The organism is Poseidonocella sedimentorum (assembly GCF_900116005.1).
GTDB lineage: Bacteria > Pseudomonadota > Alphaproteobacteria > Rhodobacterales > Rhodobacteraceae > Poseidonocella > Poseidonocella sedimentorum.
Genome location: NZ_FOYI01000004.1, coordinates 1 through 115,343, shown reverse-complemented (window position 1 = coordinate 115,343; position 115,343 = coordinate 1). Strand labels below are relative to the sequence as shown.

The 115,343-nt window shown below is 64.3% G+C and carries 87 protein-coding genes (1 of these 87 running past the window's edge); 64 read left to right on the top strand and 23 right to left on the bottom strand.

Annotation, left to right across the window (positions count from 1 at the left end):
* Together BM353_RS07520 and BM353_RS07515 are read left to right on the top strand one after the other, a co-directional pair.
* Positions 1-1,194: the 3' portion of an ABC transporter ATP-binding protein/permease gene (locus tag BM353_RS07520; RefSeq protein WP_092078784.1), read on the top strand. 489 nt of this gene lie to the left of the window's left edge; the window shows 1,194 of its 1,683 coding nt (coding positions 490-1,683); the start codon falls outside the window, past its left edge; it ends in the stop codon at positions 1,192-1,194.
* Positions 1,191-2,789, top strand: coding sequence for an ATP-binding cassette domain-containing protein (locus tag BM353_RS07515; protein WP_092078782.1), 1,599 nt, complete (start codon positions 1,191-1,193; stop codon positions 2,787-2,789). Before BM353_RS07520 ends, BM353_RS07515 begins: the two co-directional genes overlap by 4 nt.
* 7 nt (positions 2,790-2,796) lie before the next feature.
* Here the strand turns inward: BM353_RS07515 and BM353_RS07510 are convergent, their stop codons facing one another.
* The 6 genes from BM353_RS07510 to BM353_RS07485 all read right to left on the bottom strand — a co-directional run bounded on the left by BM353_RS07510 (position 2,797) and on the right by BM353_RS07485 (position 8,416).
* The gene (locus tag BM353_RS07510; RefSeq protein ID WP_092078779.1) at positions 2,797-3,417 is read right to left on the bottom strand and encodes a trimeric intracellular cation channel family protein; all 621 of its coding nucleotides are present in this window, start codon (positions 3,415-3,417) and stop codon (positions 2,797-2,799) included.
* 145 nt (positions 3,418-3,562) lie between these two features.
* Entirely contained in the window at positions 3,563-4,579 is a 1,017-nt protein-coding gene (locus BM353_RS07505) for a LacI family DNA-binding transcriptional regulator (RefSeq protein WP_092078777.1), read from the bottom strand.
* 12 nt (positions 4,580-4,591) lie between these two features.
* On the bottom strand, positions 4,592-5,650 hold the full coding sequence (locus tag BM353_RS07500) for an alcohol dehydrogenase catalytic domain-containing protein (RefSeq protein ID WP_092078774.1): 1,059 nt from the start codon (positions 5,648-5,650) through the stop codon (positions 4,592-4,594).
* Positions 5,647-6,930 (bottom strand): TRAP transporter large permease, encoded by a 1,284-nt coding sequence (locus BM353_RS07495; protein ID WP_092078771.1) that lies wholly within the window; start codon positions 6,928-6,930, stop codon positions 5,647-5,649. Before BM353_RS07495 ends, BM353_RS07500 begins: the two co-directional genes overlap by 4 nt.
* Entirely contained in the window at positions 6,927-7,397 is a 471-nt protein-coding gene (locus BM353_RS07490; RefSeq protein WP_177220488.1) for a TRAP transporter small permease, read from the bottom strand. The genes BM353_RS07495 and BM353_RS07490 overlap by 4 nt, the downstream gene beginning before the upstream one ends.
* 62 nt (positions 7,398-7,459) lie before the next feature.
* A complete protein-coding gene (locus BM353_RS07485; protein WP_092078766.1) occupies positions 7,460-8,416 on the bottom strand; it encodes a DctP family TRAP transporter solute-binding subunit in 957 nt (318 codons plus the stop codon).
* 216 nt (positions 8,417-8,632) lie between these two features.
* Here BM353_RS07485 and BM353_RS07480 point away from each other — a divergent pair, with 216 nt between their 5' ends.
* Positions 8,633-11,134 (top strand): cation:proton antiporter, encoded by a 2,502-nt coding sequence (locus tag BM353_RS07480; RefSeq protein ID WP_092078763.1) that lies wholly within the window; start codon positions 8,633-8,635, stop codon positions 11,132-11,134.
* Between the two features lie 28 nt (positions 11,135-11,162).
* Here the strand turns inward: BM353_RS07480 and BM353_RS07475 are convergent, their stop codons facing one another.
* Together BM353_RS07475 and BM353_RS07470 are read right to left on the bottom strand one after the other, a co-directional pair.
* Positions 11,163-11,810 carry a 5-formyltetrahydrofolate cyclo-ligase gene (locus BM353_RS07475; RefSeq protein ID WP_092079220.1) on the bottom strand — a complete coding sequence of 216 codons (648 nt, stop codon included), beginning with the start codon at positions 11,808-11,810 and terminating at the stop codon, positions 11,163-11,165.
* Positions 11,811-12,085: 275 nt separating this feature from the next.
* Positions 12,086-13,087, bottom strand: a complete 1,002-nt coding sequence (locus BM353_RS07470; RefSeq protein ID WP_092078760.1) for a LacI family DNA-binding transcriptional regulator — start codon at positions 13,085-13,087, stop codon at positions 12,086-12,088.
* 212 nt (positions 13,088-13,299) lie between these two features.
* On the opposite strand from BM353_RS07470, the gene BM353_RS07465 reads away from it, so the two are divergent.
* From BM353_RS07465 to BM353_RS07325, 31 genes are all read left to right on the top strand, one after another.
* Positions 13,300-15,567: a DUF1989 domain-containing protein gene (locus BM353_RS07465; RefSeq protein ID WP_245759597.1), complete on the top strand. Its 2,268-nt coding sequence runs from the start codon at positions 13,300-13,302 to the stop codon at positions 15,565-15,567.
* Complete coding sequence (locus tag BM353_RS07460; protein WP_092078754.1) at positions 15,564-16,622, top strand: quaternary amine ABC transporter ATP-binding protein; 1,059 nt, start codon at positions 15,564-15,566, stop codon at positions 16,620-16,622. The genes BM353_RS07465 and BM353_RS07460 overlap by 4 nt, the downstream gene beginning before the upstream one ends.
* A 3-nt stretch (positions 16,623-16,625) precedes the next feature.
* Positions 16,626-18,161, top strand: a complete 1,536-nt coding sequence (locus BM353_RS07455; protein ID WP_092078751.1) for an ABC transporter permease — start codon at positions 16,626-16,628, stop codon at positions 18,159-18,161.
* A gap of 22 nt (positions 18,162-18,183) precedes the next feature.
* Complete coding sequence (locus BM353_RS07450) at positions 18,184-19,140, top strand: ABC transporter substrate-binding protein (RefSeq protein WP_092078749.1); 957 nt, start codon at positions 18,184-18,186, stop codon at positions 19,138-19,140.
* 177 nt (positions 19,141-19,317) lie between these two features.
* Complete coding sequence (locus tag BM353_RS07445) at positions 19,318-19,893, top strand: hypothetical protein (protein ID WP_092078746.1); 576 nt, start codon at positions 19,318-19,320, stop codon at positions 19,891-19,893.
* A 53-nt stretch (positions 19,894-19,946) separates the two neighbouring features.
* Complete coding sequence (locus BM353_RS07440) at positions 19,947-20,429, top strand: bacterioferritin (protein ID WP_092078743.1); 483 nt, start codon at positions 19,947-19,949, stop codon at positions 20,427-20,429.
* Between the two features lie 37 nt (positions 20,430-20,466).
* Positions 20,467-20,823: a carboxymuconolactone decarboxylase family protein gene (locus BM353_RS07435; protein WP_092078740.1), complete on the top strand. Its 357-nt coding sequence runs from the start codon at positions 20,467-20,469 to the stop codon at positions 20,821-20,823.
* Positions 20,824-21,043: 220 nt separating this feature from the next.
* Positions 21,044-22,315 carry a calcium-binding protein gene (locus BM353_RS07430; protein ID WP_143104124.1) on the top strand — a complete coding sequence of 424 codons (1,272 nt, stop codon included), beginning with the start codon at positions 21,044-21,046 and terminating at the stop codon, positions 22,313-22,315.
* Complete coding sequence (locus BM353_RS07425; RefSeq protein WP_425439400.1) at positions 22,231-26,997, top strand: Calx-beta domain-containing protein; 4,767 nt, start codon at positions 22,231-22,233, stop codon at positions 26,995-26,997. Before BM353_RS07430 ends, BM353_RS07425 begins: the two co-directional genes overlap by 85 nt.
* Before the next feature lie 28 nt (positions 26,998-27,025).
* Positions 27,026-27,622 (top strand): VPLPA-CTERM sorting domain-containing protein, encoded by a 597-nt coding sequence (locus BM353_RS07420; RefSeq protein WP_177220487.1) that lies wholly within the window; start codon positions 27,026-27,028, stop codon positions 27,620-27,622.
* A gap of 250 nt (positions 27,623-27,872) precedes the next feature.
* Entirely contained in the window at positions 27,873-28,349 is a 477-nt protein-coding gene (locus BM353_RS07415) for a hypothetical protein (protein ID WP_092078728.1), read from the top strand.
* Between the two features lie 170 nt (positions 28,350-28,519).
* Positions 28,520-30,028, top strand: a complete 1,509-nt coding sequence (locus BM353_RS07410; RefSeq protein ID WP_143104122.1) for an AfsR/SARP family transcriptional regulator — start codon at positions 28,520-28,522, stop codon at positions 30,026-30,028.
* A gap of 48 nt (positions 30,029-30,076) precedes the next feature.
* Positions 30,077-32,932 carry a S8 family serine peptidase gene (locus BM353_RS07405; RefSeq protein ID WP_143104121.1) on the top strand — a complete coding sequence of 952 codons (2,856 nt, stop codon included), beginning with the start codon at positions 30,077-30,079 and terminating at the stop codon, positions 32,930-32,932.
* Position 32,933: 1 nt separating this feature from the next.
* On the top strand, positions 32,934-34,565 hold the full coding sequence (locus BM353_RS07400) for a trypsin-like serine peptidase (RefSeq protein WP_092078719.1): 1,632 nt from the start codon (positions 32,934-32,936) through the stop codon (positions 34,563-34,565).
* A gap of 547 nt (positions 34,566-35,112) precedes the next feature.
* Positions 35,113-35,322, top strand: coding sequence for a hypothetical protein (locus BM353_RS16590; protein ID WP_143104120.1), 210 nt, complete (start codon positions 35,113-35,115; stop codon positions 35,320-35,322).
* Positions 35,319-36,941 (top strand): B12-binding domain-containing radical SAM protein, encoded by a 1,623-nt coding sequence (locus BM353_RS07395; protein ID WP_092078716.1) that lies wholly within the window; start codon positions 35,319-35,321, stop codon positions 36,939-36,941. Before BM353_RS16590 ends, BM353_RS07395 begins: the two co-directional genes overlap by 4 nt.
* On the top strand, positions 36,938-38,569 hold the full coding sequence (locus tag BM353_RS07390; RefSeq protein WP_092078713.1) for a B12-binding domain-containing radical SAM protein: 1,632 nt from the start codon (positions 36,938-36,940) through the stop codon (positions 38,567-38,569). Before BM353_RS07395 ends, BM353_RS07390 begins: the two co-directional genes overlap by 4 nt.
* A gap of 58 nt (positions 38,570-38,627) precedes the next feature.
* Complete coding sequence (locus BM353_RS07385) at positions 38,628-40,049, top strand: twitch domain-containing radical SAM protein (protein ID WP_092078710.1); 1,422 nt, start codon at positions 38,628-38,630, stop codon at positions 40,047-40,049.
* Positions 40,033-40,461, top strand: coding sequence for a sugar 3,4-ketoisomerase (locus BM353_RS07380; protein ID WP_218155471.1), 429 nt, complete (start codon positions 40,033-40,035; stop codon positions 40,459-40,461). The genes BM353_RS07385 and BM353_RS07380 overlap by 17 nt, the downstream gene beginning before the upstream one ends.
* 47 nt (positions 40,462-40,508) lie before the next feature.
* Positions 40,509-41,981: an NDP-hexose 2,3-dehydratase family protein gene (locus BM353_RS07375; protein WP_143104119.1), complete on the top strand. Its 1,473-nt coding sequence runs from the start codon at positions 40,509-40,511 to the stop codon at positions 41,979-41,981.
* Between the two features lie 383 nt (positions 41,982-42,364).
* The gene (locus BM353_RS07370; protein ID WP_092078698.1) at positions 42,365-42,661 is read left to right on the top strand and encodes a hypothetical protein; all 297 of its coding nucleotides are present in this window, start codon (positions 42,365-42,367) and stop codon (positions 42,659-42,661) included.
* 84 nt (positions 42,662-42,745) lie between these two features.
* The gene (locus BM353_RS07365; protein WP_092078695.1) at positions 42,746-43,861 is read left to right on the top strand and encodes a hypothetical protein; all 1,116 of its coding nucleotides are present in this window, start codon (positions 42,746-42,748) and stop codon (positions 43,859-43,861) included.
* Complete coding sequence (locus BM353_RS07360; protein WP_143104118.1) at positions 43,858-45,231, top strand: twitch domain-containing radical SAM protein; 1,374 nt, start codon at positions 43,858-43,860, stop codon at positions 45,229-45,231. Before BM353_RS07365 ends, BM353_RS07360 begins: the two co-directional genes overlap by 4 nt.
* Before the next feature lie 174 nt (positions 45,232-45,405).
* Entirely contained in the window at positions 45,406-45,711 is a 306-nt protein-coding gene (locus BM353_RS07355; RefSeq protein WP_143104117.1) for a phosphopantetheine-binding protein, read from the top strand.
* A gap of 11 nt (positions 45,712-45,722) precedes the next feature.
* Positions 45,723-47,090, top strand: coding sequence for a glycosyltransferase (locus BM353_RS07350; RefSeq protein ID WP_092078686.1), 1,368 nt, complete (start codon positions 45,723-45,725; stop codon positions 47,088-47,090).
* Complete coding sequence (locus tag BM353_RS07345) at positions 47,087-54,040, top strand: type I polyketide synthase (RefSeq protein WP_092078683.1); 6,954 nt, start codon at positions 47,087-47,089, stop codon at positions 54,038-54,040. The genes BM353_RS07350 and BM353_RS07345 overlap by 4 nt, the downstream gene beginning before the upstream one ends.
* Entirely contained in the window at positions 54,037-56,784 is a 2,748-nt protein-coding gene (locus BM353_RS07340) for an acyltransferase domain-containing protein (RefSeq protein ID WP_177220486.1), read from the top strand. Before BM353_RS07345 ends, BM353_RS07340 begins: the two co-directional genes overlap by 4 nt.
* Positions 56,781-65,477 carry a type I polyketide synthase gene (locus BM353_RS07335; RefSeq protein WP_177220485.1) on the top strand — a complete coding sequence of 2,899 codons (8,697 nt, stop codon included), beginning with the start codon at positions 56,781-56,783 and terminating at the stop codon, positions 65,475-65,477. Before BM353_RS07340 ends, BM353_RS07335 begins: the two co-directional genes overlap by 4 nt.
* Positions 65,474-66,181 carry a septation protein IspZ gene (locus BM353_RS07330; protein WP_177220484.1) on the top strand — a complete coding sequence of 236 codons (708 nt, stop codon included), beginning with the start codon at positions 65,474-65,476 and terminating at the stop codon, positions 66,179-66,181. Before BM353_RS07335 ends, BM353_RS07330 begins: the two co-directional genes overlap by 4 nt.
* Positions 66,178-67,122, top strand: coding sequence for a glucosamine inositolphosphorylceramide transferase family protein (locus BM353_RS16890; protein WP_177220483.1), 945 nt, complete (start codon positions 66,178-66,180; stop codon positions 67,120-67,122). The genes BM353_RS07330 and BM353_RS16890 overlap by 4 nt, the downstream gene beginning before the upstream one ends.
* 5 nt (positions 67,123-67,127) lie before the next feature.
* The gene (locus BM353_RS07325) at positions 67,128-68,357 is read left to right on the top strand and encodes a glycosyltransferase (protein WP_177220482.1); all 1,230 of its coding nucleotides are present in this window, start codon (positions 67,128-67,130) and stop codon (positions 68,355-68,357) included.
* Here BM353_RS07325 and BM353_RS07320 read toward each other — a convergent pair.
* Positions 68,349-69,302, bottom strand: coding sequence for a Gfo/Idh/MocA family protein (locus BM353_RS07320; protein WP_092078667.1), 954 nt, complete (start codon positions 69,300-69,302; stop codon positions 68,349-68,351). The two genes, BM353_RS07325 and BM353_RS07320, sit on opposite strands and share 9 nt — an antisense overlap.
* A 174-nt stretch (positions 69,303-69,476) precedes the next feature.
* Between BM353_RS07320 and BM353_RS07315 the strand changes: the two genes are divergently transcribed.
* The 4 genes from BM353_RS07315 to tviB all read left to right on the top strand — a co-directional run bounded on the left by BM353_RS07315 (position 69,477) and on the right by tviB (position 73,576).
* Positions 69,477-70,412: a lipase family protein gene (locus tag BM353_RS07315; RefSeq protein ID WP_177220481.1), complete on the top strand. Its 936-nt coding sequence runs from the start codon at positions 69,477-69,479 to the stop codon at positions 70,410-70,412.
* A 167-nt stretch (positions 70,413-70,579) separates the two neighbouring features.
* Positions 70,580-71,185: a 4'-phosphopantetheinyl transferase family protein gene (locus tag BM353_RS07310; protein WP_218155470.1), complete on the top strand. Its 606-nt coding sequence runs from the start codon at positions 70,580-70,582 to the stop codon at positions 71,183-71,185.
* Between the two features lie 102 nt (positions 71,186-71,287).
* A complete protein-coding gene (locus tag BM353_RS07305; protein ID WP_092078658.1) occupies positions 71,288-72,301 on the top strand; it encodes a GDP-mannose 4,6-dehydratase in 1,014 nt (337 codons plus the stop codon).
* On the top strand, positions 72,302-73,576 hold the full coding sequence (gene tviB / locus BM353_RS07300) for a Vi polysaccharide biosynthesis UDP-N-acetylglucosamine C-6 dehydrogenase TviB (RefSeq protein ID WP_092078655.1): 1,275 nt from the start codon (positions 72,302-72,304) through the stop codon (positions 73,574-73,576). It abuts the gene before it with no gap.
* A gap of 151 nt (positions 73,577-73,727) precedes the next feature.
* Here tviB and BM353_RS07295 read toward each other — a convergent pair whose 3' ends face one another.
* The 3 genes from BM353_RS07295 to BM353_RS07285 form a co-directional block, all read right to left on the bottom strand.
* Positions 73,728-75,716, bottom strand: coding sequence for an ABC transporter permease (locus BM353_RS07295; RefSeq protein ID WP_092078652.1), 1,989 nt, complete (start codon positions 75,714-75,716; stop codon positions 73,728-73,730).
* Positions 75,716-76,732: a quaternary amine ABC transporter ATP-binding protein gene (locus BM353_RS07290; RefSeq protein ID WP_092078649.1), complete on the bottom strand. Its 1,017-nt coding sequence runs from the start codon at positions 76,730-76,732 to the stop codon at positions 75,716-75,718. The genes BM353_RS07295 and BM353_RS07290 overlap by 1 nt, the downstream gene beginning before the upstream one ends.
* Positions 76,733-76,835: 103 nt before the next feature.
* Positions 76,836-77,777, bottom strand: a complete 942-nt coding sequence (locus tag BM353_RS07285) for an ABC transporter substrate-binding protein (protein ID WP_092078646.1) — start codon at positions 77,775-77,777, stop codon at positions 76,836-76,838.
* A gap of 286 nt (positions 77,778-78,063) precedes the next feature.
* Between BM353_RS07285 and BM353_RS07280 the strand changes: the two genes are divergently transcribed.
* From BM353_RS07280 to BM353_RS07265, 4 genes are read left to right on the top strand one after another with little or no spacing between them, the layout of a single operon-like run.
* Complete coding sequence (locus BM353_RS07280) at positions 78,064-79,314, top strand: sarcosine oxidase subunit beta family protein (RefSeq protein WP_092078644.1); 1,251 nt, start codon at positions 78,064-78,066, stop codon at positions 79,312-79,314.
* A gap of 13 nt (positions 79,315-79,327) precedes the next feature.
* Positions 79,328-79,600 (top strand): sarcosine oxidase subunit delta, encoded by a 273-nt coding sequence (locus BM353_RS07275; protein WP_092078641.1) that lies wholly within the window; start codon positions 79,328-79,330, stop codon positions 79,598-79,600.
* Positions 79,597-82,548 (top strand): sarcosine oxidase subunit alpha family protein, encoded by a 2,952-nt coding sequence (locus BM353_RS07270; protein WP_092078638.1) that lies wholly within the window; start codon positions 79,597-79,599, stop codon positions 82,546-82,548. The genes BM353_RS07275 and BM353_RS07270 overlap by 4 nt, the downstream gene beginning before the upstream one ends.
* Positions 82,541-83,107 carry a sarcosine oxidase subunit gamma gene (locus BM353_RS07265; RefSeq protein ID WP_092078635.1) on the top strand — a complete coding sequence of 189 codons (567 nt, stop codon included), beginning with the start codon at positions 82,541-82,543 and terminating at the stop codon, positions 83,105-83,107. The genes BM353_RS07270 and BM353_RS07265 overlap by 8 nt, the downstream gene beginning before the upstream one ends.
* Here BM353_RS07265 and BM353_RS07260 read toward each other — a convergent pair.
* Positions 83,104-84,105, bottom strand: coding sequence for a GlxA family transcriptional regulator (locus BM353_RS07260; RefSeq protein ID WP_092078632.1), 1,002 nt, complete (start codon positions 84,103-84,105; stop codon positions 83,104-83,106). The genes BM353_RS07265 and BM353_RS07260 overlap by 4 nt on opposite strands.
* A 123-nt stretch (positions 84,106-84,228) precedes the next feature.
* On the opposite strand from BM353_RS07260, the gene BM353_RS07255 reads away from it, so the two are divergent.
* Positions 84,229-84,858, top strand: coding sequence for a helix-turn-helix domain-containing protein (locus tag BM353_RS07255; RefSeq protein ID WP_092079218.1), 630 nt, complete (start codon positions 84,229-84,231; stop codon positions 84,856-84,858).
* Between the two features lie 3 nt (positions 84,859-84,861).
* Here BM353_RS07255 and BM353_RS07250 read toward each other — a convergent pair whose 3' ends face one another.
* From BM353_RS07250 to BM353_RS07230, 6 genes are all read right to left on the bottom strand, one after another.
* Positions 84,862-85,929 carry a heme-dependent oxidative N-demethylase family protein gene (locus tag BM353_RS07250; RefSeq protein ID WP_092078629.1) on the bottom strand — a complete coding sequence of 356 codons (1,068 nt, stop codon included), beginning with the start codon at positions 85,927-85,929 and terminating at the stop codon, positions 84,862-84,864.
* Positions 85,926-86,909 carry a PDR/VanB family oxidoreductase gene (locus tag BM353_RS07245; RefSeq protein ID WP_092078626.1) on the bottom strand — a complete coding sequence of 328 codons (984 nt, stop codon included), beginning with the start codon at positions 86,907-86,909 and terminating at the stop codon, positions 85,926-85,928. The genes BM353_RS07250 and BM353_RS07245 overlap by 4 nt, the downstream gene beginning before the upstream one ends.
* Positions 86,906-87,514 carry a dimethylamine monooxygenase subunit DmmA gene (dmmA, locus tag BM353_RS07240; protein WP_177220480.1) on the bottom strand — a complete coding sequence of 203 codons (609 nt, stop codon included), beginning with the start codon at positions 87,512-87,514 and terminating at the stop codon, positions 86,906-86,908. Before dmmA ends, BM353_RS07245 begins: the two co-directional genes overlap by 4 nt.
* A 48-nt stretch (positions 87,515-87,562) precedes the next feature.
* Positions 87,563-88,714: an aminomethyl transferase family protein gene (locus BM353_RS07235; protein ID WP_092078620.1), complete on the bottom strand. Its 1,152-nt coding sequence runs from the start codon at positions 88,712-88,714 to the stop codon at positions 87,563-87,565.
* Positions 88,715-88,870: 156 nt separating this feature from the next.
* Complete coding sequence (locus tag BM353_RS16885; RefSeq protein ID WP_177220479.1) at positions 88,871-89,044, bottom strand: hypothetical protein; 174 nt, start codon at positions 89,042-89,044, stop codon at positions 88,871-88,873.
* A gap of 22 nt (positions 89,045-89,066) precedes the next feature.
* A complete protein-coding gene (locus BM353_RS07230) occupies positions 89,067-90,470 on the bottom strand; it encodes an ammonium transporter (protein WP_092078616.1) in 1,404 nt (467 codons plus the stop codon).
* A gap of 203 nt (positions 90,471-90,673) precedes the next feature.
* Here BM353_RS07230 and BM353_RS07225 point away from each other — a divergent pair, with 203 nt between their 5' ends.
* The 4 genes from BM353_RS07225 to glnT all read left to right on the top strand — a co-directional run bounded on the left by BM353_RS07225 (position 90,674) and on the right by glnT (position 95,040).
* Positions 90,674-91,603, top strand: a complete 930-nt coding sequence (locus BM353_RS07225) for a class II glutamine amidotransferase (RefSeq protein WP_092078613.1) — start codon at positions 90,674-90,676, stop codon at positions 91,601-91,603.
* Positions 91,604-92,281 carry a GltB/FmdC/FwdC-like GXGXG domain-containing protein gene (locus BM353_RS07220; RefSeq protein WP_092078610.1) on the top strand — a complete coding sequence of 226 codons (678 nt, stop codon included), beginning with the start codon at positions 91,604-91,606 and terminating at the stop codon, positions 92,279-92,281. It begins immediately after the preceding gene.
* A 10-nt stretch (positions 92,282-92,291) separates the two neighbouring features.
* Positions 92,292-93,635 carry an FMN-binding glutamate synthase family protein gene (locus BM353_RS07215; RefSeq protein ID WP_092078607.1) on the top strand — a complete coding sequence of 448 codons (1,344 nt, stop codon included), beginning with the start codon at positions 92,292-92,294 and terminating at the stop codon, positions 93,633-93,635.
* 70 nt (positions 93,636-93,705) lie between these two features.
* The gene (gene glnT, locus BM353_RS07210) at positions 93,706-95,040 is read left to right on the top strand and encodes a type III glutamate--ammonia ligase (RefSeq protein WP_092078604.1); all 1,335 of its coding nucleotides are present in this window, start codon (positions 93,706-93,708) and stop codon (positions 95,038-95,040) included.
* Between the two features lie 12 nt (positions 95,041-95,052).
* Here glnT and BM353_RS07205 read toward each other — a convergent pair whose 3' ends face one another.
* Positions 95,053-95,445 (bottom strand): hypothetical protein, encoded by a 393-nt coding sequence (locus BM353_RS07205; RefSeq protein ID WP_092078601.1) that lies wholly within the window; start codon positions 95,443-95,445, stop codon positions 95,053-95,055.
* A gap of 156 nt (positions 95,446-95,601) precedes the next feature.
* On the opposite strand from BM353_RS07205, the gene BM353_RS07200 reads away from it, so the two are divergent.
* Positions 95,602-96,936, top strand: a complete 1,335-nt coding sequence (locus tag BM353_RS07200) for an NAD(P)-binding domain-containing protein (protein ID WP_092078598.1) — start codon at positions 95,602-95,604, stop codon at positions 96,934-96,936.
* 254 nt (positions 96,937-97,190) lie between these two features.
* Here BM353_RS07200 and BM353_RS07195 read toward each other — a convergent pair whose 3' ends face one another.
* On the bottom strand, positions 97,191-99,560 hold the full coding sequence (locus tag BM353_RS07195; protein ID WP_092078595.1) for a trimethylamine N-oxide demethylase: 2,370 nt from the start codon (positions 99,558-99,560) through the stop codon (positions 97,191-97,193).
* 136 nt (positions 99,561-99,696) lie between these two features.
* Between BM353_RS07195 and BM353_RS07190 the strand changes: the two genes are divergently transcribed.
* Positions 99,697-100,539 (top strand): DMT family transporter, encoded by an 843-nt coding sequence (locus BM353_RS07190; protein ID WP_092078592.1) that lies wholly within the window; start codon positions 99,697-99,699, stop codon positions 100,537-100,539.
* A gap of 268 nt (positions 100,540-100,807) precedes the next feature.
* Here BM353_RS07190 and BM353_RS07185 read toward each other — a convergent pair whose 3' ends face one another.
* Complete coding sequence (locus BM353_RS07185; RefSeq protein ID WP_177220478.1) at positions 100,808-101,506, bottom strand: FCD domain-containing protein; 699 nt, start codon at positions 101,504-101,506, stop codon at positions 100,808-100,810.
* Positions 101,507-101,682: 176 nt separating this feature from the next.
* Between BM353_RS07185 and BM353_RS07180 the strand changes: the two genes are divergently transcribed.
* The 14 genes from BM353_RS07180 to BM353_RS16585 all read left to right on the top strand — a co-directional run bounded on the left by BM353_RS07180 (position 101,683) and on the right by BM353_RS16585 (position 114,300).
* Positions 101,683-102,558, top strand: coding sequence for a fumarylacetoacetate hydrolase family protein (locus BM353_RS07180; RefSeq protein ID WP_092078586.1), 876 nt, complete (start codon positions 101,683-101,685; stop codon positions 102,556-102,558).
* Between the two features lie 105 nt (positions 102,559-102,663).
* Entirely contained in the window at positions 102,664-103,578 is a 915-nt protein-coding gene (locus tag BM353_RS07175) for a VOC family protein (RefSeq protein ID WP_092078583.1), read from the top strand.
* Positions 103,579-103,591: 13 nt separating this feature from the next.
* A complete protein-coding gene (locus BM353_RS07170; protein WP_177220477.1) occupies positions 103,592-104,149 on the top strand; it encodes an NADPH-dependent FMN reductase in 558 nt (185 codons plus the stop codon).
* A 59-nt stretch (positions 104,150-104,208) separates the two neighbouring features.
* Positions 104,209-105,075: an alpha/beta hydrolase gene (locus tag BM353_RS07165; protein WP_218155469.1), complete on the top strand. Its 867-nt coding sequence runs from the start codon at positions 104,209-104,211 to the stop codon at positions 105,073-105,075.
* A complete protein-coding gene (locus BM353_RS07160; protein ID WP_092078574.1) occupies positions 105,072-106,106 on the top strand; it encodes an Ldh family oxidoreductase in 1,035 nt (344 codons plus the stop codon). Before BM353_RS07165 ends, BM353_RS07160 begins: the two co-directional genes overlap by 4 nt.
* A gap of 65 nt (positions 106,107-106,171) precedes the next feature.
* Positions 106,172-106,636 carry a tripartite tricarboxylate transporter TctB family protein gene (locus tag BM353_RS07155; RefSeq protein ID WP_092078572.1) on the top strand — a complete coding sequence of 155 codons (465 nt, stop codon included), beginning with the start codon at positions 106,172-106,174 and terminating at the stop codon, positions 106,634-106,636.
* 2 nt (positions 106,637-106,638) lie between these two features.
* On the top strand, positions 106,639-108,135 hold the full coding sequence (locus BM353_RS07150; protein ID WP_092078568.1) for a tripartite tricarboxylate transporter permease: 1,497 nt from the start codon (positions 106,639-106,641) through the stop codon (positions 108,133-108,135).
* A gap of 97 nt (positions 108,136-108,232) precedes the next feature.
* A complete protein-coding gene (locus tag BM353_RS07145; protein ID WP_092078565.1) occupies positions 108,233-109,192 on the top strand; it encodes a Bug family tripartite tricarboxylate transporter substrate binding protein in 960 nt (319 codons plus the stop codon).
* Between the two features lie 64 nt (positions 109,193-109,256).
* Positions 109,257-109,628, top strand: a complete 372-nt coding sequence (locus BM353_RS07140) for a YciI family protein (RefSeq protein WP_177220476.1) — start codon at positions 109,257-109,259, stop codon at positions 109,626-109,628.
* A gap of 28 nt (positions 109,629-109,656) precedes the next feature.
* Positions 109,657-111,093: an aldehyde dehydrogenase family protein gene (locus BM353_RS07135; RefSeq protein ID WP_092078559.1), complete on the top strand. Its 1,437-nt coding sequence runs from the start codon at positions 109,657-109,659 to the stop codon at positions 111,091-111,093.
* A gap of 17 nt (positions 111,094-111,110) precedes the next feature.
* The gene (locus tag BM353_RS07130; RefSeq protein WP_092078556.1) at positions 111,111-111,440 is read left to right on the top strand and encodes an NIPSNAP family protein; all 330 of its coding nucleotides are present in this window, start codon (positions 111,111-111,113) and stop codon (positions 111,438-111,440) included.
* 7 nt (positions 111,441-111,447) lie between these two features.
* Positions 111,448-112,722 carry a CaiB/BaiF CoA transferase family protein gene (locus tag BM353_RS07125; RefSeq protein WP_092078553.1) on the top strand — a complete coding sequence of 425 codons (1,275 nt, stop codon included), beginning with the start codon at positions 111,448-111,450 and terminating at the stop codon, positions 112,720-112,722.
* 2 nt (positions 112,723-112,724) lie between these two features.
* Positions 112,725-113,525, top strand: coding sequence for a crotonase/enoyl-CoA hydratase family protein (locus BM353_RS07120; protein WP_092078551.1), 801 nt, complete (start codon positions 112,725-112,727; stop codon positions 113,523-113,525).
* 73 nt (positions 113,526-113,598) lie between these two features.
* Positions 113,599-114,300, top strand: a complete 702-nt coding sequence (locus BM353_RS16585; protein ID WP_143104116.1) for a hypothetical protein — start codon at positions 113,599-113,601, stop codon at positions 114,298-114,300.
* Here the strand turns inward: BM353_RS16585 and BM353_RS17110 are convergent.
* Positions 114,238-114,609, bottom strand: coding sequence for a hypothetical protein (locus tag BM353_RS17110; protein WP_245759596.1), 372 nt, complete (start codon positions 114,607-114,609; stop codon positions 114,238-114,240). The genes BM353_RS16585 and BM353_RS17110 overlap by 63 nt on opposite strands.
* A gap of 497 nt (positions 114,610-115,106) precedes the next feature.
* Between BM353_RS17110 and BM353_RS07105 the strand changes: the two genes are divergently transcribed.
* A partial coding sequence (locus BM353_RS07105; RefSeq protein ID WP_177220475.1) for a transposase occupies positions 115,107-115,343 on the top strand: 237 nt, incomplete at its 3' end.

The following is a 115,343-nucleotide window of genomic DNA, read 5'->3' as shown; positions in this document are numbered from 1 at the left end:
TCCCAATCCTGGCTCGTTGGCCTGACGCTGCTGATCGCCGGTCCGCTCATCCCGGTTTTCATGGCGCTGGTGGGCATGGCCGCCGAAGACGCCTCGCGCCGGCAGATGAGCGAAATCGGGACGATGAACGACATGCTGATGGATCGGCTCTCGGCGATGCTCGACATCCGTCTCCTCGGGGCTGCGGATCGCACCGCGCTGGATTTCAGCGCCCGGGCCGAAGCCTTGCGCGCGTCCACGATGGGGGTGCTGAAAGTCGCGTTTTTGTCCTCGACCGTGCTGGAGCTTTTCTCGGCGCTCGGCGTTGCGATGGTGGCGGTTTTCGTGGGGTTCACGCTTTTGGGCGAGATCGGATTCGGCGGCTGGGGGGGCGGCCTTACACTGGGGCAGGGTCTGTTTTTGCTGCTCATCGCGCCCGAGTTTTTCCAACCGCTGCGCGACCTTGCCGCCGCATGGCACGACCGCGCCGCGGGCTTTGCCGTCGTGGCCGAGCTTGACGCGCTGGACGCCGCCGACCGGCGCCCGGTTCTGGGGCAGGTGCGGCGCGCGGTGCCGCTGGCGGGGGCGATATCCGTGCAAACCCGCGCCGCGCGTGCCGCGCTTCCGGGCCGGGTGGTGCCGCTTCCCGACCTGACGCTGCGAGCCGGACAGAGCCTCGCGCTCACCGGGCCCAGCGGGGCGGGCAAGAGCACGGCCCTTTCGGCGCTCGCCGGTCTGGTCCCACTCGCCTCCGGCGCGCTGTCGGTCTGCGGCACGGCGCTGGACGATACCACGGCGGACGCATGGCGCGAACGGGTCGCCCTGATGCCGCAACGGCCGCATTTCTCCGATGAAACGCTGGGCGACTGGCTCGATACGCGGGGGACCGGGGCCGATCCCGCCGCCGCGCTGGCGCTGGCGGATGCGCGCGATGTGGTGCGCAGGCTGCCCGGCGGTCTGGAGGCGCGGCTTGGCGAGACCGGCGGGGGCGTCTCGGGCGGCGAGGCGCGTCGACTGCTGCTCGCCCGCGCCATCTTCACCGGCGCAGACCTCATCCTTGCGGATGAGCCGACCGCGGATCTCGACGCCGAGACGGCGGGCCGGATCATCGCCGCGCTGCGCAATCTGCAAGCGGAGGGCCGGACCATCATCGTCGCAACCCACGATCCCGCGCTCGCCGCCGCGATGGACGCGCAGCTGGAGCTTGGCCAATGAGCGCCCTTATTCGCATCGCGCGGCTGTTGGTGAGCGCAGACCCTTGGGCCATGGCGCGGGGCGCGGCGCTGTCGGTCGCGGTCCTGCTGATGGGCGCGGCGCTGCTGGGCCTCTCGGGCTGGTTCATCACCGCGACCGGCCTCGCGGGGCTCGTCGGGATCGGCATCGCCTTCGACGTCTTCCGCCCCTCCGCCGGGGTGCGTTTCCTCGCGCTCGGCCGCGCCGCCTCCCGCTACGGCGAGCGCCTGCTGACCCATGACGCGACCTTGCGGGCTCTCGCGGCGCTGCGCGTGACCCTGTTGCGCGGCTTTGCGCGGAGCGATGCGAAAACGCTCGCGCGGCTGCGCTCCGAGGGCGTCCTGACCCGCATCATCTCGGACGTGGACGCGCTCGATGGGGTGATCCTGCGGCTGATCCTGCCGCTGGCGGCCGCGGCTCTGACCCACGCGCTCGTCTTCTTCGCGCTCGTCTGGCTCGTCGGGGGGCCGGTCGCGGGGGTCATCCTTGCGGGCTACCTGCCCGGGCTCGCCCTGATCCTTTTGCGTCTCGGCCGGCGGAGCATCGCGCCCTCGTCCGTCGCCGAAGAGACCGCACAGGCCTTGCGCAGAGGCACCATCGCCATGATCCGGGATCGCGAGGCGCTTATCCTCGCCGCCACCTTGCCCGAGCGCGAAGCGGCGCTGCGCGATCTCGATGCGCGCGCCCGGCGGGCCGCCCGGCATCTGGATCAGGCCGAGCGCGGGGCGGCGGCCCACATGTCGATCCTCGTCGCGGTGGTGGCCATGGCGGCGTTCCTCGCCGGTGCGCTGCTCCTTGAGGCGCAGCAGGTCGGCCCGGCCACGGCGGTCATAGGGCTCTTCGTCGCACTGGCCCTCGCCGAAGCGGTCCTGCCCCTGCGGCGCGGGGTCGCCGAGCTGGGGCGCATGGTCGGCGCGGCCGCGCGCGTCGCCCCACGAACTGAGCTTCCCACAGGCGCGCCGCCGCGAGACGAGATTGCCGCCGCGCCCCTCCTGCGGCTGGAGACGCAGGGGCTCGATCTTGAGCTGGCAGCGGGCGCGGCGCTGGCCATCACCGGCGCGTCCGGGATCGGGAAAACCACGCTGATGCTGCGGATCTCGGGGCTGATCGAGGGTGAGGGCATCCGGATCAAGGGCACCGCGCCGCGCGATTGGCGGGAACCGGCGCTCCGGGCCGTGGTGACCGCCGTGCCGCAGCGCAGCGCGCTCATGGCCGGAACGATCCGCGAGAACCTCTGCCTTGCGGGGGATCACAGCGACGCCGAGCTCGACGCCGCGATCCACGCCGTTGCCCTCGCCGAAGACATCGCGGCGCGCGGCGGACTATCAAGCCGGCTCGGGGAGGGGGGCGCGGGGCTGTCGGGTGGTCAGGCGAGGCGGCTCTGCCTTGCCCGCGGTCTCCTCTGCGCCCCCGAAATCCTGCTGCTTGACGAGCCGACAGAAGGCCTCGACGCGCGGACCGCCGAGGCGGTCCTGACCGGCATCCGCGCGGCCCTGCCCGAGGCGCTGATCATCGCCGTCATGCATCGCGGGGCGGCGCACGGCATCTTTGACCGTGTGGTACGGCTGGCGGGCTGAGCGCCGACTAAACCGGCCGGCCGGGGCGCGTGCGGTAGGGCGGCAGGCTCCAGCCAAAGGCCAACCCGCCGCCGCGGATCACGAAGGCCGTGCAGACCCCGATGAGGGCTGCGAGCGTCGTCCCGAGCCCCAGCCCGACCAGCAACGTAAAGGCGCCGGCCCCGAGAGCGGCGGCGGTGATGTAGATCTCCTTGCGGCTGACGACCGTGGGCTCCCCGGCGATCACATCGCGGATGATCCCGCCGAGGGCCGCCGTCATCGTGCCCGACAGGACAGCGACGATCGGAGAGCCGGTGAGCATGAGCCCTTTTTCCGCGCCAAGCACCGAAAATGCGGACAGGGCGACAGCGTCGAGCCACAGCAAAGTGCCATAACGATACTCGATCAGATGGGCGAAGAAGTAGACCCCGACCGCGACCGCCACCGAGATCAGCACGTAGGAATGATCCGCCAGCCAGAACACCGGCGTGTCGAGGATCAGATCGCGCACCGTGCCCCCGCCGGTTGCGGTCACGACGGCGAAGAACAGGAAGGCCACGATGTCGAGTTCCTTGCGCGAGGCCACCAAAGCCCCCGTCGCGGCAAACAAGGCGACACCGGCAAAATCGAGAATATCGACGAAGGTCATGAGCGGGATCTCTCCGTTGTGAGTGCCTGGCAAATGGCCAGCCCGGTGTTTTGACACTGCGGGGGGGCCATCTGGCAAGGCAAATCGGCGGTCTTTGCGCCGACAGGGAGACGAGACGTGCAGGGCCTCGGCTCAGGATCGCACGCTATTTCGTCTCTCTTTCCGACGTGGTGCTGCGCGCGATGTATTCGACGGGGACGGTCACGCGGATCGATTTCTCGGAGTTTGCCACGAGGCTGTTGATTCCCTTCACCGCGGCCGAGATGACGGCAGTCATGTCCTGCGCGATCGTGCTGAGCCGGTAGGGCAGGTAGCTGGCCGTCTCGACGTTGTCGTATCCGATCAGCTGGTAATCTTCGGGCGCGGCGAGGGCGAACTCTTCCTCGGCGGTATCCTTGAACCCCATCGCCATCAGGTCGTTGCCGCAGAAGATTCCGTCGGGGCGGGTTCGGGCCGAGAAGAATTCGCGCGCGGCGCGGCGGCCGGCCTCGTAGCTGTGATCGCCGTCATAGGCGGCCATTGCCATCGCTCCGGCCTGTTCGAGCCCGGCGAGGAAACCGCGCAGGCGCTCTTCGCTGGCGTCCGGATCGTTGCCGCCCTGACCCGAGACAAAGGCGATTTTGCGGCAGCCGAGAGCCACGAGTTTCTCCGCCGCGAGACGCCCGCCTTCGTAGTGATCGCTGGTGACGAAATTCGCCGCCAGCCCGCGGATGCCACCGCGATTGAGGATGACCGTCGGCGTTCCGCGTTGCGAGCAGAGGGTGAGAACGCTGGAGGGGGGCATGAAACCGGTCATGACCACCGCGGAGGGCAGGTGGCTGAGGATCGCCTCGATCCGCGCGCTGGCGCTGCGGGCGTTGGGCACCTGAAAGACCAGCGGCAGGTTTCCCTCGCGCTCCAACTCGCGGATCAGCCGGCTCATGATGCCGGCGCGCATCGGGTTGGTCACATCGCGCACGATCACGGCGATCACATGGGGATATTCGCGCATCATCAGCCGCGCGGCCGTGGTCGGGCGATAGCCGAGCTCATGCGCCAGTTTCAACACCCGGCGGCGCACATCCGGCGAGATGCGCGACATCGGGTCGAAGGCCCGCGAGACGGTCGAGCGCGAGACGTTCAGCCGGTCCGCGATATGGAGCGCCGTTACCTTCTGTGTCACACCGCGCCCCTCTCAACGCGCCGGATTGGTAAGCAGGACCTTGATATGCTCCTCGGACCGGAACGAGGCGCTGAAGGCGTCAAGCACGGAGGTCAACGGGAAGCGCCCGGTGATGATCGGGCCGGGATCGATCACCCCCTCGACGAGCATTCGGGCGGAGCTTTCGAAGACGTTGTTCTGGCGGAAGGTCGACACGAGGTCGATCTCGCGCGCGGTCATCTGGTTGAACGGCACATCGCAATTCTGCGACGGGATCATCCCGACCAGAACGGCCCGGCCGCCGCGGCGGGTCATGCGGATCACGTCGCTGAAGGCCGACGCATGGCCCGAGGCCTCGAAGGCCACGTCGAAGGCGCCGCCGCGGGCGTCGATCGCGGGCACGACATCGCCCATCTGGGGCGCCATCACATCGCTCGCGCCCATCTTCAGAACGCGGTCCCGGCGAAAGGCGCTGGGGTCCGACACGCAGATCCGCGCGGCCCCCGCGGCGCGCACCACCGCCGCGATGAGCGCGCCGATCGTGCCCGCTCCGGCGATCACCACGTCGCGCCCCAGCATCGGGCCGGCCCGCGCCACGGCATGGACCGCGACCGAGAGCGGCTCGGTCACGCAGAGCAATTCGTGGGGCGTCTCCCCGGGGGCCTTCACGCAGCGCTGCTCGGCGACCACGAAGCTTTCGCGGTAGCCGCCGTCGAGATGAGGATCATGGCTGGCCGAGCCCATGAACGCCACTTTGCGGCACAGGTTGTTGCGCCCGGCGCGGCAATCGGAGCACTGGCCGCAGACCAACGCGGGATCAATCACCACCCGGTCGCCGGGGCTCAGGCGCGCCACCTCCGACCCGCAGTCGATGACATCGCCGCTCATTTCATGGCCGAGCGCGAAGGGCGTCTTGAGGACGAAATTCCCCATTCGGGCATTGTGGAAATAGTGTTGGTCCGAGCCGCAGATCCCGGCGGCCCCGAGGCGCACGCGCACGTCACGCGGGCCGAGCGGTTCGGCCGGGACTGGCTCGAGGCGGAGATCCTTGGGCCCATGCAGAACGGCGCCGAGCGGAGCGGATGGTGTCACTGGAGGCCTCCGTTGAGGATGTTGGGAAGGGCGGTGCTCAGGCCCGGGATGAAGAGCAGGGCCAGCAGGGTCAGCAAAAGCGGCGCGAGGAACAACAGCAGGCTGCGGCTGACGAAACCCGGTGTGACATCCGCCACCTTGGCCAGAACGAAGATGACCATGCCGACCGGCGGCGTGAGCAGGCCCAGCATCAGGTTGAACATGAAGAAGATGCCGAACTGGATCGGATCGACGCCGAGCGCGGTGGCGGTCGGCAGCAGGATCGGCACGAGGATGGTGATCGCCGCGATCATGTCGAGAAAGCACCCGACGATGAGCGTCACGGCGGCAACGATGAAGAGGAACGCCCAGGGGCTCGATGTCACGCCGGTCACCGCATCTTGCACCATGCGGCCGACGTTGTTGGCGGTGAGCAGCCAGGAAAAGATCGCGGAGCCCGCCACGATGATCAGGATCGAGCAACTCGTGGCGGCGGTCTCCCGGCTGATCCGGGTAAAATCGCCCAGGCTCATGGAGCGGAAGACGACCGTGCTGAGGATCAGCGCATAGGCCGAGGCCGCCACCGCCGCTTCGGTCGGGGTGAAGACGCCGGTCATGATTCCGCCGATGATCAGCGCCGGGGTCAGGAGCGGAAAAATCGCCCTGCGGCCGCGCGAAAGGACGGTTGCGACATTGAAGGCCAGGCTCGGCTCATAGCCGCGGCGCCAGGAGATGACGAAGATCGTGAGGCTCATCAGGACCGCGAGGAAGACACCGGGGAGGATCCCCGCAAGAAACAGGCTGCCGATGGATTCCGAGGCGACAACGCCATAGATGATGAGCGGCAGGGACGGCGGGATGAGCGGCCCGATGATCGAGCTGGCGCCGGTGATGCCGATGGAGAAATCGTCGTCATAGCCCGCTTCGCGCATCGCCTTGACCTCTATCGCTCCGAGCCCGCCCACATCGGCGACGGCAGAGCCCGACATGCCCGAGAAAAGCACGCTCGCGGCGACGTTCACATGGCCGAGCCCGCCCTTCATCCAGCCGACGACAGCATCGGCAAAGCCGAAGATCCGTTCGGTCACGCCGCCCACGTTCATCACCGCGCCGGCGAAGACGAAGAAGGGGATGGCCAGCAGGGTAAAACTGTCGACGCCGTTGATCATGCGAAAGAGGACCTGCGGCGTGCCGAGCCCTTCGGTCAGGAGCAGGTAGGACATCGAGGCCCCCACCAGCGCGAGGCCGACGGGGATGCGCAGAAGGAGAAGCACGGCGAGCGTGATAAAGAGGATGCTCACGGCCGGCCCTCCAGCGGGGCGCCCTGCAGGCGGTCGGAGAGCCTCAGGACAGTGGCGGCGAGGTTGAGGACGAGCCCGGTGAACACGATGTAGTAGATCACCGATTTCGGCAGCGGGAGCGTGCTCATCGCCTGTCCCGATAGCTGGGCGAGGGCCCAGGCCTGCCAAGCAAGCGTGCCGATGATGACGATCTGGATGATCTCGGCGAGGCTTTCGAACCAGGGGCGCGCGCCGGCGGGCATGAGCCCGACAAACATGTCGATGGCGATATGCTCGCCGCGGCGGGTCACGACCGGCAGGCCGAGAAAGGCCACCGAGATCATCAGGTATCGCGCCAGTTCCTCGGTCCAGCCCAGCGGCATGTTGAGGAAGTAGCGAAAGAAAAACTGTGCGAAGACAGCAAGCCCGAGCGCCCAGAAGGCCGCGAGCAGGCAGCTCTCTTCAACCAGACCGACAAGTTTGCGCATTCTGTCCCCCTCCCCAGACGGAAATCGGGCGGGGCACATGGCGCCCCGCCCCGTAGCGCCGATCAATCGGCCAAGGCTGTGACGCGGTTCACCAGGTCTTCACCCCATTCGGCCTTGACGGCGGGAATGACGAGCTCGGCGAACGGCTCGCGGTCAACATCGACGATCTCGACCTCATCGCCGGCGCGGAACTTGTCGAAGAGCTCCTCCTCGCGGGCGACGATCTTGTCGCTGAACAAGGACGACGCCTCGCGCGTGATCTCGGTAAAGAGCGCTTTCTCTTCTTCGGTCAGCTTTGACCAGAGCGGGCCGCCAAAGACCGACACGACCGAGGAGGTGATGTGGCTGGTGCGCGCGACGTAGTTCTGAACCTCGTAGAACTTGTTCGATTCGATGATGGTGATCGGGTTTTCCTGGCCCTCCACGACGCCCTGCTGGAGCGCGAGGTAGACTTCGGCAAAGGAGATCGGCGTCGGGTTCGCGCCGACGGCGGTCGGGAAGATCTTCCACAGCGGCGCATTGGCCACGCGGATTTTCATCCCCTCCATGTCCGCGGGGCTTTCGATCTTGTCCTGTGAGCTGGTCTGGCGCGATCCGAAGTAGAGGATCGAGGTCACCTTGTTGCCGGTCTTGTCGAAATAGCCCTGCGTCACCTCATCGAAAATCTCGCTGTCCTGGTAGGTTTTCCAGTGCGCGTAGCTCTTCCAGATGAAGGGCGCTTCCGAGATCGCCATGGGCTTGTGGAACTGGCCGAGGAAGGTCGGGCCGGTATAGGCCATCTGGATCGAGCCGATCTGCAGGCCCTCGGTGATGGTTTCCTCGTTGCCGAGCTGCGAGCTTGGGAAGACATCGACCACATAGGCGCCATCGGTGCGCTCTTCGATCTGGTCCGCGATCCATTCGGCGGCTTCATTGTAAAGTGTATTCGCTTCATAGACATGCGCGAATTTCAGCGTTTCCTGCGCCAGAACCGGCGTCGAGATCAGGCCGACAACGGCCGTCAGAATAGCAAGTTTCATGGTCCCCTCCCTTGCAAATTGTGCAGTATCGGTTTGATAGGCGCATGAATCTGGAAAAAATATTACAAGTTGTGCAAAATTTGCACAGAGCTTAGCGCCGCGACCCCTGCTTGACCAGTCGCGACGCAAGCGCTCCGGCAAGGCAGTGACCCGCGCGACTGGCCGGTTGCGACGATAAGGCGGATGCGCCGCTCGACTGTTCTGGTATCCAGAGGCATGGACATCATTCTCGTCACGACGGTCATCGCATCGCTCTTCCTCGTCATCGGCGCGGCTGAGCCTTTCGCGGCGCGTTTGCGCCTGCCCTACAGCGTGATCCTTGCCGTTCTCGGGATCCTCATCGGCGCCGGGGCGACCTTCTTTCTGCGGACGGAGTTGACCGACGCGCTCAACCCCGTCGCCGAGGCGATCCTCGAATTGCCGATCCGGTCCAATGTGTTCCTCTACGTCTTCCTGCCGACGCTGCTCTTTCAGGCGACATTGGGGATGAACCTGCGGCGGATGCTGGACGACTGGGTCCCGATCCTCGTGCTGGCGGTGCTCGCGGTCGTGGTTGCCACGATCTCGGTCGGCTACGCCTTGTTCTGGGCGAGCGCGCTTCCGCTGGCGGCCTGCCTGCTCATCGGCTCCATTGTCTCGACGACAGACCCGTCGGCGGTCGTGTCGATCTTCCGCTCCATCTCGGCGCCGCGACGGCTGGCGCGGATCATCGAGGGCGAGAGCCTGCTCAACGACGCGGCCGCCATCGCCCTCTTCGGCCTCTTCATGGGCTTCGTGATGCTGGGGCTTCCGGACCCGGACCTTGGCGATGCGCTCGCGCGGTTCCCGATCCTGCTGGCGGGCGGCGCGCTGACCGGCTGGCTCGCGGCGCGGATCGCCCTTTGGGTCATGGCGCTCTTCAGCCGCCACGATCTGGCGCAGATCTCCATCTCCGTCGCCTTGCCCTATCTGGCCTATATCGTTGCCGAACAGAGCGTGGGCGCATCGGGGGTGATCGCGGTGGTGGCGACCGGCCTGACGCTCAACCTCACGGCCCCCGGCCGCCTGCCGCCGCAATCCTGGGCCGCCTTGCGCGATCTGTGGGACGTGCTCGCCCATTGGGCCGGGGCGCTCATCTTCATCCTTGCGGCGCTGCTGATCCCCCGGCTTCTGGAGGAGGCGCGGCTGGAAGATTTCCTTCTGGTCGGCGTGGTGGTGGTGGCCGCCGTCGGCGCGCGGGCCGCGATCCTTTTCGGCCTGCTTCCGCTGCTGACCGCGTTGAAGCTTTCCCCGCCCGTCGAGCGGCCCTATCGCGCGGCGATCCTTTGGGGCGGGCTGCGGGGGGCGGTGACCCTCGCGCTGGCGCTTGCGGTGACCGAGAGCGTCCGGGTGCCGGACGATATCCAGCGCGTGGTCGGCATCCTCGCCACCGGCTTCACCCTCTTCACGCTTCTGGTGCAGGGCACGACTCTGCGCTGGATCATCGGGCGGCTCGGGCTCGACCAGCTCTCGCCCATCGACGAGGCCCTGTCGCGGCAGGTCGTCGCCGTGGCCCTGCAAACCGTGCGCGAGGACGTGGCGCGGACCACCGAGAACTACGATCTGAACCACGAGACGGTGCGCTCCGAGGCCAAGCGCTTCGGCGAACGGCTCGATGCCGCGGTCAAGATGGCCGAGGAGAGCGCCGACATCCTCGACCGTGACCGCATCGCCCTGGGTCTGATCGCGCTGGCGGGCCACGAGCGAGACTCGATCCTCGCACGGGTGCGCGAGCGCACGATTTCGGCCCGGATGGCGGATCTCGTTCTGTCGGATGCCGACCGGTTGATCGAGGGCGCGCGCACTCAGGGCCGAAGCGGTTACCAGCGCGCGGCGCGGCGCAGCGTGGCATACGGCTGGGCGTTTCGGGCCGCGGTCCTGCTCAATGGCCGGCTCGGGATTCCGGCCCCGCTGGCCCGGATGACGGCGGACCGGTTCGAGCTGCTGCTCACGCAGCGCCTCATCCTGCGCGATCTTGGCGCCTTCATCGACGGGCGCATCCGGCGCATCCACGGGCGGCGGGTCGCCGAGCTGTTGCACGATCTCCTCTCCCGCCGGATCGAGACGGTGGAGACCGCGCTGGAAGGGCTGCGGCTGCAATATCCCGGCTACGCGGAGGAGCTGGAGCGTCGCTTTATCCGCCGCACGGCGCTGCGTCTTGAGGAGCGGGAGTATGTCGCGATGCGCGAGGACGGGCTGATCGGCGCCGAGGTCTACATGGCGTTGATGAGCGAGCTTGCGACGCGCCGCGTTCTGGCCGAGGACCGCCCGCGCCTCGACATCGCGCTCCAGCGGGCGTCCTTTGTCCGGCAGTTTCCGCTCTTTGCGGACTTCGACGATGGCGTCATGAAGCGGCTGAGTCGGTCCCTCACCACGCGCTATGTCGATGCGGGCGAGATCGTGCTGCGCAAGGAACACGGCGCGCGCAGCGTCTTCTTCATCGCCTCCGGGGCGGTCGAGCTGGAAAGCGCAGGCCAGACCTGGCGGCTCGGGCGCGGGGAGATGTTCGGCCAGATGGCGATCCTGACCCACCGTGCGCGCCGCGCGGATGTCCGGGCGATCGCGCCCACCACCCTGCTGGTTCTGGACGAGGACCGCTTCCGCCGGTTGCTCAAGCGCAGCGAGGCTCTGCGCGAGGCGGTGCGCATCAGCGCCGAAAAGCGCGGCATCGATCCGGCGGACCTTTTCTCGGACACGTGACAGCAAGCCGCGCTCGCCCCCCGGCGTGCTAGCGCCTGAGGTGCGTTCCGTCCGACAAGAGCACCTCGCTCATCGGCACGTCCCACGGCATCGGGTAGATGGTGGGAAGCAGACACCCGGAGAACCCCACGCCGATGACCCGCGGCGGCGGGGTCAGGCGGGCGAGCGTGCGGTCATAGTACCCGCCGCCATTGCCAAGGCGGAAGAGCTTCTCATCGACGCCGAGCAGCGGAGCGATGACGATATCCGGCGTGCCGGGCGCGCCATCGGCGGGCACGAGGATATCCCAGACGCCGCGGGTCATCCGGCAGCGGGGCGACCAGCCGTGGAATTCGAGAGGCGCGTGTTCCTGCGCGATCACGGGGAGCAGGATCCGCGCACCGGCCGCATGGGCCCGCGCCATCCAGGGGCGCAGATCGGGCTCGCCTCGGATCGGCCAGTAGACGCCGATGGCTTGGCCTGCGGGCGCGATGATCCGGTCCAGACCGTCGATCAGGCGGGCCGTCGCCGCCGCGCGCGCCTCCGCAGGGAGGGCCCGCGCCGCACCGAGCCGCGCCCGCTCCGCCCGCCTGAACCGCGCCACGTCCCGCGCTGTTTCCGGATCGACCGGATGGCCATCGACAAGGTGATGGGCAAGGCAGGGGGCGCTGCCGCCCTCGGTTTCGTCATCGCTCATGCGGATGCCTTTCGCGCGCGTGATGTCGGGCACAGGATACCGTAGCCCCAGGCGCAGACGAAGGCCTAAACCATGTGGGCCGCCGCGATTGGGAGTCCGCCCGCAACGCGGCGATCTGGCGGTGAGGCGGCAACGCTCGCGTCCCTCCAACGCGGCTCCGGATCGCGGGAAGTCCCTTATGCCGCCAGCTGGAACCTCGGGCTTGCTTCTATATGCAGATCGGCGTCAACATCGACTAAGGGGCAGGGACGCAAGCTCCAGCCGAGCCCGCCGGCTCAGGTCACACGTCTCACGGACTCGCGTTCCACGATCCTTGCCGGCAACCGGGTGCTCGTCATCGGGGCGCTGGTTTCGAGCCGATCCACGACCTGCCGGGCCGCGACATCGCCCATCCGGGTGGCGGGCAGGTCGATCGTGGTCAGGCTCGGGTGCGAATCCTTCGACCAATCCAGGTTGTCGAACCCCATGATCGAGATATCGTCAGGGATGGTCAGTCCCATGCTCTGCAACTGGAACATGACCCCAAGGGCCAGCACATCGGAGAGGCAAAGAATGGCGCTCGGGCGCGGGCTCATCTCAAGGATCCGCCGCGCCGCCTCCCGTCCGCCCTCGACACTGAGCGCCACCTCGACAAGCGGTGTCTCGATCTCATCGGACGAGGCCAGCAGGACCCCGCGGCATCGCGCCGCCGTCCTGTCGCTTTCCGCCGTCGGGCCATGCGCCACGGCGATGGTGCGGTGGCCGTTGCCGTGCAGATACTCGATGGCCGCAGTGGCGAGGGCGGTGTTGTCATAGCCGATTGTCGGGACTGCGCTGGCGCCATCGAAAATGGAGGTGAAGACCACCGGGATGCTCCGGCGCTCCAGCATGTCCAGCAACTCGCCCGAATGCGTCGCCCCGGTCAGGATGAAGGCTTCGGCGCCCATCGCCACCAGCTGTTCCGCGGCGGCCATCTCCCGCGTCAGCTCGGCATTCGAGATCGCCAGAACAAGGTTGTAGCCGCGCGCCGCCAAGGTCTGTTCGATCGCGGTGATGAATTTCGCGAAGACCGAGTGTTCGATCGTTGGAATGATCGTGGCAACGGTTTTCGATCTGCGCGTGGAGAGCGCCCGCGCCGCGGGGTTGGGGACATAGTTAAGCTGCTTGGCGACGCGCAGGACTTCGGCGCGCATCTCGGGATTCACCTTGGGATTCCCGTTCATCACCCGCGAAACAGTGGCCGTAGAGAGGCCGGTCATGCGCGCCACGTCCCGAATTGTGCCCACTTTGTCCGTCATTTGGTGCTCATGCCCGAGAGGTTTCGCTATTTTTCTTGACTCAAATTACAGACGAGTCGTTAACTTGGGTATCCCCTTAACGCTAGCTGCTAGCCGCTGGGAATTTTTACAACTACTCAAGTAACCGGTTACTTGGGTTTGACGCGAGAAAAAACATGCTTGTGACGCAGTCAGCCTTTGCCGACCCTCGGCCCCGACTTCGCGGTCTTGGGGTGCCGAATGTGCATGTCGCGGATGTGCTTTGCGGCGAGGCCGTGAGCTTGGATGTCCGCGCGGGATCGACGCTTTCCGTGACCAATACCGGGGGCGGCGCGGCGGCGGTTCTGACGGTGCTCTTGCCGGACCAGAGCTGCTTTTCCGGAGCGCCCGTCGGCGTGGGGCCGGCGGAGCAGAGCAAGCTCCCTGTGGACGCCTTTGACAGCCGGCAGATGGAGGCGCTCACCCGCGCGCGTGGCGGAGCCTTGCGCGACGGAACCGGTGTGGAGCTCTTTGGCCCGGCCTCGGAGCCCGGCGCGCTCTATGTCACGAAACTGCAGCAGGATTGCACTGTTTTCCTCATCGCTCCGGTGGCGCGGGATTTCGTTGAAACCGGGGGCGGCAGCCATTTTTCGGTGCGCGTCCAGCCGCCCGCAGCTGGGGCGGACAGCATCGCCCTGCCGCGCCCTCTGGGCAAGATCGTCGATGAATGGCGCGTTTCGCGCGGCACGGCGCAGGCCTATCAGGTCAGACAAGGCCAGTTCATTCAGGTGATCGACGTCGAAGGGCAGCAATGCTCCGACTTCATGGCGATGCGTGCCTCCGCGCTTGACGCGGGCAAGGAGCGCTATATCGACTCGACCGTCTCCCGTACCATGGCGCGCGCGGCCTATCCGCTTCCGGGCCTGCACGACAAGTTCTACGATCAGGATATCAACCCGCTTCTCGCCGTGCGCCAAGACACCGTCGGGCGCCACGACACGTTTGCTCTGGCCTGCACCGCGCGGGGCTATGAGGAGCGTGGCTTTCCGGGGCATCTCAACTGCTCCGACAACATCTCCGACGCCTTCGCCCCCTACAGCATCGAACGGCGGGCCGCCTGGCCGGCGATCAATTTCTTCTTCAACTCCTGGGTCGATCCCACCCATGGCCATCTCGGCACCGACGAAGCCTGGTCCCGCCCCGGTGACTACGTCGCGATGGAAGCGTTGACCGATCTCGTCTGCGTCTCGACGGCCTGTCCCGATGACGTCGATCCGATCAACGGCTGGAACCCCACAGATATCCACGTTCGCATTTATGAAGAGGACAGTTCGATAACCCATTCGGTTTCATGGCGCGCGCAGCCCGAAGATGGGGCCAAGCTCACGCGGCATTCCGCCTTCCATCCCCGCACGTCCAAGCTGACCAGCAGCTTTGCCGTCTCGCGCGATTTGTGGACGCCCAGCCATTTCGACGCGACCGGCGCGGTGGAGGAATACTGGGCCTGCAAGACCGCCGCGACGCTCCAGGACATGTCGGGCCTTCGCAAATATGACGTGATCGGCCCCGATGCCGCCGCCCTCTTGCAGCATTGCCTGACGCGCAACGTCGACAAACTGGCGCAGCATCGCGGGTTTTACGCGCTGATGTGCGACGAGCGGGGGAGCGTGCTCGATGACGGGACGCTGTTCTGCATCGAGCCGACCTCCTATCGCTGGTGTTGCGGGTCCGACAATTCGGCGCTGCATCTGCGCGAGATGGCCGAAAAGCTCGGGCTGAACGTTCATGTCCGGTCGCTCGGGCACCGGATGGTGAACCTCGCGCTTCAGGGGCCGAAATCGCGCGACATCCTGAGCCGGATCGTCTTCACCCAGCCCGGCCGGCCGATGCTGGAAAACCTCAAGTGGTTCGGCTTCACGGTCGCCCGGCTCCATGATCGCGACGGGCCGGTTTTCATGCTCTCGCGGACCGGGTTCACCGGCGAGCTGGGCTATGAGATTTTCTGCGACCGCGACCATGCGACAGAAATCTGGGACGGTGTGATGGCCGCGGGCGCGCCGGACGGGCTGGTGCCGATGGGCGGCGCGGCGCTTGAGATGCTGCGGCTGGAGGCCGGGCTGATGATCGCCGGGGCCGAGTTCGGGCCGGACGCCGATGCGATGGAATCCGGTCTGGGCTTTGCGGTCGATTTCAAGAAAGACGCGTTCATCGGGCGCGCCGCGCTGGAGCGAAACAAGGCCGCGGCTCGCCGCCGCCTTGTCGGCCTGACCTTTGCCGGCAAGGAAACCCCCGCCCATGGCGATGCGATCTTCGTCGGGCGCGAGCAGGTGGGCGTGATCACCAGCGCGACCTATTCGCCCCAACTTGGCCACGCCATCGCCATGGCGCGGGTCGCGATCGAGAACAGCGACGAGGGCGCGCTGCTCGAAGTGGGGCGGCTCGACGGGCATATGAAACGCCTGCCTGCGATCGTCTGCGCCCTTCCGTTCCTTGACCCCAAACGAGAGAAGGCCCGCGCGTGACCGCAGCTCAAAAAGATGTCGTCGTTTGCAAGAACGTCTGGAAAATTTTCGGGGATCGCGCCGATGAGGCCATGGCCGCGGTGCGGGCAGAGAACCTGTCCAAGGCCGAGGTGCTGGACCGTTTCGGCTGCGTGGTCGGCGTGCGCGATGTGTCGATCAGCGTCGGCGAGGGCGAGATCTTCTGCATCATGGGGCTGTCGGGCTCCGGCAAATCGACCCTCGTGCGGCACATCAACCGCCTGATCGAACCGACCTCGGGGGATATCCTCATCAACGGCACCAATGTCGGCGATCTCGGCCCCGAGGCCCTGCGCGAGATGCGCGCGGACAAGATCGGCATGGTGTTTCAGAACATGTCCCTGTTGCCGCACCGCACCGTGCGCGACAACATCGCCTTCTCGCTGGAGCTGCGCAATGTCGATGCCTTCACCCGCACCCAGCTGGCCGACAAGGTGATCGATCTGGTCTCGCTCCAGGGCTATGGCGACCGCTACCCGGCGCAGCTCTCCGGCGGCATGCAGCAGCGCGTGGGCCTTGCCCGCGCCATGGCCGCCGATCCCGACATCCTGCTGATGGACGAGCCGTTCTCGGCGCTTGATCCACTGATCCGGCGCGGGCTTCAGGACGAGTTTCTCGAACTGTCGCGGACCATGAAGAAGACCACCCTGTTCATCACCCATGACCTTGACGAGGCCATCCGCATGGGCAACCGGATCGCCATCATGAAAGACGGCGAAATCGTCCAGATCGGCACGCCGGAAGAGATCGTGACCGAGCCGGCCGACCAATATGTCTCGGATTTCGTGGCCGGTATTTCCAAGCTGAAACTGGTGTTCGCCCACACGGTCATGCAGCCCGTCGCCGCCTATGAAACGGCTGGAAAAACGGTGCCGCCCGTGGCGGACTGCCCGACCGCCAACCCCGAGGACGATCTCGACACGCTGGTGGGGCTGGTCGTCGATCAGAGCAACCCGATCGTCATTCAGGACGCCGGGCAAACCGTCGGGGTCGTCACCAAGGACGCGCTGCTGCACGCAATCAAGGGCGAGGGCTAGGCAATGACAACTCCAACCGAAACGCCATTCGCTGAGTTCGCCGAGACCAACGGCGCCTACTACGCGGATGTGTTCCTCAAGATCCAGAAGTCCGCCCTCGGGCGGTTTCACATCAATACCGCGGCCTTGTTCGGCAGTTTCATATGGGCCGCGCTGCGCGCCAACTGGACGCTGTTTCTGATCGGGTTCGTCATCGACCTGATCGCGCTGGTGAACCTCTCGCTCTATTTCAAATACGCCGGGGCGGCGATCGAGAACGCGGACAAGGAGTTTCTCGTCAACCGCTACGAGACCTGGGCGCAGGGGCATATCATCTCGGCGCTTGTCGTTTTCGTCCTAGGGCGACTGTTGTTCGGCTGGCTTGCGGACCGGCTCTATGTGAAGCAATACAGCAAATGGCGGATCGACCGCGCGACGCCGAGCGGGTTCAGCCTGTCGCGTCTTGGGATGGCGGGGCTGATCGTGCTCCTGATCGTGCCGCTGATGCTCTATCGCAGCAGCCAGTTCGCCCCCGATGAACGCTCCTGCATCCGCCAGGATCGCGCCATCGCCGCGGGCGAAGAGGTGCCGTTCAAGGCGAAATTCGACTGTTTCATGATCGGCGAATTCCCGACGTTGATCTGGATTGACCGCCCCGACAAGGTGACCTACCCGCGCGACGACAACGGCGAGCGGACGGTCTTGCGGACCCCGGCGCGCGAGGGCGCGCCGCCGGTGACGCTGAGCACCTTCGTGGCCGACAAGATCGACAACGGCATCGGCTATCTCACCGTCTTCTACGGGGTGTTTTTTGACGGCATCACGGTCTTCCTGCGGGTCATGCTCAACGCGATCAGCGCGGTTTTCGTGGGCACGCCGTGGATGATCGCCATGGGCGTTCTGACCTTCGCGGCCTATGCGGCGGCGGGCACGCGCATCGCCGTTTTCGTCGGGGTCTCGCTGTTCTATCTCGCCATCTTCGGCTTCTGGCAGGCCGCGATGGACACGCTCTCGCTCGTGGCGGCGGCCTCGATCATCTGCGTGGTCGCGGGCTTGCCGCTTGGCATCTGGGTCGGCAAATCCGAGCGCGGGCGCGCGATATTCACCCCGGTGCTCGACGTGATGCAGACGATCCCGTCCTTCGTCTACCTGCTCCCGGCAATCGCCTTTTTCTCCATCGGCAAGCCCCCGGGCATCCTCGCGACGGTGATCTTCGCGATGCCGCCGATGGTGCGCCTGACGGCTCTCGGCCTTCAGCAGGTGCCCGAAACCACCAAGGAGGCGGCCTTGGCCTTCGGCGCGAACCCGCGCCAGCTTCTGACCAAGGTCGAGCTGCCTCTGGCGATGCCGTCGATCATGGCCGGGATCAACCAGGTCGTGATGATGAGCCTGTCGATGGTCGTGATCGCGGCGCTGATCGGCGCGGGCGGCATGGGCTATATCGTCACCGAGGCCCTGGAAAACACCGAAACCGGGCGCGGCATCCTCGCCGGCGCCGGGATCGCGCTTCTGGCGATGATGATCGACAAGGTCGTTCAGCGCGCCAGCAACAAGACCTGAAAAACCAACAGGAGAGAACGAAATGAAACTGACACACCATTTGCTGGGCGGGACCGCGGCGCTCGCCATGACCGCCTCGTCCGTCGCGGCTCAGGATGCCAGCGTCAAGATCGGCGATCTGACCTGGACCGGCGCGCGCGCCATCGGCTACGTCATCAAGGCCGTGATCGACGGGCCGCTCGACTCGGAGGCCGAGATCGTCGAGGGCCTCTCGGACGGCAATGTCATCGCCGCGGGCATGGACAAGGGCGACGGCTCCGTTGACGTCTACTCCGACCTCTGGATGCCCAACCGCCAGAACATCTGGGACACCTACATCGATGGCGCCCAGACCGTCGGCGCCAATATCCCCTACGAGGGCACGCAGCGGATGTACGTGCCCAGCTACATGGCCGACCGCGTCACATCCATCGAGGACCTGCGCGATCCCGAAATCGCGGCGATGTTCGACAAGGACGGGGACGGGCTCGGCGAATACTGGGCCGGGGATGCCGGTTGGGCCTCGACCAAGACCTGGCAGATCAAGTTCGAGAGCTATGGCCTGTCGGACCTGTGGGAAGCGGAAGTCCTTCCCGATGCGACGTTCAAGGCGCTGCTCGAAAGCTCCATCCAGCGCGAAAAGCCGCTGCTGTTCTACTACTGGACACCGGAATGGGTCCACGCGGCCTATGACATCACGCCCATCGAGGAGCCGGCCCGGACCGAGGGCTGCGAGAATGTCGATCTGGATGCGGAAGACTGGCTCGAGGCCTCCAGCTTCAGCTGCGCCTCCAGCAACGCGGAAATCTACGTCGCCTACTCGCTTTCCCTCGAAGAGCGGAACCCGCCGGTTGCGAAATTCCTCAGCCAGCTGTCGATGGACCCCGCGACGGTGAACGGCTGGATTCTGGAGATCGGCCGCGATGGGCGCGATCCGCAGGATGTGGCCGAGGAATGGGTCGCCGAGAACATGGATATCGTGAACGAGTGGATCAAGTAGGGATCTGCTGAGCACAAGGCGCCTGCGGCGGGCCCCGTCCAGCCGCAGGAGCCATTTTTTTCGGCCCCGCATCAGCCGGGGCGGGCGCGGCCGCCCAGAGTTATCGCTGGATTGACAAAGGTCAATCTGGCGGCCCGGCCACCGGCTATTCTGCCCCCGACAGCCAGGAGGCCGACCGTGACCACCCAGACAACCGCCCATCGCACCACCTACATCGACGTCCCCGAGGCGGTCGGGGTGTTTGACAAGTTCGAGACCTTGCAAAAGGCGATCTACGATTTGCGCATGGCCGGGTTCAGCCGCGCCGACATCAGCTTGCTCGGCAGCAAACACGCGATGGAAGAGAAACTCGGGTCGGCCTTCTGGCGCGCCGAGGATCTTGAGGACAACCCCGATGCGCCGCGCGCCGCCTTCGTCTCCGAAGAGGCGATCGGCGAGCTGGAGGGCGCGATCGCGGGCGGGTTCTTCTTTCTCGGCTCCTCCATCGCGATGGCGGCCATGCTGACGCCGCTGTCAACCCTCGCGGCCTCGATCGCCGCGATTGCGATCGGGGGCGGCCCGGCGGCCGTCGTCGGCACGGTGCTGGCGCGACGCGCCGGTCAACACCACAAGGATTACTACACGGATCAGATCCGGAATGGCGGCATTCTGCTTTGGGTCCGGACAGTCAACGCGGAGAAGGAAGCCCTGGCGGTCAGGATCCTGAAGGGCCATTCGGGCCGGGATGTCCACGTACACCCCTGGAGCGAGTAGCGCGCGGATCGCCGCGACGGGAGCAACATGAACAGCAAGGAGCCGAGTGAGTCATGACTGACACCGACAAAACGCTTGCCAACCTCCAGACGGCCGTGTCGATGGAACTCGCCGCGGTCACCCAATACCTCCTGCACATCCTGACGACCGAGGATTGGGGGCTGGACAAGCTGGCCGAAAAGATGCGTGCCGAAATGCTCGAAGAGCTTGGCCATGCGGAAGACTACGCGCGGAGGATGATCTTCCTCGGCGGCACACCGGAAATGAAACCGGCGAAAACCCCGACACCGGCGCAGTCCTTGCAGGACATGTTCGAGGCCGATCTGGCCGACGAGAAAGACGCGATCAGGTTTTATTCGCAGGCGGCGCGGGAAGCGGACGAGGCCAACGACATCGGCACGCGCGTCATTTTCGAGCGCACCGCGATGGATGAGGAGGGCCATATGGCCTGGCTCGATCTGCAACTGTCGCTCATGCGCCGTATGGGCGAGCCCGCCTTCACCGCGATGCAGATCGGCCCGCCCGCGGCCGAGTAAACCATGGGCAAAGACGCCCGGCAAAAGGAGCTTCGAGATGAAAGACTACGCGGTTATCGCCAGCGAATATCATTCCGGCTACGCGAAACTCGCCGAAGAGATTCCCGATACGACGGGCTCCTTCGGGCGGCTGGTGCGGGAGGCGACAGCGGAGGGCGCGCTGTCGACCAAAACCAAGGAGCTCATCGCCTTCGGCATCGCGATTTCCGTCCGCTGCGATGGCTGCATCGCGCATCATTCCCAAGCCGTCCTGGAGGCGGGTGCCACGCGGCAGGAAGTGTCCGAGATGATCGGCGTCGCGATCCTGATGGGAGGCGGTCCGGCCTCCGTCTACGGGGCCGAGGCGCTACGCGCCTATGACGAGGCCGCGGGCCGGACCGTCCCCGCGAACTAGGCTTTTGACCCGACCCCGGCGCGGTCTGTCGTCCGCCCGGGGCCCCTGCCGTGCACGCTCAAAACCTCGGGGAAACCCGCGTCCTCGCGGCTGTTCCTCAATGAAGCTCCCCCTTTTTCAAACACTTATCGGGACTTTTCGCCAAATAACGCCGCGCTAACGGGCGTTGGTTCACCCTCGTTTACGAATCGTTAACGGATTTGATCCGGGGGATATGACCATGGCTGACAGATTTGGAACAAGCGGCGACGATCAGTACGAGGCTTCGATCGTCGGTACAGATGAGAACGACCGGTACTTCGGGTTCGCCGGCTTCGACTTTCTTGCGCCGACGCTGGGCGATGACATTCTCGACGGCGGCGATGACAGTGATGTGGCCATTTATGGTTGGTTCGACATCTTCACCAACGGCATCACCATCAACAACACCGCCAGCGAACAGAACGGCGTTGCCGCCTTCACCACTGACAAGCGCGGTTTCGGCACCGACACCCTCATCGGCATGGAGAACTTCCACGGCACCAACTATGACGACGAAATCTACCTCGGCTACAACCCGGACGGGACCTATACCTTCGATGAATGGGGCGACGATCTCGTGGTCGCCTTTCAGGGCGACACCGACGTGGGGAACCATTTCGTCGCGGGTCCCGGCGATGACACCTATGTCGGATCGATGGGCGAGGGCGATCTGATCGACTTCGAGGACATCTACACCGGATCCGAAACCGGTGTCACCGTCCTGTTCACTGGCATCGGCAGCGGCTTCGCGACCGATCCTTGGGGCGGCACCGACACGTTCTTTGGCATCGAGGAGATCCAGGGCACCCAGCAGGACGACACGATCACAACCGGCGACGGCGACAATGGCATCATGGGGTTTGCCGGCGACGACACCCTGATCGCAGGCGGCGGACGAGACGACCTCTTCGGCGGCGCGGGCGATGACACTCTCGACGGCGGCGCAGGCGATCGCGATGAGGCGCGCTATGACGATGATATCGAGCAGGGCGGCGGATCCGGCGTCACGGTCGATCTGGCAGCGGGCATCGCGACCGATGGGTTTGGCGATACCGATACGCTGATCGGCATCGAAGACGTCCGGGGGACAGACAGTGCCGACACGATTTCCGGCGACGATGGGGACAACACCCTCGATGGCCGGGGCGGGAATGACTTTCTTTATGGCCGCGAGGGTCGGGATTTCCTGATCGGTGGCGCCGGGGATGACATCCTCGACGGCGGAGACGGCGACGAGGACCGTGTCAGCTATGACGATGATATCGAGCATGGCGGCGGGTCCGGCGTCACGGTCGATCTGGCAGCGGGCACCGCGACCGATGGGTTTGGCGATACCGATACGCTGATCGGCATCGAAAACGTCCGGGGACAGACAGTGCTGACACGATTTCCGGCGACGATGGGGACAACGCCCTCGATGGCCGGGGCGGCGATGACTTTCTTTATGGCCGCGAGGGTCGGGATTTCCTGATCGGTGGCGCCGGGGATGACATCCTCGATGGTGGCGACGGCGACGAGGACCGTGTCAGTTATGACGATGATATCGAGCATGGCGGCGGGTCCGGCGTCACGGTCGATCTGGCAGCGGGCACCGCGACCGATGGGTTTGGCGATACGGATACACTTATCGGCATCGAACAGGTTCGCGGCACAGAGTTCGCCGATACGATCACGGGCGATACTAACAGCAACTGGCTTGCTGGAGATGACGGCGATGACACGCTGATCGCCGTGGCCAACACCGAGGTCTCGGAAGACTGGCTGACCGGTGACGATCTCTCCGGGGGTGACGGTGACGACATGCTCATCGGGAGCGAGGGCAGTGACTACCTGCAGCCCGGGGCGGGGACAGATACCATCATCGGCGGCGGTCAGCCGGAGGGATCGAGCGGCGATACCCTCGTCTATCGCCACGACGATGCCGACAGTGGGGTCACGGTGACCTTTTCCGGTCTGGGGCAAGGCACGGCCATTGATTGGGCCGGCGATACCGATACGTTCACCGGAATCGAGCGCGTGCGCGGCACCGAGTTTGCCGATGAGATCACCGCCGATGATGGCGACAATGACCTCGAAGGCGAGGGCGGGAATGACACGTTGTTCGGGCTTGGCGGGGACGATCGTCTTGAGGGCGGCGAGGGCGACGACCTACTCGACGGCGGAGACGGCGGCGACTATTTCCGCCCCGGCGCCGGGGCCGACACGATCATCGGCGGCGACGTCCCGGGCGAGAACGGCAGCGAGGACGAACTGTCCTATGCCTTCGACGACGCCATCACCAACGGGATTGTGGCGACCTATTCGAATGCCTCTGACGGCACGGTGGAGGACGGGTCCGGGGCCACGGATACCTTCACCGGAATCGAGCTTATCGAGGGGACCATGTTTGCCGATACCTTCATCGGTGCGGAGGGAAGCGACGAGTTCCGCGGCCTGGCCGGCGATGACTACTTCGATGGTGGTGCGGGTGACGAGGACGAGGTCGACTACAAGGGCGCGCGCTCCGAGGACGGCGCCTTTCAGGGTGTGACGGTCAACCTTGCGACCGGCATCGCCACAGACGCATGGGGCGACACGGACACGCTCGTCAGTATCGAAAGAATCGAAGGCACCCGTGAGTTCGGCGACACGATCCTCGGGAACCACCAGCGCAACCATCTTCGGGGCGAAGGCGGCGATGATTACATCGATACGGTGGGCGGCTCCGACAACTGGGCCGATGGCGGCGAAGGCAACGACACGATCCACCTGCGCGGTGAAAACGACGGGGCCGCGACCGGCGCGGGCGACGATACCATCTACGTCTACGGCCAGTATGCCTTCATCGAGATGGAGCTTGGCGACAACACCGTGATCGTCGATGGCGGCTCCGACCTCTTTTTGTCCTACGAGCAACTCGATCAGGGCGTGACGGTCGATCTTCAAGCCGGGACGGCGGCGAAACAGGGCGGCGCGGCCGATACCTTCAGCGCGGTGACCGGCCTGCGGGGCAGTTTTGGCGACGATGTCCTCCTCGGCGGCGCCGGGGACGAGGAGTTTCAGGCCACTGTCGGCGATGACAGCGTTGACGGGCGCGACGGGGAAGATCGCCTCAGCTACCGCGAGATCGATCGGAACGCCGCGCTCGGGGAGGACGCACTTCGCGACGGCGTGGTATTCGACATCGCCGCCGGGACGGCCACGCTGACCGGCTACGGCACCACGAGCTTTGCCAACATCGACGTTTTCGAGGGCGGACAGCGGGATGACGTCTTCCGCGGCGACGCCGGCGACAACCAATTCCGCGGCCTCGGCGGGACCGACAGCTACGATGGCGGCGAAGGGTTCGACCGGATCAGCTTCACCGGGGACTGGTGGAATGGCGGGCAAGGCAGTGTCACCGTTGACCTCGCGGCCGGAACCGCGACGGACGGCTACGGCAACGACGAGACCTTCACCAGTATCGAAAGCGTCTTTGGTGGACGTGTGGACGATGCGCTTTTCGGCGATGCGGTCTCGAACGGGATCTGGGGCGACGATGGCGACGATATCATCGACACCCGCGCCGGCGAGGATTGGCTCTCGGGTGGCTGGGGTCAGGATACGCTGACGGGCGGCACGGGTGCCGATGTCTTCTACGGCTGGATCGGCCATCTCGATGGCGACACGATCACAGACCTGGAGGCGGGCGACGCGATCGAGGTCTATGCCGACGGGTGGGGCGCCCTGCTGGGCGCCGACATCTGGGCCGACGCGGCGCAGATTTACATCGACATCACCGGCGATGGCGTTGCGGAGGCGGTGATGGTCAACGGCTCGGGATACACCGGCGCGATCCGCTCCGGGGGCGGACCGGTCGGCGGGCCGGTTGCGGCGGTCGTGTCGCTGGACGGTGCCGGCGGGCTTATCTTCTCGGCGCCCGAGGGCACGGGCGGCGACACCGACGTCACCGCCACCCTGACCCGCAGCGGCGATATCTTCTCGCAAGTGACGGTCGACTTCGCGGTCGCGGGCGCCGGGGCGAACCCGGGCTCGGCCGCCGACCTGACGGCGGGTTTCGGCAGCGGGCAGGTGGTTTTCGCCCCGGGCCAGACCGAGGCGGAGATCACGCTGACGATCGCCGGGGACAGCCTGATCGAGGCGAATGAGCGTCTTGCGCTGACCCTCACAGGCATCACCTCGACCGGCGCCGTGCCGGCGGAGATCGCGGGCGGGACCGAGGCGCTGATCCGGATCGTCAACGATGATTTCCTGCAGCGGGTGAACGTCACCGGCAGCAAGGCGCAGGAGGACACCCAGGATCTGATCTTCACCGTGACCCGCGAGGGGCCGGACCTGAGCCAGGCGATCGATGTCACCGTCTCGCTCCTTGGCGGGACCGGGCCGCGCGAGGCCTCTTCAGACGATATCGCGGGCGGGTTGCCGCAGACCGCGACGGTCAGCTTTGCCGCCGGCGAAGCGACCCAGACGATCACGCTCGACCCGATCGCGGATCTTGAAAACGAGTTCCACGAGCGCGTTGTGGCGCAGATCATCAGCATCGAGGGCGCGGGCGCGTCCTCCTACGAGATCGGCAGCGGGCAAGCCGTCGGTGAGATCCGCAATGACGACGGGATCCCCCCAATCCCACCGGGCCTCGACGCGTCGAGCGCCATGGATCCTCACCTCTTCACCTTCGATGGGCTCAGCTATGATTTTCAGGCGGTTGGCGAGTTCGTCCTCCTCGAAGCCAGAAGCGGAGACCCGCTGTCGATTCAGATCCGCTATCAGCCCGTGCCGGGCAGCGACTACGCCTCCCATGCCACGGCCGTGGCCACCGAGCTTGACGGTGTGACGCTCTCCTTCGATCTCGGGGCACCCGATACGCTCATGATCGGTGGGGTCGCGATGGCGCTCGGGGCGGCGGTGGGCGGCCGCGCGGTGGGCGATGGCATGGTCTACTATGATGGCGAGGCCCTGACGGTTGTCTATGGCAACGGTGAACAGCTTCGGGTCGACATCTTCGACAGCTTCCTGAACGCCAACGCCTTCGTGCTGGACGGGCGCGACGTGCACGGGCTTCTGGGCAATGGCAACGGCGATGCCTCCGATGATCTCGCCCTGCGCGACGGGACGGCGCTGACACAACCGGTCAGCTTCGCCCAGCTCTACGGATCTTATGCGGACAGCTGGCGCATCGATCAGGCCGAAAGCCTCTTCGTCTACGGCCCCGGGCTCGGCACCGCCGACTACACCGACACGTCCTACCCGCGCGGCGAGGTGCGCCTCGATGAGCTGCCGCAGGAGGTTTTGGATCGGGCCGAGGAGGCCACGGCGGGGATCGCCGATCCGGTGCTCAAGCAGGCCGCGATGCTGGACTTCATCCTGACCGGCAACACCGGCTACATCGCGGGCGCCGAAGCGATCGCCCCCGAAACGGTGAGCCGGATCACACCGACCGACGCGCCGGACCCGGACGCCGGGATCGGGGTCTATGCCGCCGATCTGGAGCTTGCAGAAGGGGACGGCGGCGTGACGGAGGCGTTCTTCACCGTCTACCGGACCGGCGATCTGACCGGCGAGATCAATATCACCTATGCCCTGACCGGCGACATCGATGACGATGACGTCTCCGGCCCGCTGACCGGCAGCCTGAGCCTCGGCGACGGCGTTGCGGCGCAGACCGTCTCGGTCGGCGTTCTCGGCGATACCACGGTGGAAGCGGATGAAGCCCTGATCTTCGGCTTTTCCATCAGCGCCGGCACCGCGGATGTGCTATCATCCATGTCGACAACGACGATAATCACGGATGATTTTGCGCCCCCGGAGCAGGTCGTGAACGAGATCGACGGCACAGAGGACAGCGACAACCTCGTCGGCACCGACGGCGCCGATGCCATCCGCAGCCTCGGGGGCCGGTATGACAAGATGAGCGGCGGCGCAGAGGCCGATCAGTTCATCTTCGGCGCCGAAACGAACAATGGCATTCGCGAGCGCGACGTGATCCTCGATTTCGAGGTCGGGCTTGATGAAATCGTGCTGCAGGACGGCGCCTCCATCGCCTCGATCCGCGAGACCTCCAGCCAGGTCGTCGTCTTCCTCGATGGTGATCGGGACGCGATCTACGTGCGCGGCGAAGGTGTGACCGCCGACAACGTCACCATCGTCACCGACGACATCTTCGAGCTTGTCTGACAGGAAAATGAACAAGGAGATTGGTTTCATGAAGCATTCTATCACGGCAGCGATAATGGCTGCGGGTCTGGCCTTCGGCGCGGGAGGCGCCTTCGCCGCGACCCTCGGCCTGACAACGGCCGCGCCGAGCCTATCATCGAGCACGGGTCTCATCAGCTACTTCGACGTCGATCCGGACGGCGACCTCTCGACCGGGGGCGCCGAAGTGGATGCCACCGATGGCGTGTCGCCCAGCGGGTTCACCGAGATCGGTTTCGGCGTCGGGTTCTCGCTGGCCGATCCGACGACGGGGCTGACGGGCGGTTTTGATGTCTTTGACGACGACGGTTTATTCCTCGGAGGCGATCTCTTCGCCGTGGGCTTCACGGAAGATGTCATCGAGCTGCACTTCAACAACCTCAGCGGATCGGGCGCGAGCGCCTTCGGAACCTCGGTTCTGGCGCTGATCGTCTTCGATGATCCGCTCGGCGCAAATCCGTTTGCGGCGCTGCTGGACGGGGACGAGCTCGGCGCTTCGATCACGATCTCCGACGTCGTCGCCCCGATCCCTCTGCCGGCTGGCTTGCCACTGCTGCTCGCCGGGCTGCTTGGGTTGGGCCTTGTGAGGCGCAGCGGCGCGGGGTGACCGGCTAGATCAGGCCGGATTCCAAATTCCGGGTCGATCCCCAATCCAATGAAGTCGGGTCGGAATTTCCCGCTGCGAGCGCCTCTTGTGTCGAGTTTGCGAACTGCGCCATTCGGTAAATTATATCTTGCGGCATAGTGTTGTTTTGAAATCTGTTCGGCGCATTTAATCCGCCTGCTCCGGCCCTGCGATAACGCCGCGATAACGGCCGCCCTGTCTTCTGGTGCCGGACTTCCTTTGAGGGATAATCATGGCGTTTACCGTGGCCGCGATTGGCAAGTTGAAAATTGACGATCAAGAGGGTTTGCCCCAATGCGAGGCCATCAAGGAGCGTTTTCTCGTGGTGACGCGTCTGACCGTTGGCGGGGGCTACCTTGTGCTCGCTGACGCCGGACCTGCCAGTGCGAGCTTGCCATTCCCGGCCCATCCTCGCGCCATCATTCTCGGCGCGTTGAATTGGGTGGACGAAAGCGGGCGCCAAAGGTTTTCCATGAAGACATCCATCCCGGAAAACATCGAATTCTCGGCGCCGTTTTTGCCGGCGAGCGGTTGGTTGTCGCTCTGGATTTCAAAAGGCGTTCCCGAAATCGAGGGGCGGCTTACTTTGCGGTCATCAGCTTGTGACCACCAGACCACCAGTCCCTACATCACCTGTTCGATTTCGGGGCGCTATTTCCCCTGGGAAGGGGAATTGCTTTCTCCTGAAGAGGGATTCGGGCTACAATGAATGCAAATCTCGAAAATATTTTCTCGGCGCGCGTAGGATCGCAAATTAAAATCCAACATATTCTGGGGGCAGATTTGGTGGAGAATAGAAATTCGGACCATCTGGCCATCTCGCTAGTCGGATCATTCAGGTTGTGCGCAGGCGATACCTCCCTTCTGCTTGCCAGCGTGATGAGTCGCAGACTGCTCGCCATACTTTGCCGATCCGAAGGTATGCGCCGGTCGCGCGCGGTGTTGCAGATGCTGTTGTGGGACAGCACGACCGCCGATCCGGCAGCGAGCCTGCGGCAACTTTTGCTCCAGACCAGAAAGCGCCTCGGCGACTTCGGCTCCTGTCTTCAGACCGGCGCTGACAGCGTTTGGCTGGAGGGCGTCACTGATGAGACCGATGGCGCCAATGGCCCGGAGGCCGAGTTCTTCGAGGACGCGGGGTTTGGGACCGAGGAGTTCGAGGACTGGCTCCGCCTCGAGCGGCAGGCCTTTCAGACGCAACGCGCGGAGCGCAAGAGCCGCAAGCCCCCTGCGCTGCGCGACCCGCGGTTGGTGGTCGGGCTGACAACACCCGGGGAGGTCCTGTTGGACGGCCGTCAGACGGTCGTCGCCGAATGGGTGACCAACCTGGTGCGGGATGCCTTGGGCTGGAGCGATTTCATCTGTTGCACCGACCTTCGCTTGCGCGCCGAACCACCGGAGTGCGATCTGCTGGTGTGTGTCCACGTCCTCCCCGTGGGCGGCAGCCTTGAGATTTCGGTCGCGCTGGACGATGCCGGGCGATGCCTCTGGAGCCGCTCGGTTCAAGTGCCCAATGACAAGGATCTCGCCGATCACCGAGACGCGATCCTCGAATTCGCCCAGATAACGGTCGGGCGGATCGAGGGCCTTCTGCCCGTCCTGGCCGGGCGGAACGAGGCGCCGGCCAAGCAGGAGCCGAAGCTGTTTCACGTGGTCGATCGGTTGTTCACGATGCGCCCGGCCGATGTGCGCTGGGCCGCGGAGACGCTCGACGGGTTCAGTGATCACGAGAACCTCGCCAGCATTCTGGCATGGCAGGGATTCAGCAAGATGCTGATGAATGGCGAGCGTCTGGTGGCCGATCGTGCCGCCGCCCGGAGCGAGGCCATGCACCTGATCCGAAACGCCCTGAACGTCGACCCGATGAATACAACGGCGCTGACGGTTGCGTCGCATTATCAGGCCTTCATCAAGCGCGACCTTGCCTATGCGCGCGACCTCAGTGACGAGGCGCTCGCCATCGCGCCGTTCTCGCCCTTCGCGCGCGATGTGCGCGCCACGCTGGAGCTTTACGACAACAACCTTGAAGCCGCCGTCCCCCACGCGCGGATCGCCATGAGGCTCGGGCGGTCCGGGCCGCTTCGGCATTACCTCGCGGCGACCGGGGTCATGATCGATACGCTGAGCGGCGCACACGGCCGCGCGATATCGGTGGGCCGCAGGTTGCTGTGCGAGCGCCCGAGGTTCCTGCCGGTCATGCGCCATATGGTGGCCAGCCTCGCCGCGAGCGGGGAGATGGACGAAGCGCAAACGCTTGCCAGAAGCATAAAGCGGATCGACCCGGAGTTCGGCACCGAGGCGATGACGGCCGAGCGCTATCCGCTGCCCTCCGAGCTCAGCCGGACATTCATATCGACCACCCTGCGCAGGCACGATCTCTGGGGCTAGCAAACCCATCAATCCGACGGCCGGCATCACAACTCGGGACGCAATGACATGATGATATCAAGACGTGTATTCCTGCAATCCACCGTGAGCATCTGCATCGCGGGCAGGTTATCGGCGCAAGAGCAAAGCGCGCCGGAGTGCTCGGGCAGTGGGGAGGATCCCTGCACGGCGGGCGGCCCGCTCGAAGAGATCCTCATCAAGGCGGCCCAGGTCGTGGGCGAGCCGTTTTTTCCCACGCTCACGGGCGATTTGAATTTCCTTGAGACTGCGAGTTTTCAGGAGGAAACGCTGGAAAGCTGGTGGTTTGTCGGGACCTCTCCCGGCCTCCTGCCCCCTGCGGAGCGCGCCTTCCCGGAAGGCTTGCTTGCCTTCACTTCGCAGGCTGGCAGGACCAAGACGAAGACCAAAACCAAGACGAAAACCAAGACCAAGACAAAGACCAAGACGAAAACCAAGACGAAGACGAAAGCGCGCAAGATGGCCGGGGGCGGGGCCGGCGGCATCGATCTCAACGCCTTTGCGGTGGAGGAGGTGAAATATGTCCGGCGGCTGCATGACAATTTCCATCTGATCCACGCCGTCACCGACGCGCCGCTCCTCTACGACCGAAAGGATGATGGCGGCGCAGAACATCGCCACGCTGATGGGCCTGACCCGGTGCTGAAACCTCCGCAGGAGAGCGGCCCCGCGCTGCGCGCCGAGCTTGACGCGCTGCTCGACTTTCAAAAGGCGCGTGACAGCGGCGCTGAGCAGGCGCGCATGGCCGAGGCGCTCGAAGAGGTGGATGACATCATCACGCCGTTCTTCGATGTCTTCGTGAATGACGCCGGAATGCCGACCGGGCTCCTGCGCCTTGCCAGCCTCATGGAGACCGCCGGGCATCATATCGTGGCGCCCTTCAAGGAGAGCTATCGCCGGACGCGTCCGTTCCTCAAGGACACGCGGATAAACCCCTCCGTGCCGGTCCCCAATCATGACAGCTATCCCAGCGGACACGCGCTGCAATCGCATCTCATCGCCTTCGCGCTTGTCGATGTGATGGGCGATTTCCCCCAGATGGCGCGCGAATTCATGGAAATCGCAGGGCGGATATCGGAAAACCGTGAGTTCGCGGGCGTGCATTACCGCTCGGACAGCGAGGCGGGTGAGCTCATCGCCCGCGCGAGCTTTCCGATCTTGCGCACCCTGTTCCACGAGGTCTTCGACGAGGCGGTGGTGAGCGTGCACGAAACGCTGGACGCCATCTGCGCCCATGGCACGCCGCCCCGGGTGGCGCGGCGCTACGGCGTCTCCCCCGATGCGGCGCCCGAAGCACCCGCCGTCTGGCACCGCAAGGCGATCGGCCTCACCACGAAGGAGGATGTGCACTACGGCCGCCCGAGGCATCTGCCCGTGGCAATGATCGACACGGCCATCGATGTGGGCCACCCGGAACTCTGCATCCCCGACGGCACCTCGATCATCACGCGGGACGAGCGCATCAACCTCGACTTTCCGTGCCCGTCGGAGGAAGGCACCGCGTTTTCCTCATCCGGCACGGGCCACGGGACCGCCATGGCGGGGATCATCGCGGGACGTGGGGTCGCGGCGCCGCAGGGGATCGCCCCGAACACCCGGCTGCGGGCGGCGCGCGCGTCGACCTTGCTGGCGGACCTGCACGAAAACCGCCTGTCGCTCGCGACGCTGGTCTTCGATCTGGTCTATCATGTCTCGGACAAGGCCTATCTGTCCGGGGTGGCCGATTGCACGGTGCACCCGCCCGCCGCGCTGTTGGTCGGGCCTCCTTTCGCGCGCCCCGCGCCGGAGACGTTTCTGGATCGGGATGCATTGGGCAAAATCGCGCGCTCCCTGCCGACCGGGGCGGAGGACGCCAATGCCCGTCGGAGGGCTGTGGTCCGGGCGTTCCTTGCGTCTGACCGGGCGGTGTGTGATCCGTTTCTGCTCGCATTGCTGGCGGTCAGTGACCGCACTCCGGTCATCGTGCCTGCGGGGAATGATGGGACGCCGCAGCTATCCTATCCCGCCAATCCCGATGACTATCAGCGTCTTCTGCGGGTCCTCGGATCGCCCCCCGAAGCGGCGGAAGGCGGCAAGCCCGCCCAGACCGCAGCGGAGGCCGCCGCAATCGATCTGCTGGCGCGCGAATTCACGGCGCTCACGTTGGTCGAGATTTTGGGCGGCGATGTCGAAGAGCTGCAAGCGGAACCGGTGGTGGAACTGGGAGAGACGGGGACACCCGAGCGGCCAACCCCCGAACGGTATCCCGGGCCAGCAACAACGGAAGCGCCGGAGCCCGCGCCGGGCGGTGACAAGGTTACGGTCGCATTCACGGATCTGGTGGCGGCGATCGGCGCGCTTCGCGACAGGTTTGCGCATCTGGCTGACTGGGTGCCCACCGGTTTGGCAATCGACGCGGCCGGGCCGGGCGATCCCTTTCATGGCACAGGCTTTGTCATGGTGGGCGCGGGCGTTCCGACCAACCCGGATGTCCCCGAGGCGCTGACGCGGAGCGGCTATTCGCAATACGGCCCGGGCCTCACCCTCCTTGCGCCAAGCGACGGGGACAACTTGCCGCCCGTGGCATGCGAGGAACCGATCCGCAACGGCGGTGTGGCCGGCGGCACATCCGTCGCGACGGCGGATCTGGAAGGTCATGCGGGATTTGCGGCGCATCCCGGCGAGAGTTTCTCCAAACCCCGCAGGGCAGGGGGCTTCGGCGGCACGTCCGCCGCGGCCGCCATCGTCACCGGGATGATCGCCCGGTTGGCTGAAAACCACACCACGCTGCCTCAGGACTGGGGCAAAGTCGCGCGCTGCATGATGTTGTCCCGCCGCCTGCCCGAGGCGCGGCACGGACAGACCACCGGTGGATTGAGCTTCCACCCCGAAGATCTGGAGACATGAGATGACCCGCCTGCTTGTCGCGGCGCTTGCTACGCTGACCGCCATCCCCTCGATCGCCTGGACATCCTCGAATTGCGGAGTGGAGGGGTTTGATCCCGACCTTTGCGATACCTTGCGAAAGGAAATCCTTCAGGCCGTGGAAGGCCGCGCAGATGGCTTTGCCGATATCCTGTCTATCGACCTCGACACCGAGCTCGTGACCTTCAGGGTGGAGGACACGGGCAGGGTGGAGGACACGGATCGACAAATTCAACTTGGCACCAACGGTCTGTCGACGCTCGATCAATACCTCGCATCGGTCGCGGGCGACTTCCTGACTGCCGAGATCTGGGACCTTGACGGGGACGCTAACGAGGAGAGCTTTGTCAGCACCTTTGAGCGCAGTCTCGAAGAGATCGGACCTTACGGTTTCGCGGGTGTGCCCGGCATCGAAAACCGGGAATTTCGCGACTTCGCTGACCGTCTCGCCATCCGGTCTTTGCAGCCCGACGCCTTGCAGATCGTGGCCACCGGAAAAGAAATGTCCGGCGAAAACAATAGCTTGCGGCAATACTCGTATGTGCTTCCGGATGGGGCAGCCAAAATCATAAACATCCTCAGAAACTCTCAAGAGGTGAAATGGCAATATGTCAAGCCGAGCGGCCGACCAATGTCCCTGGAAGAGTACGTACAAAGCGTCTCGGGCAACGGTCTAGATACGCTGCAAAATCGACCGGCTGAACGTGGATGCAACGCTGAGCTCTATCACGATCCCCGTTCGGGGTGCGGCCAGACCGTGCTGGCCTTGCTGGACAGTGATTTTAAGATGATGGGATCGGGTGTCTGGATTGGCGGGCGCTATGTACTGACGGCAAGTCACATCGCGAAAACCGGGAATTGGTCCGGATCGCAGGTGTTCAGTGGCCACGACATCTCTGATCGGAGGTATCCGGACGACGTCTACATGATCCCGCTGAAAAATGACCCCGGCAAGGCGACAACGGCACGTGTGCGCCACCCCGAGACCGGTGCCAAAACGCCCCTGACCGTGGTGAGACTGGCAAGCCCGCCGAAGTACCGCGTAGGCGACCCTCCCCCCGCCCAGGTGCTTGCAAACCCGTCGCAGGCGCGTTTGCGCGATACAAATTACCACGGCGTGGGCTTTGGCCTCACGGGTCAGCCGAACGTGCCTGCCGGGGTGCGCCGGAAGGGCGAGATGTCGGCGAGTTGCCTGCACGCTGATCCGAACCCGCCGGCGTCCTGCGCGGCGGATCCGATCCTCGCAGAAGGGCCATTCATGAGGCTCAAGCACCAGTTCTCACCGGATGGTACCTTCAGTTGGGCCTGCGATCTCGACAGTGGCTCGCCGGTCTTCGTCCTTGTTGACGATGCGGGCGAGGAGCGGATGGCGCTCGTGGGAATTCTGGAACAGAGTATCGACGATGAGGTCACCTGCGCCGAAGAATCCTACTTCGTCGATGTGACGCGCGACTGGATGCAGCAGGGCATCCGAAACGCAATTCTTGAGCTCGAAGGCCGCGATGAAGGTGAGGCACTGCCGGCGGGGGTTTTCACAAGCATCAGCGCGCCGCCGATTGTGCGCCGCCTCTCAACCGTGATCGCCGAACTGCCGCCGGCCCGCTTGGTCGAGTAGGGATCAAACGGCCCGATTGGCGGAGCCCTCGACGAGGTGGCGCGCGCCTCCAGCTATTTGAAATCGCAGAATTTGTGCCCTCTTGCTGCGGGTGCATTCAAAGGCGCTCTGAAGTGAAAACGCCGCCTGAATATCGCGCCGGATTTCACCTCTTTTTTCCAGTGCGGAATATCGCTTTCGCCAAGTCCGGCCCGAGCAGGGTAAGGCAATTCCAAAGCCGAAATCAAAGGGCCCGGAATCTGGTTTCGCGGTCCTGCCTTGACAGATTGACGACGTATTGTAAGCTCAACCCTAGATAAAAAAAGACTAACGCGTACTATTTGAACGCGAATATTTTTTATGTCGCCAGGGACCCGTCTTCTCAAATACTTCCCACTCCAATTGAGAGCCGCAAATATCGGCGGGCAGCACTCAGACTTAGCGGGTTTCGCGCGCACGGTTGTGTAAAAACTATCTGGTCAGCAGCGTTTCAACGCATCCGAAGTGGTCGGTCTCGACGCGGTGCGAAGGCGCTTGCTATATCGAAATTTATGCGTCGGAGGTCTTCATGGCCAAACGATTCCCGTCCACGGCCGTTGAGCGCTATTTTTTCCGACGCGGTAAATTCCAGCCAGCCTCCCTCAATGTGTTTCTGTCAGTGCAAGCTCTTTTCTCGAATAGAGCGGCGAAAGAAATGGCATTTGAGTTTCAGTCAAAACAGGCCTGCAACCCGTTGAGCCAGCCCCTAACAGGCCGGCTCGCAAGGAGTTTTTCATGAAATCGCTATTGCTCGTCAGTGCTGCCAACGACCATGAAATTTCGGCTTGGACCTATGACGATATGCCCAAGCTGATGAAGAAAAAGGCCTTCATAACACCACTGCAACTCGCGACGGTAGCGGGCATGACCGGAGACGATGTCGAGGTCGTGATCTGGGATGAACATGTGCGCGGCCCTGTCGATGAATGCGCCTTGCTCGACACCTGCGATGTGGTCGGCGTTACCGCTTTTTCGAGCCATCTGCGCCGCGCGCGCAAGATCGCGCAATTGGCCCGTGCGCGGGGGCGCTATGTCGTTCTGGGCGGCCCTGGCGTCAGCGCGGCCCCGGACACATGCCGGGAGGATTTCGACACGCTCTTCATCGGCGAGACCGAAAACACCTGGCCGCAGTTTCTTGCGGATTTCGACGCCGGAGACCCCAAGGCTGAGTACCGGTCCGCAGACTTGCCGGACATGGCGGAGTCGCCCCTGCCGAAGTGGGAGTCGATCGCGGCGGACCTTCCCTACTACGTCTCCGGCGGTGTTCAGGTCTCCCGCGGGTGCCCTTTCAATTGCGAGTTTTGCGGCGTCTGGCAGATCTTTGGCCGGAAGATGCGGACAAAGCCCGTGGATCAGGTCATCGAAGAGGTGCGGGCGCTGGAAAAGCTCGGGCTCCGGCATGTTCTGTTCTGCTCGGACAACTTCGTCGGCACGCCCAAATATGCCAAGGAGCTCTTGCGCGCGGTCATCGCATTGAACGAGGAATTCTCCTGGCCGATGATGTTCACCGCCGAGCTGGACGTCACCATCGCCCGCGATCCGGAGATGATGTCCTTGCTGGCGGACTCGAACTTCAGCGGTTTGCTGGTCGGGATCGAGACGCCCAACGTGGAGAGCCTCAAGGAAACCCGCAAGCGCCAGAACCTCCGGGGAGACCTCGTCGAGACGGTGCGACGAATTCAGTCCTACGGTGTTCCGATCGACGGCTCGATCATCGTCGGCTTTGACCATGACACGACGGAGATCTTCGAACAGCAGTACCAATTCATTCAGGACGCCTGCATCCCCCTGCCCAAGATGCATATGCTCAAGGCGATTGCCGGGACCGAGCTGCGCACGCGCATGGATGCGGCCGGCCGGATCGTCAAGGTGCCGCAGCTTGATGACGCGCGCGGATCGGACGACTATCTCGATGCCCAGATCCATACCAACATCCTGCCCGCCGGCATGAGCCGCGTCGAATTGATGCGCGGCTACCTCTGGCTGATCGAAAAGGTCTTCGACTGGGGGGCCTTCGAGACGCGTATCGCGGGCTATGTCGACAACGTGCAGCGACAGCCACAGACCAAGGTCGAGGATCCTGCGATCGGAACCGCGGCTTACCTGCGCGGCTGCACCGACCGGTTCACGCCCGAGGCCGCGACGACCATTCACCGCATGCTGGAGCGCACGGAGCGGGTGGCGCCGTTCATGCTGGCGTCGGTTGCGCGGCTTTCGTTCCGCCAGGTCTTCGAAGCCAACCGCGTCCATGTGATCCGCAAGGAGATCCTGGAGCAGATCGAGCTTGAAGAGACGGTCTGGCCGGTCGCCGAGCCGCCCGTGCCTGCGGGCGCGTCAATGGAGGCTGCGCCGACATGACCCGCATTCTGCTGATCTCCGCCGGAACCAACTTTGAAGTGTGCGACTGGATCGAACGGCACGCCAAGAACCTGACACATCAGACAGCCTATGTGGTCCCCTTGCATCTCGCGACGATTGCCGGGCTCACGCCGAAGGAGGGCTTTGAGGTCCAGATCTGGGATGAGCTGGTTCAGGGCCCGGCGGAAGTCAATCTCGATGCGGGCTACGATCTGGTCGGGATTACAGGCTATTCCGATCACTTGTCGCGGGCGCTCAAGGTCGGGCGCAAGTTCCACGAGGCAGGGATTCCGGTGGTCTTCGGAGGCGCCGGGATCACCGCCAAGCCGGATGCGGCCGAGGGGATTGCCGACGCGGTTTTTCTTGGCGAGGCCGAGCCGACGTGGCCTGAGTTTCTCAAGGACTTCGAAGCGGGGACGGTCAAGCCTGTTTATCAGACGGATCTCAAGGTCAATCTCGCCCAATCGCCGCCCCCGGACTGGGACAGCATCGCGCCGCTGATGGCCGCGGGCTACAAGAGCGGCGCCGTGGAGACCAGCCGCGGATGCCCCTTTGACTGCGAGTTCTGCGACGTCTGGATCAAGTTCGGCCGCAAGATGCGAACCAAGCCGGTCGCGCGCGTGATGGAGGAGATCGCAGCCTTCGAACGGCTGGGAATGAAGCGGGTGATGTTTGCCACCGACAATTTCATCGGCGCGCCGAAATACGCCAAGCAGGTGCTGCGCGCGGTCATCGACTTGAACGCAGGCTTCGAGCATCCGGTGTCCTTCACGACGGAGCTCACCCTGACCCTGGCCCGTGATCCCGAACTGATGGAGTTGATCGCGCGCGCGAATTTCTCGACCGTCTTCATCGGTCTTGAATCGACCAATCTGGACTCGCTGATCGAGACGCGAAAACGCCAGAACGTGCGGGGCGACATGGTCGAGGAATGCCGCCGCGTGTCCTCCTATGGGATGTCGGTCGTCGGCTCGATGATCGTCGGGTTCGACAATGACACGCCCGCCATCTTCGATCAGCAATTCACCTTTCTTCAGGAGGCGCTGATCCCGATCCCGCGGCTCAATGTCCTCAAGGCGCTGGACGGCACGGACCTCGTGGACCGGATGCGCCGGGAAGGCCGGCTCATCGACACGCGCCGCACCTATACCGAAGAAGAGATCGATGACCGCGTGGTCCGCAGCAACGTGATGTTCAAGGGCATGACACGGGTCGAGGCCCATGCGGGGTATCTGGGGCTGATGGAACGGGTCTGGGACTGGGCCAATTTCAGCGACCGGATCATCGGTTTCATCGACAACGTCTCCAACATGCCGGAGCGCAGAACCGATCCCCGGCTGGTCGCCGTTGTCGACGCCTTGCAGGCCAACATGCATGCGTTCCCACATGCAGACGAAGCCATCATCGGCAAGATACTCTCCCATGCGAAGGCGAAGGTTCCCGCGCTGGCGTGGAACGTCGCGGCGATGACGATGCTGCAGTGCTATCAGGCGGCACAGCTGCCGCAGGCGAGAAAGACCATCGAGCGCCAGATCCGGGTGGAGGAGCGGCTGGAAGCCTCTGGCGGCTACGTCATGGCGCCGGAAGCACCGCGCAGCACCGTGCCGCCTGTGCTGGAGACAACCTGATGGATGGGCGCGGGGCACGCATGGCAGACCCCGTCCAGCCGATGAAGGCGGTGATCCAGTGACGAAGCGTTTCGAGACGGAAATGAGCGCCGCCGACAGCGCCCCCCTCTGCGCGGACGGGGCCACTGGCGACATCCCCTCGCAAGCGGCCACCTCCCCAAGCTGGTGCGTCTTGCCCTGGACCCATCTGTTCATCGGCGAGACGGGGGAGTTTCGCCCCTGCTGCATGTCGCTGGAACAGCGCGGGGAAGTGAACCGCGATGCGGAGGGCGCGCCGCTGCACGCCTATGACGATCTGCCTCTCGACGATATCTGGAACTCGCCGTTCATGCGCGGGATCCGCCGAGACATGCTCTCCGGGATCACCCCCAGGGCCTGCGCCCGCTGCATGCGGGATGAAAAGCTGGGGCTTCGCAGCCACCGTCAGGCGTCGAACGCGGGCGTTGGCGATGCGGCAATCCCGGCGTTGATCGCGACATCCCAAGACGGCGCCGCGGATCCCGCCATGATCCGCAGTCTCGATGTGCGGCTCGGGAACCGCTGCAATCTCAAGTGCCGGATGTGCTCGCCGGTGTCGAGCCGGGCGATGCTGTCGGATTTCGCCGCCTTGCATGGCCGGTCCCCGGAGGATCCGAAACTGCAGGCGCTGATGGGGCGCGAAAACTGGGTGTCGTCGCCCAGCTTTCACGCCTTGTTCGAGGCCTGTGCGTCTGGTGCCGAGGAGGTGCAGTTCAGCGGCGGGGAGCCGCTGTTGATCCCGGAGATGGAAATCCTGCTCAGATCGCTGGTCGAACGCGGCATCGCGGGCGGTATCGCGCTGCATTACATCTCCAACCTGACCGTATTGCCGGACCGCTTCTTCGACTATTGGGCCCGGTTCAAGGACGTCCGCTTCCTGGTCTCGCTCGACGGCACGGGAGCGGTCGGCGAGTACATCCGGACGCCCATGCGCTGGCGGACGGTCGACAAGAACCTGCGAACGCTCAATGCCCGCGCGGCCGAGCTCAACTGCACGTTGCCCCGGATCAACGTCACGGTGCAGGCCTACAACATCTTCGATATTGACCGGACCGTGACATATATCGCGGAGCAGTTGCCCGCGTTTGGCCGCCCCTGCCTCAGCCTGCTCTACTTCCCGGAGCCCCTGGGGATCCAGATACTGCCGCAGGACATGAAGGCCGCCGCGACCGAGCGGCTTGAACGACTGCTGCGCCGGCTCGAGGGCGGTTGGCCGGAACAGTGGCGCGGCGCGGAAGCGGAAGACCTCAAGAGCAAGATCCGCGGGATCATCGAGCACATGCACGCCAGCTGCCGGGCCGACCTGCTGGACGAGTTCCGGCGGTGGACGCGCCTGCTCGATGCGCGGCGCGGCGAGGATGTGGTGCAGGCGGTGCCGGACCTCGCGCCGCTGTTCCAGACCGGGTGCCCGCCAGTTGCCCGCCCTGAAATGGAGGAGGACGCGCGTGTCGGTCACCTCTGAACAGATCGCGGGCAGCCTCGCTGCCGTACGCTGGATCGACGTGCCGTCCCATGCCGATGGTCGGGGGGTGCTCTCGGCGATCGAGTTTGGCCGCGATATCCCGTTCGAGCCGCGCCGGATGTACTACCTGCACGGCATCACAGCCGATCGCGGCGGCCATGCGCACCGCGCCACCACCCAGATCGTCATCGCGCTCAACGGTGCGATGACCATGACCCTGCGCGACGGCAATGAGCGGCGCCGCTACCGGTTTGACCGGCGCGACCGGGGCCTGTTGATCGGGCCGATGCTGTTCATCGAGATGGCAGAGATCACCGCGGATGCGCTCATCCTGGTCCTCGCGAGTTCTCACTACGACAGCGCCAGGTCTATCCGGTCCTGGCCCGCTTATCTCAAGGAGATCGGCCAGTGACCCAAGTCTTGCCGCACACCCGCCAAAACGCGCTGCTGCGCTCTGCGATGGCCGCCGACAGCACGGTGATGCCGCTGTCGCAGATCGACGGGTGGTTGGCTGAACAGAGCGCGCGGTTGGCATTGTCCAAGCGGCGGATCGCCTTTGCGGAGCTGGATCAATGGGTGTTTCGGCCCGATCCTTTGCGCCTCGGCCATAGCTCTGGCAATTTCTTCGAGATCGAGGGGATGCGCGTCGAGACGGATTTCGACCAGACGCGGAGCTGGGATCAGCCGATCATTCGGCAGCCGGAAGTCGGGATTCTGGGCGCCGTGGCCCGGAGCTTCAACGGCGTCCTGCATCTGCTGCTGCAAGCCAAGATCGAGCCGGGCAACATCAACGGTATCCAGCTGTCCCCGACCGAGCAGGCCACCCGCAGCAATTACCGCAAGGTCCACGGCGGCAACCTGCCACCATTCCACAAGTATTTCACCGAAGCCGGACATGGGCATGTTTTGGTTGACCGGCTCCTGAGCGAGCATGGCGACCGGTTCTTGCGGAAGCGGAACCGCAACGTGATCGTCGAGGTGGGTGACGATGTGGAGGCCCCCGACGGTTTCTGCTGGCTGACCATCGGCCAGATCCACCGCTTGATGCAACGCGACAACCTGATCAACATGACCACACGGTCGGTGATCAGTTGCATCCTCCCCCCGCCCGGGGAAGCGGCAAGCTATCGCGCGCTGGACCGCGCTTCCGGTTTCGGCATCCCATTGGCGGACTCGCTGCGTGGCGAACGGAGCCTGCACGCCACGGATGGTCTGTTGTGCTGGCTGTCGGATTTGCGGGCGCGCCATCATATCCGGACCTATCGGCGCGGGATCGATGCGCTGGACGGCTGGCAGTTTCAAGACGACGAGATCCGCTGGACCGGCGCGGCACCCGGCCATGCCGAAGCGGCCGGTCGCGGCGCACGTCCGCCCGGCCCCGCCGACGATCCGGGCTTCTCGGTCATTGCGGTTTCCGTGGAAGCGCATGGTCGGGAAGTGCGCCGCTGGACGCAGCCTCTGGTTCACCATCCCGGGATCGGCGTGAACGGTTTTCTCACCCGGCGGATCGAGGGCGTGTTGCATTTTCTGGTCCGGGCGTGGTTGCCACCTGGCGGCGACACGTCTTTGGAACTGGGGTCGAGCGTGTCTTGCGCCAGCCAGGCGGCGCTTGCCGCCGACGTGGCGCGGCATCCCGAGCTCGCACCGCTGCTCAACCCCGCCGCCGCGACCATCCGGCACCGCTCCATTCAGTCAGAAGAAGGCGGGCGGTTCGACCAGTACCGAAGCCTCTATCTGATCGTCGAGTCGCCGGAGGCCACGGGCCCTGTGCAGGAGCCAGACGGTATGCGCTGGATGACCCTGGGACAGATCGCGGCCTTCACCCATTTCGGGATGGTCAATATCGAAGCGCGAAATCTGCTTGCCTGCCTGAGCTTCTGCGCAGACGAGCCGGTCAGCCCGCGCATCTCCAACAACGTTGAAATGGCGTGACCGCGCCGCAAAAGAGGAAAGGAGCCAGATCGAATAAGCTGCCAAAAGCCACTGCCCGAAAGCGCTGAACACGTCGTCTCAGGAGGTGTTTGCAGCGGAGCATTGCCGCCCGCATTCGGGGATATTCCGTGTCCTGAACTGCAAGCCTGACGCTGTCGGCTTGCGGGCCTCTGGCGCATGAAACAGGGGCGAATTTTGGCGAGAAACAGACCCGAACCAGTCGGGTGAAAAGCACCCGCAACCGTTGAAACTACTGTATTTTGTACACTTCAAGTGGTAGGCTTACGTAAGGTTAATGTGCGGGGTTTCACCACCGGCCGCGCAGCCTGTTTGCAGAAGTCAACTTGACCAAACTTTTTGCTACTCAATCAAGGAGCCTTTAAATGCACTTTCTTATTCAGATCCCGGCCAAGGGATTTTTGATGCAGCTCGAACCCGAGCATCTGGCGCACTTCAGGGAAGCACTGGAAGCCAGCAGCATCACCGCTGCGTTCTGCCGTGTTGGCGGCGGTCTGGTGATCATTGCCGATCATGAAACGCCCGGGCATCTGATGGCCGAATTGCGCAAGCACCAGATCCTCGACGCGGAGGTCACGCCTCTTGTCCCGCTCAGCTCCGTGCTTGAAGGCTATATGGAACACAAGGCAACCGGCAGAGTGGGCAAAGAACTCGTTTCATGACGCCGGCACCCCTGCGAGCATGTGCGCCGGACCTCGGCACTGGGTCGAGTTCCGGCAATGGCCGTTTCCGATCAGGCTGGTCCGATGCATGCCGACCGTGACAGTGTTGCGTCTGAGCCGCTTTCGCTCTCGGGGCAACAGGCCGTGCCCTCCGCCGCCCGCGGCGCCCAGCCCCGCTTGAGGGAAAGCCGGATCTGGGGGGTCACCTCGTTTTTCGATCCCGGCGGGTCCGGGCAGGCGGCCGAGAATTTCCGTATCTTCAGCGCGCGCATCCGGGCTCAGGGCTTGCCGTTGCTGACGGTGGAGCTTGCGGTCGGGGCGCGTCCGTTCACGCTGGATCCGCAGATGAGCGACCAGCATATACGCCGCCGGACCGATGATCTGCTGTGGCACAAGGAAAGCCTTCTCAACATCGGCATCGACGCGCTCCCAGAGACCTGCGATCAGGTGGTCTGGCTTGATGCGGACGTGCTCTTCGACCGGCCCGGGTGGGTCGCGCAGACATCCGCCGCGCTGCGTGATTATCCCGTTGTCCAGCCCTTCTCCGAGGCCATCTGGTTGGCCGAGGGGGCGCAGGACCCGCCCGCCAATCCGAGGCGAGGCCATGGTGAAGGCGCCGTGATGCCGGGCATGGCCGCGACCATGGCCCATGCCCCCAACCGCCGGAGCCTGTTGCAGGACTATTTCCGCCACGGTCATCCCGGCTTTGCCTGGGCCGCACGGCGCGATCTGCTGGCGCGGCACCGTCTCTACGACCGGCATGTGATGGGCGGCGGCGATGTCACGCTGGCACACGCCTTTTACGGCGACAGGGACTATTGGCGCGGGATGAACATGGCCAGCCGCGACATGTCAGCCCCGGAGCGCGCGGCGATGGCACGGTGGTCCGGAGCGCTCCACGCGGACGTGAAGGGGAACATCGGCCATGTGGATGGCCGCATCCTGCACCTTTGGCACGGCCCGCTCGCACAGCGCGGCTACACAGAGCGCTGGCGGATCCTGAAGTCGCATGATTTCGACCCCGAGCGGGATGTCACCCTCGGCCGCGACGGATGCCTGTGCTGGGCCCCTGGCCGTGAGGATTTGCAGGCGGCGGTGCGGGCATATTTTGCCGCGCGGACGGCCTCTGCGCAGACCGGCCCCAACATCGCGGCGCCCCAGCAAACCGGGGCGGACCGCTGTCCCGCCACAGCGCCATGACCGAGCCCTCCTGCTCCTTTTGCGTGTTGCCATGGATGCACCTTTTTGCGGATGAGGCGGGCACCCTTTGGCCATGTTGCCGAACCATCGGGTCCGGTTTGCCCAATATCGACGACGCCACCGGCGAGCCCCGCACCGTCACCGCGCCGGGCGGGTTGCAGGCCGCGATGAACACCAGCACGATGCGAACGCTCCGCCGGGAGATGCTGGCGGGCGACCGGCCCGCTGCCTGCGAGCGGTGTTACCGGCTGGAGGATCTCGGCGGGCGGAGCCATCGCCAGGTTTCAAACGCACGCTGGGCCGAGACCTTGCCCGACCACGTGGCCAGCACCGCGCCGGACGGGCGGATCGAGGCCGATCTGCGGACGGCGGACCTGCGGCTGGGCAACATCTGCAATCTCAAGTGCCGGATGTGTTCTCCGCAATCGAGCAAGGCGCTGATCGCCGAGTTCGCCAAGGCAGGAGGCGCCCCGGAAACCCATCCCTATTTCGACCGCTTCCGGCGGATGGACTGGTTCGACAATGCGGAATTCTGGACCGCGCTTGAGCATGACGCGCCCAATCTCGAGAGCATCAACTTCGCCGGGGGTGAGCCGCTGCTGATCGAAGGCATGTTCGATTTTCTCGAACGGATGGTCGACACCGGGCGCGCTAAATCCCTCACCATCAGCTACAATACGAACGCGACGCTCCTGCCGGACCGGATCGCGCGGTTGTGGCCCGCGTTTCGCGCCATTCGTCTCACCGCCAGTGTCGACGGGGTCGATGCGATCAACGACTACATTCGCGCGCCCTCGAAATGGGCACGGGTCGACAGCAATCTGAGGTATTTCGATACCCACACCGAGACCCTGAACCTCTCGGGCGGCTTCACCACCAACTCGGCCATCCAGGTTCTGAACGTCTTTGCGCTTGAGCCCTTGCTCCATTACCTGCTCGGCACGCTCCGGAACAACGAATGCCCGAACCTCAGCATCGTCACCCACCCCGCCCATCTGGACACGCGCATCCTGCCGCCAAAGCTCAAGGCCCGGGCGGATTTGCGGCTCCGCGAGCTGATTGCAAAGCTTGAAAGCGGGTGGCCCGACAACCGCCACCGGCCCGATCTCATCGCCTCCGTCACGGCAATCCGGAACCACATGATGGGCAAGGATCGCAGCGAGTTGGTCCCTGAGTTCTTGCGCTGGATGGAGGTGATGGACAGCGCGCGGGGGCAATCGCTTGCGCGGACGGTGCCCGAGCTTGCCGAGCTGAAGGCAACCGCAGAGATGGCCGGGAGGCCCGACGCGACGCCGGCAGAGCCCGAGACCCGGACGCGCGCCGGCCTCCCCCGCCGGGCCGGCGGGGCCATTCCGGTCGGAGGCCTGTGAGAAGATGCACAAGCTCCGCGCCTCCGCCGCTCCGGCAAGTGTCGTTCAGGAGACCGCCGGAAGGCGCGTCTCACCGGCAGCCGCCCGTCGTCATTGCAGAGCCCGCAACCTTGGAGCACCGCGACCTTTTTGAGCACCCACGCCATTCGAAGCCACAAGGAGATTACCCCGCACATGCCTGCACATGATCTGACCCCACGGCGCTGCTGGGACGCCCTCTTGGAGGCGGTGACCGAGATCCTCGACGATCTTGGCGAGGAGCCCGGCGACATGACGCGACAGACGCAAATCAACGCGGATCTCGGCCTGTCCTCGGTCGAGGCGATACATCTGGCGATCACCCTGGAGAACCGCCTGCACATCGCGCTGCGGTTCGAGGATCTGGCGGTGCGGGACGGCGATTATGTCGATGATCTTGCCTTGGGCGAGATCCACGATTTCGTCCTCAAGAGCGCCGACATCGCGGTTGAGGCTGAATAGGAGGGGCGACCATGCACATTACGGTACTCGCTCTGGGCTCCCGTGGAGATGTGCAGCCGCTTCTGGCATTGTCGCTGGGGCTCAAGGCGCGGGGGTTCGCCGTGCGTTTCGCGGCGCCCCGCGATTTTCAGGACTGGGTCGAAGGACACGGGCTGGACTTTTTTCCGCTTACGGGCCGGGCCGCCAGCTTCTTCGGTGGCGCCGCCGGGGCGGCGATGCGCGACCGGCTGAGAGACGAGCAGGCGTTTCAGCGCTTCTTTCAGGACTATCTCGGCACGTTTCTCGACAAGCTCTTTGTTGCGTGCACGAAGGCCTGCGCGGGCACCGATGCGATCCTCTGCTGGTCCTGGACGCGGGCGGGGCCCTCGCTGGCGGAAGCTTTTGGCGTGCCCCTCTTCGTCGTGGGTGCAACCCCGGCGCTGCATCTGCCGACGAGCGTCTTTGCGAACCCGTTTCAGGATCGCCGGACGCTGGTCGGCGGGCCGGTCCATAACCGTCTGTCCTGGCGCAAGGCGCTTCCCTTCACCCGTATCGGTCAGCCCCAGGTGGATCGCTGGCGCAAGCAAAGCCTGGGCCTCGCCCCACTCGACTGGCGCACAGAGCTGCGCCGGCTGCGCAGGGCGCCGCATCTCTTCGGCTTCAGCCCCAGTGTCCTGCCGAAACCCTGGGATTGGGGGCGGCATGTGCATGTCACCGGGTACTGGTTTCTGGAAGACACCGCGATCTATACCCCGCCGCCCGATCTGGAGGCGTTCCTCAACGAAGGCGATCCCCCCGTCGCGATCGGCTTCAGCAGCCAGGTTGGCGGTGATGCCCGCAAGGTCACGCGCGCGGTCGTCGCGGGGCTGCGGGCCTCGGGTCGGCGCGGGATCCTGATTTCCGGCTGGGGCGGGCTGAAGGGGGTCGAGCTCACCGATGACATGTTCGTCATCGACAAGGTGCCCTACGGCTGGCTGCTTCCGCGGGTCGCGGGAATGGTCCACCAGGGCGGCGCGGGATCCGTGGCCATGGCGTTGCAGAGCGGCACGCCGAGCGTCGCCGTGGCGTTTGGCTATGACCAGAGGCTCTGGGGCGAGCGGATTGCGCATCTGCGGGCCGGTCCGGCCCCGTTGGCGGCGGCCACGCTGACCGCCGAGCAGGTTGCGCGGGCCATCGACGCAGTGGCGACCGACCCTGAGCTGAAGCGCGGTGCGCTGCGGGCCGCGGACCGGATCGCACGGGAAGACGGCGTGGGGACCGCCTGCGGGAGTCTCGAAACCGCCCTCGGCCAACCTGCGCGCGGCGCAACACGCAGATCGGCAAAACCCGATCAGCGCGCGACAGAGGACCTCGGCCTTGCGCTGGCGTCCGGGAACAGACAAGCGGAGGATCGCGCATGACCACGAAGATGCGGGTCATTTGCCTGGCTCCTGCCGCCTTCGGCATCGAATTGGCAGAGGCCGCGCTGCGCTGCGGGGCCACGGCGCTTCTGGACGCCGCCGTCGATGGAACGCGCAGTTGGACAGCCGCCGACGTGGCGCATCTGCGGGCGCGCGGCGGCGCGCTGGCGGTCCGGGCAACGCCGGATCAGCGCGATGTGCTCGGCGGGTTTGAGGGTCATCCCCATGACGTCGTGCTGACTGGCTGGCAGCATCGGCCGTCCTCTGCGCTCAGGGCTCTGATGACACCCGGCCGGAGCATCTGGCTGGAGATCGCGGATGCAGGCGATCTGGACCAGATCGACCCCTCGCTCGGCATCTCTGGCGTGCTGGGGCGCGGATCCGAATGCGGTGGGGTTTCAGGCCGCGAAAGCGCCTTCATCCTCGCCCAACGCCTCGCAACCGGGGCACATCCGTTCTGGATACAAGGAGCCATCGGCCCGGCGACTGCGGCCGCGAGCCGGCTTGCGGGGGCCGCTGGCGTCGTGCTCGACGATGCGTTGATCCATCTGGCGGAAACCGCCTTGCCCTCCGGCGTGATAGCGAAGCTGGCCTCCCTTGCCGGGACGGATACGGCGGTGATCGAAACCAGGGGATCGGGCGCGGTCCGTGTGGCATGCCGGGCCGATCTGGCCGGAGCGGAGGCCTTCCGCGCCGCTGCGGGGGGAGAGCCGCCCGCGAGGATGGGCTGGGGCGATCCGGATGACTGGGCGCTGCCGGTGGGTCAGGGCCTCGATACGCAGGCTCAGGTGGCGCGCCGCTGCGGGCGTCTCGGTCGTCTGGTGGCCGAGGTGCGGGAGACAGCGGCCGAGGCGCCCGAGAGGGCTTTGAACCGGCGCGCGCTGGCACCGGATGGCCCGCTCGCCGCGGCGCACGGCACCCGGCTTCCGCTTGTGCAGGGCCCGATGACGCGGGTCAGCGACGGGCCTGCTTTCGCGGCCCATGTGGCGGGCGCGGGCGGGTTGCCCATGCTCGCGCTGGCGATGATGGAAGGGGGCGATGCCGCCGCGGTACTGGCCTCGACGGCGGAACGGCTCGGCAGCCAACCCTGGGGTGTGGGGCTGTTGGGATATCTTTCCCCTGATGTCCTCGAGCCGCAGATCGCCGCGGTCGAGGCCACTCGGCCACCCTTCGCGCTGATCGCCGGCGGGCGTCCGGAACAGGCGCGCCGGTTGGAAAAACAGGGCATCACCACCTATCTGCACGCGCCGACGCCGACGCTGCTGCGGCAGTATCTCGAACAGGGCGCGCGGCATTTCGTCGTGGAAGGCGCGGAGTGTGGCGGCCATATCGGCCCGCTCGGCGGCTTTGCGCTCTGGGGGGCGGTGGTCGAGGTGCTGCGTTCGCTGCCCGAGGCGCTGAGGTCCGACGTGCATGTGCTCTTTGCCGGCGGCATCCATGACGCGCGCTCCGCCGCCATGATCGCGGCGATGGCGGTGCCGATCTTTCCTGCGCGGTTTGGTCTGCTGATGGGCAGCGCGTATCTGCTGACCGAGGACGCGACACGGAGCGGCGCCATCGGTCCGGCGTTTCAGGAGGCGGCGATTGCCTGCCGCTCGACCGCCGCGATCAAGACCGGGCCCGGACACGCCATCCGCTGCGCACCCACCGCATTTGTCGAGACATTCGAAGGCGAGCGCAGCCGGCTGAGCGCCGAGGGTGTGACGGGCGCCGCGTTGTCAGAGGCGCTGGAGCGAGTGGTCACGGGGCGCCTGCGCCTCGCCTCGAAAGGGATCATCCGCGAGGGCGCGGACCTTGTTGCCGCGCCGGCGGAAACGCAACGGCAGGAGGGGCTGTTCATGATGGGAGAAGCGGCCGCTCTGATGGGCAGGACCACCTCGATCGGCGACCTCCACTCAGCCGTGACCGAGGGCGCCATCGCGCAGTTGCAAGCCGCGACCGAAGCGAGAACAGCCCCCGCCCGCGCCGCGCCGCCCGAACCCGTCGCGATCATCGGGATCGGCTGTATCGTGCCCGGGGCCGAGGATGCCGATGGTCTGTGGCGGCTATTGCTGGATGGCCGCAGCACCATCACCGAAGTCCCGGACCGCCGCTGGGATTGGCGTCTGTTCTACCGGCCGGACCAGAGCCCCCCCGACCCCGACGGGATCCAGTCGAAATGGGGCGGCTTCATCGATCCTGTCGCCTTCGATCCGGTGAGCTACGGCATTCCGCCCCAGGTTCTGGGCTCGATCTGCCTGCCCCAGCTCTTGGCGCTGGAGGCGACGACGCGCGCCCTGAACGATGCGGGGCTGACCGGCACACGGCGGCTGGAGGCGCTACGGGCCCGCACCGCGGTTATCTTCGGGGTCGCAAGCGCGGGGGACGTCGAACAGATGTACAAGCTGCGCAGCGGGTTGCCGCTGGTGCTGGAGGCCGATGCGCAGGAACGCGCGCGCCTGCCCGAATGGACGGAAGAGACCTTTCCCGGCATCTTGCTGAATGTGGTCGCCGGCCGTGTGGCCAACCGGTTTGACTTCGGTGGCCCGAACTTCACCGTCGATGCGGCCTGCGCGTCCTCGCTTGCCTCTCTGGACATCGCGATCCGCGAGCTGCACTCGGGGCGGTCGGATCTGGCGCTTGCCGGGGCGGTCGAGGCCGAACTCTCGCCCCACGCCTATGTTGCGTTTTCGAATACTGGCGCCCTCTCTCCCACCGGGCAGGCCCGCGTGTTCGACGCCGCCGCCGATGGCATCGTGATCTCGGAAGGCGTGGTTGTCCTCGCGCTCAAGCGGCTCGGCGACGCCATCGCGGATGGTGATAGGGTCTATGCGACGATCAACGGCATCGGCGGCGCGAGCGACGGGCGGGGCCTTGGCCTCACGGCACCGAAAACCGCGGGCCAGGTGCGCGCGATTGATGGCGCGCACGGGATGGCCGGCACGAGCGTGGCCGACCTTGGTCTCTATGAGGCCCATGCCACCGGCACGAAGCTGGGCGATTCAACCGAGGTGGAGACCCTCGTCAAAGCGCTGTCACAGCACGGCAACGCGGCGCAGGGTGCGCCCGCGGGGACCCCGTGCATTGCCGGATCCGCCAAGTCGCTCCTGGGTCATACCCGCGCGGCGGCTGGTCTTGTCGGGGTCACCAAGGCCGCGCTCGCACTGCATCATCGCGTGCTGCCGCCGCATCCCGGGGTAGAGGCCCCGCTCAAGGGGCTCGATGATCCCAAGGGGCCCGCGGCATTGCTCCAAGTGGCACAGCCCTGGGTGCAACCGCAGGGAACGCCGGCGACCGCGGGGGTCAGCGCCTTCGGGTTCGGCGGCGTCAACTTCCATGCGGTCCTTCAGCAGCACGACGCCATGGCCCCCTTGGGCGCCGCGCGTTGGCCAGCGGAGGTGTTCACTGCTGCCGGTGCGGACGCAGGCGATCTGGTCAAGGCCCTGACGCGCCTGCGGACCGCCGCTGAACGGATGGACCCGCGGGCCGGACCAGCGGGCGAGCTGCGCACGCTCTCCCTGAGCTCCATTCTGGAAGCGCAGCAGCAGGGCCCGACGCCGGCCCGTGCCGCCATCACGGCGCGCAACGCGGGCGAGTTGCTGAGCCGCATCGATGGGGCTCTCGCGCGTCTTGCGGGGCGCGAAGACGGGCAAACCGTCGGGCTCACGCTGGCCCTGGCGCCGGCGGAGGGCGAACTGGCCGTCCTGTTTCCGGGGCAGGGCGCGCAATATCCCCAGATGGGGGCGGAGCTCGCCCTTTATGCGCGGGAGGTGCACGCCGCGCTGAGCGCGTGCCGCCAGCGGGCGGAGATCCTGCCGACCGCGGCCCACGATCCAGCCACGCGCGCGTCCCAAGCGGCGGCTTTGGCGGCGACCGAGATCGCGCAGCCCGCCCTTGCCGCGCTCAGCTGCGGGATGCTGGATTTCGCGCGGCGCCTGTGCCTCGCGCCTGCGCGCTACGCCGGGCACAGCTTTGGCGAGCTTGTCGCCCTTCACGCCGCCGGTGCGATGAGCCGCGATACGCTGGTCTCGCTGGCCGAGACGCGTGGCCGCCTCATGGCCGAGCTCGGGCCCAAGGATGGAACGATGGCGATGATCGGCCTCGCCGCTGACGAGCTGCGCAGCCGGCTCGGCGCGGATAGCGGCGTGGTGCTTGCCAACCTCAACGGGCCGAAGCAAACCGTCCTGTCGGGATCCCGGGCCGCGATCGAGGTGGCGTGCGAGCGCGTTCGCGATGCGGGGGTCGCGGTGCGGATGCTCCCGGTCTCGTCTGCCTTCCATTCCCCGCTCATGGCGCCGGTGCAGGAGCAATTTACGGCCGCATTGGCCGACGCCTCCATCCTGCCGCTCGGGGAGGTGGAGGTTCACGCAAATCTCGACGGTCGCGCCTATCCGACCGCGCCCGCCGAAATCGCCAACCGCCTTGCCGGGCATCTGGAGGCACCTGTGGATTTCATCGCGCAGGTGGAGACCATGTGGGCCGCGGGCGTCCGCAGCTTCATCGAGATCGGCCCGGGGCGGACGCTGACAGGGCTCGTCGGCCAGATCCTCGGCGACAGGCCGCACCATGCGCTGGCGACCGACGGTGGGCTGGAGGCATGGCTGCGCAGCTTCGGCGCACTCTGGGCGGAAGGCCGCGAGATTGACCTCACCGCGCTGTTCGAAGACCGGAATGTGCCGGTGCTGGCACTGGACGCAATTCCCGCGCCACCGGCTGATCCCGAGTGGCTGCTCGATGGCGGCCGGGTCTGGCGGGCCGGAACGCCGGGCCATATGGGCGCAAAGGAGTTTCGCACCGCCGACACCGCCGATCCGCCGCGCGACCGGCTGGCCGGATCTGACCGGGTATCCGCAGGAGACGCGGGCACGCCGCGCGACCTCGTCTATGCGGAGTACCAGGCAACGATGCGATTGTTTCTGGAGCAGCAGGAACGTGTGCTCTCCGGCATGCTCGGCGAGGACGGAGCAGCGTTCGGGCCAGATGAGACCGCCGCGACCCCGGCCGAGCCGCGCGCGGCCGAACCGCCACCGGGCACGGCACCGGATGAAAGCGCCGTCGCGGCCACCCCAGAGGACGCCGCGCCCGCGGTCCCGCAGGACCGGGAGGCTCTGGCCGACCATTGCATCCGCATCATCGCCGCGCGCACCGGCTATGCGGAGCGCACAATCGGCAGAGACCTCGATCTGGCGGCGGATCTGGGGGTCAATTCCCTGAAGCGGATCGAGATAATGGGCGATCTGATCGAGAGCTTCCCGGCGCATTTGACCGAAGCGTTGCAGGACAGCTCAGACGTCTTGGTCGGCGCGACGACCGTGGCGAGGCTCGCGGATGCCGTGTTCGACATCGTCTCATCTCCCGCCGCTGCTGCACCCCAGGCCGCACCCGCCACGGGCACGACCGCGCCAGATGAGCCCGCCCCCGACGGCCCGGCAAAATCGGACGCCGCCCCGCACGCCTGCCCTCGTTTCAGCGCCCGGGCCGAGGAGGTGCCGCTGCGCGCCGAGGCTGTCATTCCCCTCGACGGCCTTTGCATCGTGACGGAAGGTCCGCCCGACTTGACAGAGCGTGTCCGGTCCGAGCTGCTCCGGCAGGGGGTGCGTGTCTCGGTGATTTCCCGGGCGGATCTCAACGACCCCGAAGCGCTTGCGATCCGCGTTGCGGTGCTGCGGATGGTGAACGGAGCGATTGGCGCGGTGGTGGATCTTTTTGCGCTCGCGGAAGGTCCGCACGGCATGGATGGGACCGAATGGGCCGCCCCCAGCCCGGATGTGGCGGAGCCCTGTGCAACCCACCCGGCGCGGCGGCTGTTTCAACTGCTCCGGTTGTTGGAAGAGGAAATCGACGGTGAGGTGCCTTTCCGGATCGTTGCGGCCGCCCCTGCCTACCCCGATATGATGCGATCAGCGGTGGCTCGGCGCGCGCGCGGCGGCGGTCTGCATGGCCTGCTGTCCTCGGTCACGCGCGAACACCCGAAGATCATGGCGAAGGTGCTCGATCTTGATGTCAGCGAAGACGCGCAGCTTCTGGCCGGGACGATTGCGCTTGAAACGCTTGTCCCCGGCGGCGGGGACGAGGTCGCCTACTGCAATGGTCGCCGGTTCGCCTATACCGCGCGGGCAACGCCCTTGATCAGGAGCGGCGCGCCGACCGACTGGCGGATCCCCGCGAGTGGCGTCGTGCTGGCGACCGGCGGGGCGCGCGGGATCACCGCTGAAATCTGCGCCGAAGTAGCCGGGCCCGGCGTTCATTTCGCGCTGGTCGGCCGGGAACCCGCCCCGGACGGGACCGCGGAAGACCACCCCCGCGCCGCGGCGATCGCGCGTCTTGAACAGGCCGGTGCGGAGGTCTCCTACCACCAGGCCGATGTGCGCTCTCCGGACGCGCTCGGCGCGGTGATCGACAGGCTCTACGCGCGCCATGGTCGGATCGACGCGGTGCTGCACGGCGCAGGCGTCATCGAGGATCAGCGGTTTTGCAGCAAGGATCTGGCGTCCTTTGACCGTGTCTTTGCTACCAAGGTGGCGAGTACCGCGGTTTTGCGGGCGAAGCTGCGACCGGAGGCGCTGCGTTGGGTGGTGCTCTTCGGCTCCGTTTCGGGTCGGTTCGGCAATCGCGGCCAGTGTGACTATGCGGCGGCGAACGACGCCATGGCCCGCATCGGATCGGAAATGGTTCGCGCGTGGCCGGACGTGCGGGTGTTGAGCATCGACTGGGGCCCGTGGAGCGGGACGGGCATGGCCGGCGCGGGCGTTCAGGCCATGCTCCGGCGCGAGGGCATCCGCACGATCCCGCCAGAGGCCGGGCGCGCGTTTTTTGCGGACGAGATGACATGGGGCACCAAAGCCGACAGCGAGGTGGTCGCCGGGCAGGGGCCCTGGGCCAGCGAAACCGATGGCGGCTTGTCGCGGCTGCTGGCGCTCAGCGCGCGGATGTTGCGGCGCCATGGCCCGGCGGAAGAGGACGTGGCATGAGCCCTGCTGCGGTGTCGTCCACTGCTCTTGGAGTCAAAGGCGGAGCCACGCCCAAAACCCTCGTGCTGTTGTCGGCCCGCACCCGCGGCGAGCTCATCGCCAGACTGGACGCGACCATCGCCCGGTGGGCGCCAGCAGCCCCCCCCGAGCCCGGTCCGCATCCCGCCGCGCATCCGGAGCGCCTTGCGCTGGTCGCCGAGCCGGAGAAGATGCCTGCCGCGCTTGCGTCGGCCCGGCAGACCCTGACCACGCGGACCGCAGCGCGGATCGTGCACCGCAGCGCCGGGCTCTACTACGCCAGCGGCGCCGCGCCCGGGTCCATCGCCTTTCTCTTCTCCGGAGAGGGCGCGCAGAGGCCCGGGATGCTGGGCGAAGCCCGGACGCGCATCGCGGACCTCAACACATGGCTCGACGCGCTGGAGGCCACCTACGCCCGACACGGAGAGGCAGGCATCGCCGATCTGCTCCACGGCGCCGAAAGTGAGGACGCGCAGACACGCGAAAGCAGGGCCCGCAGGCTCTACGACATTGCCCACGGTGGGCAGCTCGGCACGATTGCCAATCTCGGCCTGTGCCAGATGCTGGGCCGGCTTGGCGTCCATCCCGACATGGTTGCGGGGCATAGCAACGGCGAGCACGCCGCGGCGCTTGTCGCGGGCGGTGATACGGCGTCGCGCAGCGCGGACATCTGCGCCTGGCTCAGGCGCGCCAGCCGGGCGGGGCAAGCGTTGCCGTTGCCTGAAACCGCCGAAGCGATGTTCGCCGTTGGGGGCGCGTCGCCCGACCTTGTCTCGGAGACGCTCCGCGCACATGGGTCGGGGGCCTTCATGGCGATGGAGAATTGCCCGCAACAATGTGTGATCGGCGGGCGCGAGACCGTCGTGCGGGGTGTGATCGCGGATCTGTCGCAGCGGCGCGCTGTCTGTAGCAGGCTGCCCTTCGCACGCGCCTATCACACGCCGCTCTTCGCGGAATGGCAGCGGGTCCTGACTGAGAGCTATGCGCATCTGCCGCTCAGACCCACGTCGATCCCGTTCATCTCATCCTTTCACGCCTCTGCCGTCGGGCCGCACCCCGACGCTATCCGCAAAGCGCTTGGCGCGCAGTGGACCGATACCGTCCGGTTCCGCGACACCGTGGCGCATATGTATGACAGGGGCGCGCGGACATTCATCGAGGTCGGGTGCGACGACAAGCTGACGGCGTTCGTTCAGGACACCCTGCGCGGACGCGTGCACATGGCAGGGGCGATGCTGTCGTCGAGGACCGGTGAGATGGCGCAGGTTCTGCGGCTGCTCGCGCTGTTGCACATTCAGGGCATCGCCCTGGCGTTCGAAGGCCTGGCGCAGGTGTTGGGCCGCGCGCCGGCAAGCCGGGTTGGACCGGGTGGCGGTGCGCGCTGTCCCGACACACGCAGACGCACGCAAGATGACGCACCGCAGATCGCGCGCGGCGGCCGAGCCGGTGGCCAGACGCTCGCGCGGCAACGGGCGCTGGTGGCGCGCGCGCGCCAGGCGCTGGCCAGCGGGCCAGTCCGCGAGGACGCGGCCGCCGCAAGCCGCCTCCCCGATCCGGCAGCGACCCAAGGCCGGCCCGCGCCCGGCCCCGACGACCGAGCCGCGACCGGTGATCTCGGCTGGCACCTGACCCGCGAGGGCGATCCTGCCATCCGCGACCATGCGATGGGCGGCCTGTCCGTGCTGGCCTTCTCCGCGAGCGTCGCACTGGCGGCGGAGGCGACGCAGCGCCCATGTGTGCAGGGCTTTCCAATCGTTCTGCGCGATTTGGAGGCGGTAAACTGGATCACGCTGGATGGCCACTCTCTGGATCTTCGTGCCTGCACCGCAGACCGCCCCGACGGCCAGCACGTCGCGCTGGCCGCGATGGGGATGCCGCCTGGATTTCGCGCCCGACGTGTCGCAGACCGCATGCCCCAGACGGCCCGGTCGGACGCCATCCCGGCCCTTGCAACCACCAGCACGCCCAGCTCATGGACTGCCGAGCGGTTCTATCGCGACTACGCCTTTCACGGCCCGGGCTACCGGCTTGTCGATGAGATCACCGCCATCGGCGCAGATGGCTGCGATGCGCTGTTGCGGCTGCGCGCGTCCCCGGCCCGCGCGACCGATCAGAGCGCCGCATTCGCGCGGATCGATCCCATGATGCTCGACGCCGCCGGCCAGTTGGTCGCCCTTTGGATGTTGGGGCAGGGGGGGCGATCCCCGTCGACCGGCTTCTTTCCGGTGAGTGCGCGCGAGGTCAGGATTTTCCGCGCCATGCCCCCTGCCGGGTCGGTGGTCGACTGTCGCGTCCGCCTGCGCGGCATCCCCGGCTTCGGATCGGAAGCGAATGCGGTTTTTCTGCAGGGCGGGCGGCCCATCGCCTGCATCACGGCGCTTCGTCAGCGCGAAGTGCCCCTGCCGCCGGTGCTGGCGAACTGGATATTCGGCGAGGGGGTCGACCGGTTCACCAAACCCGCGGATGGCGCCGAATTGGTGCTGGATCTGGATACCTGGCGCGACGCCTTCGCAGCGCAGGGCGGCATCTGGTCGCGCGTGATCGCCCACAGGATCCTCGGGCCGGACGCTCTGAGCCGATGGCTTGCAGCGCCCGACATTGATGCCCTCTTGGCGCAGATCGCGCAGCGCGAATGGCGCGCGGGGGCGCCGCCGGACGCAGTGCCGATGCTCCGCTGGGAAGGCGGGACGCTCATCGTCGGCCCGCAGGTCAGGGCAACCGCATGACGGAGCAGTCTGACGCCCGGATCCTGCTGTTATCGGCCCCGGATCGCGAGACCCTGCTCAGGCGGCTCTCCGCGGCGCGGTCTGCCCCGACACCTCCGGCCCGCGAGGACGAGCCGGTCCGGCTTGCGCTGCTGTGCCGCGACGGCGATCACGCCAGCCAGATCGACAGGGCCGAGGCACGGCTCGCCCGCAGCGATCCCGCCACGGAGGCAACCGCGCGATTTGCGCTCGCGGGGTCAGTCTTTTTTGCAGACAATTCGGCGGGCGCCGATGCGCCGGCCACGGCACTCCTCTTTCCCGGGTTCGGAGCGCACAATCCCCGCCTGATGGCGGAGTTGCGGCGCGACTTCCCGGCCGCCGACACGTGGCTTGGAGGGCTGCAACAGGCCCGCCGGCGCGCGCTTCTGGCCAATCCCCTGCTGGTGCCGCAGTCGAGCGAGCGCGGTGGGACAAGCGCAGACGATGGGCGCGGCGCGGGTCTCGATCAGGAGATCGAGGCGGTTATCGCCGCAAGCCTTTGCCTGTGGGAGGTGCTGCACGATCTCTGTCCCGACCTGCCGGCGAATGCCCTCGTCGGCCACAGCTATGGCGAGCTGTCGATGCTTCCCGCCGCCGGGATTGTCGCGTCAGCCGACGCGGCGCTGGACATTGGCGATCAGCTCATCTCGCGCGTCAGGCGCATGGCGGGGGCGGGCGACGTGGCCCTCGCAAAGACCAGCATGCTGGCCGTCACCGCGGCAGGGCGGGACGCCCTTGGTGATGCGATCACCGGCGCCGGCGCGGTCAGCATCGCCCTCGACAATTGCCCGCAACAAACCGTTCTTTGCGGGCCTGCCGATCACATGGCCGAGATAGAGCAACGCCTGCGGCGCGCGGGGCACGTCAGTTTCAGGCTGGAGGGACTGCCCATCGCCGTGCACACCGCCGGGTTTCCGTTGCCAGACGCCGAACTTGCAGAGATCTACGCATCGGTCGATGTGCAGCCCCCGCGCATTCCGGCCTATTCGTGCTGCAGCGCCGCGCCATTCGTGGATGACCCGGCGGCGATCCGGTCTTTGCTTGCGGCGCAGTGGTCCCGGCCCATGCGGTTTCGCGAGACGATCGAGCGGCTCCATGAGGATGGGGTCCACCGCTTCATCGAAGTGGGCCCGGGCGGCAATCTGACCGGCTTTGTCCGCGATATCCTGCGGGGAAAAAAAGCGACGGCCCTGGCGGCCAACACCGCGGCGCGCCCTGCGCGGGATGGCGTTTTGGGGCTGATCGGACGCCTGTTCGTGGAGGGGCATCCCGTCCGCGTCCCCCCGGCCTTCGAAGCGGGGGGAACGACCGCGCAGTCGCGCGTCACGGAGCCCGCGAGCAAGGACCCCGCGCCCGCAGAGGGGGAGATGCAGGCCCTCGTGACCGGGCTGGTCATGGATTTGCTCGGCGACGAGGCGGAGGAGATCGACCCCGAGGTCGGCTTCTTCGATCTTGGGCTGGGCTCTCTCGATGTGGTCGAGCTCACGGATCGGCTGAGCACGCGGCTCGGGCGGCAGTTGCCGCAGACGGTGGCTTTCGATCATCCGACCGTGCGGCGGCTGTCAGCCTTCCTCACCCGTCAGACTGACCCAAGCGCAGGCTCATCCGCGCGCATCGCGGCCCCGCGGGCCCGCACGGCCGCCACGGGCGACATCGCCATTATCGGCATCGGCTGCCGGGTGCCCTCCGCGTCCGATGCCGAGGCGGAGGGCGCGGAGGGGCCGGAGGCCCTTTGGAAGACCCTGCAGGACGGCGCGGACGTGGTCGGTTCGGTGCCGGAGGACCGCTGGACAGCTGCCAGCCTGCGCGCGGCCGGCATCGAGACCGCCAGTCAGGCGATCGAACACGGGGCGTTCCTGCGCGACATCGCAGGGTTTGATCCGGCCTTTTTCGGCATCTCGCCGCGCGAGGCACGCACCCTCGACCCGCAGCAGCGGCTGCTGCTGGAGGTTGCCCAAGCCGCCTTTGAAGATGCCTGCCTGCCCGTTGCCGAACTGCCCCAGAGCCGGACCGGCGTCTATGTCGGCATCTCGACCAACGACTACGCCCAACGGCTGACGATGCGCGAGCGGCTGGAGATCGGGGGCTATCTGGGGTCGGGCAACACGCCCAGTACCGCCGCCGGGCGGCTTTCCTTCGTGTTCGGTCTGTCCGGCCCCTGTCTTGCCCTCGACACGGCGTGTTCGTCCTCGCTCGTGGCGGTGCATCTGGCGGTGCGGGCCTTGCGGGCGGGTGAGGCCGATGTCGCACTGGCCGGCGGCGTCAACCTGATCATCTCGCCCGAGACCAGCTTGCTGCTGGCGCGCGCCGGGGCTCTCTCTCCACGCGGGCGGTGCCGCAGCTTCGATGCCGGTGCGGATGGGTATGTCCGAGGCGAAGGCTGCGCGCTTGTCGCGTTGAAACGGCTGGAGGACGCGGTGGCCGACGGGGACCACATCCGCGCGGTGATCAAGGGCAGCGCGATCAATCACGACGGCCGGACGAGCGGACTGACGGTGCCGAACGGGCCGGCGCAGCAGGCCCTGTTGCGCGCCGCGCTCGACGATGCTGGCATGGTGCCCGACCAGATCGGATGTATCGAGGCGCATGGCACCGGGACAGCTCTGGGCGATCCGATCGAAGTGGGCGCTCTGGGCGCGGTGTTCGCCGGGCGGGCGTCGGCCTTGGGCAAGGTGACGTTGGGCTCGGTAAAGAGCAATCTCGGCCATCTGGAGGCCGCTGCGGGCGTGGTCGGCTTGATCAAGGCCGTGCTGCAGACCGAGCGGCGACGGATCGTCGCGAGCTTGCATATGGAGACGCCAAACCCGCGGATCGCGTGGGACAGCATGGCGCTCGACGTGGCCCGGGAGGGCAAGGATTGGCCCGAGGACATGCCCGAGGCAACCGGCATCAGCTCCTTTGGTATCAGCGGCACCAACGCCCATGTGATCATCGCCCCCGCGCCGCCGGTCGCGGAGAATATGCGGAGGCCCGCGCCGTCTCTCGCGGGCGAGGCGGAGAGCACGTCCACGGCTGATGCCGCAGCGGCGCGGCCCGTGCCTCTCGTGCTGTCTGCCCACTCCCCGACGGCGCTGACGCGGCTTCGGAACCGGATGATGGCGCAGCTCGCCGACGGGGCCGCGAAAGCGGAGTTCCGGGACATCTGCATCGCGTCGCATCTGGGGCGAGACGCGCTATCCCACCGCTTGGCCATCGTCGCCGAGGATCGCGGTACAGCGCGGGCCGCGCTTGAGAGAGCAGTGCCCGCCCGCGCGCGGGGGCGCCCCCGGCTCGCGTTTCTCTACAGCGGCCAGGGCTCCCAGATGTCCGGCATGGGACAGGGCCTTTATGCCGCGGAGCCGGTTTTCCGCGCGGCGGTCGATGCCTGTGCCGCACGGCTCGACCCGTTGCTCGGCCGCCCCCTCACCGATGTGATGTTCGGCATATCGGACCTGCTTCACCAGACCCGCTACACGCAACCGGCGATCTTTACACTTCAAGTTGCGCTCGACGATCTGCTGCGGGCCCGGGGGATCACGCCGGACGCCGTTCTGGGCCATTCGGTCGGGGAGATCGCGGCGGCGCACCGGGCCGGATGCCTCTCGCTGGAGGATGCCGCCGGGCTGGCCGAGGCGCGCGGGCGCCTGATGCAGAGCGTCGCGGAAGACGGCGCGATGCTGGCGGTCGCGCTCGATGAGGGCGCGCTGAGCACCTTGCTCGCCACCCACCGGATCGAGCTTTCCATTGCGGCGGTGAACGCGCCCGCATCCACCGTCCTGTCGGGCAGAACGGAGGAAATCATACGCGCCGAGCGGGCGCTGAAAGCCGCCGGGCACCATGTCTCCCGGTTGCGTGTCTCGCATGCCTTCCACTCGGAGCTGATGGAGCCGATCCTGCCGGATCTCGCCCGCTTTGCTGCGGGTCTTGCGCAGTCCCCGCCCCGGATGACGATGGTCAGCAGCCTGACCGGAGCGCCCCTCGAAACCGCCCCTGACGCGGATTACTGGGCCGCTCAGCTGCGTGGTGCGGTCCGGTTCGCGCAAAGCCTCGACGCGCTGCGCGCCACGGGAGTGGACACGTTCCTGGAACTTGGCGGGCGCCCGGTGCTCTCCGGCCTGGTGGGCGACACCTCCGTTGCAGGGGCCGGCCCGGCGGATGCCGCCGACCGCAACAACGAGGAGGCGCTCTGTTGCCTCGCGCCCGCCCGACCGGACCCGGTGGCCTTTGCCGAGGCGCTGGCGGGCCTCCATGTCCGCGGCGTGAACGTGGACTGGACAGAGACCTTGGGCACCGACCGCTGGCGCCGCGTTGCTCTGCCGCCGACCCCCTTCGACCGTCGCCGCTACTGGATCGACGCGGACATCGCGCCCGGAGCGCAGGGCATCCCGCCGCCGAAATCGGACGCGACCGCCCCCCCGCAAACCGAGCCAGAGGCCCCCGAGGCTGCGGGCAGCACCCCGCGGATCATCGCCACGCTGCGGGCGCTCCCCGACGACGCATCGCCCGCCGATATGGCGCTCCACGAATTGCGCCGCTCCTTTGCGAGCGTCCTTGGCGGCCCCTTGCCTGCGGGTTTTGATGCCAGCGATCCGTTGACCGGCGCAGGGTTGGATTCCCTGATGGCCCTCGGGCTGCGGCGCGAATTGCACACGGACTTCGGGATTGACGTTCCCTTGGTCCGGCTGGTCGATCGCGAAACCCTCGCGTCGCTTTGTGCAAAGGTGCTGGCGCGGCTCGAACAGGAGCGCTCCGGCACGGCGGCGCCGTCGCCAGTGCCGGTGTCGGAGGATAAAGCGCTGGCGCTGTCACACGGCCAGCGCGCGCTCTGGATGCTATGGCGGATGGCCCCCAATTCGACCGCTTATACGATCTCGCTGCCCCTCGACGTGCCCGCGCCCGCGCGCGCGGCGGACTGGCAACGCGCCGCGGACGCGCTTGTGGCCGCGCATCCGATGCTCCGGGCGACGATCCGCGACACCGCGCGCGGTCCCGCGCTCCGGGTCTTGCCCGCCGGCCCCGCCGGCTGGGACGCGGTGGATGCGCGCGGTCTGAGTGCGGATCGTCTCAAGCAGCGGCTGCAACGGGCCCATGACGCGCCGTTCGATCTCGCTTCGGGGCCGGTCTGCCGGTTTCACTGGTTTGCCCTCGATGATGGCGCGGCGCGGTTGCTGGTGAGCATTCACCATGCCTTTGCCGATGGCTGGTCGCTGGAGATCATCCGGCGCCAACTCCTGCATCTCGTTGACGGCGGGCAGATCGCGCTCGACGCAGGGCACACAGAGGCGATGCGACGGGCCAAGGCGCAGCTGACGGGCGACGAGGGCGCGCGGCGGCTGGGCTACTGGCGCGACCGGCTCGCCGCGCCTCTTCCGGTTCTGGCCCTGCCGACCGACCTGCCACGACCAAAGGTGAAATCCTTTCGCGGGCGCGGCACGGCGCTGTCCTTCACTGCGGCGACCTCCGATCGCGTGCACACCCTTGCGAGGGCGCTCGGCGCCACCCCCTACACGGTCTGCCTTGCCTGCACGCTCGCCTTCCTGCACCGCTACACCGGACAGACCGATCTGGTGATCGGCAGCCCGCAATCCGGGCGCGATGACGCCGCAATGGCGGAGGCCGTCGGTTACTTCGTCAATCCGATCGCGATCCGCAGCCTGCTCGCCGAGGGAGAGACATTTCGCGATCTTGCGGCTCGGGTCCGTGGTGCGGTGCTGGAGGCGCTCGATCATGACTACCCCCTGGCTTTGCTGGTGGAGACCCTCCGGATTGCGCGCGATCCCGGGCGCTCGCCGCTGTTCGACGCGAGTTTCAATTTCGTGTCCGGCGGCGCCGAGGCGGACTTCGGGAGGCGCGGACCGGCGCAAGGGGATGGCAAATTCGATCTGACCGTCACCCTCGTTGACGGCGCGCAGATCAACGGATGGCTCGGGCTCGATGCCGCGCTCTTCACGGCCGAGGGGGCGGACCGGATGGCGCGCGTCTTCGAAGCCTTCGCGGCGCAGCTTCTGGCGGCCCCCGAGCGGCCCCTGGCGCAGATCGGGAGCGCCGAGACCGGTGCGCCGGCCCTTCAGGGGGGCGCGCTGCCAGAAGGCTGGGCCACGCCCGTGGTTGACCGGCTCGAACAGCTGAGCCTCGCGACACCGGACGTCGCGGCCATCGCCGCCGAGGATGCCCGGCTCTCCTACGGGGCCTTGTGGGAGAGGGTCCTGGCGGGGGCAAAGCAACTCCAGCGGGCCGGCGCCGAGCCCGGAGCCGTGGTCGCGGTGACCGCGCGCCGCGAGGCGGCCTTCGTGATCGGGGTCCTCGCCTGTCACCGGGCGGGCGCAACTCCGGCGCTCATCGATCCCGATTGGCCCGATGCCGTGACGCAGGCCGCCATCGCAACATCAGGCGCCGCTCTGTGCCTCGACCGGGGCAGGCTGAGCCCCGTCGCCGCCTCCTCTGCTGCTCCCCGCCCGCCGAAGCGACCCGCCGCCGCCTACATCGCCTTCACCTCGGGCACGACAGGGCGGCCCAAAGGCGTGATCGTGCCGCAGACGGCGCTGTCGGCCTATCTCACCAGCATTGTCGAGGACCTCGCGTTTGCCCCGGGCGCGACCTTCGCTCATTGCTCGGCCCCGGCGGCGGATCTGGGGATGACGATGCTCTTCGGCGCCTTCGCGGCAGGCGGCACGCTGCATATCCTGCCCAAACCTGTTTGCCTCGATCCCGCCTTATTCAAGGCCGCGATGCACGACGCCGCCATTGACTATCTCAAGATCACCCCGTCGCATTTCGCAGCGCTCACGGAAGGCGGCATTGTCCTCCCGCGAAGGGCGCTGATCCTGGGGGGCGAACCCGCGCGCGCTGACTGGGTGGCGCGCCTCTCGGCCAGTGATCCGCGTGTTCAGATCTACAACCACTACGGACCGACCGAAACGACCATCGGCGTGATGACCGGTCAGTTTCAGGCCCCGCCCGACAGCGAGGGCAAAAACAGGTGTCTGCAAGACAGCCTCCCCCTTGAGCGTGTGACCATGGGAAGCGCGGTGCATCTTGTGGACGCGGCTGGCCGAGACGTCTTGCCGGGCGCGGTCGGGGAACTTGCCGTGTCGGGGATCGCGCTGGCCGAGGGCTATCTGGAGGATGGCACAGGCGATCAGGGCGGTTTTCTGCGCCGTGGCGGCCAGCGGCTCTACCGCACGGGCGATCTCGCGCGCCAGTTGCCGGACGGACGGGTGACGGTGCTTGGCCGCAAGGACCGGCAGATCAAGCTGCGCGGTCACCGCGTGGACCTCACGCAGATCGAAGCTGCGCTGACGGTTGTTGACAACACGCGGCAGGCCCATGTGCTGGCCACGGCGGCCGGGCTTGTCGCCTTCGTTCCCCGGGGGGAGACGCGCGACACGCCAAGGCCAGCGCGCGCGGGCAGCGCGGCAGAGGCCCGGCGACTGCGCGCGCGCATGGCCGAAATTCTGCCCGCCCCCAGCGTTCCGAACCGGATCGTCCTGCTGGACCGGCTCCCGCTGACCGAGAACGGCAAGCGCGATGAAGCTGCCCTGCGCAAGCTGCTGGACACCGAGCCTCGCGTCGCCCGCGTCGCGGACAGGCCGAGTGCACCTCAGGGCGCCGCCGAGCAGGGGCTGGCCACGATCTGGGCAGAGCTGCTCTCGCATCCCGGCCCGCCGCGCGATGCGAGTTTCTTTGATCTGGGCGGGCATTCCCTGCTCGCGGTGCGCATGATCGCGATGATTGCCGATCGCTGGGGGGTGGACCTTCCGGTGACGACGGTCCTGTCCAACCCGACGATCCAGTCGCTCGCGCCACAGATCCGGATGGCCGGGCAACGACACCCCCTGATCGTGCCGCTTTCGGACGGCGGGGTCGGCGCCCCCGTCTTTCTCGTACCGGGCGCAGGAGGGAGCCCGGTCTACCTGCGGGCACTGGCCCAGACGCTGGACGGGAACAGACCAGCCTGGGGTCTGCGCGGGTTCGGACATGCTCCCACGGAGAAGATCCCGGCCACGGTCGATGAGACCGCGGATTGCTACCTGTCGGAGGTTCTGGAGGCAACCAAGGGCTCGGCCTGTCACCTTGTGGGCCATTCCTTCGGGGCCTTCGTCGCTTTCGAGCTGGCAAAGCGGCTCACCGCGCGCGGGGGGCGCGTTGCCAGCCTGACCATTCTCGACAACCCGGCCCCCGCCCGCGCACCAGGCAACGCGCCGAAGGACGATATCGAGTGGGTGCGCCACATTGGTCTCAGGATCGGCAAGCTGACCGGCCAGACGCTGGATCTGCGGCCGCGCGGGGTGGTGGGCTCCTACGCCGAGGCTGTCGATCAACTCGCAAGCCGGCTGACGCAGGCCGGGGTTCTGCCCGCCGATCTGACGCCGGAGCAATTTGGCCGGTTCATCGCCGTCTACCGATCCAACGCGGAGGCCGCGACGCGCTATCGGCCCGCCGCACTCGCGCCCCCGGTGCCGGTGCATGTCGTCCGGGCGCGGCACCTTGATGCGGACCTCGGCCAGCCCACGGACCCGGACGGCACGCCCACCCTTGGATGGGAGGCGTTTGTCGCCCGCACCCCGACGGCCTCCGCCGTTCCGGGTACCCATCTATCCATGTTCCTTCCCCCGCAGGTATCGACGCTGGCGCAGACGCTCTCCGGCTGGCTCGACCGCGCGGACCACCGAACCCAAGCGGAGCCCGTATCATGAGCAAGACGCCATCCTCACCGCAGCGCGCGCCCGGCAAGGGGGAGCCGTCCCGCCTTGCGCGGATCGGGCAGGCCGTGATCGAGGCCGGGCCGCTGATCCTCTTTCTCGCGGTGGAGCGTTTCGCCGGTGTGCGCCTTGCCATAGCGGCCGCGATTTTTGCGGTGGTCCTTGGCTTTCTCTACCGGCGTTGGATGGGCATCGCCAACACCCGCCTCGGGCTGTTGGCCGCCGGCCTCACGGTCGTCTTCGGCGCCATCGACCTGCTTTCCGATACCCCGTTCATGCTCCAATACGAGGGGGTGATCTCGAACTTCGTGGTCGGCATCGTGTTCTTCTGGAGCACCCGGGGCAAGACCCCGCTCATCGAGGAACTCGCGGTGCGCCACGGGGGGATCTCGACCGAAGACCGCCCCGATCTGCACCGCTTTTTTGACTATCTCAGCCTCACCTGGGCCGTGTATTTTCTGGTCAAGGCGGCGCTTTACTTCTGGATCAGCTTGCGGATGCCGCTGGAGGACGCGCTGCAATGGCGGGCCATCTGGGGGACGCTCTCGCTCGCGGCGATGGCGCTGGCGACCGGCGTGCTGAGCCGGCCGGCGTTTCGCGCCCTACGCCGCCGCGGGTTGCTGGAGGCCCCGAAGCGCTCCGCGAAATCCTCCGATACCGACAGCGGCGCGCCAGACCGCAAGGAGCCCCGGTCATGACCTCTTTGGAGCCCTCGGTCGCCGCGCGCCCCGCGGATCCAGCACTGGAATGGCAGTGGCGGTATCGCTGGTCCATCGCGATCTACAGCGGGCCCGCGCTCACGCAACTGGCGCCCATCGATCCGCGGGGGCGCCCGACCCTGACACCGCGTCATGTGACGGATCGGCGCGCGGCTGCAGTGGCCGATCCCTTCGTGATCCGGACGGGCGAAAGCTACCTGATGTTCTTCGAGGTCCTCGATGCCCTCTCGGGGCGCGGCGTGATTGCGCACGCAACCAGCGAGGATGGTCAGGGCTGGCGCTACGAAGGTGTCGTTCTCGAGGACAGCATCCATCTGTCCTACCCCCAGGTCTTTTATTGGCAGGGGGCGCATTACATGATCCCGGAAACACGGCAGGCGGCTGAAGTGCGGCTCTATCGCGCCGACCGGTTTCCGGGCGGCTGGCGTCAGGTGGGCACGCTTTTGAAGGGCAGTTACGCCGATGCGACGCTGCATGCGGCGGGCGGCCTCTTCTGGCTCTTTGCTCAGCGTGGTCTGGATGAGATGCGGCTCTTTTTCGCAGAGGCGCCGACCGGGCCATGGACAGAACACCCCGCCAGCCCGCTCTGGGCAGGCAACCGCCGTGCCAGTCGCCCCGGCGGGCGGCTCATCGAGGTCGGCGGCCGCACGCTCCGCCCGGCACAGGACGGGTGGCCGACCTACGGCACTGCGGTGCGCCTCTTCGAGATCAAGCATCTCGACAGGGCGCGATACGAGGAGACAGAGCTTGCCGAAAGTCCGATCCTGACGGCGTCGAAATCGGGTTGGAACGCCCTCGGGATGCACCACATCGAGCTGATACGCGCGGACGCCGCCGGCTGGCTGGTGGCGGTCGACGGCGCCACCGTCGGGCCCATCGCACCGGCGGCGCGGCAGGCCGCCCAACAGCGCCTGGAGTGACCGGGATGTTCCAAAGACCAGATGCCGAGACCGGCGAGATGCCTCCGGATCACACGAAGGACGCGGTGCGTAGCGCCCCGATCTGCCTCGTCAGCGAGATGTATCCCCCCACGCTTGGCGGCGTTGCGGGGGCCGCACGTCGGTTGGCGCGCCTGCTGCACAGCCTCGGCCACTCGGTCCATGTGGTCACGACCATCGACAGATCCGAGAGCCCGGAAGGCGGCGTCGAGAGCCGGGACGAGGACGGGGTGTGGGTCCACCGCGTCAGCCAGAAGCGCCCCAGCAACAGCACAAAGTTCCTGCTGCGCGATGCGATCTTGCAACTGGACGATCGGGTCGGATTCCAGCTCTTTCAGGGGTTCTTTCTCCCAGCGGCCCATCCTTGCCTGCTGGCGGTCGAGGCCAGCGGGATCTGGCGTCCGGTGATTGCCAGCATCCGCGGCAACGATGTCATCACATTGAAGGACCACCCCTTTCACCGGACAACGATCCTTCACAGTCTCGAACATGCCGATTGGATCACGTCCGTGAATGCCGCCTATCTCGACCTGGTGGCCGAGGATGTGGAGGTGAGCGGCCGCAGCAGCGTCATCCGCAACGGCGTCATGCCGGTGCCAGCGGGGGCGCCGATGTGGCGCCTCGACCAAAGCAATCGCGGGCGGGTCGGGCTGGTTGGTGAGCTGCGAAAGGTGAAGGACATTCCGCTGCTGGTGCGCGGCTACAACGGCGTGCCCGCTTCCCTCAGGAGCGGTCTGCTGCTCGCCGGTTTCTTCACCGACCCCGAAGAGGAGCGGTGGGCCGAGACCTTGGTCCAGGAGTTCGGACTTGGCGGCGAGGTAACACTCACCGGACCATTCGCGCACGGGGAGGTATTCGACCATCTGCGCAGGATGCACGTCTACGTTCAATGCTCCGCCTTCGAGGGGCTGCCGAACGCGCTGCTCGAAGCGGCCAGCCTTGGCGTGCCGCTGGTCGCAACCGCGGTGGGCGGCATGGCCGAGGTGCTCGACCACGAGGTGTCGGGCCTGCTTGTGCCACACGGCGACCCGGCCGCTCTTGCCGGCGCATTGGCCCGAATTCTCGGCGATGACGGGTTGGCCGCGGCGTTGTCCCAAGGCGCGCGCGCACTGGCCGCAGAGCTCAGCCCCGAGGCGGAACGCGCCGACTGGTCCGCGCTCTATGACCGGCTGCTGGGGCAAAGCGCGGAAAGCGTGCAGCCCGCCGGGTCATTCTGATCCCGCGATGATAGCATCGGAGAGCATCTCTCTCGCGCGCGCATCCGAAATCAACGCCGGTAGGAAGGCCTCCGGATCATTGTCCCGGAGCGCCGCGAACACAGCGGTCAAGAACGTGGCAAAAGCGTCCGCCCCAGGCACGTCGACGGCCACCTCGGTATTGGCCACTCGGGCCCTGATCGCGGCGGCGGCGGTCGGATCGGTGGTGAAGAGACGCTCGACATCGAGACACACGTCCGGCCCCAGCAGCGTCGCACGGTTCACGTAGCCGGTCAGCGTGCCGAAATGCCCCGCGACTGTCCTCCCCCCGCAATAGCGCGCCGTGATGCTGAACCCGTGATCGCCCGCGAGCCCCATCGCGCAGACGCTCTGCGGTTCGGCATCGAAAAACACCCGGCCCAGTGACATTGCGTAGGGCCCGAGGTCCTGCAACATCCCGCCGCCCAGTGCCGGATCGTGGCGAAAGTTGGAGCCGGGCAATGCCGGAAAGCTGAACGCTGCGACGACATGCCGAGGGGTGCTGCCCGCATCCGCGAAAACGCGGCGGATCGCGGCAATCTGGGGATGATGCGCGTAGACGGTGGCCTCGGCCAGCAACACCCCGCGCTCCTGTGCGAGGGCTGCAAGGGAGCGCGCGTCTGACAATCGGAGCGTCGCCGGTTTGTCGAGAACAACGTGCTTGCCCATCGACAAGGCAAGCTCCGCAAGCGGCAGATGCGTGCTGTTCACCGTCGAGATCCAGACAAGCGGCGCCGTGGTTTGCTCCAGCGCCTGTTCGTAGTCCGGGAAGGTCCGGCCCGACATGCCGCCGGGCCGTATCACGTCGCCGGCCGCGCTTCGGGAGGCGATGTCAACCTGAGTGACGCCGGTCTCTGCGAGAGCGGGCAGGATCCGCCGCCGCGCGATCTGTGAGTAGGCAAGAAGAAGCACGCCGGGTCGTGGCATCGGTCACCTCGCAACGTCTGGATGCTTTGGAACAGTGGACATCGGGACCACGGCGGTCAACGTCTAGTTCCGTATCGGGCCGGGCGTGTGCCCGACCCCGGCGAGCGGCGCGCAACGCTTTCAAAATGCACCGGATTCGGGTACCTTTCGCGGGACCGGGTAGGGGACGCGCGCATGACACAAGCTGAGGCGACAGGCAGGACCGAGGCGCTGCTGACGCTCGCGGCCATCGCCTATGTCGATGATAGCTCGCAGGACGCGGGCAAGATTGGCGAAGCGATCGAAGCGGAACTGCAAAAGTTGCCTGCCGCGATCAGCGAGGACTGGTCGCTTGCCTTTGGCCCCGTTATTTTCCCGGACACCGACAGTTTGCTCTTCGTGGCGGAAAACGCCGCGACTCAGGAACTCGCCGTGGTGCTGCGCGGAACCGCACCGGACGACAAGAGCAGAGCGGTGGATTACCCGGCGAAACAGATCGACTGCACCTATTGCGGCATGGACGGGGCCAAGGTGTCTGCCGGGTATATGTGGGCGATGACCGGCATGGTGGGCGTAGAGAGCCGCGGGCAGTCTCTGGGCGATTTCCTCAAGGCGCGGGCCGACGGGTCCAACGCGCTGCGCATCTACGTCACAGGCCACAGTCAGGGCGCCGGGGTGGCCCCGTTGCTGCTTGCATGGATCATTGATCAGAGCGCCCAGTGGTCCCCGTCGACGCCGCCATCGATCCAGTGCCAGGCCTTCGCGCCGCTCAGCACCGGAAACCCCGCCTTTGCCACTTGGATCGCCCAGCACGCCGACTGCATCCTTTTCATCAATCCTCTGGACATCATTCCATTCATGTACGCGGATATTCAAAAGGCGATCGATGATGGCATTCCGACGACAATCCCGGCCAATGATCGGAAGATGTTCGAGACGATAAAAGAGGCCGCGGACGCGGCCGGGCAATGGGAGCAAGTCCCCAACACGGTCACTCTGGAAAGCAGGGCCCTGCCGTCCTCGATGAGCTTCGAGAATCAGAAAGACGGCCAGCACAACGTCAACAGCTACCTTGTCCTCATGGGGTATCCGCAAACGGATGTGGGCGCGCCATCGCCCTTTGCATCCTGAGGGCCCAATTGCCCGTTCCAACCCTGACCGCCTGCACAGAGGTGCCCCACATCGCCCGTCACATGGCTACTGCAGAATGAAGATCTATGAGCTGCCCCGTGGATCCGGATAGCAGATGCAGTGCGATAGAGCGGGCGCTTGGTCGGCTTTTGCCGAAGGGCGCGGCAATGACCTGTGGCCCGGTGCTGGATGCCACGCAGAGCCTGTTTCCCGGCGAGGGCGCCCAGATCGTCCGGGCAGTTGAAAAACGGCGGCGCGAGTTCTCGACGGGTCGGCTCTACGCGCGGTCGGCGCTGGCCAAATTGGGCTACCCACCGGTCGCTCTTGTGAGCCATGAAAGCAGGCGGCCATGCTGGCCAGAGGGCGCCATCGGCAGCATCACCCATGCCGACGATTTTTGCGCCGTGATGGTGGCATCTCGGAGCAAGGTGATGGCCCTGGGTCTGGATATCGAGCGCATCAAAGACGTGTCCGACTCCCTCTTGCCGCAACTGTCCGAACCGGACGAGCAGGAAGACTTGCTGCGGCATCTGGACCCGGACCTCCTCCCCGCTTTGACGTTTTCTGCGCGCGAGGCGATCTTCAAGGCCTATAACCCTGTCACGGAATATCCCTTGAGCTTCAAGGACGTGAGGCTCTCCGTGGAGGGGGGGTCTTTCGCCGCCACCATGGTTCGCCCCGATATTCCGTCGCTTTTCGGACACAAGCGGATCCACGGGCAGTTTGCATGCGTTGAAGGCCTCGTGATTTCAGTTGTCGCGTTCAAAAGTTGAACCATAAACAGCTATCCCGAACTGTTATCATGGACTAACATTACAATTGGACAGCGGAAACAGGGCCGGTCCAAGGTTCTGAAACACCGACGGGAAAAGACAGTGAGCCGAGTCTTTATTACTGGAACCGCCGGGTTCATAGGCTTTCACCTTGCTGCACTCTTGCTTGAAGAGGGATTTATCGTCCACGGGCTCGACGGGATGACGGATTATTATGACGTCACACTCAAGCAACGCCGCCATCAGAAGCTGCTTGAATCCCCGAATTTTTCGGTGACCGAGGGGATGCTGGAGGATGCAAAGCTTATTGATCGCATCACCAATGACTTTCGCCCCGATGTGATGGTTCATCTCGCAGCCCAAGCCGGGGTGCGCTATAGTCTTGAAAATCCGCGCGCCTATATCGAGAGCAATATAGTCGGCACGTTCAATATCCTTGAGGCGGCACGGCGGCTTGAGGTGAAGCACCTGCTGATGGCTTCCACCAGTTCCGTCTACGGCGCCAATGAGGACATGCCTTTTATCGAATCCGAAAAGGCCGATACGCAGCTGTCCCTCTACGCGGCGAGCAAAAAAGCAAATGAGAGCATGGGGCACTCCTATGCGCACCTGTGGGACCTGCCGACCACCATGCTCCGCTTTTTCACTGTCTATGGCACCTGGGGGCGTCCTGATCTGGCGCTGTATAAATTTGTGGACGCCATCCTCGATGACCGGCCAATCGACATTTACAACCACGGTGACATGTATCGCGACTTCACCTATATCGACGATCTGGTGCGCGCCATTCGGCTGCTGATCGACACGGCGCCGGTGCGTCCCGCCAGCGCCGCTGACATCCCCGACTGGGACAGCCTGTCGCCCGTCGCTCCCTTTCGCGTGGTGAATATCGGAAACTCGGACAAGGTCCGGCTTCTGGATTTTATCGACGCCATCGAGGAGGCTTTGGACAAAAAGGCGATCCGCAATTACGTAGACATTCAGAAAGGCGATGTGCCTGCCACATGGGCCAATGCGGACGCACTTCGAAACCTCACCGGATATCGACCACAGACGGACTTCAAGGATGGAATATCCGCCTTTGTGGCGTGGTTCCGTGAATACCATGGCAGATAAATGGCGACGGTAGAAAGCAAAATCGCGATTATCGGCCTGGGATACGTTGGCCTTCCTCTTGCGGTTGAATTTGGCAAGCATCGCCCAACAATCGGCTTTGATATAAACGCGGACCGTATCGCTGAATTGCAGAAGGGCGTGGAGCGGACGCGCGAGGTCGAACCTGATGAGCTTGCCCAAGCCACGCAGCTCACCTTCACGACCGATCCCGAGGCAATTCGCGATGCGCGTATTTACATCGTCACTGTGCCCACCCCGATCGATGCGCATAAACGCCCCGACCTGACGCCGCTTATCCGGGCCTCGGAAACGGTGGGTAAAGTATTGAAAAAGGGGGATATCGTTATCTACGAAAGCACCGTGTATCCCGGCGCCACCGAGGATGACTGCGTCCCGGTGCTAGAGCGCATTTCGGGTCTCGCTTTAAATCAGGATTTCTACTGCGGCTATTCGCCCGAGCGAATTAATCCCGGGGACAAGCTCCACCGACTGACCACGATCAAGAAGGTCACCGCAGGCTCGACACCGGAGGCGGCCAAAACCATCGATGCGCTTTACGCCAGTATTATCACGGCGGGCACGTATATGGCTGAAAGCATCAAGATTGCCGAGGCCGCGAAGGTCATCGAGAATACGCAGCGCGATTTGAATATCGCTCTGGTCAATGAACTGGCGATTATCTTCAACAAGATTGGCATTGATACTGAAGCGGTGCTCAGGGCGGCGGGCACCAAGTGGAACTTTCTTCCGTTTCGTCCCGGTCTGGTCGGGGGGCACTGCGTCGGGGTGGACCCCTACTATTTGACACACAAGGCCGAGGCGATCGGCTATCATCCCGAAGTCATTCTGGCAGGTCGCCGAATAAACGACGGAATGGGTGAATACGTTGCCAGCTGCATGATACATGAGATGTTGCGCCGAAAGATACGACTGGACGGAGCGCGCATTCTGGTTCTGGGATTGACCTTCAAGGAGAATTGCGCGGATTTGCGCAATACGCGGGTGGTCGATGTGGTCAAGGCACTGGCCGACATTGGCTTGTCGATAGACGTCCATGACCCCTTGGCCGACCCTGTTGAGGCGCAGGCCCAGCACGGGATCAGCTTGTTGCCCGAGTTGGTGCCCGGGGATTATGACGGAATACTGCTCGCAGTGGCCCACAATGCATATCTCGCCATGTCCTCGTCACAGCTGCGCGCTCTCGGGAAGGATGGCCATTTTCTTTATGATCTCAAGAGCATAGTGCCCGCAGGCGAGAGCGACGCTCGCCTTTGAGTGGATGCGCGAGGCATCAGACCCATTCAGCCGCCCCATGCCTGTGCCGTTCGCCGTTCAGCGGCGCGCGATATTCCATCGTCGGCGCTATCGAATTGACACTGACCGTCGCCGAACTGGGGATTGCGAACTCGTTTTCAGATTGATTATCTCAGTCCGGCAAGCCCAGTGCCTTTTTGCGGTGGGTTGCCCATTTCATGATTGTCAGATCGAACGTCAGCGCCATCAGCGACACGCAAATCCCGAGCACGAAATTCTTGCCCAGATCGGTTCCTGCCAGTGTCCGCTGCAATTCTTGTCCCAGATCCTGAGTCCCGATGAAGGCCGCAACGATTACCATGAAGAACGCGAACATGATGGCCTGATTGAACCCAACGGCCATGGTTGGCAGCGCCAGGGGTAATTGAACGCTGATCAGTTTTTGCATGCGCGTGGCGCCTGCCATGTCGGCGGCCTCGGTCATTTCGGGCGGTACGGTGCGCAGCCCCTCGATTGTGTAGCGGGTCAGTGGCACCATCGCGAAGATCAGGATCGACATGACCACCGATGTGGCGGTGACGCCGAACAGCATGATCGCCGGGATCAGGTAAATGAAGCTGGGAAAAGTCTGGGCCGTGTCACAGGCCAACAGCGCACGGCGCGACCACTTTTCCGAGCGCGAGGCCATGATGCCAAGCGGCACGCCGATCAAAATGGCGAGTGTGACGGCGGAAATCACGGAATAGAGCGTGATCACCGACCGGTCCCACCAGCCCGAGAGCGCGACAAGTCCGAAAAATATCGCCGCGTAGATCGCCGGACCTTTGCCCCCCAGCGAAAGTGCGAAGGCCGTCACCAGAAGGATGAAAGCAGGGGTCGGGATCGACAGAAGGAAGTCGCGGAACGGGTTCAGGATCCACACATTCAGCACATACCTGATCATCTGCGTCGTGTTCTGCACCGGATCGAGGGCGAGGAACGCCTTGATCAACGTGTCGATTTCCTTGCCCTGGCTGAAGTTCTGAGTGCGCCCGATTTCGGCAAATACCGGCACGACCTGGGCCGCGATGCAGAAGAACACGAAGACTGCGACGCCCGTCACCAAATACCAATGTCTGCGCCACCAGGGCGTATCGCGTTCGAAATGTTCGGGCTGCTTGACCACCCAGGCCTTGGACATCCGGTCCAGCATCACCGCCAGCAGAACGATGGTCACGCCAATCTCGAACGACCGGCCCAGCTTGAAGCTGCCCATCATCGCCAGCAGCTTGGCCCCCAGTCCCGGCATCCCGATGAACGCCGTCAGAACCACCATGGCCAGACACAGCATGATGACCTGGTTCACGCCCACGAGGATCTCGGTTCGGGCCGACGGCAGATAGACGTGGCGCAAAAGCTGCCACTTGGTGCAGCCACTCATGTTGCCCGCCTCGACGACCTCGGGCGAAACCTTCTGGAGGCCGAGTGTGGTCATCAGGATCATCGGCGGAATGGCATAGATCGTGGTGGCCACGGCCCCCGCCGTTGGCCCGACTTTAAAGAAGATCACGGCAGGCAGAAGGTAGGTAAAGAATGGCAGGGTCTGCAACACCGAAAGGATGGGTTTGATCGCACGGTTCACCCATGCGTGTTTCCAGGCCAGAATCCCGAGGCTCAAACCGATGAAGAACGCCAGGGGGGCCGCCACCATAAGGACCGACATGGTCTCCATCGCGATGGTCCACTGACCGATCAGGGCGGTCCAGATGAAGGTGCCGGCCCCGAGCGCCGCCATGCGCCAGCCGTCAAGGTAGTACCCGATCACAGCCGCAACGCCCGCTACGGCCGTCCATGGAATCGGCCCAAGGAACGGCCAGCGCCGTTTGCCGAACATCAGGTTGGCGGTTATGTCGAGCAGCCATTCCAGCCCTTCGGTCAGGGTGCGGGTAAGAGCAAGAAGCCCCAGATCGTCCTTGACGAAGTTGAAGGCCGCATCGAGCCAGACCGCAGCGGGCGGGATCATCGCCTCGGGGATGCGGAACAGCGCGTCAGGCAAAAGGCCGACATAGCGCAAAACCGTCAGAACAACGGCAACCGCCACAAGTGCGACGGCAACCTTGCCACGCGTCCATTGCGCAGGACCCGTTGCCGTGACCTTCAGCCCATTTGCCACGTCGGCCATCAACTGGTCTCCAGCAGGATATCCAGCGCCGCCGCGCGGTCCATGCCGCCGATCACCTTGCCGTCTGTTGCCACCGGAATCACGGCGCGTTCGTCATGTACCAGAAGGCGCGCAAGATCCTGCACGGTGGCCCTTGCGTCCACCGGAGGACCGTCGCCCGTGCTGCCGGCCTGTGCCAGCACCCCTGCATGCACCACGCGGGCCTTGTCGATCACTTCGGTAAATTTGCGCACGTATTCCGTGGCAGGGTTCAGCACGATCTGGTCGGGTGTGTCGCATTGCTCGACCGCGCCGTCCTTCATGATCGCGATCCGGTCAGCAAGGCGCAGGGCTTCGTCGAAATCGTGAGTGATGAACACGATTGTCTTGCCCAACATGCCTTGCAGGCGCAGAAATTCATCCTGCATTTCCCGACGGATCAGCGGGTCGAGCGCCGAGAACGGCTCGTCCAGAAACCAGATATCGGGCTCGATGGCGAGGCTGCGGGCGATGCCCACCCGCTGCTGCTGACCCCCAGACAACTCGCGCGGAAAATATTCTTCGCGCCCTTCAAGGTCCACCAGCTTGATCACCTCCAGCGCGCGCTCGCGCCGCGTGTGCTTGTCTTGCCCGCGCATTTCCAGGGGAAAGGCGACGTTTTCAAGGACGGTACGGTGGGGCAGCAAGCCGAACGACTGGAACACCATGCCCATCTTGCTCCGGCGCAGTTCGATCAGCTCTTTCTCCGAAAGGGACATCAGGTCCTGCCCCTCCACGGTGATCGCGCCGCCGGTAATGTCATGCAGGCGCGAGAAACAGCGCACCAGCGTTGACTTGCCGGACCCAGACAACCCCATGATGACCAGCATCTCGCCCCGGTAGACGTCAATCGACACATCCTTGACCCCGGCAATATAGCCATCGGCGCGGATATCATCAAAGCTGTGGGTGGCGGGCATGGACCCAAGATACCCCTTGGGATCCGCCCCAAAGATCTTCCAGGCATTCTTGCACGATATCACGGTGTCGGCGGTCATCTTGCGCTCTCTCTTCTCACCGAATGAGACACCGGTGTTTCAGGACGCCCGCCCGAAGTGTAACCCCCGGATGGGCAAAGGTCTGTAGTTGAAATGACGATCTTCAAGAGGTCCAGCTTTTCCAGACGTCCGGGTTCGCTTCGAGCCATTCTGCGGCAGCGTCTTCCGGCTCCAGATCTTCGACGTCCACGAGGCGCGCCATCTCGGCGATCTGCGGGTTGGTAAAGGAGATTTTGGTCAGAACCTCGTATGCGCCCGGCCATTTGTCCTTCATGCCATCCCAAGCGGCCTTTTTCAGGTAGCCGTCTGCAGGGTTGCCGCAGTCATAGAGCGCGTCGGGGTTCGGCCCCACGGCAGGATCCTTGTCGCAGCCATCAACCCACATCGGGAACTCGACGAACTCGCCCGGCCAAACGGCTTCGGCAAAGTTGGGCGTCCAGTTGAAGACCACAACGGGGCGCTTGTCGGCCTCGGCGGCACCGATTTCGGCCCACAGGGCCGCCGCGGAGCCCGCATTCACCACGACAAAGTCCATCCCCAGAGACTCGACACGTTCCTGACCATGCTTGAGCCAGTCGACGGGACCATCGAGGTAACGACCCTTGTCACCGGTTTCGGCGGTCGCGAACACGGCCGCGCAGTCGTTCAGCGCTTCCCAGCTTGGCAATCCGGGACATGCGTCCTTGGTCCACATAGGGTACCACCAGTCCTCGCGGGTCACGGCGTTGTGGTCCCCGGCATCATGCAGGCCGCCCTTTTCGAGCGCCGCGCGGAACGACGCGCCGAACGCACCTTCCCAGACCTCCAATTCCAGCGTCACGTCACCCAAACGGACCGACTCGTAAACGGCCTGGCTGTCTGTCGTCACGTATTCGACGTTGTTTCCCATGGTTTCAAATATTTGCCCCACGACGTGGCTCATGACGATTTGCGACGACCAGTTGTGGATCGGGATTACAATCGGATCGCTGCTGTCTTCAGCCAGTGCGGTCATCGGCGCGAGGGCCAATGCACCGGCTGTCAGCACAGTCTTGAATTTGTTCATGTCTAGTCTCCCTGGTGGTTCGCGACTGTGGCGCCGCGTTCATCATCAATGGCGCGAGCGTATGTCGCCGGGTGTCGACTCCCTGAAGTTCAGCCATTTCTCGATGGGGGTCAGTGTTGCAGCATTTTCCTGTCAATCAAGTTTTTTTCTTGAAAGGCGATCCTTCTCGGCGTTCCATTGCCGCGAAATAGTGCTGTCCGTGTCCGATTTGAGAGGTTCAATGTCGGATTTCGGAGCAGTTTTCATCGAAAAGCAGGGGTAGCTTGGGGGAAAGGGGTCCGATTCCATGCGTTATTCGGGATTGAAAGTCATAAAAGAGGCGCTGACCGGCCACAAAGGGTGGACGCCAGCATGGCGCGACCCGGAGCCTCAGCCCCGGTATGACATCGTCATCATTGGCGGTGGCGGTCATGGATTGGCCACGGCGCACTATCTGGCATCGGTCTATGGCGAACACCGCGTTGCCGTCATCGAAAAGGGTTGGATCGGCGGCGGAAACGTCGGGCGCAACACGACCATCATCCGTTCGAACTATTTGCTCGACGGGAATGAGCCGTTTTATGAATTCTCGCTCAAATTGTGGGAAGGTCTGGAGCAGGACCTGAATTACAACGCCATGGTGTCCCAGCGTGGCGTCATGAACCTGATCCATTCGGACGCGCAACGCGACGCCTTCATCCGGCGCGGCAACGCGATGATCCTGAACGGTGCGGATGCGGAGTATCTGGACCTTGGGCAGGTCAAGAAGGAATACCCGTTCCTCAACTTCGATGACGCGCGTTTTCCGATCAAGGGCGGGCTGGCGCAAAGGCGAGGCGGCACTGTGCGCCACGATGCAGTGGCCTGGGGGTATGCGCGTGCGGCGGACAGCCGGGGCGTCGACATCATCCAGAATTGCGAGGTCACGGGCTTCAGGATCAAGGACGGCAAATGCCTTGGCGTCGAAACCTCCAAGGGGTTCATCGGCGCAGGCCGCGTCGGCTGCGCCGTCGCAGGCAACTCCAGCCGTCTTATGGCTAAGGCTGGGATGCGCTTGCCAATCGAATCCCACGTCCTGCAGGCGTTCGTGACCGAGGGGCTGAAACCTGTGTTGCCCGGCGTCATCACCTTCGGCGCGGGCCATTTTTACGTCAGCCAATCCGACAAGGGTGGTCTGGTCTTTGGCGGCGATATCGACGGCTACAACTCATACGCCCAACGCGGAAATCTGCCCGTGGTCGAGGACGTGTGTGAAAGCGGCATGGCCATCATGCCGATGATCGGACGCGCCCGCCTGCTGCGCATGTGGGGGGGCATCATGGACATGAGCATGGACGGCTCGCCCATCATCGACCGCACCCATATCGAAGGCCTCTATTTCAATGGCGGCTGGTGCTATGGCGGGTTCAAGGCGACGCCAGCGTCGGGCTATGCCTTTGCGCACATGCTGGCCCGGGACGAACCCCACCATACCGCCGCCGCCTATCGGTTCGACCGGTTCCGCACTGGGCACATGATTGACGAAAAAGGGATGGGCAATCAGCCCAACCTGCACTGAGGCGCCGCCAGACATGATTATCAACCATCCCCTGCTAGGTCCCCGCGACAGCGCGGAATTTGTCTATCTGGGCACGGCGGACCTGATGAACCGTCCTGACCCGGACACGGCGACGCCCGAGGACTGGCACGACTATGCCTATCTGCGCGACAACCCCGCGGGCACCCACCGCGAACTTTGGTTTCACGACGGCGGCGACCGCTCGATCCTGATCGTGACCCGCGACACCATCACACACGAAATCTCAGCGGTCGAACTGGCCCTCAAGACGCGGGCAGAGGCATGACCCCGAAAAACCGGCTGGACGGCGGGCAGATCGACCGCAACACGACGCTGAGCTTCTCGTTCGATGGCAAGCAGTACACGGGGCATCCGGGCGATACGCTGGCTTCGGCCCTGTTGGCCAATAATGTCCGCCTGATGGGGCGGTCGTTCAAGTACCACCGCCCGCGAGGCCCGATGACCGCCGGGTCCGAAGAACCCAATGCCATCGTCGAACTGCGCAGCGGCGCGCGGCAGGAACCCAACACCCGCGCCACCACCGCCGAACTGTTCGACGGGCTGGCCGCGCGGTCGCAGAACCGCTGGCCCAGCCTGAAATTTGACGTCATGTCGATAAACGACCGGTTCTCGAATTTTCTGACGGCGGGATTCTACTACAAGACCTTCATGTGGCCCGCGGCGTTCTGGGAGAAGCTGTACGAGCCGATTATTCGCAAAGCCGCGGGCCTTGGGTCATTGTCGATGCAGGCCGATCCGGATGACTACGACAAAGGGTTTCGTCATTGCGATCTGCTGATTGTGGGGGCGGGCCCTGCGGGCCTGAGTGCCGCACTGACGGCGGGGCGTTCGGGCCGGCAGGTGATCGTTGCGGACGAGGATTTCCGCATGGGCGGGCGATTGAACGCGGAGACCTTCGAGGTCGCCGATATGGCAGGCGCCGACTGGGCGGCCCAAGCGGTAGCCGAACTCAGCGCCATGCCGAATGTCCGCCTCATGCCGCGCACAACCGTCATCGGTGCGTTCGATCACGGTATTTATGGCGCGGTAGAGCGCATCAGCGACCATCTTCCGACCCCGCCCACGGGCAAGCCGCGCCAGATCCTGTGGCGCATCTATTCGGGCCAGACCCTGCTGTGTGCCGGGGCCACGGAACGGCCCATCGCGTTCAACAACAACGATCGCCCCGGCATCATGCTGGCGGCATCCGTGCGCGCCTATGTCAACCGCTGGGCGGCGACGCCGGCGCAGCGGGTTGCGATATTCACCAACAATGACGACGGGCATCGGACCGCTCGAGACCTGCACGCCAAGGGCGTCAAGGTCGCTGCCGTCATCGACACCCGCGCCGACGCGCCCGGTGCCATCGACTATGAGGTGCTGTCTGGCGCACAGGTTGTCGACACCAAGGGGAGGCTGGGTGTGACGTTCGTCGAGCTGAAGCTGGCCGACGGAAATTCCCGCACCATCGAATGCGGCGCGCTGGGGGTCTCGGGTGGCTGGAACCCCAATGTGCACCTGACCTGCCACCAACGAGGTCGCCCGCAATGGAACGGGGCCCTTGCGGCCTTTGTCCCCGGTGGCACGCTGCCCCCCGGCATGATCGTAGCCGGGGCCGCAAATGGTGCGTTTTCCACACATGGCGCGCTGAAATCCGGTGCGGACGCGGCGCGCAAGGCGCTTGGCCTTGAAGGCCGGGCACCCGAGCTGCCACAGGCCGAGGACGCGCCCGTCACCCAGACCCCGTTTTGGTATGTCGAGGGGTGCTCACGCGCCTGGCTTGACCAGCAGAACGACGTAACGGTCAAGGACGTGAAGCTGAGCCATCAGGAAGGGTTTCGCTCGGTCGAGCATCTGAAGCGCTATACCACGCTGGGCATGGCCACCGATCAGGGCAAGACGTCGAACATGGGCGGGCTGGCGATCATGGCGGAGCTCGCGGGCAAGGCGATCCCGGAGGTGGGCACCACCGTTTTTCGCCCCCCCTATACCCCCACCGCCATCGGCGTTCTGGCGGGGCGGATGCGGGGCACCGAATTCCATCCCACACGGCTGACACCGTCCCACTATTGGGCGCAGGAACGCGGAGCCGTGTTCGTCGAGGTCGGCAACTGGCTGCGCGCGCAATGGTTTCCGCTGCCCGGTGAAACCCACTGGCGGCAATCGGTGGACCGTGAGGTCATGGCGACCCGCGCGTCGGTCGGCGTCTGCGACTGTACCACGTTGGGCAAGATCGACGTGCAGGGCGTGGACGCGGCGGCGTTCCTGAACAAGCTCTACTGCAACGGCTTTGCCAAGCTGGCCGTAGGCAAGACCCGCTATGGCCTGATGCTGCGCGAGGATGGCATTGCCATGGACGACGGCACGGCCGCCCGTCTGGCCGAGGATCATTTTGTGGTCACCACCACAACCGCCAATGCGGGCAAGGTGTATCAGCACATGGAATTCGTACGGCAATGCCTGATGCCGGATGCGGATGTGCAGTTGATCTCGACGACCGAGGCATGGGCGCAGTTTGCTGTGGCGGGCCCCAATTCGCGGCGGCTGCTGCAAAAGATCGTGGACCCGGACGTCGACATCTCGAACGACGCCTTCCCCTTCATGGCCTGTGGCAACATCACCGTCTGCGGTGGGCTGCGGGCGCGTCTGTTCCGCATTTCGTTCTCGGGCGAGCTGGCGTTCGAAATCGCCGTGCCTGCGCGCTATGGCGACGCGCTGATGCGCCGCCTGATGGCTGAGGGCGAGGAGTTCGATGTCACCCCGTATGGCACCGAAGCTTTGAGCGTGATGCGCATCGAAAAGGGCCACGCAGCGGGCAACGAACTGAACGGCACCACGACCGCGCTGAACCTTGGTATGGGGCGGATGGTGTCCAGGTCCAAGGACAGTATCGGCTCGAAACTGTCTGAACGCCCGGGCCTGAACGAGGATGACGCGTTGATGCAAGTGGGCCTGCGCCCTGTGAGCCGCGACGACAAGATCACTGCCGGGGGCATCCTGATGCGCGCCGACGGGCCGGTCGATGCAGCTCACAGTCAGGGCTATGTCACCTCGGCCGCTTTTTCTCCGACGCTTGGGTCCATGATCGGGCTTGGCTTCCTCAAGGATGGGGGCGTTCGCACAGGTGAAACGCTGCGGCTGGTGTCGCCCCTGACCGACCTGACGGTCGAGGTCGAGGTCGAGGTCGTGTCGCCCCATTTCGTCGATCCAGAGGGAGAACGCCTTCGTGCATGACCTGAGCCCCATCACCGCCCTGGGCGGAAGCGCCGCGCGTGTCGAGACTGTTGGCGCCGTGACGCTGACCGAAAGGCCCGATGTCGCGCTGGCCTCCGTCGCCGCGCGGCGCGGACAGGCGGAGGCCTGCGCCACCGCGTTGACCCGGCTGCTGGGCGCCGCAGCTCCCGCACCCGGCAAGTCCAGCGCTGGTGATCCCTTTTCGGCCGTTTGGATGGGGCCGGGCCAGTGGATGCTGAGTGCGGATTTCACCACCCACGAAGACATCGCCGCGATGCTCAAGGACGCGCTGGCCGACATGGCATCCATCACCGAACAGACCGATGCATGGACCTGTTTCGATCTGACGGGGCAGGGCGCTTTCGCCGTTCTGGAATTGCTGTGCAACGTGAATCTGACGACGTTTCACGCGGGCAATGCCACGCGCAGCACGATCCATCACCTTGGGTGTTTCGTGATCTGTACCGAACCTGACACATCGGTCCGGATCATCGGGCCACGGGCGTCTGCGGGATCCTTGCACCACGCGATCACCACGGCGATGGCGGCCGCCCTCTAGGCCGACGGCAGAGGCACATTGCCGCGCAGGCGGGACGCGTTGATCCTTTGCCGATCCACTTGTGGGGTGACGCCGAACGCCTCGCGATAATGGCTCATCAACGGGGTGCTCGAGGTATAGCCCACGGCTTGGGCGATTTTCAGCACGGGATCGTTGGAATACAAAACCAGCTGGCGCGCGGCTTTCATCCGCATCTCACGGTAATAGTGGGTGGGACTTTGCCCCGTCGCCTTTTTGAAGGCGCGTTCGACCTGGCGCGGGGTGACGCCCAAGGTGCTGGCCACCTCGGCGACGGAAATCGGGTCTTCGATCCGGTCGGCAAACATGGCCGTGGCGCGAGCCACCAGCGATGGTACCTCCGGCGATGCTTCGGGTTGCATGGGGACGCGTTGTTGCACCCTTTCGCCGGGCGCGGTGGCGTGTTGGAACCAGCAGGCAACCTCGTGCGCGATGTCCCCGTCCAGCCGGGCGCGAATGAGGCACAGCGCCAGATCAAACGCCGACGCGGCTCCAGACACCGTGTATCGACGGCGATCCATGGTGATGACGTCATCGGTCATGCCGATAGTGGGGAACTCGCTGCGAAAGGCGGCCTCGTAACACCAGTGGACAGAACATCGGTGCCCGGCCATCACACCCGAGCGGACCAACGGGAACACGCCGCCACTGACGGCCCCAAGGATCGCCCCATGCCGGTCCAGACGGCGCAGCGCACCGTTTCCGGCGCGGGCATCGGCAAACTGGCTAATGGGGGCGGCCAGAACGAACAGCAAGTCGATCGTGTCGAGATCGGCCAGGGCAAGGTCCGGATCAAACGCGACCCCGGCGCTCGACGTCGTCCGACCGCCAGTTTCCGACACCAGCGACCATTCGAACACATCCCGCCCGCCGATCTCATTCGCGGCACGCAGGGGTTCGATCACCGAGGTCAGGCAAGCCATCGGAAAGCCCGGAAAAATCAGAAACCCGATGCGCATTATTTTCCTGTCATTCAACATTTGCGTTCTCAAGGTGAAAAAATTGCCTATTATGATGCATCACTGGGCAAGATCCGAATTGTCTCTCGACATCGGGCTGCATAGAAAGCGCTCACCGTGAACATTGATAAGATAGACGTCGACGTGGCAAGCAAACTGACCCAAGATCCGCATCGCACGCGCGATGGGGACCGTGAAAAAGTTCTTGAAGTGGCCATCGGTCGCGAGGTCCGTGCCTTTCGCCGCCAGCAGGAAATCACCGTGGCCGAATTGGCCCAGAGTACCGGCCTGTCGATCGGGATGCTGTCCAAGATCGAGAACGGCAACACGTCTCCCTCGTTGACCACGCTGCAGTTGCTGGCCAATGCGCTGTCTGTCCCTCTGACCAGCTTTTTCCGCCGTTTTGAAGAAAGCCGACAGGCTGTACACACCAAATCGGGCGAGGGCGTCTCGATTGAGCGCGAAGGCACGCGCGCGGGCCATCAATACAACCTGCTGGGTCACATCGGCGCGAACGCATCCGGCGTTATTGTCGAGCCGTATCTGATCACGCTGACGGCCGAGTCCGATGTCTTTCCGACCTTCCAGCATGGCGGGATCGAGACCATCTACATGCTCGAAGGCGAGGTGGAGTATCGGCATGGCGACGGTGTCTACTCGCTCACGCCCGGGGATACCCTGTTCTTTGACGCCGATGCGCCGCATGGCCCGGAAAAGTTGGTCGCCTTGCCGGCCCGCTATCTGTCGATCATCAGCTATCCGCAAAATACCTGAGCATCATCTGGCCAGCGGCGGTTCGGTCTCGGCGTCGGGCCAGACACCGGGCGACGTGGGTTTTCCGTCGTCGAACTGTGACAGGTAGTCCAGGATCATGGGCCGGTTGTCGATAAAACCTTTGTATGTGGCCAACTCGTCCGGCAGGTCACGCACCACTCGGTGCAGGCGGCGGCCCCATTTCGGCATGGTCATCAGATCCTGAAAACTGCACAGGTAACAGCGGATCGGAAACACCAGACCGTTGGACCGGGGCAGGCGGAAGAACGTTTGCAATTCCACCCGCAGGTGTTGTTTGGCGCCGATGTTGTCGGGCGTCAGGGTCGTCTTCTGTATCCCCCACTTGTGGTAGTTTTCGGGGCTCGTATCGAGCAACGGATTGACCGTCATGGTCCAGTTCAGCCGCCGGGCGGGGGCCCCTTGCTGGATGTTCAGAAGGAACTTCAGTGCGCGCTGAAATATCCCCATCTCATGCGCCAGAGGCACAGGCGCATGCCATTCGAAAAAATTCATGCCGATGTCAAAATCCAGGCTCCAGTCGGCCTGGGTCGTGACCATGCCCGCATCCATCCACAGGTTGCCGTCACGCTGGTCCAGCAGGCAGAAATCGCCCTGGGCCTGGCGGGTGATGTATTCCATCGGGCCATATGGAAGGGTGGTTTCATCGAGAAACGTGAACGTATCGTCGATGCCCAAGGGCTTGTTGATCCAGCGCCAGGTGTTGCCATCGCGGTGCAATTCGAACAGGTCCGGGTAATCCTCGGACTTGGACACCATGATCAACTCCAGAAGGTCCCAGCCCGCCAGCGTCATGTGCCCAAGCGACTGACAGCGCAGCGGATCGTCGGCCAAAACCATCGCCCGGTCGCGCATTTCGCTGACGTAGTGTTCGTCCACATCGAACCGCTTTTCATAGACGGATCCTTCGGGCCCGCCCCGGTGCTGTTCCATGTTGACGGCATACATGTAGCTGTCTTCATGAAACGGGAAGGGGAAGCGTTTGATCGCCCAGTCGGAGTTGTGAAACGAGTAGTCGTCGCGGAAGGTTTCGTCGTTGAATTGAATGGTCATCGTTCAAGCTCCAATGTCCCGATAAAGCGGCTGACACAGGGCATGATCTTGTTGCCCTCGGCGTGCTGGTCATCGTCCAGCCAGTGGTCGCGGTGCACGAACGTGCCGTCGGCGCGGGCCACCTCGGTTTCGCACTGACCGCAAGATCCGCCACGGCACAGGAATGGGGCCTCGACGCCCGCGCGTTCGATCGCCTCCAGCAGGCTTTCGTGTTCGCCCACGGTGATGGTCTTGTCCGATTGGCATAGGCGTACCTGAAACGGCACCCCAGGTTCGGGGGCAAGAAACTCTTCGGAGTGGACATTGGCATCAGGCCAGCCCGCGGCGGATGCGGTGGCGTGGACCCAACCGATCATGCCCGCAGGGCCGCAGACATAGGCATGTGTGCCCAAAGGTTGCCCGTCCAGCAGGCGTTCAAGGTCGATGCTTTGGCTTTGATCGTCGTAATAGACATGCACCTTGTTGGGGTGCTTGGCGGTCAGAACGTCAACATAGGTGCCCAGCGTTTCCGACCGGCAGGCGTAGTGCAGCTCCCAAGCGCCGCCCATGTGTTCCAGTTGGGCGATCATCGCCATGAACGGCGTGATCCCGATGCCACCGGCCAGAAACACGTGCTTGCGCGCCCGCAAATCCAGCGAAAACAGGTTCACTGGATAGGTGATCGCCATCTGGTCGCCGACCGACAGGTTGTTGTGCATATACAGCGAACCGCCGCGCCCCTGATCGTCGCGACGTACGGAAATGGCATAGGTGCTCAGGTCCGCCGGGTCCGACATCAGTGAATAGGGGTTCAAGCGGGTGCGGTCGCCGTCCTGCATCGTCACGACCGTGTGGGCACCGCCCGAAAACGGCGGGAACTGCGCACCATCGCGGCGCTTGAATTCGAAGCGGGTCACCAGATCGTTCAGCGGCACGACCGCCGACACAACCACGTCTATCTTTTCGGCTCCGGGCTTTGCTTTTTGTGGGGCCGCGCTCATTCGTAAATCCCCTTCGGCTCTGGAATGTTGCCGGGGTCTTCGGCGTCGATGCAGACGCCCTGATAGGCGGCGAGCCTGCGCGAATAGTGGTCGCGGACGAACAGGTTCAACCCGCAGTGGCTGCAGACGAAGGGATCGGTTTCGACGTCTTCGGTGATGCCTTTACAGTGCACGCACTGCATCCGGCGCGCGACGGATCCGCGATGTTCGGTCTGGATGGCGGTGTGCGGGATGCCGGCCTGCATCGCCTCGTTCTGGGCCTGACCCATCAGCCCCTCGGTGCCCGCCAGATAGACCTGCAACCCCATATGCGCCCCCTGCAACACCCGGCGGATGCGTTGAACCGACGCGGCATAGCTCGGCCCCTCGTAGAATTGCGCAGGGGTCAGCGCGCGCAGCCGTTCCGTGAAATCACTTCCGCGAGGGATGTAGATGATGTGCGCGTGGGCCATCAGCTCGGGCGTGGCGATCGCCAGGATCGCTTCGGCCCCCTCACCATCGGCGATCATCAAATGCCCCTTGCCGGGGCGTGCCTCAAGCGTGCCATACACGGGGCGGCTTCTGATCGACGGGGGGAATTCGAATTTCGACATACCTGTCCTCATGACGGGATGCGGGCGCAAAGGGTGTACCTTCTGCGCCCCCTTGTTAAATTAGCCCTTGGCGGTCCGGATCGACTTGTCCTTGTCGTAGAAAGGCATTTCTTCGGCCGTCGCGGCGAGTTCCGTGCCGTCCGGTTGGACCACGGTCAGCTGCGTCCCGGGGCTTGCCACCGACGGATCCAGCCGCGCGATGGCGACGGAATAGCCATTCAGTTCGGACGACAAGCCATAGGTGATGACGCCCACATCCTTGCCGTCGTGCTTTACGCGGGCGAACATTTCCATCTGATCCATGGCGTCACCTTGAAGCTGCACGCCGTAGATCTTGAACCGTTCCTTGCCCTTCATGGCGTAGTGGTTCTCGGACCCGATGAAGCCCACTTTTTCGGGAGAGACAGTGAAGTCCAGCCCCAGCTCCCACAGGCTGTCACCTGCGGGCGAGCCGTCCTCGAACGGGAAGGTCTCTGAATTGTCGCCCGGATAGAACAACAGGTAGCTCTCGATCCGGAGCATATCCAAGGTGGAGAACTGGGTCGGCCGGACGTCGTCGCCGCCGGCTTCCAGAACATTGTCCCAGATGTGCACCGCATCCTTGGCGCGGCAAAAAATCTCGTACCCGCGCTCGCCGGTATAGCCCGTGCGCGAGATCATCACATCGCGTCCGTAGAGGCGCGTCTGAATCAGTCCGAAATAAGCCAGGTCGCGGATGGCCGGGATGTCCTTGGCAAGAATGTCGACCGCCTTCGGACCCTGAAGCGACATGTCGTGCAGGTCGTCATCCATGATGACCGCGCAGTTCTTGGCGGCGGCAACTTTGGTCAGTTGCTCCATACCGGTGCCGGTGCCATGCACGACCAGCCAGGAGTTGACCGCGATATGATAGATCACGCAGTCGTCCACGAAAAAGCCGCGATCATCGAGGATACAGGCGTAAACCGCCCGGCCCGGCGCGATCTTTTCGACGTTGCGGGTCGTGACCCGATCGATCACATAGGCCGCATCCTCGCCCACGACGTGAACCTTTTTCAGGCCCGAGACATCCATCAACCCGGCCTTGGTACGGATCGCTTCATAGTCGGCCTTGGCGCGTTCCGGCGTGTGGTCATAAAACCACGCCGTGCCCATGCCATTCCAGTCTTCCAGCTCTCCGCCGATCTGGGCGTGACGGCCCGCAAGCGCGGATGTTCTCCATAGAATGGCCATGGTGTTTTTCCCTGTTCGTTATGAGTCTTGTTGCGAAGTATTCAGCCTCAGCCCATCCCAAAAATCAAGAATACGGTGCAACTTTATTTCCTGTGGGGCAAGTCGGGCATGTGAAAGGGGCGACCGCTGGTCGCCCCTTTCTTGCGCAGGATGCGCTTATTTGTCGAACTGCCTGGTCTTGGCGCTTTCGGTCTTTTGGCCGAAGATCAGAACTGCGGCACAGATGATGGCAGCGATCAGGGTGAAAAGCCCCGGCATCGCGCCGCCCGCTCCCATGTACATCGCCCCGTCGACAACCGACCAGCTTGCTTCGTCATATGGAAAACCCATGATTTCGTCCTTTTCCGTCCGATTATTCGCCGGGGGCGAGATTTATACCGGGGGCGGGAATACCCTCGGGGTAGCCAGCGGCAGGCACCTTGACCATGTCCATGCCTGCAATCTCCGCGCCTTCGGGGATGCGCAGCATACCGGCCATTTTCAGGACCAGCGACACAGCGTAGCCCGGCACGAAGCCCAGCAGGAAGAACACGACCGCGCCGATGATCTGACCGATCAGGCTGACAGTCGGCACTTCGCCCGCAGCCCCCTGGAGTGCAGGAAAGCCCGACGCGAACACGCCCAGCATCACGAGGCCATAAAGACCGATCGTGCCGTGCACCGTGACGGCGCCGACTGCATCGTCGATGCCGCGATTTTCCAGCCATGTGGCGCAGGGTTTGAGGATCATGCCTGCCGAAAACGCGATGATGAAGGCCAGCGCGGGGAAGTAGATGTCGAGCCCCGACGCGACCGAGATGATCCCGGCCAATGCGCCTGACATCATCCAGAATGGATCACGTGTCAGAACCCACGATCCGATGATCCCGCCCGCGATGGCCATCAAGATGTTGAAGCCAAGCGCCGACAGGGTGATCGGTGTGCCGTAGATGGTCGATGGCTTGTCGCCGAACCAGCTCCACGCCTCGCCCGGCACGATCACGCAGGCCATGAGAAAGCCCCAGAAGCCCACGATGATGAGCATCAGACCCGTTACCGTCAGTGGCATGTTGTGCCCGGCGATGTGATTGGCGGTGCCATCCGCATTGTACTTGCCGATCCGCGGGCCGAGGTTGACAAGCACGCCTAGCGCAAAGAACCCGGCAACCGCGTGCACGAGGCCCGCCGCACCAAAGTCATGCACGCCCCATTGCGTGACCAGCCAGCCGTCTGCGTGCCAGCCCCAAGCGGCAGCCACCACCCATGCGAACGACCCCAGCACCACAGCCAGGATCACAAAGCCGACGGTCTGGATGCGTTCGATCACAGCGCCCGACATGATCGATGCGGTGGTCGCGGCAAACAGTGCGAAGGCGCCAAAGAACACGCCCGATGCCTGATCCGCGATGTTCGGCCCCATGTATTGCGCGCTTTCACCCCAACCCCATGCAATGGCGTTGGCGTATTCGACACCCGAAATGCCCGCAGGCCCCGGTGCGCCCGGCAGACCCGTGGGAAAGCCCCAATAGACCCACCAGCCAAAGAAATAGAACGTCGGGATCATGAAGGCGAAGGCGAGAATGTTCTTGACCCCCGAGCTCAGCACGTTCTTGAGCCGTGATGCGCCCATTTCGTAGGCAAGAAATCCCGCATGAATGATGATCATCAGCGGGATCGTCAGATAATAGAATGTTTCGGCAAACATGGTGTTGGTCACACCACTTTTGCTTTGCAGCGCGGCGACCTGGGCCGCCAATTCTGCGATTTGCTCTTCCACGTTAAACCCCCGTGTTGGACTGTTGCCAGTGTTCGCCGTCGTATGCCGAGCGCGGCGCTGGCCAAATTGAAGCACGTGCAATGTGATCTGGCGACTCATTTTTTAACTGGAGTGAAAAATAGTTTCCCGTGGCTGAGCAACTGATGTAACGATGCTAGCGTTCGAGTCGACTGACAGACTACTAATTAAGGAGGGCCATCGTCATGTGCGGGATTGTCGGACTATTTCTGAAAGACGCTGCTTTGGAACCACAGCTTGGCGACATGCTGACCGACATGCTCATCACGATGACGGATCGCGGACCAGACAGCGCTGGTATCGCGATTTATAGTGAGGAAATAGAGGGTTGCGCCAAACTTACGGTGCAATCGAACGCCCCTGATGAGGATTTTGCAGAGCTTGAGAAGGACCTGCGCAAGCGGGTCGAGGGCAAGGTGTCCTTGGCCGTCACGGACACCCATGCCGTCATCTCCCTGCAGGCCGGTCAGGTCTCGGTCGCCCGCGAAGTCCTGGCTGACATCCGTCCCAATGTGCGGATCATGAGCCACGGCACAACGCTTGAAATCTACAAAGAAGTCGGACTGCCCAAAGATGTGGCAAGCCGCTTTGATATTCGGCAGATGTCGGGAACGCATGGAATCGGTCACACCCGTATGGCCACCGAGTCGGCGGTCACGACCATGGGCGCGCACCCGTTCAACACGGGTGTCGATCAGTGCCTCGTGCACAATGGATCGCTATCCAACCACAACTCGCTGCGTCGCAAACTCCGTCGTCTGGGCGTTCACATCGAAACGGAAAACGACACCGAGGTGGGGGCCGCCTATCTGACATGGAAAATGCAGACCGGGTCGACATTGGGCGAGGCGCTGACCTCCAGTCTGGATGATCTGGACGGGTTCTTTACCTTTGTCGTCGGCACCAAGGACGGGTTCGGCGTCGTCCGGGATCCGATCGCGTGCAAGCCCGCTGTGATGGCGGAAACCGATCAATACGTGGCCTTCGGCTCGGAGTATCGCGCGCTGGTGAACCTGCCTGGTATCGAGACGGCCAAGGTGTGGGAGCCGGAGCCTGCAACTGTCTATTTCTGGTCGCATAACGCGGCCCCAACCGCGCAAGAGAAAGCGGCGTAGATGCAAACATTCGATCTTGAAGCGCAGGGTCTGCGCGAGCTGAATTCCTCCTTGCACGCACAAGCGTCGGACACCAACCAGACCCACTGGGAAATCGTGAATCCCAAGGGCAGCCACGCCATCGCCGTGGGCCTCGACGCGCCGATCGAGGTAAACGTCCGCGGCTCCACGGGATATTACTGTGCGGGCATGAACAAGCAGGCAACCGTGCATGTGCACGGATCGGTCGGGCCCGGCACCGCGGAAAACATGATGTCAGGCATGGTCGTCGTCGAAGGGGATGCCTCGCAATACGCGGGAGCCACGGGCCATGGCGGCACGCTCGTTATCAAGGGCAACGCATCCTCGCGCTGCGGTATTTCGATGAAAGGGATCGACATTATCGTCCACGGCAACATCGGGCACATGTCGGCATTCATGGCGCAATCCGGCAATCTGGTTGTGTGCGGCGACGCCGGTGAGGCGCTGGGAGATTCACTCTACGAAGCGCGGCTGTTCGTGCGCGGGTCGGTGAAGTCTCTGGGGGCCGACTGCATCGAGAAAGAGATGCGTCCCGAACATATCGCCATTCTCGAAGAGCTGCTGGAACGGGGCGGCTGCGACGCCAAGGCTTCCGAATTCAAACGCTATGGATCGGCCCGCAAGCTCTACAATTTCAACATCGACAACGCCTACTGAGGGCCGGAATATGAAAGACGATCACAACGGCGCACCGCGCACGGTACCGATCCAGTCGGCCACCTTTTCAAACCCCGTGAACGCCGAAATCCGGCGCGCGGCGGCGACGGGCATCTACGACATTCGCGGCGGCGGGGCCAAACGCAAGGTGCCGCATTTTGACGACCTGCTGTTTCTTGGGGCTTCGATTTCGCGCTACCCGCTCGAAGGGTATCGCGAAAAATGCGAAACCTCTGTCACACTGGGCAGCCGGTTTGCCAAGAACCCGATCCAACTGGATATACCCGTAACCATCGCGGGCATGTCATTTGGGGCGCTTTCGGGCCCGGCCAAGGAGGCCCTGGGGCGCGGGGCCACGATGGCGGGGACTTCGACAACCACTGGCGATGGCGGCATGACCGAAGAGGAGCGCGGCCATTCCAACAAATTGGTCTATCAATATCTGCCATCGCGCTATGGCATGAACCCCGATGACCTGCGCCGCGCCGACGCGATCGAGATCGTGGTGGGCCAAGGCGCCAAACCGGGCGGCGGCGGCATGTTGCTGGGCCAGAAAATCAGTGACCGCGTGGCCGAAATGCGCAACCTGCCCAAAGGGATCGACCAACGTTCGGCTTGTCGCCATCCGGACTGGACGGGCCCCGACGATCTGGAAATCAAGATCCTCGAGCTGCGCGAAATCACCAATTGGGAAAAGCCCATCTATATCAAGGTTGGCGGCGCACGGCCCTATTTCGACACCACGCTCGCCGTCAAGGCGGGCGCCGACGTTGTCGTTCTGGACGGTATGCAGGGCGGCACGGCAGCGACACAGGACGTGTTCATCGAACATGTCGGCCAACCGATTCTGGCGTGTATCCGTGAAGCCGTGCGGGCGCTGCAGGACCTCGACATGCACCGCGAGGTGCAGCTGGTGGTATCGGGTGGCATCCGAACGGGTGCCGATGTGGCCAAGGCCATGGCCCTGGGCGCGGATGCGGTGGCAATCGGCACCGCCGCTCTGATCGCGCTGGGCGACAACGATCCCAAGTGGGAGGCGGAGTACAACGCTCTCGGCACCACCGCGGGCGCTTATGACGACTGGCAAGAAGGGCGGGACCCGGCGGGCATCACCACGCAGGACCCCGAATTGATGGCTCGCTTCGATCCCGTCGAAGGGGGGCGGCGCCTCAATAACTATCTCAAGGTGTTGACGCTGGAGGCGCAGACCATCGCGCGCGCCTGCGGCAAGAACCACCTGCACAACCTCGAACCCGAGGACCTGTGCGCCCTGACACTTGAAGCGGCGGCGATGGCCAAGATCCCGCTTGCCGGCACCGACTGGTACCCCGGCAAACCGGGCACTTCCTACTGATCACCGACCAAGGGGCGCGGCCAAAACGGACCGCGCCCTCACCGCATAAAAGACCGACAGGAACAGACATATGACCACCGATCTTGCAAAGTTTGCTGCCGACAAGGGCGTGAAGTACTTCATGATTTCGTTCACTGACCTTTTTGGCGGACAGCGCGCCAAACTGGTGCCCGCACAGGCCATCGCCGACATGCAAGAAGACGGCGCAGGGTTTGCGGGCTTCGCGACCTGGCTCGACATGACGCCGGCGCACCCCGACATGCTGGCGGTGCCGGACCCTTCGTCGGTCATCCAGTTGCCGTGGAAGCCCGAGGTCGCGTGGGTGGCCGGAAACTGCGTGATGGAAGACGAAGATGTGGCCCAAGCCCCGCGCAACGTGCTTCGCCGCCTGATCGACGAAGCCGCCGCCGAGGGCCTGCACGTCAAGACCGGGATCGAGGCCGAGTATTTCCTGATGACACCGGATGGTAACCAGATCAGCGACGAATACGACACAGCCGCCAAGCCCTGCTATGACCAGCAGGCGGTGATGCGGCGCTATGACGTGGTGCGCGAGATCTGTGACTACATGCTTGATCTGGGCTGGGGGCCGTACCAGAACGACCATGAGGACGCGAACGGCCAGTTCGAGATGAACTGGGAATTCGACGACGCTCTGCGCACCGCCGACAAGCATTCGTTTTTCAAGTTCATGACCAAGTCCGTGGCGGAACAGCACGGCTTCCGCGCAACTTTCATGCCCAAGCCTGTCGAGGGGCTGACGGGCAACGGCTGTCACGCCCACATCTCGGTGTGGGACGCGCCGGGGAGCGACGCCAGATCCAACGTTTTTGCGATGGAGCCCAACGGGAGCAGCCAGACCGCGGAATTGGGCCTGTCTGAAAAGGGCCGTCATTTTCTGGGCGGTATCATGAAACACGCCAGCGCGCTGGCGGCAATCACCAACCCGACCGTGAACAGCTACAAGCGGATCAACGCGCCGCGCACCATGTCGGGGGCCACCTGGGCGCCCAACACGGTGACATGGACCGGCAACAACCGCACGCATATGGTGCGTGTCCCCGGTCCCGGCCGGTTCGAGTTGCGCTTGCCCGATGGGGCCACGAACCCCTACCTGTTGCAGGCGGTCATCATTGCTGCCGGCCTCGACGGTATCCGGACGAAAGCCGACCCCGGTAAACGCCACGACATCGACATGTACGCCGAAGGCCACAAGGTGCGCGGCGCGCCCAAGCTGCCTCTGAACATGCTGGATGCCTTGCGCGAATACGACAAGGACAAGAGCCTCAAGGCCGCCATGGGCGAGGAATTCTCGTCTTCCTACATCAAGATGAAGACACAGGAATGGAACGACTTCACGTCGCATTTCTCGCAATGGGAAAAGGACAACACCCTCGATATCTGAGAGGCTGCTGTCTTAGCGCAACCAACCTGCCCGCGCGGCGATTGTCGAATACCAAAACAGGGCGGCCCCGACCAAAAGCGCCAGAAGCGCGCTTGGAGCCATTCCGACCACCGACACCGTCTGGACCAACGTCAAGGCGATCCCGATCAGCGACACAAGCAGCACCTGTTTCGCAACCCGCCGCCTGAGCAACAGCAGGATGCACCCGACCGCGCCGCCAAAGACCGCCACCGCAAATGCGATCGTGGCCCAGAAAGGGCGGCTCTTGATGATAAGCTGATAGAGCTCGGACATTTGCGCCACGACGTCTTGGTTCATCTGAACAATGAAATTCAGACACCCCATCAGGTTCCAGACAAGTCCGAGACCACAGATTATCCAGAAACTGAAATGCGGTTTGGTCATTCTCTGATTTGGCCTCTTGTCGGTTCGGCGGGACTTTTCCCTCCATGGCACACTGTAATCGACTTGGATAATGTTTACTACAGTTCAAAATTGTTGACTTAGAGGGGCAACACCGTTCGAATTGAAGCATCGCAAATGTCCCCAAGGAGAGTCGCAATGCCCAAACGTATCGCCATCATCGGGGCAGGTCCTTCGGGCCTGGCACAGTTGCGCGCCTTTCAGTCGGCCAAGCAGAATGGCGAGGACATTCCCGAGATCGTCTGTTTCGAAAAGCAGTCGAATTGGGGCGGTTTGTGGAACTACACCTGGCGCACCGGCGTCGATCAGTATGGCGAGCCGGTACATGGGTCGATGTATCGTTACCTGTGGTCAAACGGACCAAAAGAGGGCCTCGAATTCGCGGACTATTCGTTCGAGGAGCATTTCGGCAAACAGATCGCGTCCTATCCGCCGCGCGCGGTGCTGTTCGACTATATCCAGGGCCGCGTGGAAAAGGCGGGCGTGCGTGACTGGATCCGGTTCGAAACGGCCGTGCGGCGGGTCGAATTCGACAACGGCACCTTTCACGTCACGGTCAAGGACCTGCCGAACGATCGCGAATACACCGAAGACTTTGACCACGTGATCTGTGCCTCGGGGCATTTTTCCACACCCAATGTCCCCGAATTCCCCGGCTTCGAGAGTTTCAAGGGCCGGGTGCTGCACGCCCATGATTTTCGCGATGCGCTGGAATTCAAGGATCAGGACATTCTGATCGTCGGGACCAGCTATTCGGCCGAGGATATCGGCTCGCAATGCTGGAAATACGGCGCCAAGTCGATCACCGTGTCGCACCGGACAGCGGCCATGGGCTATGACTGGCCCGACAACTGGGCCGAGGTGCCGCTGCTGACCCATGTCGACGGCAACACCGCCCATTTCAAGGACGGCACCAGTCGAAAGGTCGACGCAATCATTCTGTGCACCGGCTACCAGCACCATTTTCCCTTCATGGCCGAGGATCTGCGCCTGAAGACCGCGAACCGTCTGGCCACGGCGGACCTCTACAAGGGGGTCGTCTGGGTCAAAAATCCGGCGCTGTTCTATCTGGGCATGCAGGACCAGTGGTTTACGTTCAACATGTTCGACGCACAGGCGTGGTGGGTCCGCGATGCCATTCTGGGCAAGGTCGCGATTCCGTCCAGGGCCGAGATGGAGGCCGATGTTGCGGACCGCGTCGCGCGCGAAGATGCAGGCGAGGATGACTATGACGCAATCTGGTATCAGGGCGATTACATCAAGGAATTGATTGCCGAAACGGACTATCCGACGTTCGATGTCGAAGGGGCCTGTCAGGCATTCAAACAGTGGAAAGGCCACAAAAAAGCCGGGATCATGACGTTCCGGGACAACTGCTACAAGTCCGTGATGACGGGCTCGATGGCCCCCATCCACCACACGCCATGGGCCGAAGCGCTGGACGACAGCCTCGAGGTGTACCTGCGGAACTAGGGGGCGGGGCGCGTCGCGGGAACATACAGGTTTGCTGCGACGCGCTCTTGTCCTCGATCGAAATGCCGGTCTCAATCCGACCGGTGTTGACCCTCCAGAAACCTGGGGAAGCCGGATGGTTTACAGGCCGCCCAGCCAAGTCCGAACCTTGCGCGCGGAGGCATCGCCAGCAGGCGCCCGATCCCAGCCCGTCATTGACCAGAACAAGCGCCACCCGCCCAAGGCGGCGCGCTACTCGCGGAACTGGGCGGGGGTCACGCGCGGGGGCGTTCCTTTTTCGGATCGTAGTGCGCAAAGGGCACGATTGTCGCGGGCAGGCGTTTCTGCTGGCCGTCCAGCTTGCCGATCTCAACCGCGGTGCCGACATCGGCATGGGCGACGTCGATCCGTGCCAACGCGATGTTCTTGCCCAACAGGGGCGAGCGCATTGATGATGTGACCTCTCCGATCTGGGCGCGGCCAATATGGATGCAGTCGCCGTGATCCACGCCCACGTTGCTGTCGATCTCCAACCCCACCATCTTGCGGCTCGGGTGCTCCTTTCGCCGGATCAACGCGTCGCGGCCGATGAAATCATCTTCTTTCGATTTCAGCGGCACAGTGAACCCGATACCGGCCTCGAACGGGTCGGTCTGGTCGGAGAAATCGTAGCCGGCGAAGATCAACCCCGCCTCGATCCGCACCATATCAAGCGCCTCCAGACCCATGGGGCGCAGGCCGTGATCCTGTCCGGCCTCCCATATCGCGTCGAAGATCTCGGTCGCATCCTTGGGGTGGCACATGACCTCGTAGCCCAACTCGCCCGTGTAGCCAGTGCGCGAGACGACAAAAGGCGCGCCGCTCTCGTTCCGCAGACGGGCCGGTGTAAAGCGGAACCAGCCGAGCTGGTCGAACTGAGGGTTGTGCGGGGCGGTCCAGACGATCTTGCGCAGCAAATCGCGGCTCTCGGGGCCTTGCACGGCAACATTGTGCAACTGGTCGGTGGACGAGCGCACCAGGACCTTGAGCCCCAGTTTGTCGGCCTGTTCCCGCAGCCATTCGCCGCCGTAGTCGCTGCCGCCGATCCAGCGAAAGTTGTCTTTGCCCAGCCGGAACACGGTGCCATCGTCAATCATGCCGCCGTGTTCGTAGCACATCGCGGTATAGACCACGCCCCCAACGGCCAGAGTCTTCATGTTGCGGGTAAATACGTACTGGCACAGCGCCTCGGAATCGGGGCCGGTGATCTCGAACTTGCGCAGGGGGGACAGGTCCATGATGACCGACTGTTTGCGACAGGCCCAGTATTCCTCGATCGGGCCCGCCTCGGCAAAACAATTGGCCAGCCAATAGCCATTATATTCGATGAAGTTGCGGGTGTGTTGGGCAAAGCTGTCATGAAAGGCGGTTTGTTTTGTCATTTTGGGGTCCGCATCAGGGGTGGGCCGGTAGGCGACGCTGCGTTGAAAGGTCTCGTGCCCGCTGTAGGTACGCACATGAATGTCGGTGGGATTCCAGCCGTTTGCGGCGGTGGTGTCATCGGGGCAGGCCGACGAGACACAGACGATGTCCGTCAGGGCGCGCAGCAGCACGTAGTCACCGGGGCGCGACCACGGCTCATCCGAATACATGACGCCGTGCTGGTCGAGATAGGTGTTGAAGAAAAAGTTGATCGCCATCCAGCCCGGGCGGCCCGTGATGTTGAAGTCCGACAACGCCTTGTTGAAGTTTTCCGAACAGTTCACGTGGCCGGGATAACCGATGTCGTCGTAATACTTGGCTGAGCAAGCCAGGGCAAAGGCATCGTGCCGGCCGCAGGTGTCCTGAACCACCTCGACAAGGGGCAGCATTTCCTGATCGTAATATTTCGCGTGCAGGCCCGGCATGGGATAGGCGTGACCCATAAGCGTGCGTGTGGTGGTCACGTCCAGCGCGTGTTCGATCCCCTTGTCCAGCTTTCTTGCGGAAAAGCATTCAAAATCAGTGCACTGGCGGCCATCTACGTCGATGATCTGGATATAGTCGCCCGCCTTGACGAAAAACGCCTCGGCTGTTTGGGTGTGCACGCGGATGTCGGCCAGCGGATCGGCCAGCGGATCGGGCAGTTCGAACTTGACGTGGGATTTGATCGTGGCGCGCTGGATCATCACCGTCAGGGGGGTGGTGGTGTCCTGTGCCTCGGCATCCATCGCGTCGCCGGGGGCCGCAATGATCAGGGTGCCCGCGCGGGTGACACGCAGCGTTTCCTCTGCCTTGGCGCGGGTGGCCCTGTCGAACAGGCGCACGGCGCGAGCCGGGGCCAGATCGATCTTGCGAGCATCCAGCCCCATGCGCAACCCGCGCAGCGATTGGTCCTTGCCCGTCAGCAACGCGCGAACCCCATCGGCAGGCGCATCGGCGAGACGGTCAAGGACGCTGTGGGTCACGGTTTGCCGTTCATCAGCGCTGACGATTTCGCAGACTTGCCCGCCCTCGTCATTTGTGACGGTGATCTGATCGCCCGCCTCGACCGGGATCAGGACAGCGCCCGCGCCTTGAACCACATACCGTTCGGCGCCGGGGGGCATGGAGAATTGCATGGGCTGGATGATCTGGCTGGGACGCGGAGGGCCGGGCCGAACCTTGGGATAAGGGTTGTCGAGCATGGTGGCCTCCAGAGCCGTGTGAAATTGCACTAGCGGAAACATTATTTAACTGTAAGAATACTGGTGCAGTGGCCAAGCTGCAAGCAAAGGGGCGCCGCCATATGCAAAAATCTTGCCGGAAAGTGGCTGACACGTCTTGGGCGCGCTGACGCTCGGCCTGATCGCGGCCCTGTGCTGGGGCGTGCATGACACGCTCGTGCGCTACATCTCGCAACAGGTCGGGGTGTTTCCTTCGCTGTTTCCCGTTCTTGTGACCGGCTGCATAATGTCGGCGGGACTTGCACTCGCGTTGGATACCACAGGGATAACCGCGCAGGCGCGGGGGCTGGCGGTGTTGTCCGGCATCGTGTTCGGGATCACGGGGTTGTCTTTCTACAAGGCGCTTTCCATCGGCCCCGTCCGATTGGTCGCTCCGGTCGTGGCCAGCTTTCCGATCTTGTCCGTGGGGTGGGCCGTCACCAACGGTCAGGGCGTGTCGCTGTGGCAGTGGGCCGCGGTGTTGATCATCGTGGGCGGGTGCGGGGTCGTCGCCGTGACCTCCGAGGATGCCGACAGCACGGGACGGTCAAGAACATCCGCGGTGCTATGGTCGATTCTGGCGGCCATTGGGTTTGCAACGTCCTTTGCGCTGGGGCAGCAATCGATGGCGGCGGGCACCGAGATGATGGCGATTGCCACGGCGCGCGTTGGGGCGGTCGCGGTCGTCGGGGGGCTGGCGCTGATACTCCGGCAATCCGTGATACCGGCGCGATCGGCGCTTCCGATATTGATCGTGATGGGCGTGCTCGACGCGATTGCCATCGGGGCGATCATGCTGGCAGGAAGTTTTGCGTTTCCGTATTTTGCATCCGTTGCGGCATCGACCTTTGGAGTATTTACGATCATCCTCGCCGCCGTGTTTTTGAAAGAGGCGGTGACAGGGGTGCAGTGGCTTGGGATCGTCGTGGTGTTTTCCGCAATTGGATATCTGGCCATCTAGGGTCAGGACACGTCCTCGTTTCGCAGCCAGACCGAGACGATTGCGGCGAGAGCGATTCACCATTGCCACTTGGACCACTGGCGAATGGCGACCGCTCAATCTGTCGTCACTGCCGGCCCTGTCACCGACGTCTTCGGCGCGCGGACACTGCTCAGCGGCCTGCCGCAGGTCGTCTGATCGCTCGGGGATCGCGGCTCTGCACCGACTGGCGCAATTGAAGCGGACGTCTTCTGATTGCGCCCGTGCAGACCAATCCGGATTTTTCCGGTCAGAGTAGTTTTATCGCGCGCTCGGATGTGTCTCGGATGTGTTGTTCGATCAATGCGCAGGCGAGATCTGCGTCGCGCGCGAGCGTTGCGGTCATGATTTCGCGATGCTCCTCCAATTTTCGACCGCCCAGTCCCTCCGGGGCCCTTTTGGTCACGAAACGGTACCGGTCAAGTTGGTCGAACATGATGGAGCGCAGCCGAAACAGCCATCGCCCGGGGCAGGCAGCGATGATGGCCTCGTGGAACTCACGGTGGCGTTCGACCCATTCGGAATGGCGTTCCATGCGCCGTTCCCAGGGCAGCCCCTCGATCAGGCTGAGCCGATGATGTACCGCGACGATATTGGTCTCCCAGTCCTCACCTCCGTGGGCGATGGCCTCGCGCACCGCGCGCTTCTCGAAGGTGATGAAGTGATCGGTGATCTCGATGAGTTCCTCGGCCGAAACCGGCGACACCTTGAAGCCCTTTCCGGCCTCAACGGTCACGAACCCCTCGGAAGACAGCTGCGAGAGCGCTTCTCTCAATGTGCCGATGCCGACATCGTAGCGTTTGGTCATGTCGGCGAATTTCAGACGGGTTTCCGGCTCAAACACACTGCTCACGATATCGGTGCGCAGCCGCGTCAACACATCGCGCGACCCTGACGTCTCGGTTTTTGAAGAGGGGCTGCTGGCCGGTTTCAAAATGCCTGAATTCACGCATTGCTCCATCATTGGTCGGCCGCTGCGGCCCCGGGGTAACGGCGCCCGAACGCCCCCACTGCGGATTTTCGAATATCCCATCCGGGCGGAGAATGACACCGCAATCGAGAAAAAGGCTTCCTTCCACGATTATTCAAGGATAGACAGATTTTCGAAAAAAGAAAGAGTTGCGAATGAAACTGCTGTCTTTCGTGAAAAGTGGGCGTCCGTCGTGGGGGGCTGTCGTGGACAAGGGGATCGTGGACCTTGGCGCGCGCTCGGGCGGCCAGTATCCGGATTTGAAATCCTTCGTCGCCGCGGGACGACCGCGGGAGCTTCTTGACAGTGCGCTCGCGCCCGAATTCGGCTTCGATACGGTCGAACTGGCTCCGGTGATTCCCAATCCCGACAAGATCGTGATGGCGGCCGTCAATTATTGGGACGATTCAACCGATCCGAACAAGGTGCCAGCCTATCCGGTTTTATTTCTACGCCTGCCATCGTCGCAAATCGCCCACGGCGCGCCCCTCATCCAGCCGCGATCATCGCAGAAGCTGGATTTCGAGGGCGAGTTGGCGGTGATCATCGGCACGGGCGGGCGGCACATTGCGGCCGAGCGCGCGATGTCCCATGTCGCGGGCTATTCGATCTACAATGACGGCAGCGTGCGGGATTGGCAGAAGCACAGCCACCAATTCACACCGGGCAAGAACTTCACCGGAACCGGCGGGTTTGGCCCCTGGATGGTGGAGGCGGGCGATCTGCCGATCCCGACAGACGGTGTTTCTCTGGTGACGCGGGTCAACGGCGTGGAAAAGCAACGCACGCACACATCGCGGATGATCTTCGATATCCCTTACCTGATTTCGTATATCTCCACCTTCGCGCCGCTCGCACCGGGGGATGTCATCGTCACGGGGACCTGCACCGGGTTCGGCATCACGCGGTCGCCGCAGGAATTCCTGACACCGGGGGATGTTGTCGAGGTGGAGATCGACGGTATCGGCGTCCTGTCGAACTCCGTGGAGGCGGAGGCATGTCAGGGCGGGGACTCGGCTGCTGGAAGGTGAAGCCGACGCCCCTGACTTTCAATCTTAATAAGATTTTCGAAAATGTTTGTGATTGGGGAAACTTCATGCTAGCACGCCATACATGCAGTGAAGGGGAGAGCTGACATGACCTACCTCGTAAACTCGATGGGACACGTCCAGTTGAACGTTGTGGATGTTGATGCCTTGGTCCGGGAATCCCGCGAGGTCCTAGGTCTGCGGGTCACTAGGGAAGAGGCTGGTTGCGTCTGGTTGTCGTCCAACGGGCGCATGGCGGAATTGGTGCTGCACGAGTCGGGCGAAAACGCGATCCGGTCGCTTGGCTTCGAGGCGGTATCCGAAGCGGCGGTGGCCGAAGCGGCCGCTCGCGTGGTCGATGCCGGCTGTCGGCTCGTGTCCTCCGAGGCCAGCCTTGACTGCTGCGTTACCGGTATGAGCTTCGTCACGCCGCAGGGTCATACGTTCGAATTGCACAGTCCTGTGGCGACAGAAATTTATGGCAACCGTCACGCGACAGCGGGAATGGCTCCGCTCCGCATCGATCATGTGAACATCACCTCGCCGGACCCCGCCGAAACCCGCTCTCAGATGGAGACTATTCTGGGTATGCGGTTGTCGGAGCGCATGGTTGACGACGGGCTGAGCTGGATGCGGGGCGCGAACCGGCTTCATCATATCCTCGGCATCGTCCGGGGCGACACGGGCTTGCACCACTACTCTTGGGAAGTGGCGGAGTTCTCGGATTATTGCCATCTCGGGGATCGTCTGGACACCATCGACAAGAATTTCATCTGGGGCCCCGGCCGCCACCGGCCGGGCGACAACACCTTCGCCTACTACATCGACGCCTGCGGCGCGATGGTCGAATGCGCGGGCAACATGGCGCTGATCAACGATGATGACCGCTACGAGCCCAATGTGATTACCGCGCTGAAGCGCCCCGAGAATGTGCGGGTCATGAATGTCTGGGGCGAGCCCGCGCCGCTACCTTGGCGCGAGCATCATTTCCCGTGGGCGGAACCGGCCGCGGGACGGAATTGAAAGGGTCAGACCATTGACTAAGATCGGTATTCTTGAAGGCTCCTTGCGGCGCGCGTCCTTGTCGCGAGCTGCGGCGCGCGCGGCCGCCGGACTTGTGCCGGATGGCGTGGAAGCGGTGCTCCTGCCCAATCCGGGCAGTCTGCCGCTGTTCAATCAGGACATTCTGGACGACGGCATGCCGGACGCGGTCGCGGCGATGATCGCGGCTGTGGAGGCGGTGGATGCGCTGTTGATCGTGACGCCGGAATACAACTGGTCGATCCCCGGCGGTCTGAAGAACGCCATCGACTGGGTGTCGCGCGTGAACCCCAATCCGCTAGAGCGCAAGCCCGTGGCGATCTGGAGCGTGTCTCCGGGCCTGTTGGGCGGCGCGCGTGTGCATGAAAGCCTGCGTCAGACGCTGCATTCGCAGGGCACCGTCATCATGGCCAAGCCGGAGGTGCAGATCGGGGTCGCCAAGAGCAAAGTGGATGTGGAGGCGGGCACGATAACGCACGCCGATACGGAGGCTTTCCTGCGCGGCCACCTGACCGCCTTCGATGCATTCTGCAAATCAGGAAATCGCGCTTAGCCGCGACCCCGACCCGAACAGAAGACGAGGCCATACCAATGGAACACCCACTAACGTTCATGTCCGACGGCTTGAAACTGTCCGGCGTTCTGCATGTGCCGGAGGGTCGCAAGCCCGGACAGCGATTGCCGACATTCATCGTGCTGCACGGGTTCGTGGGGACGAAGGACAAATCCCACGTCGAACTGGTTGCGCGGATGATCGAGGAGATGGGCTATTGCGCCTTCCGTATCGATTTTCGTGGCTGCGGCGAGAGTGAGGGCGCGCGCGGCGAGGTGCGCTGCTTCGACCAGGTGGCCGATACCCGCAACGCGCTCACCTTCATCGCCGAACGCGAGGAGGTCGACCCCGACCGCATTGGCGTGACCGGGCACAGCTTTGGCGCTGCCGTGGCGATCTTTACCGGCGGCGTGGATCTGCGCGTGGCCTGCGTTCTGTCGCTTTGCGGGTGGGGGGACGGCGAGCGGAAGTTCCGCGGCCAGCATCCCACTCCGGAGGCCTGGGCCAAATTCACCGGCATCCTCGAAGAAGGTCGTCGCCACCGTGCCGAGACGGGCGAAAGCATGTGGGTCTCGCGCTTTGATGTGGTCCCGATCCCGGAGGAGTTGCGCAAGAACCTGTCGCCCCACGCGCAGTTCGAAGTTCCGGTGGAAACAGCGATCAGCATGTATCATTTCCGAGCCGAGGATGTCGTGGCCGATATCGCTCCACGCCCACTCTTGCTGTTCCACACGGCCGGTGACGTGATCACGCCCATGGAGCAATCCATCAGCCTGTTTCAGAAGGCGGGCGCCAATGCGGAACTGATGATCCCGACCGGCGTGTCGCATTTCCCGTTGTCTGACGAAGATGCGCCGCACACCCGCGCGCTGATCTCTGCCTGGCTGAAGAAGTTTTTCCCCACTCCGCTCAGCGACGACGCATGACGCGGTTTCGCCCCCAGGATCTCAAAGACTATGCTGCGGCGCTATTGCTGGCGGTGGGCTATGCGCCCGACCATGCGGAGCGGACGGCGGATATCCTGGTCTGGGCGAATTCCAGGGGGGCCGATTCCCATGGTGTCCTGCGCGTCCCTCGCTACGGCGAAATGGTCGAACAGGGTCTGATCGATCCCAAAGCTGTTCCATCCGTGGTATCGCAAGAGGGCGCGGTCGCCGCGGTCGAGGCCGCGCGCGCGCCGGGCCCATCGGGCATGGTCGTCGCAATGGACACGGCGGTGGAAATCGCCAGCCGTATGGGCATCGGCTGGTGTTCGGCCCGCAACATCACCCATGCGGGCGCGGTTGGGTATTTCGCCCTGCGCGCCGCAGAACGGGGGTATGTGGGGATCGTGATGACCGCGTCGGGGCCCTTGATGGCGTATCACGGATCGCGGGTCGCGGGGCTGTCGACCAATCCGCTCTCAATCGCGGTACCGGGCCGGGGGCTGCCGTTGCTGCTGGATATGTCCACGTCCACCGTCGCCCTGGGCAAGATCATGCACGCCAAGGATGCCGGTATTCCGATCCCCGAAGGATGGGCGATCGACGCCGCGGGCGCGCCTGCGACCGATCCGGCGCAGGTGTCGACCCTGACACCGCTTGGTGGCCCAAAGGGCTCCGGCCTGTCACTGATGATCGAGGTTCTCGCCAGTGTTCTGGTGTCGAACCCGGCAATCTCGGGCGTGTTGTCGGGCGGCAAGGGCGCGATGAATGGGGCGGCGTTGGCGATCAGGGTCGAGGCCTTTGCCGACCCCGATGTCTTCGCCACGCAGATCGCGGAGCTGGTCAGCAGCCTGAAGGCGCTGCCCAAGGCGCCTGCCACCGATCAGATCCTGATGCCCGGCGAGCGCGGCTTTCGCCTTGCCGAGGAACGGCAAGCGTATGGCATTCCAATCGCGCAGGGCACGCTCAACCGTTTGGCGGCCATGGCCGAAAAGTTCGCCGTTGCGGCACCGAAGGCCATGCCGCCGCCCTAGAGGGGCATGCTTGCCAGACTGCGACGATACGCCAGACACATCAACGCTCGGAGGGAGGGGCAACAATGCAAGGCACAGAGCAAGACCAGCCATCCATCGCAAAGCGCTCCGTCAGCGGCGGTGTGCTCCTTGCCATCGGGCTCATCATGCTGGCGGTGGCTTGGGAGTATCCGGTGGGTCGGCTGACCCAGATGGGTCCGGGCTTCATTCCGCGCGTCATCGGGTTCGCGATCTGTGCCATGGCGATTGCGATCATTGTCAGCGACGTGATGGCACCGGCGCTGCCACAGGCGCGCAAAATTCAGTGGCGCGGTCTGGTCTTCGTCTCGGCAGGGATCCTCATTTTCGCAGCTTTCGTGGATGTCGTGGGCCTTGTCCCGTCCATGTTCCTTGCGGTCGCCGTCTCGATGTTCGCGGATGATGATGCGCGGCCGCTGAACGTGTTGATCTATGCATCTCTGGCGACACTTGGCGGGTGGCTCTTGTTTCTGGTGGCCCTTGAGCTGCCAATCCCGGCGTTCTGGAGGTAGCGATGATCGATCAATTCCTCCTTGGTCTGAGCGTCGTGATGCAGCCGCAAATCTTGATGTATGCGTTCATCGGCGTTTTCATTGGCCAATTGATCGGAGTCCTGCCGGGGATCGGGGCGATCACAGCGATTTCGCTGCTGTTGCCGGTGACATTCTACCTCGATGCGACCACGTCGATGATCATCTTGGCTGGCATCTATTACGGCTCGCAATATGGCGGGTCGATCGCGTCGATCCTGCTCAACCTGCCGGGCACGCCGTCATCGGTCGTGACCTGCCTTGAAGGCTACCCTCTGTCGCAAGACAACCGAGCGGGACTGGCGCTATTCGTGGCGGCGTTCTCCTCCTTCGTTGGTGGCATGATCGGTGTCGCGATCCTGGTACTGGCCGCTATTCCGATGACGTTGATTGCCCTGCGCTTCGGGGCGCCGGAATATGCGATGCTGGTCATACTTGGCTTGCTGGCCGCTTCGCTGATCGGGACAGGCTCGCAGCTCCGCTCCTTCGCGATGGTGGTTCTGGGGATCGCGTTGGGCCTTGTCGGCGCGGATCAAACCACTGGGTACTACCGCTTTGTCGCCATGCCAGAGCTGGCCGACGGGATCAGCCTCGTCTCGCTGGCCATGGGACTGTTCGGCGTCAGCGAGATCATCCGCAACGCGGCCAACAAGAGGCCGTCAGGCCCGGCCCTTTCGATCCGAATGCGCGATGTCATCCCAACAAGGAAACAAGCCCGCTCGCTGGTTTTTCCGATCCTGCGCGGCTCGGGCTTCGGAAGCTTCTTTGGCGCTCTGCCCGGCACGGGGGCCGCCATTGCGTCCTTCATGGCATATGCGATGGAAAAACGGTTCTCGCGGACACCCGAGAAGTTCGGCACCGGCCATCTGCCGGGCCTTGCCGCACCGGAATCCGCCAACAACGCCGCCGCGCAGACCGGGTTCATACCGACGCTCACGCTTGGCATTCCGGGCGATGCGGTCATGGCGCTGATCATCGGCGCGTTGATCCTGAACGGGATCATCCCCGGCCCGCGCCTGATGGTCGATCAGCCCGAACTGTTCTGGGGGGTCATCGCCAGTTTCTTTGTCGGCAATATCATCCTGCTGCTGATCAACGTTCCGTTGATCCGGCTCTGGGTTCTGTTGCTGCGCATTCCCTACCAGAAGCTCTATCCGGTGATCATCGTGATGATCTGTGTCGGCGTCTATTCGCATCGCACCAGCGTCACGGATGTCGTCCTGACGCTTGCGTTCGGGGTTCTGGGCTACCTGATGAAGAACTACCGGTTCGAACCTGCGCCGGTGCTTCTCGGCTTCGTGCTCGGCCCGCTGCTTGAGGATAATTTCCGCCGCGCGATGCTGATCTATCGCGGTGACTTCACGATATTCCTGACCCGCCCGATCAGCGCGATCTTGGTCACGTGTTCGGTTGCGTTGGTCGTATTTGCCATTTGGTCGAGCATCAGTGCCCGGCGAAAAACTGTCCGGCCACCATCGTGACCGTACAACGTCGCGCCTGACGTAGGGCGTGTATCAGGCCAAAGGGAGGAACGCGGCCTGACATCACTTGAAGACTGAAAACCTTGGGAGGAAGACCATGATCAAGAACCTACTCGTCGCTTTGCCGCTGACGCTGGCGCTCGCTGCGCCGTCACTGGCGCAAGAGTTCCCCGATCGCGCCATGCGCATCGTCCACGGCTTCGGCGCGGGCGGCAATGCCGATACCGTGTCCCGTATCATGGGCGAGGCGATCTCGACCAATCTGGGCGAGCCCGTCGTCGTGGAGTCGCGCCCCGGTGCTGGCGGAACCGTGGCGTCCGGCTATGTCGCGGGCGAAGATCCCGACGGCTACACCTTGCAGCTGATGGTGGGCGGCCATGCCGTGGCCGCGGGCCTCTACAACGAGTTGCCCTACGACTCGGTGAATGACTTCACCTTCCTGTCCACGATCGGACAATTCCCGTTTTTCGTGGCCGCCCGCGCGGGTGAATACGAATCCATCGATGCCGTGATCGAGGCGGCTTTGGCCGATCCCGGAAGCATTGTCATCGGCCATTCCGGTGTTGGCTCCACCCAGCACCTCACTGGTGAGCTTCTTGGCCTGCAAACGGGGGCCGATTTCATTCATGTCCCCTACAAGGGCGGCGCGGCGGCAAGCACGGCGCTGATGGGCGGCGAAGTCAACCTGATCATCGACACAGGCACCGTCATCAGCGGCCAGGCAGAGGCAGGCGTCTACGACATCCTCGCTGTGACCTCCGCGGATCGCTGGCCCGACGCGCCCGATGTGCCGACGTTGAACGAGACCGTCGCGCCGGGATTTGACGTGGTGTCCTGGACCGCTCTGGGTGCGCCTGCCGGCGTGCCGGACGACATCGTGGCGATCTTGTCGGGAGCCATCAGTGATGCGCTTGCACAACCCGACGTGCGCGAACGCATTGCGGCGCTTGGTGCAAATCCGGGTGCCTCGACCGGTGCGGAACTGCAGGCATTGGTCGAGCGTCAGATCGCGGTCTGGTCCGAGGTGATCGAGACCGCCGGGATCGAGCGGCGCTAAGCAAGCAAACTGGCGCGCGGGGGCCCCTCCGCGCGCCTGATATGTCCATCGCATGAGGCCCCAGATGACCGCAAAGACACCTGAAGAGCTTTACGCCACCATGCTGCGCCGGTCGCTTTGGGTGATCACGACGCGGCCTGCGCGTGGTCCCGGCATGCAGGACCTCTTGCCCGCGCATCTGGAGTATCAGATCGCGATGGAGCGCGATGGCAGCCTGTTCGGCGCCGGCCCGATTTTTGAGGATGGCGGGTCCGTTCCCACCGGCGGCATGATCATCGTGCGCGCCCAGGATGAGGCCGCCGCGCGCGCCCTGGCCGATGCCGACCCCTTTCATGCAAACGGTTTGCGCCAATACACGCTTCATCGCTGGATGCTGAACGAGGGCGCAATGACCGTGACCGTACGCTATTCCGATCAGACCGCCGTCGTCGGCTGATCTTACCACACAACCACCGGAGGCAGTCATGTCGGAACCAAAGCTGAACCTTGTCGGCGGCGACTGGGTCGCGGGCGATACCGCTCCCAATATCAATCCGTCCGACACATCGGATATCGTGGGCCACTACGCGCGCGCCAGCGCAGCGCAGACGCAGGATGCCATTGATGCCGCCAAAGCGGCTTTTCCGGCATGGTCTCGCTCAACGCCCCTGGAACGGCACGCGGTGCTGCGTGCAGCCGCCGACGAAATCCTGGCGCGCAAGGATGAGTTGGGGCGGCTGTTGTCGCGGGAAGAGGGCAAGACATTGGCCGAGGGGGTGGGGGAAACGGTCCGTGCGGCCCAGATCTTCGACTTCTTTGCGGGCGAGGCCCTTCGCCTGACGGGCGAGGTACTGCCCTCCATTCGCCCCGGTGTGGGTGTCGAGATCACCCGCGAGCCGGTTGGGGTCGTCGGCGTCATCACGCCGTGGAACTTCCCCATCGCAATCCCCGCCTGGAAACTGGCGCCGGCGCTTTGCTACGGCAACACGGTCGTGTTCAAACCGGCGGATCTCGTCCCGGGCTGCGGCTGGGCGCTGGTCGATATCTTGCACCGTGCGGGCCTTCCGGAGGGCGTGGTGAACCTCGTGATGGGGCGCGGATCGGTCGTGGGCCAAACCATCGTCGATAGCCCGGACGTCTCGGCCCTGACCTTTACGGGGTCGGTTCCAACCGGCGCGGTTTTGGCAGCGAAATCCGCGGAGCTGATGCGCAAGGTCCAGCTCGAGATGGGCGGCAAGAACCCTTTCGTAGTGCTGGCGGACGCCGATCTGGACGTCGCCGTTGACTGCGTCATCAATGGCGCCTTCTTCTCGACCGGGCAGCGGTGCACGGCCTCATCGCGGATCATCGTGGAAGACGCGGTGCACGATGCCTTCCTCGACAAGATGACTGCGCGCATGGCGGATCTGCGGGTGGGCGATGCCCTTGCCCCGGACACACAGATCGGCCCTGTCGTCGATGAAAGCCAGCTTGCGCAGAACGAGAAATATATCGAGATCGGCAAGGCCGAGGGCGCGCGTCTTGTGGCCGGAGGCAACCGTGTGTCCCGCGAGACGGAGGGCTACTTCCAGATGCCGGCCCTGTTTGCCGATTGCACCAATCAGATGAGGATTGCCCGGGAGGAAATCTTCGGACCTGTCGCGTCCGTGATCGCCGTCCGGGATTATGACGAGGCGCTCGCCGTGGCCAACGACACGGACTTCGGTCTGTCCGCCGGGATTGCCACCACCAGCCTGAAACACGCCACCCATTTCAAACGCAACGCCGAGGCCGGCATGGTCATGGTCAACCTGCCCACCGCAGGCGTTGATTTCCACGTGCCCTTCGGCGGGCGCAAGGCGTCAAGCCATGGCCCCCGTGAGCAGGGCCGCTATGCTGCCGAGTTCTTCACCACCGTCAAGACCGCCTACACCCTGGCCTGAGCCCCTAAGGACACTCCATGATCTACGAGATGCGCATCTATTCCTGTGTTCCCGGCGGTCTGCCCGCGCTGTTGCAGCGGTTCGAGACCACGACCCTGAAGATCTGGGAGCGGATCGGACTGCGCCCCGCCGGTTTTTTCACGACCCTTGTCGGCCCGTCCAACCATGACCTGACCTATTTCCTGGCGTGGGAATCGCTGGAGGAGCGCGAACGGCTCTGGAACACCTTCGCCAGCGACCCTGAATGGGTCGCGGCGCGCGCGACACATCAAGAGGCGCATGGAGAGGTCGTGGCCAATATCGCGTCCAGCTTCCTTGCGCCAACCGCCTTTTCCTCCGTGCGTTAGGCGGATCATGACCGAGACCTCAAAGACTGTCCCGGGTGCCGCCTTGTCCGGGCTGCGCGTGCTGGACATGACCCGGATCCTCGCGGGCCCATGGGCCACTCAGATTCTGGCGGACATGGGGGCGGAGGTGATCAAGATCGAACGCCCGGGCGAGGGGGACGATACGCGCAGTTGGGGGCCGCCGAACGTGACCGACCAACAGGGCCGGGACCGTGGCGCGGCCTATTTTCACGGCGCCAACCGGGGGAAGAAATCGGTTGCGGTCGACATGGCCCGTCCCGAGGGGCAGCGGATCCTGAAGGCCTTGGCGGCCCAAAGCGACGTCGTCATCGAGAATTTCAAGGTTGGGGGGCTGGCGAAGTACGGGCTTGATTATGCGTCGCTCGCGGCTGTCAAACCGGATCTCGTCTATTGTTCGATCACAGGGTTCGGACAGACCGGGCCCTATGCAAACCGGGCGGGATACGATTTCCTCATTCAGGCCATGGGCGGGTTGATGAGCGTCACGGGCCAACCCGATGGAACGCCGGGCGCGGAACCGATGAAGGTCGGCGTGGCGCTGACCGACGTGCTGACCGGGCTTTACGCGGTGATCGGCATCTTGTCGGCCTTGCGGCACCGCGATGCCACGGGCGAGGGGCAGCATATCGATATGTCATTGCTCGATGTTCAGGTCGCCACGCTGGCCAATCAGGCGATGAACTACCTGGCCACGGGCAAGTCGCCGGGTCGTCTTGGAAACGCACATCCCAGCATCGTGCCCTATCAGGCCTTCGCCACCAGTGACGGCCATTTGATCCTTGCGGTGGGCAATGACGGCCAGTTCGCTCGGTTCTGCGACGTCGCCGGAGCGCCGGGGCTGGCGACGGATCCGCGCTTTGCCACCAATCCCGAACGGGTGCGCAATCGCGACGTGTTGATCCCGATCCTTCAAGGCCTGATGTCGGGGCGGAGCATGGACGACTGGATCGAAGCGCTGAACGCGGCCAGCGTGCCCGTGGGGCCGATCAACACCATTGAACGGGTCTTCGCCGATCCGCATGTGCAATCGCGCGGGCTGAGGACCTCACCGGAAACGCCGCAGGGCGACAGGCTCGTCGGTGTCGCTTCGCCGATCAATCTGTCGCGAACCCCGGCCATGCCGCCGCGCGCCGCACCGGACCTTGGGGCCGATACGATCGGGATTCTGTCGCATATGCTGGACCCGTCTATCTTCGACCTTGAGGCGCTCATGACCGACGGAACGATCGCGGATTTCCGCACCAAAAAAGACGGAGAGTGAGCATGCCCGACAAACTCCTGATATCGCAAGAAGACGGCATCGCCACGCTGACCCTGAACATGCCGGAGCTGCGCAACCCGATCACTGACGCTGACATGATGGCCGAAATTTGCGCCGCCATGGACTGGCTCAACACCGACCAGTCGATCCGCTGTGCGATCCTGACTGGGGCGGGCAAGGCGTTCTCCTCGGGCGGCAACCTTAAACACATGCGCGACAAGGAAGGCATCTTTGCGGGCGACGCCATTGCCGTGCGAAACGCCTACCGTGCAGGCATCCAGCGCGTGGCCAAGGCTGTGTGGAACGTCGAGGTGCCGATGATCGCCGCCGTGAACGGGCCGGCGTATGGGGCAGGGTGCGACCTGACCTTGTTTTGCGACATCCGCATCGCCTCGGAGACCGCGACCTTTGCCGAGAATTTCGTGAATGTGGGCATCATCTCGGGCGATGGTGGCTCGTGGATCCTGCCGCGCCAAGTGGGGCTGTCGCGCGCCGCTGAAATGACGTTTACCGCCGATCCGATCGATGCGCAAACGGCGCTTGATTGGGGGCTTGTGTCCCGAGTCACGCCGCCGGGAGAGCTCCTCGAGGCCGCAATGGCCACGGCCCGCCGCATCGCCCGCAACCCGCCCCGCCAACTGCGGTTGACCAAGCGACTGTTGCGGGAGGGGACGGTTTCGACTCTCGATCAACTGCTGGAATTGTCTGCCGCCTATCAAGGTGCCGTGCACCAGACCGCCGACCACGCGGAGGCCGTCGCGGCCTTGCTCGAGCGGCGGGACGGGGTGTTCAAAGGCGACTAGGGGCGCAGGTCACGGCCCGCCGGTTCAGTGCTTTCGGATTGATTACTACATAAAATCATGTGCAGATCCCTCCATGGATCAACAACTCGAAACACTTCTTTTTGGTGAAGGATGGCCAGAAAAATGGCTCGATCTTATCGAACGTATGGCGATTGGCCTCAAAGAAACAGGCTCTTTTCTTTCTTTGATTGGCCATTGTGTTGGATCGGATCGGAAGTCAGGAGTATCGATAGGAGGACACGGTTCTGACGAAGCGGTGGGTGTCGCAACACTTATGCGCTCGTGCGCGAGCCTGGTTGTTATGATCAAATCAGCGGCAGTTGCTGATGAATGCTATGCTTGCGCTACGCTACTTAGGCAGCTTCTTGAGATTGAATATCTGATCTATTGTTTTGCCAATCGTCACAAGCATGCCGCCGAGTGGCTGCGCGCTAGTGATGACGAGCGGCGGAAATTCTGGCAGCCGAGACATCTGCGTGAAGCGGCAGATGGCTATTTTAACAATGAACACTACGGCTGGCATTGTCGGATTGGCGGTCATCCAACGCCGGACGCAAACATGGTCCTCAATGGCGGATTGGAGCTGCAACAACTGTTGTTTTGCGACGGGCTGATGCACTCTCGGCGTGTTTGGGCGTCATTCGAGGAATGGTCAAAATCGGATGCCGATTTTGGCCAAATATGGCAAATTTCCTTCAAGAAAGGCCACGAGCTATCCGGAAAGCTTGATGAGTGGTTCGAAAGCGACCCTGCGAGGTTGTGGGAGGGTTGGTAGGCAAGTGGATCCGTGAACGGCTGCAGCGTGGGTGATGATCATCTTGACCACGACGATATCGATGCTGAGGGTCACCGGACCGGCGTTTTGATCAGCGCGCATCTTGCCGTAGTCGATCAGCTTTTGCCGGTCGAGGTGCCCGATCTTATCCTTGCCCAGATCGCGCTTGAGCGTCTTGAGCGTGGCGGCCTTGCTGCGACGCGGCGGTTTGCCTACCTCGCACATATCGATTATGTGGAGATCGATGAGATCGCCGAAGGTGGTCAGGCGGGAGACGGACGACTTGTTCGGCGCCAACCCCTGATCCACCCGGGTCTCCGCTAGGCGGGCCCAGCGATGGGCATCGTCGCGACGGAGAAACGTCTCGCTCGCGTAGCGGCCCTTTCGTCTGATCTGGACCCGGCAAATTCTGGAATATTGGGGCGTATTCCTGCGTAGCAGGGTCCAAAGCCAACAGTTCGAAGATACACAAAACGCAAATAAATCAACACGCTAGATTGTTCGGTGCCCCTATGATAGATGGTGCTGATTCATAATTTATTTCAACAGCTTGATCGGCGTCGTGTGCAGCGTATGTTCATGTTTCAATCGCGTGATGTCGTGTTGCGGCGCACTCAATCGCTATTATGGTGGTAGTGGATTGGGGAAAAACCAAGACAGGCCAGTTAGAACGTGAAGCACTTATTCGGATTATGAGTACTGCAATCAGGGGTGACGTCCACGGACGTGGTGTAGCTGGCGGTGGCCATCGGGTTTCCCGGTAGGGTTGGGTTGCGACAACCAACCTGAACCAAGGACGACACCCGATGACCAAACCTATGATGGACCTGCGTGCGCTTGTCGAAAAGAGTGCCGATTCCGACCTGCTGCGTGAGATGATCGGCTTCGCAGCCGAGCGGCTGATGGAACTTGAGGTCGGCGCCAAGACCGGTGCCGATTACGGCGAGAAAAGCAGCGATCGGCTGGCGCAACGGAACGGATACCGCGACCGAGACTGGCAGACCCGTGCGGGCAGCGTCGAGCTGCGCATTCCGCGTCTGCGT

Coding starts and splice junctions, on each gene's coding strand:
- BM353_RS07515 (WP_092078782.1), top strand. CDS start 1,191: ATGAGCGCCCTTATTCGCATCGCGCGGCTGTTGGTGAGCGCAGACCCT.
- BM353_RS07510 (WP_092078779.1), bottom strand. CDS start 3,417: ATGACCTTCGTCGATATTCTCGATTTTGCCGGTGTCGCCTTGTTTGCC.
- BM353_RS07490 (WP_177220488.1), bottom strand. CDS start 7,397: ATGCGCAAACTTGTCGGTCTGGTTGAAGAGAGCTGCCTGCTCGCGGCC.
- BM353_RS07485 (WP_092078766.1), bottom strand. CDS start 8,416: ATGAAACTTGCTATTCTGACGGCCGTTGTCGGCCTGATCTCGACGCCG.
- BM353_RS07480 (WP_092078763.1), top strand. CDS start 8,633: ATGGACATCATTCTCGTCACGACGGTCATCGCATCGCTCTTCCTCGTC.
- BM353_RS07475 (WP_092079220.1), bottom strand. CDS start 11,810: ATGAGCGATGACGAAACCGAGGGCGGCAGCGCCCCCTGCCTTGCCCAT.
- BM353_RS07470 (WP_092078760.1), bottom strand. CDS start 13,087: ATGACGGACAAAGTGGGCACAATTCGGGACGTGGCGCGCATGACCGGC.
- BM353_RS07455 (WP_092078751.1), top strand. CDS start 16,626: ATGACAACTCCAACCGAAACGCCATTCGCTGAGTTCGCCGAGACCAAC.
- BM353_RS07450 (WP_092078749.1), top strand. CDS start 18,184: ATGAAACTGACACACCATTTGCTGGGCGGGACCGCGGCGCTCGCCATG.
- BM353_RS07440 (WP_092078743.1), top strand. CDS start 19,947: ATGACTGACACCGACAAAACGCTTGCCAACCTCCAGACGGCCGTGTCG.
- BM353_RS07435 (WP_092078740.1), top strand. CDS start 20,467: ATGAAAGACTACGCGGTTATCGCCAGCGAATATCATTCCGGCTACGCG.
- BM353_RS07430 (WP_143104124.1), top strand. CDS start 21,044: ATGGCTGACAGATTTGGAACAAGCGGCGACGATCAGTACGAGGCTTCG.
- BM353_RS07420 (WP_177220487.1), top strand. CDS start 27,026: ATGAAGCATTCTATCACGGCAGCGATAATGGCTGCGGGTCTGGCCTTC.
- BM353_RS07415 (WP_092078728.1), top strand. CDS start 27,873: ATGGCGTTTACCGTGGCCGCGATTGGCAAGTTGAAAATTGACGATCAA.
- BM353_RS07410 (WP_143104122.1), top strand. CDS start 28,520: ATGAGTCGCAGACTGCTCGCCATACTTTGCCGATCCGAAGGTATGCGC.
- BM353_RS07405 (WP_143104121.1), top strand. CDS start 30,077: ATGATGATATCAAGACGTGTATTCCTGCAATCCACCGTGAGCATCTGC.
- BM353_RS07400 (WP_092078719.1), top strand. CDS start 32,934: ATGACCCGCCTGCTTGTCGCGGCGCTTGCTACGCTGACCGCCATCCCC.
- BM353_RS16590 (WP_143104120.1), top strand. CDS start 35,113: ATGGCCAAACGATTCCCGTCCACGGCCGTTGAGCGCTATTTTTTCCGA.
- BM353_RS07395 (WP_092078716.1), top strand. CDS start 35,319: ATGAAATCGCTATTGCTCGTCAGTGCTGCCAACGACCATGAAATTTCG.
- BM353_RS07390 (WP_092078713.1), top strand. CDS start 36,938: ATGACCCGCATTCTGCTGATCTCCGCCGGAACCAACTTTGAAGTGTGC.
- BM353_RS07375 (WP_143104119.1), top strand. CDS start 40,509: ATGGCCGCCGACAGCACGGTGATGCCGCTGTCGCAGATCGACGGGTGG.
- BM353_RS07370 (WP_092078698.1), top strand. CDS start 42,365: ATGCACTTTCTTATTCAGATCCCGGCCAAGGGATTTTTGATGCAGCTC.
- BM353_RS07365 (WP_092078695.1), top strand. CDS start 42,746: ATGCATGCCGACCGTGACAGTGTTGCGTCTGAGCCGCTTTCGCTCTCG.
- BM353_RS07360 (WP_143104118.1), top strand. CDS start 43,858: ATGACCGAGCCCTCCTGCTCCTTTTGCGTGTTGCCATGGATGCACCTT.
- BM353_RS07355 (WP_143104117.1), top strand. CDS start 45,406: ATGCCTGCACATGATCTGACCCCACGGCGCTGCTGGGACGCCCTCTTG.
- BM353_RS07350 (WP_092078686.1), top strand. CDS start 45,723: ATGCACATTACGGTACTCGCTCTGGGCTCCCGTGGAGATGTGCAGCCG.
- BM353_RS07345 (WP_092078683.1), top strand. CDS start 47,087: ATGACCACGAAGATGCGGGTCATTTGCCTGGCTCCTGCCGCCTTCGGC.
- BM353_RS07340 (WP_177220486.1), top strand. CDS start 54,037: ATGAGCCCTGCTGCGGTGTCGTCCACTGCTCTTGGAGTCAAAGGCGGA.
- BM353_RS07335 (WP_177220485.1), top strand. CDS start 56,781: ATGACGGAGCAGTCTGACGCCCGGATCCTGCTGTTATCGGCCCCGGAT.
- BM353_RS07330 (WP_177220484.1), top strand. CDS start 65,474: ATGAGCAAGACGCCATCCTCACCGCAGCGCGCGCCCGGCAAGGGGGAG.
- BM353_RS16890 (WP_177220483.1), top strand. CDS start 66,178: ATGACCTCTTTGGAGCCCTCGGTCGCCGCGCGCCCCGCGGATCCAGCA.
- BM353_RS07325 (WP_177220482.1), top strand. CDS start 67,128: ATGTTCCAAAGACCAGATGCCGAGACCGGCGAGATGCCTCCGGATCAC.
- BM353_RS07320 (WP_092078667.1), bottom strand. CDS start 69,302: ATGCCACGACCCGGCGTGCTTCTTCTTGCCTACTCACAGATCGCGCGG.
- BM353_RS07315 (WP_177220481.1), top strand. CDS start 69,477: ATGACACAAGCTGAGGCGACAGGCAGGACCGAGGCGCTGCTGACGCTC.
- BM353_RS07310 (WP_218155470.1), top strand. CDS start 70,580: ATGACCTGTGGCCCGGTGCTGGATGCCACGCAGAGCCTGTTTCCCGGC.
- tviB (WP_092078655.1), top strand. CDS start 72,302: ATGGCGACGGTAGAAAGCAAAATCGCGATTATCGGCCTGGGATACGTT.
- BM353_RS07295 (WP_092078652.1), bottom strand. CDS start 75,716: ATGGCCGACGTGGCAAATGGGCTGAAGGTCACGGCAACGGGTCCTGCG.
- BM353_RS07290 (WP_092078649.1), bottom strand. CDS start 76,732: ATGACCGCCGACACCGTGATATCGTGCAAGAATGCCTGGAAGATCTTT.
- BM353_RS07285 (WP_092078646.1), bottom strand. CDS start 77,777: ATGAACAAATTCAAGACTGTGCTGACAGCCGGTGCATTGGCCCTCGCG.
- BM353_RS07280 (WP_092078644.1), top strand. CDS start 78,064: ATGCGTTATTCGGGATTGAAAGTCATAAAAGAGGCGCTGACCGGCCAC.
- BM353_RS07275 (WP_092078641.1), top strand. CDS start 79,328: ATGATTATCAACCATCCCCTGCTAGGTCCCCGCGACAGCGCGGAATTT.
- BM353_RS07270 (WP_092078638.1), top strand. CDS start 79,597: ATGACCCCGAAAAACCGGCTGGACGGCGGGCAGATCGACCGCAACACG.
- BM353_RS07260 (WP_092078632.1), bottom strand. CDS start 84,105: ATGTTGAATGACAGGAAAATAATGCGCATCGGGTTTCTGATTTTTCCG.
- BM353_RS07250 (WP_092078629.1), bottom strand. CDS start 85,929: ATGACCATTCAATTCAACGACGAAACCTTCCGCGACGACTACTCGTTT.
- BM353_RS07245 (WP_092078626.1), bottom strand. CDS start 86,909: ATGAGCGCGGCCCCACAAAAAGCAAAGCCCGGAGCCGAAAAGATAGAC.
- dmmA (WP_177220480.1), bottom strand. CDS start 87,514: ATGAGGACAGGTATGTCGAAATTCGAATTCCCCCCGTCGATCAGAAGC.
- BM353_RS07235 (WP_092078620.1), bottom strand. CDS start 88,714: ATGGCCATTCTATGGAGAACATCCGCGCTTGCGGGCCGTCACGCCCAG.
- BM353_RS16885 (WP_177220479.1), bottom strand. CDS start 89,044: ATGGGTTTTCCATATGACGAAGCAAGCTGGTCGGTTGTCGACGGGGCG.
- BM353_RS07225 (WP_092078613.1), top strand. CDS start 90,674: ATGTGCGGGATTGTCGGACTATTTCTGAAAGACGCTGCTTTGGAACCA.
- BM353_RS07220 (WP_092078610.1), top strand. CDS start 91,604: ATGCAAACATTCGATCTTGAAGCGCAGGGTCTGCGCGAGCTGAATTCC.
- BM353_RS07215 (WP_092078607.1), top strand. CDS start 92,292: ATGAAAGACGATCACAACGGCGCACCGCGCACGGTACCGATCCAGTCG.
- glnT (WP_092078604.1), top strand. CDS start 93,706: ATGACCACCGATCTTGCAAAGTTTGCTGCCGACAAGGGCGTGAAGTAC.
- BM353_RS07205 (WP_092078601.1), bottom strand. CDS start 95,445: ATGACCAAACCGCATTTCAGTTTCTGGATAATCTGTGGTCTCGGACTT.
- BM353_RS07200 (WP_092078598.1), top strand. CDS start 95,602: ATGCCCAAACGTATCGCCATCATCGGGGCAGGTCCTTCGGGCCTGGCA.
- BM353_RS07195 (WP_092078595.1), bottom strand. CDS start 99,560: ATGCTCGACAACCCTTATCCCAAGGTTCGGCCCGGCCCTCCGCGTCCC.
- BM353_RS07180 (WP_092078586.1), top strand. CDS start 101,683: ATGAAACTGCTGTCTTTCGTGAAAAGTGGGCGTCCGTCGTGGGGGGCT.
- BM353_RS07175 (WP_092078583.1), top strand. CDS start 102,664: ATGACCTACCTCGTAAACTCGATGGGACACGTCCAGTTGAACGTTGTG.
- BM353_RS07165 (WP_218155469.1), top strand. CDS start 104,209: ATGTCCGACGGCTTGAAACTGTCCGGCGTTCTGCATGTGCCGGAGGGT.
- BM353_RS07160 (WP_092078574.1), top strand. CDS start 105,072: ATGACGCGGTTTCGCCCCCAGGATCTCAAAGACTATGCTGCGGCGCTA.
- BM353_RS07155 (WP_092078572.1), top strand. CDS start 106,172: ATGCAAGGCACAGAGCAAGACCAGCCATCCATCGCAAAGCGCTCCGTC.
- BM353_RS07150 (WP_092078568.1), top strand. CDS start 106,639: ATGATCGATCAATTCCTCCTTGGTCTGAGCGTCGTGATGCAGCCGCAA.
- BM353_RS07145 (WP_092078565.1), top strand. CDS start 108,233: ATGATCAAGAACCTACTCGTCGCTTTGCCGCTGACGCTGGCGCTCGCT.
- BM353_RS07140 (WP_177220476.1), top strand. CDS start 109,257: ATGACCGCAAAGACACCTGAAGAGCTTTACGCCACCATGCTGCGCCGG.
- BM353_RS07135 (WP_092078559.1), top strand. CDS start 109,657: ATGTCGGAACCAAAGCTGAACCTTGTCGGCGGCGACTGGGTCGCGGGC.
- BM353_RS07130 (WP_092078556.1), top strand. CDS start 111,111: ATGATCTACGAGATGCGCATCTATTCCTGTGTTCCCGGCGGTCTGCCC.
- BM353_RS07125 (WP_092078553.1), top strand. CDS start 111,448: ATGACCGAGACCTCAAAGACTGTCCCGGGTGCCGCCTTGTCCGGGCTG.
- BM353_RS07120 (WP_092078551.1), top strand. CDS start 112,725: ATGCCCGACAAACTCCTGATATCGCAAGAAGACGGCATCGCCACGCTG.
- BM353_RS16585 (WP_143104116.1), top strand. CDS start 113,599: ATGGATCAACAACTCGAAACACTTCTTTTTGGTGAAGGATGGCCAGAA.